The sequence below is a fragment of the Paenibacillus sp. ALE3 genome (genome assembly GCF_054113405.1).
The window spans coordinates 2,313,978-2,429,320 of record NZ_CM134214.1; the positions used below are offsets into that span (position 1 = coordinate 2,313,978).

Annotated in this window: 48 protein-coding genes and 5 pseudogenes (2 of these 53 cut by a window edge); 22 read left to right on the forward strand and 31 right to left on the reverse strand. The window is 45.4% G+C overall.

Annotated elements, in window-relative coordinates:
* The 4 genes and pseudogenes from ACXHJ2_RS10415 to ACXHJ2_RS10430 all read left to right on the forward strand — a co-directional run.
* Nucleotides 1-80, forward strand: the final stretch of a protein-coding gene (locus tag ACXHJ2_RS10415; RefSeq protein ID WP_238791136.1) for an MFS transporter. 1,108 nt of this gene lie to the left of the window's left edge; only the last 80 of its 1,188 coding nucleotides appear in the window; its start codon lies off the left edge, out of view; it ends in the stop codon at nt 78-80.
* Between the two features lie 535 nt (nt 81-615).
* Nucleotides 616-786, forward strand: a pseudogene (locus ACXHJ2_RS10420) (serine hydrolase domain-containing protein); the annotation flags it as partial.
* A 387-nt stretch (nt 787-1,173) separates the two neighbouring features.
* Nucleotides 1,174-2,040: a class A beta-lactamase gene (bla, locus tag ACXHJ2_RS10425; protein WP_058830893.1), complete on the forward strand. Its 867-nt coding sequence runs from the start codon at nt 1,174-1,176 to the stop codon at nt 2,038-2,040.
* Between the two features lie 332 nt (nt 2,041-2,372).
* Nucleotides 2,373-2,707, forward strand: a pseudogene (locus ACXHJ2_RS10430) (BlaI/MecI/CopY family transcriptional regulator).
* On the opposite strand, the gene ACXHJ2_RS10435 reads toward ACXHJ2_RS10430, so the two are convergent.
* Complete coding sequence (locus ACXHJ2_RS10435) at nt 2,666-2,788, reverse strand: hypothetical protein (protein WP_235329985.1); 123 nt, start codon at nt 2,786-2,788, stop codon at nt 2,666-2,668. The pseudogene ACXHJ2_RS10430 and the gene ACXHJ2_RS10435 sit on opposite strands and share 42 nt — an antisense overlap.
* A 120-nt stretch (nt 2,789-2,908) precedes the next feature.
* Nucleotides 2,909-3,334: a site-specific integrase gene (locus ACXHJ2_RS10440; RefSeq protein WP_058830804.1), complete on the reverse strand. Its 426-nt coding sequence runs from the start codon at nt 3,332-3,334 to the stop codon at nt 2,909-2,911.
* Nucleotides 3,335-3,466: 132 nt separating this feature from the next.
* Between ACXHJ2_RS10440 and ACXHJ2_RS10445 the strand changes: the two genes are divergently transcribed.
* The 10 genes and pseudogenes from ACXHJ2_RS10445 (at nt 3,467) to xerS (ending at nt 20,266) form a co-directional block, all read left to right on the forward strand.
* A complete protein-coding gene (locus ACXHJ2_RS10445) occupies nt 3,467-4,435 on the forward strand; it encodes a LacI family DNA-binding transcriptional regulator (protein ID WP_013371291.1) in 969 nt (322 codons plus the stop codon).
* A 308-nt stretch (nt 4,436-4,743) separates the two neighbouring features.
* Complete coding sequence (locus tag ACXHJ2_RS10450; RefSeq protein WP_238791134.1) at nt 4,744-5,697, forward strand: ABC transporter permease; 954 nt, start codon at nt 4,744-4,746, stop codon at nt 5,695-5,697.
* Between the two features lie 13 nt (nt 5,698-5,710).
* A complete protein-coding gene (locus ACXHJ2_RS10455) occupies nt 5,711-6,607 on the forward strand; it encodes a carbohydrate ABC transporter permease (RefSeq protein WP_058830803.1) in 897 nt (298 codons plus the stop codon).
* Between the two features lie 124 nt (nt 6,608-6,731).
* Entirely contained in the window at nt 6,732-8,357 is a 1,626-nt protein-coding gene (locus ACXHJ2_RS10460) for an ABC transporter substrate-binding protein (protein ID WP_058830802.1), read from the forward strand.
* 25 nt (nt 8,358-8,382) lie between these two features.
* Nucleotides 8,383-10,851 carry a PfkB family carbohydrate kinase gene (locus ACXHJ2_RS10465; RefSeq protein ID WP_165083955.1) on the forward strand — a complete coding sequence of 823 codons (2,469 nt, stop codon included), beginning with the start codon at nt 8,383-8,385 and terminating at the stop codon, nt 10,849-10,851.
* Nucleotides 10,848-13,121, forward strand: a complete 2,274-nt coding sequence (locus ACXHJ2_RS10470) for a GH32 C-terminal domain-containing protein (protein ID WP_040103700.1) — start codon at nt 10,848-10,850, stop codon at nt 13,119-13,121. The genes ACXHJ2_RS10465 and ACXHJ2_RS10470 overlap by 4 nt, the downstream gene beginning before the upstream one ends.
* Nucleotides 13,122-13,309: 188 nt before the next feature.
* Nucleotides 13,310-17,161, forward strand: a complete 3,852-nt coding sequence (locus tag ACXHJ2_RS10475; protein WP_238791133.1) for a GH32 C-terminal domain-containing protein — start codon at nt 13,310-13,312, stop codon at nt 17,159-17,161.
* 625 nt (nt 17,162-17,786) lie between these two features.
* Nucleotides 17,787-18,503: pseudogene (locus ACXHJ2_RS10480) on the forward strand (aminoglycoside 6-adenylyltransferase).
* On the forward strand, nt 18,431-18,658 hold the full coding sequence (locus ACXHJ2_RS10485) for an aminoglycoside 6-adenylyltransferase (protein ID WP_342212801.1): 228 nt from the start codon (nt 18,431-18,433) through the stop codon (nt 18,656-18,658). Before ACXHJ2_RS10480 ends, ACXHJ2_RS10485 begins: the two are co-directional and overlap by 73 nt.
* Before the next feature lie 537 nt (nt 18,659-19,195).
* Nucleotides 19,196-20,266: a tyrosine recombinase XerS gene (xerS, locus tag ACXHJ2_RS10490; RefSeq protein WP_165083951.1), complete on the forward strand. Its 1,071-nt coding sequence runs from the start codon at nt 19,196-19,198 to the stop codon at nt 20,264-20,266.
* Between the two features lie 399 nt (nt 20,267-20,665).
* On the opposite strand, the gene ACXHJ2_RS10495 is transcribed toward xerS, so the two are convergent.
* Entirely contained in the window at nt 20,666-20,965 is a 300-nt protein-coding gene (locus ACXHJ2_RS10495; RefSeq protein ID WP_165083974.1) for a TnsA endonuclease N-terminal domain-containing protein, read from the reverse strand.
* A 290-nt stretch (nt 20,966-21,255) separates the two neighbouring features.
* Between ACXHJ2_RS10495 and ACXHJ2_RS10500 the strand changes: the two genes are divergently transcribed.
* The gene (locus ACXHJ2_RS10500) at nt 21,256-22,203 is read left to right on the forward strand and encodes a cation diffusion facilitator family transporter (RefSeq protein ID WP_165083949.1); all 948 of its coding nucleotides are present in this window, start codon (nt 21,256-21,258) and stop codon (nt 22,201-22,203) included.
* Nucleotides 22,204-22,672: 469 nt separating this feature from the next.
* On the opposite strand, the gene ACXHJ2_RS10505 is transcribed toward ACXHJ2_RS10500, so the two are convergent.
* Nucleotides 22,673-23,587 (reverse strand): LysR family transcriptional regulator, encoded by a 915-nt coding sequence (locus tag ACXHJ2_RS10505; RefSeq protein WP_029515234.1) that lies wholly within the window; start codon nt 23,585-23,587, stop codon nt 22,673-22,675.
* A 474-nt stretch (nt 23,588-24,061) separates the two neighbouring features.
* Here ACXHJ2_RS10505 and ACXHJ2_RS10510 point away from each other — a divergent pair, with 474 nt between their 5' ends.
* The 3 genes from ACXHJ2_RS10510 (at nt 24,062) to ACXHJ2_RS10520 (ending at nt 26,750) form a co-directional block, all read left to right on the forward strand.
* Nucleotides 24,062-24,250, forward strand: a complete 189-nt coding sequence (locus ACXHJ2_RS10510; protein WP_165083947.1) for a cupin domain-containing protein — start codon at nt 24,062-24,064, stop codon at nt 24,248-24,250.
* Nucleotides 24,251-24,530: 280 nt separating this feature from the next.
* Entirely contained in the window at nt 24,531-25,328 is a 798-nt protein-coding gene (locus ACXHJ2_RS10515; RefSeq protein ID WP_102163732.1) for a dihydrodipicolinate synthase family protein, read from the forward strand.
* Nucleotides 25,329-25,529: 201 nt separating this feature from the next.
* On the forward strand, nt 25,530-26,750 hold the full coding sequence (locus ACXHJ2_RS10520) for a CynX/NimT family MFS transporter (RefSeq protein WP_165083945.1): 1,221 nt from the start codon (nt 25,530-25,532) through the stop codon (nt 26,748-26,750).
* 1,041 nt (nt 26,751-27,791) lie between these two features.
* On the opposite strand, the gene ACXHJ2_RS10525 is transcribed toward ACXHJ2_RS10520, so the two are convergent.
* The 4 genes and pseudogenes from ACXHJ2_RS10525 to ACXHJ2_RS10540 form a co-directional block, all read right to left on the reverse strand.
* A complete protein-coding gene (locus ACXHJ2_RS10525) occupies nt 27,792-28,535 on the reverse strand; it encodes a hypothetical protein (protein ID WP_231124630.1) in 744 nt (247 codons plus the stop codon).
* A 670-nt stretch (nt 28,536-29,205) separates the two neighbouring features.
* Nucleotides 29,206-30,039 (reverse strand): Cof-type HAD-IIB family hydrolase, encoded by an 834-nt coding sequence (locus tag ACXHJ2_RS10530; RefSeq protein WP_457874790.1) that lies wholly within the window; start codon nt 30,037-30,039, stop codon nt 29,206-29,208.
* Nucleotides 30,036-30,842: a DeoR/GlpR family DNA-binding transcription regulator gene (locus tag ACXHJ2_RS10535; protein ID WP_457874881.1), complete on the reverse strand. Its 807-nt coding sequence runs from the start codon at nt 30,840-30,842 to the stop codon at nt 30,036-30,038. Before ACXHJ2_RS10535 ends, ACXHJ2_RS10530 begins: the two co-directional genes overlap by 4 nt.
* Nucleotides 30,843-31,418: 576 nt before the next feature.
* Nucleotides 31,419-32,078: pseudogene (locus ACXHJ2_RS10540) on the reverse strand (MBL fold metallo-hydrolase); the annotation flags it as partial.
* Nucleotides 32,079-32,354: 276 nt separating this feature from the next.
* Here ACXHJ2_RS10540 and ACXHJ2_RS10545 point away from each other — a divergent pair.
* Nucleotides 32,355-32,906, forward strand: a complete 552-nt coding sequence (locus ACXHJ2_RS10545; protein ID WP_165083936.1) for a GNAT family acetyltransferase — start codon at nt 32,355-32,357, stop codon at nt 32,904-32,906.
* Between the two features lie 157 nt (nt 32,907-33,063).
* On the opposite strand, the gene ACXHJ2_RS10550 is transcribed toward ACXHJ2_RS10545, so the two are convergent.
* The 5 genes from ACXHJ2_RS10550 to ACXHJ2_RS10570 all read right to left on the reverse strand — a co-directional run bounded on the left by ACXHJ2_RS10550 (nt 33,064) and on the right by ACXHJ2_RS10570 (nt 37,854).
* Nucleotides 33,064-33,456 carry a tautomerase family protein gene (locus ACXHJ2_RS10550; protein WP_165083934.1) on the reverse strand — a complete coding sequence of 131 codons (393 nt, stop codon included), beginning with the start codon at nt 33,454-33,456 and terminating at the stop codon, nt 33,064-33,066.
* A 35-nt stretch (nt 33,457-33,491) separates the two neighbouring features.
* Nucleotides 33,492-34,583 carry an NAD(P)H-dependent flavin oxidoreductase gene (locus tag ACXHJ2_RS10555; RefSeq protein ID WP_165083932.1) on the reverse strand — a complete coding sequence of 364 codons (1,092 nt, stop codon included), beginning with the start codon at nt 34,581-34,583 and terminating at the stop codon, nt 33,492-33,494.
* Nucleotides 34,584-34,745: 162 nt separating this feature from the next.
* Entirely contained in the window at nt 34,746-35,534 is a 789-nt protein-coding gene (murI, locus tag ACXHJ2_RS10560) for a glutamate racemase (protein ID WP_165083930.1), read from the reverse strand.
* A gap of 73 nt (nt 35,535-35,607) precedes the next feature.
* Complete coding sequence (locus ACXHJ2_RS10565; RefSeq protein WP_165083928.1) at nt 35,608-36,849, reverse strand: YbfB/YjiJ family MFS transporter; 1,242 nt, start codon at nt 36,847-36,849, stop codon at nt 35,608-35,610.
* Nucleotides 36,850-37,005: 156 nt separating this feature from the next.
* Entirely contained in the window at nt 37,006-37,854 is an 849-nt protein-coding gene (locus ACXHJ2_RS10570; protein WP_165083926.1) for an alpha/beta fold hydrolase, read from the reverse strand.
* Nucleotides 37,855-37,987: 133 nt separating this feature from the next.
* On the opposite strand from ACXHJ2_RS10570, the gene ACXHJ2_RS10575 reads away from it, so the two are divergent.
* Nucleotides 37,988-38,863, forward strand: a complete 876-nt coding sequence (locus ACXHJ2_RS10575) for a LysR family transcriptional regulator (RefSeq protein WP_090739100.1) — start codon at nt 37,988-37,990, stop codon at nt 38,861-38,863.
* 140 nt (nt 38,864-39,003) lie between these two features.
* Nucleotides 39,004-39,248: pseudogene (locus ACXHJ2_RS10580) on the forward strand (TetR/AcrR family transcriptional regulator); the annotation flags it as partial.
* Between the two features lie 184 nt (nt 39,249-39,432).
* Here ACXHJ2_RS10580 and ACXHJ2_RS10585 read toward each other — a convergent pair.
* The 8 genes from ACXHJ2_RS10585 to ACXHJ2_RS10620 all read right to left on the reverse strand — a co-directional run bounded on the left by ACXHJ2_RS10585 (nt 39,433) and on the right by ACXHJ2_RS10620 (nt 68,717).
* A complete protein-coding gene (locus ACXHJ2_RS10585) occupies nt 39,433-40,599 on the reverse strand; it encodes an alpha/beta hydrolase family protein (RefSeq protein WP_025677727.1) in 1,167 nt (388 codons plus the stop codon).
* Between the two features lie 325 nt (nt 40,600-40,924).
* A complete protein-coding gene (locus ACXHJ2_RS10590; protein WP_165083924.1) occupies nt 40,925-41,977 on the reverse strand; it encodes a HAMP domain-containing sensor histidine kinase in 1,053 nt (350 codons plus the stop codon).
* Nucleotides 41,978-41,981: 4 nt separating this feature from the next.
* A complete protein-coding gene (locus tag ACXHJ2_RS10595) occupies nt 41,982-42,674 on the reverse strand; it encodes a response regulator transcription factor (protein ID WP_165083922.1) in 693 nt (230 codons plus the stop codon).
* 167 nt (nt 42,675-42,841) lie between these two features.
* Complete coding sequence (locus ACXHJ2_RS10600; protein ID WP_165083920.1) at nt 42,842-52,201, reverse strand: non-ribosomal peptide synthetase; 9,360 nt, start codon at nt 52,199-52,201, stop codon at nt 42,842-42,844.
* Between the two features lie 23 nt (nt 52,202-52,224).
* Nucleotides 52,225-64,872, reverse strand: a complete 12,648-nt coding sequence (locus ACXHJ2_RS10605) for an amino acid adenylation domain-containing protein (protein ID WP_457874793.1) — start codon at nt 64,870-64,872, stop codon at nt 52,225-52,227.
* A complete protein-coding gene (gene fabD, locus ACXHJ2_RS10610) occupies nt 64,847-66,070 on the reverse strand; it encodes an ACP S-malonyltransferase (protein ID WP_165084601.1) in 1,224 nt (407 codons plus the stop codon). The genes ACXHJ2_RS10605 and fabD overlap by 26 nt, the downstream gene beginning before the upstream one ends.
* Before the next feature lie 505 nt (nt 66,071-66,575).
* Nucleotides 66,576-66,800 (reverse strand): hypothetical protein, encoded by a 225-nt coding sequence (locus tag ACXHJ2_RS10615; RefSeq protein ID WP_013371223.1) that lies wholly within the window; start codon nt 66,798-66,800, stop codon nt 66,576-66,578.
* A 528-nt stretch (nt 66,801-67,328) separates the two neighbouring features.
* Nucleotides 67,329-68,717, reverse strand: coding sequence for an MFS transporter (locus ACXHJ2_RS10620; RefSeq protein WP_013371222.1), 1,389 nt, complete (start codon nt 68,715-68,717; stop codon nt 67,329-67,331).
* A gap of 317 nt (nt 68,718-69,034) precedes the next feature.
* Here ACXHJ2_RS10620 and ACXHJ2_RS10625 point away from each other — a divergent pair, with 317 nt between their 5' ends.
* Nucleotides 69,035-70,048, forward strand: a complete 1,014-nt coding sequence (locus tag ACXHJ2_RS10625; protein ID WP_080771922.1) for a LacI family DNA-binding transcriptional regulator — start codon at nt 69,035-69,037, stop codon at nt 70,046-70,048.
* 250 nt (nt 70,049-70,298) lie between these two features.
* On the opposite strand, the gene ACXHJ2_RS10630 is transcribed toward ACXHJ2_RS10625, so the two are convergent.
* From ACXHJ2_RS10630 to ACXHJ2_RS10675, 10 genes are all read right to left on the reverse strand, one after another.
* Nucleotides 70,299-71,768: a glycoside hydrolase family 32 protein gene (locus tag ACXHJ2_RS10630; RefSeq protein ID WP_446724848.1), complete on the reverse strand. Its 1,470-nt coding sequence runs from the start codon at nt 71,766-71,768 to the stop codon at nt 70,299-70,301.
* Between the two features lie 26 nt (nt 71,769-71,794).
* Nucleotides 71,795-73,030 (reverse strand): MFS transporter, encoded by a 1,236-nt coding sequence (locus ACXHJ2_RS10635; protein WP_040103721.1) that lies wholly within the window; start codon nt 73,028-73,030, stop codon nt 71,795-71,797.
* Nucleotides 73,031-73,229: 199 nt separating this feature from the next.
* A complete protein-coding gene (locus tag ACXHJ2_RS10640) occupies nt 73,230-74,213 on the reverse strand; it encodes a LacI family DNA-binding transcriptional regulator (RefSeq protein WP_025677743.1) in 984 nt (327 codons plus the stop codon).
* Nucleotides 74,214-74,529: 316 nt separating this feature from the next.
* The gene (locus ACXHJ2_RS10645) at nt 74,530-76,572 is read right to left on the reverse strand and encodes a serine hydrolase domain-containing protein (RefSeq protein WP_165084605.1); all 2,043 of its coding nucleotides are present in this window, start codon (nt 76,570-76,572) and stop codon (nt 74,530-74,532) included.
* 123 nt (nt 76,573-76,695) lie between these two features.
* A complete protein-coding gene (locus ACXHJ2_RS10650; protein ID WP_165084607.1) occupies nt 76,696-77,997 on the reverse strand; it encodes an ATP-binding protein in 1,302 nt (433 codons plus the stop codon).
* 1 nt (nt 77,998) lies between these two features.
* Nucleotides 77,999-78,739: a LytR/AlgR family response regulator transcription factor gene (locus ACXHJ2_RS10655; RefSeq protein WP_025677748.1), complete on the reverse strand. Its 741-nt coding sequence runs from the start codon at nt 78,737-78,739 to the stop codon at nt 77,999-78,001.
* A 438-nt stretch (nt 78,740-79,177) separates the two neighbouring features.
* Nucleotides 79,178-79,741, reverse strand: coding sequence for a GNAT family N-acetyltransferase (locus tag ACXHJ2_RS10660; RefSeq protein ID WP_165084608.1), 564 nt, complete (start codon nt 79,739-79,741; stop codon nt 79,178-79,180).
* A 725-nt stretch (nt 79,742-80,466) separates the two neighbouring features.
* Complete coding sequence (bglS, locus tag ACXHJ2_RS10665; RefSeq protein WP_013371213.1) at nt 80,467-81,180, reverse strand: beta-glucanase; 714 nt, start codon at nt 81,178-81,180, stop codon at nt 80,467-80,469.
* 196 nt (nt 81,181-81,376) lie between these two features.
* The gene (locus ACXHJ2_RS10670; protein WP_165084610.1) at nt 81,377-83,284 is read right to left on the reverse strand and encodes a carbohydrate-binding protein; all 1,908 of its coding nucleotides are present in this window, start codon (nt 83,282-83,284) and stop codon (nt 81,377-81,379) included.
* Between the two features lie 693 nt (nt 83,285-83,977).
* On the reverse strand, nt 83,978-115,343 hold the 3' portion of the coding sequence (locus ACXHJ2_RS10675; RefSeq protein WP_457874883.1) for a non-ribosomal peptide synthase/polyketide synthase. Its footprint extends 10,910 nt past the window's final position; 31,366 of the gene's 42,276 nt are visible here — the last part of the coding sequence; its start codon lies beyond the right edge, outside the window — the gene reads right to left on this strand; the stop codon is at nt 83,978-83,980.

Consider the following 115,343-nt stretch of genomic DNA (forward strand, 5'->3'; position numbering starts at 1 on the left):
CGCAAAACAAGCTTGTTTCGGCTCGCGGGACATTGCAGCACAAGAGGGAGAATGCTCATGGACTTGATCGGGTTAGTTGAACAATTGTTTCACGAATATGGATACCTGGTCTTGCTCATCGGCTTGCAGCTAACTTCATCGCGCTCCCCATTCCGCCGAGCAACAACACCTTGACCTATATCGGTTTCTTAGCCTCTAAAGATGTGCTTCATGGGCTGCTGGCTTTTCTCAAGCAGGACTCCTACGATTGCAATCAAAAAAGAAAGTACACTAGTTTATCCTTACTAACTAAATTGTATTAGCTCTATCAAATAACACAGTTAGAACAACAACTCATTCTGGGCATGTTTCTTTGCCTATCGGTAAAGGTTGTTGTCCTAACACCTTTTGTACTAGAGATCCTTATCTTAGCAAGCATGTCATATAAGACAGTTGACAGTTTGTCATGCGGTATATGTGACAGGTCCAAGTACGATGTCATCAAAAGTTTGGCGGTTTTATCACTGTTCGATTTAACAATATCGGAGGTAAGGTGAGGGGGTAAAGCAGAACAACATTCTAAAATAATAGGAGTGATTGCGTTAAGAAATCATTCACCATTCGAAAAGGAGTAGCACTTCTGACGGGCAATCATTCTGGGGACATACCGGCGGTACTTTCGGATTTGAATCAAGAGCCTTCGGATCTTTAGGCGGGCAGCGTATTTTGGTAACGTGCATCAACTCGGTAGCCCCGGAAGTGGAGCCGGCTCACAATAAAATAATCGATAAGGAGTTTGGCCGTTAAGTTTAAAGCCGACATCGCGCCCTTTATTTGAGGGCGAATGTCGGTTTCTGCTATAATTAACCGTCGTTTTATGCAATCGAGGCACATATGTAAGCATTCAGAAGAAAACGATTTCAAAATAGATAAGATGTACTAGGGACATAACGACGGCGTATTTTATATTCGGTCGGTGAGCTCTACTATCAAAATTCTGTAACTTAACTTTTAAAAACCACAAATATAATAACTGAAATATTACATTTGTAATACATGTGGAAATGAGAAGAGAGGAGGACATCGGGTATAACCTGCTGGCAGGGGTTCAAACAGACGATATATTTTTAGGGAAAGAAGGCTAAAATCTTGAAAAAATACGTATTAAATACAAATAGAATAGCTTTATTTGCGATGACACTCTTTCTTGTGCTGCTCGTTGGCTGTACAAAACAGGGGGCTTCAACTCCGCCGACTGAAAAGGAGCCACCAAACTCAAACGCAGCGAATGTGGTTTTTAAACAGCTTGAAGTCAAGTTTGACGCGCGGCTGGGCGTATATGTTATTGATACGGGAACAGGGAAAGAGGTTGCCTATCGGGCCGATGAACGTTTTGCCTATGCATCCACTTACAAGGCACTGGCAGCAGGCGCGGTCCTGCAGCAGAAGTCTAACGATGAACTGGGCAAAGTCATTAAGTTTGCCAAGGATGATCTGGTCACGTATTCACCGATTACGGAACAGCATGTAGATACCGGGATGAATCTCAAGGAAATCAGTGATGCGGCGATTCGTTATAGCGACAATACGGCAGGAAATTTGCTGCTAAAGGCGCTCGGCGGGCCCGAAGGGTTCGAAAAAGCAATGAGAGACAACGGTGACACTGTGGTTATGGCCAACCGTTATGAGACAGAGTTGAACGAAGCGATTCCTGGGGACCACCGTGATACGAGTACACCCAACGCCCTTGCCAACAGCTTAAAATTGCTGACGATTGACGATTCCATGCCTAATGACAAACAAGAACTGCTTATCGGCTGGTTAAAGGAAAATACTACCGGTGACGAACTAATTCGGGCGGCTGTGCCAGAGGGCTGGGTAGTTGGTGACAAGACAGGCGCAGGAAGCTATGGCACACGCAACGATGTTGCCATCGTATGGCCTCCGGACAGGGAGCCGATCATTATTGCTGTAATGTCCAGCCGTGATACCAAAGATGCAGAGTATAACAATGCCCTAATCGCTGGGGCAGCCAAGGCGGCATTTAAGGCTCTGGAGTAAGCGTAGCAGAGCTGTTGGGTAAGTCGATAGGGCTATTTAAACCAAGCACAAAAGGTCGAGACAAGGGGAAACATGCTCCTGTTCTCGACCTGTTTGCCAAACAGGGAATCGCAAGAATTCCTCTGGATTAGAGTATTCTTTTGATTGGTTTGAAGTTGGGGTTATGCATGCAGCAGCGGAGAGAATGAAGCAATTCCGATAAATCGAAGCGTTCGCATTTGATCCTGAATTTCATCCGCTAAAAATATAATTGAGAAATTTGGGGTCAACAGCGATTGGAGGTTCCTACGATGAAAGAATTGCTGCAAATATGAGAAGCCGAATTCGAAGTAATGAAAATTATCTGGAGTCATACGCCGATCAACACCAACGAAGTCATTGAAAAACTTACCCAGACGAGCAAATGGAGTCCAAAGACGATTCAAACCCTGGGCTGGTAAAGAAAAATACGCTGACCTATAAGAAAGAGAGCAGAGTTTTTGTATATACGCCCTTGATCAAAGAAGATGAATATATCAAGTATGAAAGCAAATCCTTTCTCGATCGTTTTTACAATGGGGCACTGAATTCCATGGTGCTGAATTTTTTGGAGCATGAGCATGTATCCAAAGAAGATATTCATGAACTACGCACACGGAATTGCCTCCTCACGGAAATGAACTTGTGACTTAGTCTGGTCATCTGCACCTTTTCGATAAACATAGACAGATTTGTTCATAAGATCAATATCATCTACATCAAGATTCACAGTTTCAGAAACGCGTATTCCTGAATTAAGGATTAAACTTCTATACAAGCATCACGTACTCGATTAAATTTATATGATAAAAGGGCTCTATTTCTGCCGGCAATGTCTTTTTCGTATCCTTTAATTTATATATTCCACAAATTCAGTAATCTCATTATCTCGAAGCAATTTCCCAGCTAGGATGCTAGCTGCTGTATACTTAGATTTCTTCTTTTTGCGAATATCAACTTTCGCCATCACATTTCCAATTAGTAAAGGATTGAAGTTTTCGTCCTCAGCTTTTTGATTCAAGTAATTAAATAAAGTTCGAAGCGATGATAGCTTTCTTGATACTGTCGTTCTTGAGTTTCCTGCTTTGGTGAGAAGATGAAATCTATATCCGAGAATTGAATTCAATGAAAGCTTCTCAAGAGTTTCTAACGGAATTTGACTAATAGGGCCAGCAGGAGTAAGTCCTTCAGCCAGAAGATAGTTAAAGAAGGTTTCATAATCATATATGTATTCGAGTAGTGAAGAAGGAGAAAGATCAGGAAGCTGGCTTATCATCTTTCTGACCGGATTACACTTGATTTAGCTACATGGGCTAGGAAAAAAAGTAAAAAAAAAGCGTTTCAAAGATTATTGAAACGTTTCCAACTTCGTGTTATTATAATTTTCATAAGAGAGAGGGGGGGCTAAATGCCAAGTATTAAAGATGTCGCTAACCTGGCTGGCGTAGCTGTGGGAACTGTTTCCCGTGTTATTAACAACTCGGGCTCTGTAAAACCAGATACACGCCATAAGGTGGAAAAAGCTATACAAGAATTGAATTATATCCCTAATGAAGTCGCTCGAAATTTTAAGATGAGGAAATCCAAGATGGTAGCCTTGCTACTTCCAAGTATCTGGAATCCTTTTTTTTCTGAACTGGCTTATTACATTGAGGATGAGTTGGATAGGGAAGGCTTTAAGCTCATGCTATGTAATAGCGGTGGCAAGCCCGAAAAGGAACTGTATTATCTGGATATGCTACGGCAAAATAAAGTGGCTGGAATTGTCGGCATTACCTACAATGATATTGAGAATAGCATAAGCAATGACATTCCGATTGTAAGTATTGACAGACACTTTAGCAAAAAAATTACCTGTGTGACCTCGGATAATTATAAGGGAGGGAGTATGGCTTTAAGGGAACTTATTAAAGCGGGAGCCCAGAGGCCGGCTTTTATAGGAAGTGTAACTTCCGTATTTAGTGAAACCATGAATCGAAGAAAAGGTTTCATTGATGAGGCGAAAAAATTAGGTGTCGACTATGTTGTATACGAGAAACCAGACCCTATTGTGAACGACGATGCCTATTTTAGCGAATTTCTACATAAGTATCAGGATGTGGACGGCATTTTCGCTATTACCGATATGTTAGCCGCCAAATATATAGAAAGAGTAGGCAGGCAGGGTATTCGCGTTCCAGAGGATGTAAAGGTCATCGGTTACGACGGGATTCAGAATCATCCTTATTTTCATCCGATATTGTCCACAATCAGGCAGCCAGTGGAGGAAATGGCACGTATGACAATCAGACTGCTGTATCAAAAGATGGATGGTATAACTTTAGATCAGCAAGTGTATCGTCTCCCCGTTATCTTCAGGCAAGGCGAAACTACATGATCTTAAATGTAAAGATATTAGCTCATTTCAGTTGGATCTCTGTTTGAATCTATAAACTCGTCATTTTTTTATAATAAATTGGAAACGTTTCATTTGGAGATGAAACTACTTTGTTAAAAGATCAAAGGAATAAGTTTGGATCAACAAATGCATCGTCTTCCCGTTTTTTTAGACAAGATTGTTTTTGATTTTAGAAAAACTCGAATTCAATCGGTGGTTCATGTATGGCTCTGCCGATTGACGTTTTTTTATATCAAATTGGAAACGTTTCAAAAATGAAAATATCCTATGTCAAGAAAGGGAATGTAATGGTGAATACAAAAATTAGCGAATTAGATCACTCCACGATTAAGCCAAATCGCAAAATATGGAACCAGATCAAACGCGATTATGAACTGTATTTGTTTTTGCTGCCAATCATTATTATTTATCTCGTATTTAAGTACTATCCGATGTATGGAATACAAATTGCTTTTAAGGATTTTTCACCAAGTCGGGGAATCTGGGGAAGCGAGTGGGTAGGCTTTAAGCACTTTATTGATTTTTTCGATTCCTATAACTTCTGGACGATCATGACTAATACGCTTACACTCAGTGTTCTATCGCTTGTATTTAGCTTCCCAGCTCCGATTATTATAGCAATTATGCTCAATCAGATGCTGGCCAAGAGATACAAGAAAATTGTACAAACTGTAATTTATGCACCACACTTTATTTCTACCGTAGTGCTCGTCGGTATGCTTAATGTTTTTCTGTCTCCAAACAGCGGAATTGTGAATCACATCATCACTTGGTTTGAAGGGGACCCCATTATGTTTTTGGCCGACGAAGGGTGGTTCCGTCCTTTGTATATATTATCAGGGGTTTGGCAAGAGACAGGTTTTGCTACCATCATTTACCTTGCAGCTCTGGCAGGGGTCAATCCGGAATTGCATGAAGCGGCGATCATGGATGGAGCAAGCAAATGGAAGCGCGTAATGCATGTGGATATTCCAAGCATTTTGCCGACGATCGTCATCTTATTGATTCTCGCACTCGGCAACATTATGGGCATCGGTTTTGAAAAGGCTTTCCTTATGCAGAACGATTTGAATTATGCCACCTCCAATATTATTCCGACCTACGTTTATGAAATTGGGATCCAAAAAGCACAATACAGCTTTTCTACAGCAATTGGCCTGTTTAATTCAGTTGTAAATATTATCCTGATAGTCACCGTCAACCGGATCGCAAAAAAATTGACGGAAACCAGCCTGTGGTAAGGGGGAGATCATTATGAATCAATTATTAAAGAGAAAAAGTAAAGGAGACTTATGGTTTGACATCATCAACTACGTCATGCTGACCATAGTTATGTTGCTTGTATTATTCCCGCTGTATTTTGTATTGATTGCTTCACTCAGTGACCCCAATCTCATCTACTCAGGTGAAGTATCGTTCTTTCCAAAGGGTTTTACGCTGGATGGATACGGGCGAATATTCAGCGATTCATCTATATGGATTGGATATGCCAATTCGATTTTATATGCGAGTCTAGGAACCTTAATCGGAGTTGCCGTGACCGTATGTGCAGCTTACCCGTTAGCCCGTAAAGGACTGGCTGGAAAGCCGGTGATAATGTGGTTTTTACTGATCTCCATGTTTTTTAGTGGGGGGTTGATCCCAACCTATTTGCTGATCAAAGATCTTCATATGCTGAATACGATCTGGGCACTTGTTATTCCTGGAGCGGGAGGTGTGTTTAATGTCATTATCGTAAGGACTTTTTTTCAGTCGACCATCCCGGATGAAATGTGGGAGGCCGCTTCCATTGATGGTTGTACCAATACCAGATTTTTTTGGAGCATTGTATTGCCTTTGTCTAAGTCCGTTATAGCCGTAATGGTACTGTATCATGTTGTCGGGTTCTGGAATGGTTTCTTTGACGCTTTGATTTACTTAAACGATGAAAGCAAGTATCCATTACAACTGGTCCTTCGCAACATTCTTGTCCAGAATCAGGCCAACTCGAGCATGATGATCGATGTGGAATCCTACGCAGCAAAGATGCGCGTTACAGAGCTTATCAAATATGGTGTCATCATGGTATCCAGCCTACCGTTGCTGATTTTGTATCCTTTCCTCCAAAAATACTTTGTAAAAGGCGTGATGATCGGCTCGATCAAAGGCTAACATTGCCAGGGTGCCTGAAAGGGGGAATGTGCAACAGAATACCTAAATTCAGCATTCAGACAAGTAAATAACAAGGACAAGGGAAGTTCTCAGCTTGTGGACTGACATAAGGAGGTTATGTACGATGAAATTATTCAAAAGGGCTGGAATTCTAATGCTGGCTGGAGTGTTTGCTCTTAGCGGATGTTCGGGTGGCGGTGGCGAGTCAAAAAATCAGACGGTGAATCCGGATCAGGATGCAAATTTTAATAAAACCGGTCTTCCGATTGTTAAAGAAGCGGTGACATTAAAGATGGTATCCCCAAAAGCTGCTTTAGCGCCAGATTACTCGAAAATGGAAATATTTAAGCGGCTGGAAAACCAAACAAACGTAAAAATTGATTGGGAAAACATTCCGGACACTGACTTTGCAGAAAAGAAAAATTTGTTGTTGGCCAGCGGAGATTTGCCAGATGCCTTTTACGGAGCCGGATTCACAGATTACGAGCTAATCAATTACGGTAAAGACGGAACCATTATTCCGCTGGAGAATTTAATTGATCAATATGCGCCTAATTTGAAAGCGCTTCTTGATCGTCGGCCTGACATTAAACTAGCCATCACAGCACCAGACGGTCACATCTATGGGCTGCCGTCGTGGGAAGAGAATAAGCTCGATACCAACCCCTTCTTTCACGTCATCAATAAAAATTGGCTCGATAAACTGGGTTTAAAAGTACCTCAAACGCTGGACGAATACACGCAGGCTTTGATTGCCTTTAAAACGAAGGACCCGAACGGCAATGGCAAGGCTGATGAAATCCCATTAAGCTTTATGCACATGCAGTGGTGTAGTGACATTGCTGGCATATTCGGTGCTTTCGGTATTCCGGATAATTTGGAACATCGGATCGTCCGCGAAGGTAAAGTAATCTTTACCGCTTCGCAACCTCAATATAAGGAAGCATTAAAATATATCCATGATAACTGGTATAAGCAGGGGTTGATTGACCCTGAATCGTTCACCCAGGATGCCGCTCAGTATTTAGCAAAAGGCAAAACACCAGATGAAACGCTCGGCTCCTACGTTTGGTGGGAAGTTGAAGAAGTTGTCGGACCGGAGCGTAGTAAGGATTATGCTCTGCTGCCCCCGCTTAAAGGCCCAAATGGAGATCAAATGATTGGTCGCAACAACGGCGGCGGTCCGGGACGAGGTAGCTTCGTGATTACAAAAGAGAACCGTTATCCGGCAATGACGATGCGTTGGATCGATCAACAGTATGACCCTTACATGGCGGCTCAAATTCACTGGGGTCCGTTGGATGTCGTATTCAAGAAGGACGAAAAAGGAAAATTGGTGAACCTGCCGCTTCCCCAAGGAGTCTCCGCAGGTGAATTCCGTCAAAAAGTGGCTCCTGGCACAGGAAATCCGGGCGTCATTACTTTCGATGACTTCGGAAAAGTTGTTGATATGGAACCCCGAGCTCAGAAGCGTGCTGAGTATTTGGAGAAATATTACACTCCATATATGAAAAAGGAAAACTATCCGAGCATCTTCTTTGAACCGGACGAACTAGATAAAATCAATCGGATCGAGCCAGAACTTATTAAATATGTAAATACCCAAAGAGGCAAGTTCATCGTCGATGGCGAGGTAGATGAAAAGTGGGACAGCTATATGAAGACACTCGAGAAGATGGGGCTAAACGAATTAATGGAGATCTATCAAAAAGGGTTGGACCGATATAATGCAAATTTAAAAAATAAATAATCAAACGATAGGTGGGGAGAAAACTGTGCTTGATGTAATAACCATTGGGGAAGTATTGATAGACTTTACGCCATCAGATCGTACAGCGGGAGGCAACGAGCAGTTTGAATGCAATCCTGGAGGGGCTCCGGCTAACGTAGCAGCTGCTCTATCCCGTTTAGGAGCTAGAGCGACATTGATTAGCAAAGTAGGGGATGATCAATTCGGTTCCTTGCTGCACGATACCTTGATGAACGGCGGCATCGACGTGTCTGCGTTTACGTTTACAAATGAAGCTAATACAACGCTGGCATTTGTTCATCTGGATGACAACGGAGACCGATCGTTCAGCTTCTACCGGAAACCAGGAGCGGATACATACTTGCGCACGCAGGATGTCCCGTTCGATAGGATTGAAAACTGCCATGCACTGCACTTTGGTTCTTTGTCGATGACCCATGAGCCGGCCCGTACGGCAACAAGAGCGGCAGTTGTGAAGGCTAAAGAGGCAGGAGTCCTGCTTTCATTCGATCCAAATATCCGGTTTGCTTTATGGGAGAGTAAAGAGGAAGTGAAACAGAATATCCTTTGGGGCATGAAGTATGCCGACATCCTGAAAATATCAGAAGATGAGCTCCACTTTATAGCGGGTACAACTGATGTGGAAAAAGGCTCGCTAGAGTTGCAACAGCAATTCGGCATCGCCGGGATCTTCGTAACTTTAGCGGAAAAAGGCTGCTATTACCGATTAGCTGGTCATGACGGATATGTGCCGGGTTTTCAAGTAGAGGTCACTGATACGACAGGAGCCGGCGACGCTTTTCTGGGCTGCTTGTTATATAAGATACTGAAAGCCGGTATTTCTTTGAATCAGCTGACCAAACAGCAAATCATCGGTATGCTAACTTTTGCTAATGCCGGCGGTGCATTAGTAACCACACGGAAAGGGGCTCTTCAATCTATGCCGACGACAGATGAAATTACCCAGATAATCGAGACAAATAAACAGCACGATGATGATAGATTTAGGCCGGGTTTTCATTTTTCACCTCACTCCCATTGGTTGAATGATCCCAACGGATTAGTCTATTACGAAGGAGTCTATCATCTGTTTTATCAGCACCATCCTTATAGTAACCAATGGGGATCAATGCACTGGGGTCATGCTGTAAGCCAAGACCTGGTTCATTGGGAGCATATGCCTATCGCTCTGTTCCCGGATGAGCATGGCGCTATTTTCTCTGGTTGCTGTGTGGTTGACTGGAATAATAGCAGCGGACTGTTCGATGGTTCCCATGGATTGATCGCACTCTTCACTCATGCAGACAGCTGTCCGGAGACCGGACAACCTCGCCAGCGGCAAAGCCTGGCTTATAGCAGCGATAAAGGCCGGACTTGGCACAAATATGAGGGGAACCCAATACTCGACGAGCATGATCTGGTCGACTTCCGGGACCCCAAGGTGTTCTGGCATTCGCCAAGTGAATCATGGATTATGGCTCTTGTCGCGGGAGACCACGTTCGGTTTTATCGTTCCGACAATTTGCGTGAATGGTCGTTGTCAGGCGAATTCGGAAAGAGTGAAGGCTCGCATGACGGAGTTTGGGAATGCCCTGATCTCTTTGAATTGCCGGTTGATGACAGCGGACATTCCAAATGGGTACTTATCATAAGCATCGGAGATAATCCCAACTGTCCGGAAGGCTCACGCACGCAATACTTTATCGGAGAGTTCGACGGAAATACGTTCATCAATGACCATCCGGCCGATCATATCCTGTGGCTGGATTATGGCCGGGACAATTATGCGGGGGTCACCTGGTCGGATATAGCTGAGCAGGACGGACGGCGTGTGATCATCGGATGGATGAGCAACTGGAAATATGCTAACCAAACGCCTACCGGGGCCTGGAGAGGCACAATGACTCTGCCTCGCGTCTTGTCATTGACCAGCCGAGACGAGGACGTAGTTCTGACCCAAATGCCTGTTCGGGAAATAGAGCAACTGCGGAAAGGAACGCTCTGCTGGAATGAGGTTAAGGTTACGCCAGAGGTGCCGTTTACGCAAAAAACGAATGATGTTCTGCTTGAAATTGAAGCGGATATCGACATTCGTTCCGAAGACGAGGTTCATATTAAAATGAAGTCCTCTGGGCAAAGTGAGACTATTATCGGTTATGACCCTGTGCGCCAATGGCTATTCATCGACCGCTCGAAATCGGGCCTGACTGATTTCCATCCATCGTTTGCGTGCAAGCACGGTGCTAGAATGGTTTCGGAGAATGGGAAGATCAAGCTGCATATCTGGCTGGATCGCAACGCGGTTGAAGTGTACGCGAATGAGGGCTTGGTTGCACTGACGGATCAAATATTCCCTGATGCTCCGATGGATCGTATTGAGATAAGTGCGAAATCAGGGGAAGTTGTAGTGAACTCGTTTTATATGCATGCTCTTAACTCCATTCATATTCCCAATGGTCCAACGCAGCAGACATCAAGGAGGATTGAAGTATGAGTCATGCAACCGATAATCGGGGATTGATCATGTATTGGGCTTTCAATGAAGGAACCGGTACAAGCGCTCTGGAGAGCGTATCCCAAGTCCAGGATAATATCCAGTACGTATTTAACCAAGCGGAGTTTACTCAACCTTGCCCTCCACGATGGAGACAGGGGGTAAGTGGAAATGGGCTTCTGTTCGATGGTTATTCGACTTACATTGCGCATTCGTTCGATGAGGGAAATCAGAACACCGAGCCAGAGAATCGATCAGCGTTAAGCATAGGAGTATGGGTAGCCCCACACTCCTATGAATGGGGGGATGATGGCAAATTGTCCGCCATCGTGAACCGCTACAACCTGGATCGCAAGCAGGGTTATCTGCTCGGCATGTTCCGTCACGGTTCCTGGTCCTTCCAAGTCGGGCTGGAAGGAGGAGACTGGAAGGAACTTTGGTCGCCGGACGGCCATGAACTGCCCAAGAATGAATGGTCATACGTGAATGCTGTGTTCGATGGGAACCAAGGGGAAATCAAGCTGTATTTAAACGGCAGTGAAATCGCTTCAGCTGCCGTGCCTCGTGGTTCCCGTCTGGCTGAGGCGGCGGACACGGATCTTCTGATTGGAAAGAATAACCATAGCAGCCTGCTGGCGGAAGTGTTCAGCCTGCACATGTTTAGCGGTATCATTGATGAACTCAAGATTTATAATCGGGCGCTGAGCGCGGAAGAAGTGGCCGCTTCTTATCGTCATGTGCTGGACACCTTTCATGAAGGTATCCAGCCACAATTAAACTATGACGAGATCAAGCTAGACCGGACGCCACTGCTACTTGATCGGCACAGACCGCAATATCATGTTAGCCCACCGGCCCATTGGATGAACGAACCCCATGCACCGATCTATTTTGACGGGCAATATCATTTGTTCTATCAGCATAATCCGCAGGGACCGTTCTTTCATCAGATCCATTGGGGGCATTGGGTAAGTCAGGATTTGGTGCATTGGCGTGATCTACCCGTGGCTCTGGCGCCCGAAAAGGATCAGCTCGCACCGGACGGGATCTGGTCGGGAAGCGCAACCTATGATGCTGACGGACTTCCTGTCTTGTTCTTTACGGCAGGTAATGACAGCGCTTCTCCGAATCAGAGCGTAGCGCTTGCCCGAAGCACTTATACCCTTGACGGAAACCCGGATCTGGTTCAGTGGGTCAAACATCCAGAGCCGTTGATCGTGCAGAAGAAGGGAATGGGCGCATTTGGGGATTTCCGAGATCCATTCGTATGGAAGGACGACGACGGCTGGTATGCTCTGGTCGGGTCCGGAATTGAAGGTGGAGCAGCACTAGCATTTGCGTCACAGGATATGCTGAACTGGACGTATAAAGGACCGTTTTTTAAAGCGGATATTCAGAAGTTTCCTTACCTTGGACCCATCTGGGAGCTCCCTGTGCTTCTTCCCCTTGGCAGGGACAAGCAGGGGGTGAACAAACATCTACTGCTTGTCAGCCCTGTGGGGAAGGGAGCGGATGTTGAGGTGTTCTATTGGATCGGACAACTTGACAAGCAAAATCTTTCGTTCATCCCCGATCAAGAAGAGCCTCAATTGATTGATGTCGGGGATTTCCATTTTACCGGACCGAGCGGAATGGTTGATCCGAAGACCGGTAGAAATATCGTCTTTACGATAGCCCAAGGCGACCGGACGTCCGAGATAGAATATAAGTCGGGTTGGGCTCATAACGGAGGCTTGCCGTTAAGCGTGTATTTGAGGGATGACGGACGTCTGGGAATAGAGCCGATTCAGGAGCTTCAATCGCTGCGTGGCCCCAAGCGGCTATCACTTCGGGACCAGTCATTGGCTGAAACTAATGTACAGCTTAGGAATGTTCATGGTGACATGCTTGAGATTCAATTGGAATTAGAGCCCGGCAGCGCCAAAAAATTCGGAATCAAGGTCCGTTGTACACCAGACGGAGAGGAAGAAACTCTGCTGTATTATGATTGGAATCAAGCGATGCTCTTGGTCGACCGGTCGAAAACGACGCTGCACCCGGGAGAAAAGTGCGGAGGGGTCCAAGGTGGGAAGTTGGAGCTACTTGGGGAAAATCTGAAGCTCCACATTTATTTGGATCGCTCCATGGTCGAAGTCTATGCAAACGGATTGAAAAGCCTGACAACCCGGGTATATCCGAGCCGTATGGATGCTTTGGGACTCGAGATTTGGGGAGATGGAGAACCGTTTGTTAAATCCTTGGATATATGGGATATGCAGTCCATTTGGTAAGACGGTTGATTAGGCGCTCCTTACGAATGGGGTATGCACAAATGATCAAGAAACTTTGCATTCCTCCGTTTGGAAACGTTTCATTCATATTCCCCTTCTTCATGACTATTCATCTTTGTACAAGGAGAGCATTTCGAAATGAGGTATCGATGTTCGCAAGTATAACAAGTTTCGAAGGAGGCTCGAGAATGAGGAAAGTCAAGATTTATCAAATCAAGAATATTCCTAAGAATGACATGGGATTGTCAGTTCCGGATTCAGTCTATCAAATCCGGAATCCTGGATTTGAAACAGGAGATTTGACGGGATGGACCGTTGTCAAAGGCGATGCGTTCGGTCCGAATAGCGTAACCGACGAAACGACTTGGTGGGCGGAAAAAATACCGTATAACCAGGAAGGAGCTTATCATTTAAACGGCTGGAAGTATGACGAATCTGCGACAGGTATACTTCATTCCAGCACTTTCGTGCTGGGCGGCAGCGGCTGGATCAGCTTCAGGCTTGGCGGTGCGAAGAACCCAGACAAGGTATTTATAAATATTGTGGAAGTCGATACGGGACAAGTTATTGCCCGATACGGAAATAGCGCATTCGCCGACGTGGGCTTCCCAGATCCCGCGCTGGGCATGCGGCTTGCCAATATGGTGCAATACAAGGCGGATCTTTCCACATATTTGGGCAAGAAACTGTATGTGGAGGTCGTCGATAATGCAACCTCGGATTGGGGAGTCATTTTTGCGGACGCATTCTCCATGTACCATGAGTCGGAGCCAGCTGAAGGAATTGTTGCGACGGATATCAAGCCGGATTTCAAGCGCTATGAAATCGATAATCCAAGCTTTGAAACCGGAAATCTCGATAGCTGGACGGTTGAGGGAGATGCTTTTGAAGTGACTGATGAAGCTCATGCGAGCAAAGAAGGGAACTTCTATGCCAAGTCCTCCCTGCAAGGAAAGGGCTCCATCACTTCTAATACTTTCACGCTTCAGGGAACCGGAACAATTAACTTTACTATTTTGGATATCCCCAAACCAGAAAACGCCTATGTCGCACTTTACGAAGCGAACAGCAATACATTGCTTATGAAAACCGGGAATGTCAGTGCGAACGAGAAAATCTCATGGAAAGTGCAAGAACACTACAACAAAAAGCTCTATGTAAAAGTTGTCGATCATTCCAATGAAGCCAGCATTGCCGTTGATAGTTTCCAAGCAAGTGGTAAGGGTACTATTTTCTACTTAAACCTTGATGAAGGCGCAGGAAAGAAAGCGTTGGAGAAAGTACACAATCTTAAGCACGATGTGAACTATGTATTTAACAACGCCAGGTATATGGCATCGAAGGATCCGAGATGGACTCCGCGTGGAATAAAAGGCGGTGCCTTATTGTTCGATGGATACTCGAATTATATTGAAGTCAATGCAAACGATACTGTGCCTGTAAGCGACGCGTTAACCATCGAAGCTTGGGTTGCACCGCGTAGCTATGAGTGGGGAGACGGAAACAAGCTGTCTGCGATCGTAAACCAATCCGATCAGGATAAAGCGGAAGGCTTTTCTCTTGGTATGTATCGGCACGGTACATGGTCGATGCAAGTAGGCATCGGCGGTCAGTGGATTCAGGTATGGGTAAAGGATCACCCGTTGGAAAAATACAAGTGGAATTATGTGGCCGCTACTTTCAGTAAAGAAGATGGAAAAATTAAGTTATATCTAAACGGTGAGGAAGTGGCTTCCCAAGCAACCCCCGTCAACGTTCCGATCACACCATCTAGCGAAAGCCTGATCATCGGGCAAAATAATAAACCTGTAGAGTTAGCAGGGGTGTTCTCCTTCAATATGTTCAGCGGGCTCCTAGATGAAGTGAAGCTGCATAATAAAGCCCTTACGAACCAGGAGATACTTGCTGGATATGAGAGCGTGAAGGCGCTTCATGGAGGATCAATTCCGAAAATTCCGAATGCGGACATTGATGAGGATCCAAGTGTGTTTGACGGAGATCAGCACCGACCCCAGTACCACGCGATGCCTCCGCAAAACTGGATGAATGAAGCACATGCACCGATTTACTATAACGGCAAATACCATTTATTTTATCAACATAACCCGCAAGGTCCATTCTGGCATCAAATCCACTGGGGTCACTGGGTGAGTGACGATATGGTGAACTGGGAAAATGTAAGACCTGCTCTTGCGCCCGAAGCGGGCACCCTAGATCCGGACGGCACGTGGTCAGGCAGTGCAGCGTATGATCGAAACGGCAATCCTGTTCTGTTCTATACCGCTGGCAACGACTCCTTGTCGCCGAACCAAAGAATAGGGCTGGCAACTCCGGCGGATTTGTCCGATCCCTATTTGGAAAAATGGGTGAAATATCCTAAACCGGTAACGGAGCAGAACGGAAAAGGCATCCACAACGAGTTCCGCGATCCGTTTGTATGGTACGACAAAGAGGTGGACAAGTGGTATCAGTTAGTGACATCTGGTCTTCCAGACTTCAGCAGCGGCACAGCTTTGGTGTATGTATCTGATGATATGTACAATTGGGAATATAAGGGACCGTTATACGTTAGTGACAGAAGCCGTTATCCGGAGTTGGGTACGGTATGGGAGCTACCGGTGTTATTGCCGTTAGGCACAGATAGTACGGGCAAGCAAAAATATATTTTCATGATTAATCCCCATGAAAAGCCGGAGCATGTTCCTCCAGCGAGCGATGTGCAAAGAGATGTTGAGGTCTTTTACTGGATCGGGACCTGGGACCGGGATAACTTTAAATTTATTCCTGATCAGGAGGCACCCTCCAAAATGGATGTAGGTGACGGCTATTTAACCGCAGAGAGCGGTCTGGTCACACCCGACGGAAGAACGATCGTATTCTCCATGGTGCAAAATGTTAGAACACCGCAAGCCGAATATCAATCCGGATGGGCTCATAATTTATCTTTGCCGGTTTCCCTAAGTCTCGATAAGCATGATAAATTGCATATCGAACCGATTAAAGAACTGCAGATCCTTCGAGGGAAAAAGTGGGTTGATTTTTCGGACAAAAATTTGGAGAGTGCCAATCAATTGATTAAGAATGTCAAAGGCGACATGCTAGAGATTGTGATGGAGATTGATCCGCGTGAAGCCCAGAAATTTGGTCTCAAGGTGCGACGCTCGGAAAAAGGCCAAGAAGAGACGCTCATTTACTACGACAAGAAGAACGGGACATTTAACGTGGATCGAACCAAGAGCAGCATTGATCCGGATGTGCGTGTGGACGGCATTCAAGGAGGATATGTAGATCTTAAAGGAGAGAACTTGAAACTCCATATCTTTCTCGATCGCTCGGTCATTGAAGCCTTTGCAAATTACAAGAAGAAGCTGACAACTCGTGTCTATGTAGGCAGGTACGACTCCTTAGGCTTACAGATCTGGGCCGATGGCGATATCAATATCAAATCGATGCAAGTATGGGATATGAATGCCTTAACGGGTAAACCGGCTGCTCCGGTCTATGTAACCGATAAGTGGGATAATTCTGTGTATAAGGATATTACAGAGCTGCCTAACCATGATTTTGCTACGGGCGACTTAACGGGGTGGATAACGGAAGGAGACGCCTTCCAGAATGTCCATGTGACCAATACCCAGTTCTTCTGGGACAACATTTACTTCAACCCGTCGCATAAAATTCCGGGCGGCTACCATTTGTGGGGCTTCAACGAGCAAGCCGGCGGCGATAGCTTAACCGGATCGCTAAGATCTCAAAATTTCGTCCTTGGTGGGAACGGTAAGATCAACTTCCTTATCAGCGGGGGCCGGGATATGGATCGTCTGTATGTTGCGCTGGTTCGGGCGTCGGACGGCAAAGAGTTATTTAAAGAGACAGCAACTAATTATGAGGAATATCAACGGAAGATTTGGGATGCGTCGGATTATATCGGCGAGGAGCTTTATATAAAGGTGGTCGACCAATCAAAAGACGGTTTTGGACATATTAACGTCGATGATTTCAACGTACCGGTCCAGGTAAAGAAGAAAACCAACAACTGAACTCTTGTTAATACAGAATACCCGTGAGTCCTGCAGTCACTCCAAGCAAACCGAATAGTCAGATAGCTTGTCATTCGAAGTAGCAAGGAGAAGGGGAGGTACTTGTAAAACGAAGCAGCATCAATTTTATTTGGATGGGATATAAAAGTGTAAATTTTCATTCGCCATAATCCCTTGGCTGGAGCCATAGGATTATGGCTTGGTGAGCGCACATTAATGAAGAAATAATAACTTTTAACCTTATAAGGGTACGCCTTTTTTGCTAATCGAGAAAGAAGTTCGTTCCGGGTAAAAGCATGAGATCAAACCTTTGAGTTTTCGTCCTACTGATATAAACTAAAACTTTATTAGATCAATAAACTTCTGTGCTGCTGAAGATACAGGCATGTCTGTTTGTTGATATCTTTCGAGAATTTTTTCATTAAAAATATATATAAGCAGCCAGCTGTCGGTACACTCCGGCGGCTGGTTGTTGTCCAAAGAAAATGAAGTATAGACAATAACGCCCCATTAAACTAACGGTCAGTTTTGTTTAAAGAATACTTTCTCAACGACAAATATGAACTTATGCTAATATCAAATGAAAATATTAGGGAGGTGCACTGGAATGAGAACCGAGAAAGAAATGATTGAGTTAATAAAAGATGTAGCCCGAAATGACGAACGGATTCGTGCAGTCTATATTAACGGTTCAAGAACCAACTCTAATGCACCAAAAGACATCTATCAGGATTACGATATTGTTTACGTGGTTACTGAAACGGAGCCATTTATAAAAGATAACAAATGGATTTATGTTTTTGGCAATTTTATAATGATTCAAGAACCCGACAAATTAGACCACGGTATTGGTATAGATATGGACTTTGGAAGATCATACGGGTATTTGATGCTCTTAAAAGATGGAAATCGTATTGACCTTCATATTAAAACTAAAGAATCAATGATTGATGATTATGGTACTGATAAACTTACGCTACCTCTATTGGATAAGGATAACTGCCTGCCATCCATTCCTACTCCGACAGATATTGACTACCATATAAAGCAACCAACGATAGGGCAGTATGTCAGTTGTACCAATAATTTTTGGTGGTGTTTGTAGAATGTTGCAAAAGGAATAAAGCGGGACGAAATGCCTTATGCGAAGCATATGTTCGAAGAAACGACTAGGGCATCATTAGATCAGATGATTTCTTGTTGGATCGGTACTAGATATGATTTTCAAGTATCAAGTGGAACAAATGGGGAAGTATTCCAAAAAAATATTTGCCACATTTCTATTGGGATCTGTACAAAGCGACTTATTCCGATGGACATTATGAAAACTTCTGGAATTTAGTATTTGTGACTAGTGATTTGTTTCGTACTGTAGCTAAAGATGTTGCTGTACATTTCTCATTTGTTTATCTACTTGATGACGACATAAACATGACCGAATATCTTATACATCTCAGATGTTTGCCTTCCGATGCAACGGAAATATTTAAGAATTAAAAATAAATAATGCATATATTGGGCCGATCATCACAATGAGAAACGTTAGCTCAATAAAACAGCAATAGTCTAGGACTTTAATTGGCTCTACTAGATTGTCGCTGTTGTTTCTGCGTTGGTGTAAATGGTTGACTCAGCTGGGCATGACCGTGAAACCCGTTGATGCATCAAAATTTTTTGAAAACATTTGCGCTAGAATATGAATTTGAGCTATCAGGACTTGACTATGAGCTTGTTTACAAACATTTATTCACGGGAAATATAATGCTTATGGTCAATGAAATTATGATAGGTCGAGTCTTTGGTACCCGTCTGCTCATTAATTAATGATTTCAAATAAGCAATACGAAAGAGTCACCCAGGTGTAGGGCGGCTCTTTTCTTCGTATGACAGGTTAGCCAGATTGATTCCGTGTGTTTGGTTACACATACTTACTTGACTATGGGAAGAGAGCTTGAATAAATAAAATTACGTAAAATACATATTTGACGAATAATTATTTGAGAATTATAATTATATAAGGAGGTTATTATACATATGGACAAGCAAATGAAATTACACTATATGAACCGCGTTGATGAGAAACTGTCTGAACTACCTTGGTTCGTTACGGAATTTATAGATAGTAAAAAACGCAAGCTTTCACCCACAACACTTCTTAATTATTGTCACGATTATATTATATTTTTTGATTGGTTAGTTACAGAAAACTTTACCGCAGACAGCCGCAAAAACATTAATTTAGTCACTTTAGAGAAACTAACCATTCGTGAAGTGGAAAATTTCTTATCATTTTTGGAGTATCAACTCGGCAATACTAAGCTAACTATTAACCGTAAATTGTCATCACTAAAATCCTTATTTGATTACTTACAGAACAAGGCTGAAACAAGTGACCTAAAGCCATATATCCAGCGCAATGTTATGGCCAAAATGGATTTAAATGTGGTTAAAGAAAGCCAAGAAACCATTGCCAATCGTATTGATGGGAAAATTCTCAGAGAAGACGACTTTGAGTTGTTTAGGCTATTTGTAGCCCATGATTTCGGAGAAATCAATAAAGAGAATAAACGTATTCTCAATTTCCATCAATTTAATCGTGAACGGGATACAGCCATTGTCTCCCTCATTTTAGGATCAGGACTTAGGCTCTCTGAGGTAGCAGGCATTGACATTGAAGATCTGGATATGACTAAAGCTTTAGTGAGGGTTATACGCAAAGGTAATAAAGAACAATATGTGTATTTCAGCAAGCAAGCTCTACTTGATTTAGAAAATTATCTGCAGATCAGAGAATCTAGATATACCCCAGAAAAAAACGAAGCCTTTTTGTTTATTGCAGCTCCCATAGGCCGTAAAGGAAAAAGCAGACGCTTAACTCAGCGATCCATAGAGAAACTGATCGAAAAATATGCTGCAGCTTTTGGAAAGCCGGCTTTAACCGTACATTCTCTAAGGCATTCATTTGCAACGCGTTATCACTTGGAGAACAATGATGTGCCTAGATTGAAAAACCAATTGGGACATTCATCGATTCAAACAACAATGATTTATACACATTTAACAGACGAAGAGATGAGAAATGCAGTAAATAATATGGATAAATAATATGGATAAATAATATGGATAAATAATATTTTAGTAAGCCACCTTAAATATCTATTATTAATGACATTAATCTAGCCCTTATCAAAGAAATTAAGACATTAAACTAGTAACGTTCTATGAAGTGAAAAAATAATGACACTATAATAGTCTTCTTATAATAATTTGGTGTAGATGAGACCGTCCCACAATCACTAACCAAGGAATAAATATATTTATAGACATACTTTATTGTCATTATTCATAAAGGCACCATCATAATGTCAAAAGTAGGGGTAGTTTAATGTCGCTACACATCCGACAACAATCGTTGAGAAGAAGTTTTATCTCAGCAGCTCATGTAATACATATGTACAAAATACGGGTTTTGTGAATATGTATAAGGGAAACCCCGTAATTCATTTAAATTATAGAGATAACCTTTAATTTATTTTCCAATTCTAAGTGGTTCTTTCTTAGATCTTTGTCTGTAACAACTTCATGTATAATCCCGTTATTATCGCACCAAATTTTCTGTGCCTTTATTTGTTTCAATGTTCGGGAGTTACGCGGATTTTCGGGAGTTAACTCGAATTCATATTTAACCTCACAACATTTTACAGTTCCATCTTTCAACTGAATCCACATGTCAAAAATACTTGTATGTAGCTCACCATTAAAAGCATAGCTAATCTTAGGATATTGTTCACAATAAGCTTTGATTGCTTGTTTCTATTTTTTAAATTCGACGCTCCTACTCGACTTCTTAAAGCTGTTTAAAATATCCCCTCTTTATATACACCATAAAATAGATACACTAAAACAACGTTAGACCTATTAACCACTTTCTTAATACGGAAGTGCTTTAATGCTTTATAAAACTTAAAGGCAACTAAATACTGATGTTGCGCCATGCTGCACTTGACGTGTAGATTTTCCCCACATATAATTAAAGTCAATAAAACATATGAACAGTTGCTCATATGTTAATAAAATAGAAAGCTGGGATATGTATGGCAGGACATAATCATGGACATCGACACAACAATAAAAAAGTATTGCTGATCTCCTTCATCATCATCACTACTTACATGCTGGTCGAAGCTTTTGGTGGATTTATTACCAATAGTTTAGCTTTGTTCTCGGATGCAGGTCATATGTTATCGGATTCTCTTGCGTTGGCGATCGCTTTGTTCGCGTTTAAGTTTGGAGAGAAAGCTATCAATAAGGAAAAAACCTTTGGTTACAGGAGATTTGAAATATTGGCTGCAATGCTAAACGGTGTTACTCTGATTGCGATTGCCTTATACATTTTTTACGAAGCGATTGAAAGGTTTATAAATCCTCCAGAAGTAGCTACAGTAGGGATGCTAGTTATCAGTATTGTTGGCCTGTTCATTAATATACTCGTTGCCTGGATTATGATGCGAGGTAGCGATACAGAGCACAACCTGAATATGAGAGGTGCTTATCTGCACGTCCTCAGCGATATGCTGGGATCTGTTGGAGCGATTATTGCCGCTCTTCTGATGATGTTCTTGGGATGGGGTTGGGCAGACCCACTTGCTAGTGTAATTGTCGCAGTACTTGTCCTTCGCAGTGGTTACTTTGTTAGTAAGTCTTCCCTGCATGTGCTTATGGAAGGAACACCCCGTAACATTGATGTAGAGGAAGTCGTACAAGCCATTTCGCAGTTCGAAGGTGTGAAAGCCGTACATGATGTGCATATTTGGTCAATTACTAGCAACTTAAACGCTCTGACTGCGCATATTGTAGTTGATGGAAATAAAACAGTGTATGAAACCGAGGCCCTACTGCATAGTATCGAGCATATGCTGGAGCATAAGAACATTCCTCACTCTACTTTGCAGATCGAGTCCGAACAGCATAGACACGATAAATCCATTTTGTGCACTATAGAGTCAGGTGTGCCGGATGCACATGCACATCATAGCCATTAATAAAAGGAGGACTGTTTGACTTTTTTGGAGCGGCTGAAACCTCGACCGCTCCCCTAAGTACCAATGCACTCCTTGGAAATTTGTTCTGTAGACTAAGATCCAAGTCTGTTAACGCAAAATGGGTCATTCCTTCTTAAATGGAGCGATGGCATTTAGTATAAACCTCATTATTTTCTCAAAAGTCAAATTCATACCTGAATCGAGATAATTCAAGTCTGCCCACCATCACAATACGGTTTTTCGTACGCATCTTTACCTACGCGATTGCCCTTTGATACGATTCAATCAGTGATTCAAGGTGACCTTATTATTTTTGAAATGGTGACTTTTCCGTTCTCTTTACATATTAATAGCACCTGAAGCTATTCCCTCTGACTTTTCCAATCCAAAAAAGAACTGACCGTCGTAGCTTCTTTCTTTTATATGTCCAGTAGTATATAAATAAAGATTAATAAAATGAGTGGACTGTTTAATCAGTGCCTTTCATAAAATTCTGAGTCAAATGGAGTGAAGTCTCTTTTAGAGTATTAATAAAAATACGTGTCGCAGCACTCAGGTATTTATCTTTCCTGTAGATAATTCCTATATATCGAGCAAGATTAACATTTAAAATGGGAATAATTCTGATACGAGGATGGTTAAGGTACTCTAAGTAAGGTCGCGGTAATATAGTTACCCCTATCCTATCTATAACCATATTAATTAAAGATTGCATGGTTGTAATTTCAAAGACCGGTTCTGGAATAAACCCCACATCTTTACAAGCTTTATTTATAAGCTGTCTTATAAAATATTGTTCAGGAAGTAAGATGGAAGGTGTTGTTTGCAAGACTTCTATACCTAATTTATCCTGATTCTCTAACGGGTGTCCAACAGGCACTGCAAACGCCATTTCCTCTCTATATAAAGAAATGGTTTCTAATTCATCCCCTTTCATAGGTAGAAAAACAATGCCTATATCCAGCTTATTTTCTAACAGTTGTTTTTGAATATCCCCAGTACGTAATCCAAACACAGATATCTTAACACCAGGATATAGATGATGAAAACTACGTAATGTGGGCGGAATGAGGTAATTTTCAACGGTTAACAAGGTGCCTATAGAAATGGTTCCTCTTTGAAGGCCATTTAGTTCATCTATTGAGGTTTTTGCCTGTTCCAGTTCATGAAAAATGTTACGTGTATACTTTAAGAGTAATTCCCCTGATTCCGTAAGAGCCGTCTTTTTACCAATGCGATCAAATAAAAGTGTGCCAATTTCATGTTCTAACAAACGAATTTGTTGACTTAAAGAAGGTTGAGAAATCCCTACCTTTTCTGCTGCTCTTGTAAAATGTAGCTCTTGGCACACAGCGTAAAAATATTCAAGTTGTCTTAACTCCATTCTTAAACCTCCTGATTTAAACGGTAATAGTTCCTACCTTTGCATTTTGCAAGTTCATTAACATGAATTTCAATAGGAATACTATAAACAATCTTAGATATTACACATTATATCATAGGTTAAACCTATGGTTATTATATAAATAATTGAATTGTACTATTGATTGAACTGTCTTAGACTATTAGTTGCACAGAGATCCAAGTAAAGTCTTTAATCCTAAAAGTATAAATTCTTTAAACTGTGTAAAAATTTTGTGGGGGTGATGAGATGGGTAGTCAAAAAACAGAGATTATCTACTACAGTGAGTTTTTAATAAAGAGTAGGAAGCCTGCCGTTCGAGCATGTTCATGGAAATGGAAAGACATTTATCCATTACTCAATTAATCTGTATCGGAAGGCTTTCATTAAAGTGGCCGTGGAACATTGTCACTCATTCATAATCATACAGGGGATACGCATGGAACTTCATCAACTATGAAAGTAGTCGTCCAAATTTTTAAACCTGGTGGACATAATAAAGCTCATCGTCATACTAATGTAGCTCTCAATCTAGTATTTCAGGGCGAGGGTTATAGTATCGTGGATGGAGAAAAGATTGAATTGAAAAAAGGTGACCTATTCTTAGCTCCTCCTTGCTCTGCTCATGAACATTGCAACACTTAGCAAACAGAGGATGCTATTATTTACACGTTTTCAAAATGTACCGGTTCTTGGGTAGTACACCTCGTCACATAGTCAAAACAGATACACAAACAAAGAATAACTAGAAAAGATTAGTTAATACTTTTGGCCTGAAGAATGTAACCAAACTTTAAACAACATGAACATAGAACAATTTAGTCATTCAAATATATACCTTTTAAAAATTATCTGAAAGGATTTAGTATTTGACCTTATGTACAAACTAGTTCTTGTAATGTATATACACTGGAGGATATAACTGATGAAAAATTTTAATGTTGCTATTCCAACTCCCTTTCGTGATGATGAGAGCTTATATTTAGAAGGATTCAATCCTATTGTTAAACATTTAACAGATAACGGGATAGATTCACTACTTGTGTCTGCTACGACAGGCGAACAAAATTCAATGAGCATTGAAGAACGTATCCATATTATTGATTATTTTAATCAACAAAAATTTGAAAATGTTGAACTGATGTTTGGCGTATCAGCTACAACAACAAGAAATGCAATAAAACTGGTTAAAAAGCTTGAGGAATCTGTTTTTGATTCTATTCTAATTCAGTTTCCACCTTACATTCAGCCGACACAACAACAAGCTATTTCTTATATCAATGAGCTGCTACAACATACCACCAAAAACGTTGTCCTTTATAATAATCCTTTCCGAACAGGATTTGAGCTAAGTGCTGAATCATTAAAGACTGTTATTAACCAGAAGTACTCTAACCTTGTAGGACTTAAAGAAGAGAGTGATGCCAAACGTCACCATAATACTGACTTACCAGATGATTTCATCATGTTCGCTGGTGGAGATGTAAATCTTACAGAAAAGATAATGAATGGCTGTAATGGACTTTCTAGTATGGTAGGAAATGTTTACCCACAAGAAATCAAACAAATTTTTAATGACTTATTAATGAATAAACCAGTAGACCTTTGGAAGATAAAACAATTAATTAATAAAGTTACAAGTGGTCAAGCCATCATAAACATAAAAAATCACTATAATTCTTTAGGTATAAAAGTAGGGGCTTGTCGTTCTCCTATTAACTAACGGGAGAAGTCCAAAAATTCGCTTAATTTAATTAAAATGTTTAAAAGTAACCGTCAAGTAGAAAACAACATTTTATTATGTTCTCTGCTTTACGGTTACTATTGTGGAACAATATGGAAGTGTGGCAATCCAAACAATAAATGAATTGATTACCTAATTTAGAAAAGATTTAGTATTAAATGCGGAGGATCTATAGCGATCATGGGTATTTCACAAAAAACCAATCAACTAGGACAACCGAAACCGGATCTAAAGCCTAGAATAGGATTACTTATTATAGGTATCATCCTAATGGGAGCCAATCTCAGAGCCCCACTAACATCAGTGGGTCCACTAATAAATTCTATACGTGACAGTTTAGGCATATCTAATATACTAGCAGGGACAATAACTACAGTACCTTTACTTACTTTTGCATTCTTATCCCCTTTTGCCCCTAAGTTAGCTCAACGTTTTAGTACGGAGTTTATCCTATTTATTTCTTTAATCTTATTAACCATTGGATTTGGAATACGTTCTTTTGGTGGTGTAATAACCTTATTTATAGGAACAATCTTAATTGGTTCATGTATTGCCATTGGTAATGTATTACTCCCCAGTCTCATTAAACATAACTTTGCACAAAATGTAGGAATGATAACAGGGATTTATATAGTCTCTATGAATTTATGTGGAGCTATTGGATCCGGTATAAGTATCCCCATCTCCTCATTATCAGGATTAGGATGGTCAGGAGGTCTCGGATGCTGGGGAATCTTATCTCTTCTTACACTTTTCTTTTGGTTACCACTAATACAAAATCAACATAAATCTATTAGATTTGTACAAACTAAAAAGAAAGTTAAATCTATAAACTTATGGCATTCTAAACTAGCATGGAATGTCACGTTATTTATGGGTTTTCAATCCTTAATCTTTTATACCATGATAACGTGGCTTCCTGAAATTCTTCAACAAAAAGGGCTGAACACTCATGCAGCTGGCTGGATGTTGTCTTTAATGCAATTTGCTATGCTTCCTACTACGTTTATTGTCTCTATTTTAGCTGGACGTTTAAAGAAGCAGCATTCATTAGTACTGGTTTCAGTCGTCTTGCTTATTGGAGGGGTATTCGGTATCTTACACGGAAGCACGATCCTTATTCCAATATGGATAATTATGGTTGGAATTGGAGTGGGATTTGCCTTTAGTTTAGCTATGATGTTTTTTAGTTTACGTACTCAAGATACGAATGAGGCAGCAGAATTATCCGGTATGGCTCAATCATTAGGTTATCTTTTGTCTGCTATCGGCCCTGTCTTATTTGGATGGTTGCATGATGTGACACATAATTGGAATACTTCCTTACTGATGTTAGTTTTAACTTCTGTTATTATCTTTATCACGGGTATAGGCGCAGGAAAAAATGAATATGTAGCATAGGATACCAGTCAGTAAACAAGAATACTTGGTTTTTAACCCAGTCTCAAAAACATTTGTTTTTGGGACTTTTTTGTAATTGGTATTAATATATAAAGGGGAATGGATAGTTGAAAACAAGAGAACTTCTTACCGACTGTCGCTATTTTATTGAACTAACGTTTCCCGTGAGTTGGACAAGATTATTAGAACTGAATGCTAATCCGTACTGGGATTCATAAATTCACTTAATCATTAAGCTCCCTGGAAATGATTTAGTTTCCTCACTCAAGCTCATGGAAGCGCTGCATGCTATTGTGCCGAACGGTACGACATATTTCTTGCAAATTACAATTAATATCTATTTTACACAACTAAGATAAGCCGTCCCCGACCCTCAGCCTCCAGTCATTACATCGTATGGTAGTACCAACAGGGTATTCAAAATCACATTCACCAATAAGAAGAAGCCAAGCTTGCGACAAATGACATTAGAAGCAGGATTGCAAAAAGCATGAATGAATTCATGTTTCTTTTCATAATGGATAGGAGCTATCGCTTTCGCTGTTGCTTCTGTGGCTATTCCTCTGCCGATGTGTCTATGGCTTAAACCTATACTTACAATCAAATATATATATATTGTGACACAATATATAAAACCCTTATTAAATAAAGACTAAATAATAATTTAATCAAACTGAAAGAAATACGGGTTTTGTGAAGATGTCTTAGAAAACCCGCATAGCAACGTGGATTCTTCATGATATAAATCAGGTAAAATTCATCAATCTCACTGTATTTATCCCTGAGGCTAGACTTAGGGAAGATTTGTGTCACTACAATTACTTAGTCCATATTCTCCCCATTTTTATCCAATGACAAAAATGTTCCTACATTAATGACGCAAAGTTACCTAAATAGGTTCACCGATTTCACATTGATCCTTGAAGTCCATTTGTTCATTTTAATTGCCTTGTAGCTGGCTGCCAGGATATTGTTAAGTATCTTTTGAAACAAAAAAAAGAACGACTACCTACTGGAAGCCGTATAAACCGTGCTAAACAGTTATTCTATTATTAACTCACCCTTAATTCTATACTTCACCTTATTATTAGAATGCTCTTCTTCCCTCTTCGCCATATGTATCTCAGGTTCAATCAAAAACTCTTCTGTACATAATTTACTTTCATTATTCGGATCTTTGTACACCAATATGATATTCAAACTGAATAAATCCAAGTTTTCATTAAATGCCTTTATGTTCAATAAGTATATGTACCATCTAGGAAGATGTATTTTTATACCGTGTTTTTCTGCGCCAACAGGATGAATCGTTCCCAATTCCTCAAGATGAAAACTGATTTCATGTTTGATATTTTCTACTTTATTAAATGAAATAACGACTTTTTCTTCTTCCTCAGAAAGATAAAATGAATGATTATCTTCATCATTGAAAGCGGTATGATCTTTCATAAAATCATTTAATTCATCAAAATCAACCGCAATCTCAACCATGACATTTTCTGCTGGGATATTTCCATGATTATAAACTTCTAGATAAACACTAGATTTATCGTCTTGAAACGATGATTCCTCCACACCACTTCCCCAGTCCTGAAAGAGTGATTGATGGAGTTCAACTTCAAATGTTTTAGACGGTATGGCTAAGTTTACTTTTCTACTATTCTTCTGTTCGTCACTCGCCGTTTGATGACTCTTTTTCAATCGAAGCACAGCAAACACAGAAATGAATGTCGCTAATACTACTCCACCAATAGAAATGATTAGTACCAATAGTTGTATCTTCACCGATTTGTCCTCCGTTTCTATTTTCTTCATTATACACTATCCACTTATTCACTATATCTATGAATGGTATCTAACTGCTAAAGTCCTATGTTTGATCACACAAAGATAACGTTAATGTTGCATAAAAAAGAATCCACGTTTTCATGGGTTTTAACCAGTCCATTATAAGAAAATCCGTCATAAGGTAAGCAGGCTCTCCTTGTTCACCTAGCATCCAAAAGCTTACATCACTTTCTCATGACCTCTTATCTACGAATTTCGCAAATTTCTTTCAAATGTAAAGTATTTGTGAAAAAATTGACTATCCTGCCCTTTAGTTTAATAAACTTGACTTTTGATGCCACGTGCATCGCTAATCCCTTCTGCTCTTCTGCATTACAGGTAAATAAGCTCTTCACTACAAATCCAGACGACCAAACTCCCAACCTAACTTTCCTCATCTTTTTTGTAATCTGTCGTGCTGATTGAGCACAACAAAAGGAAGATCAACGGTCGGAACACGTTGATCTCTTTTTGTCGTCTCACTCTGCTTTTCTTTTTCTACCGTTCTCGTCACTCGCAGACCGAGAAGATACAAACTCAGTATCCTCAGGGTTATGTGTCCCCCTCTGTTCTATTTCTAATGCCTACAGTTTTTTGGTGTTTGGATATCCAATGTCACTGGATCATTTCAAACGGACAAAATGTATTTCTCCAAGCCTATTTTCAAACCGTCTTCATCATTACTCGATGTGACCCAGTCGGCAATTTTCTTAACTTCCTCTGGCGCATTCCCCATTGCAATTCCTAGGCCTGCGTACAAAATCATATCCATGTCATTATAGTTGTCTCCAATGGCCATCGATTCACGATAAGTAATATTAAATATCCCCTCGAGTTCCTGAATGGCATACGATTTGGACACCATCTCATCCATAATTTCCAGATAGGTTCCCTTGGATTTATAGACACTGATACCAGTAACTTCATTTTTGATTTGTTGTACAAGCCGCTCAACGTCTTCGGGAAGTCCCATGCATAAAATTTTGTGAGTATCATGATCTTCTTCTATATATGAGGAAAGCACCCTCTGTATGGGAGAGCCATTAATAATTCCCGCTTCCTGAATTACCCAAGGATTTTGAGTGTTATCAACGATCCACTGGTCATAGCCATATAAGTTAAAACTAATAGAAGGATAATTATCCGATACAATATCGTATATTTGTTTAATGCTCTTTTTCGATAAACAGATGCTATGGAGGATTTCCCTATTACAGCCCAATATTAGACCACCGCTATAACAAATGACGGGAGCGTTAATATTGAGCTCTTGCTGAAGAGGAAAAATGCTGCTTGGCATTCTCGCTGAAACGAGTACAAAAGGGATATTTCCTCCCACAACCTTTTGGATTGTATTTTTGGTGTCGAATGTAATTTGATGTTTTGAATTTAACAACGTCCCGTCAATATCGCTAAAGATTGCTTGTATCATGGCCCATGCTCCCTTGCGATTTTTTATCACTTTTCTTCCTCAAGCACCTTGATAACTTCTACTCCGCTATCCTGCAACATCAGCAATGAATGCTTCGGGGCATCCTGATTTGTAATTAGAATATCAATTTCGGAAAAATTCAGACCTTTAAACGGGCTTGTTAAATTAAATTTTTTGAAATCAGCAAGTAAAAATACTTCTCTGGCACGCCTCGATACCAGCTTTTTAACTAAAGCATCATCACGGTTCGCAAAATACACTCCGTCTTCCATAATGGCGGCAGCTCCTAAAAAAGCTTTGTCAAAAAAAACATCGTTCAACTGCATAGCCGTGTCGTAGTCATAAAAAAAACGGTTTTCATGATTAAATTTGCCCCCGAGCAAATTTATGTTAATTTCACTTTTTGCTGATAAAGCTTCTGCATTATCCAACGAGTGTGTGTAAACCGTCAGATTCTTGTCCAATTGCCCACAGAGCAGTTGAATGGTAGTCGATACATCCATGAAGCATACATCTCCGTCAGCGATATGCTCAGAAGCTATTTTTGCAATAAGCATCTTTTGCTTTGTTGCTGAGGTTACACGTTCCTTGTAGGCTCTTATTTCTTCTTTTAATAAGGGTAAGGCAATACCTCCATGGGTTCTGATAACCCCCCCTTCATGAACAAGCTTAATAATATCCCTTCTTGCCGTATCTCTCGAGATGTTCAATAAATCGCAAATTTCCGAATTTGATAATTGGTTACGGCTTTGGAGATACTCCAAAATTTTTAAAAGTCGTTCCTCTTGGTGAATATAATCCCTCCCCCTTTCCCTATATTCATCATAAGCAATTTAACGCTTTTTGTTAAGTGTTTTTAAGTGTTTTTTTCAAAAATTAAGCAAACCGCTTATATTGAGTATTTCACATGATAAGTCCCCGATCCGCATGCACATCGCATTAAGAGTCCAGGGACTTTATACATTTTGCCTATTTATTGATAAATTCAATCTTTTGACATCTGCAGTGTCGGTTTTTAGTTTGAAGTGGATTGATTATAAAATGCTTGCACTCCTCGCGTATTAAAATAGGAAACTAATCCACATCTAATCCTACAACCGGCTCCATAACACACTCCCTAATATTAAAGTTGCGGCCACTCCCACGATGGTTCTCCCCCATAGCTTCGCTTGTGATACGAGATCCCTGTCTCAACCAGCTCAAACATGGTCATTGAGGGCAGTGAGAGAACTGTTTTCACGACGGGGCCCGCCCCAATAAAGTCAACGTTCTCTCGGCTACCGCCATCATATGATGCCTAAGAAAAAAGGCCAACCAGAAATCTCTGATTGACCTAAATAACACGAAATAAAGTCCTAGACTATCGCTATTTTATTGAGCTAACGTTTCCCGTTAGTTTGACAAGATTATTAGAACTGAACACTAAATCCGTTGAATTTATGAATCCCAGTTCCAAATTTGACGAGATCATGTTCCCTCAGAAATTTAACTGCAATTTTTACTTCATCTAAAATTATTGGATTAAGTCCTAATGTATTGTGAGAACCGTATACCATTTTGATGTTGGGTATTCTTGCAATCTTTTCTAATGAATTCACTAAATCAACAGGGTTCGTTGAAGGATAAAAGGCATATATTGGCGCTTCATCATAGAGCAGATCGCCAGTAAATAAATACCCTTTTGTTTCATCGAAAACTGAAATATGGCCAGGAGAATGTCCTGGAGTGTGATATATAATTAATCTTCTGTCCCCTAGATCGAATATATCACCATCCTTCAACAAACCTGTCGGCTTTCCTTTAAAGAGTTGGTATGTATCCGGATTAAACCTTTCTGGAGTAGGCAAGGTTATATCTCTTCTAATATTCTTCCTGATTTGCTCTATTGTTAAGCCTTGAATCCCGTTAATTAGCCAGTCTTCATCTCCTTTATGGACAAAGATCCGTTCAAATTCGCCATGGTTACCTATGTGGTCAGTGTGGACATGTGTCGTAATAACTTTTAGAGGTAAAGATGTCAACTGCTCTGTTATTCTTTTGATACTATCAATCCCAAGCCCTGTATCAATTCTAACTCCATTTGCTTATTCGTCAGGGGCTACACTAATCTGCAGTGGGTCGATCTGAAAATCCTCTCCCTCTTGGGAAAATTGTTGAAAAACTTTTCCAATGTTCCCTTGTAAGACAGGTAGGATAATAGAAATTCCAGTCGCTCTCCCCCTGTTAACGCTCTCCTGATCATAGTGTAGCCTTCCTCTCGCAAAAACCTACAACTTAAAATGGTTGCAATATGTCGAATGCTGAAGTAAAGTTTTTTTAAGCTCATTTCATATAGGAGGATAACAATGATTTATAGAAACGCTACTGTTGATGATATATCTGCTATAGTGGAATTACAAAAAAAATATCACATTACAACCATTAGTGAAAAAGACAAACCCGATGGCTTCGTAACAACCTTATTTACAGAAGAACAATTTAAGGAATTAATTGAAAATGAAAATGGAATTACAATTGCATGTCATGGCCAGAAGATTATTGCTTATGTGATGGCTGCCTCATGGAAGTATTGGGCTAAGTGGCCTCTTTTTCAATTTATGATTGGCGATTTGAAAGATACAGAATATAAGGGGATTACTCTTTCTACTGAAAACACTTATCAGTATGGGCCAATTTGCATTGATATGGATTACAGGGGGACGGTAGTACTCCGAAAGGTTTTTGATTTTTCCAGAATGCAAATGAGTAAAAAATATCCGATATTGATAACTTTTATAAACCACATCAATCATAGATCTTACGCTGCTCATACCAAAAAGCTTGGTCTTGACGTGATTAAAAGCTTTGATTTCAACAATAATACTTACTATGAATTGGGTTGTTTCACATCAGAGTGATTGCATGTAATTGTAATTTTGGACCATCCATAAGCCTATTTTACCATCTCAATACCAAACCTCATGGAAATCGCCCTTCAACTAGCCTACCAGGCCAGTTGAAGGGCGATTAGAATTAGAGATATTACCGATTAAGATCGAAACGACTAGCATTGAATCAGCTTAACTTACCGGTCAAAAATTGTGCCTCCCCCAGTCCAAAACTCCAATCATCATCATTATTTTCAACAATAGATACCATTAAATCGGTTGGTGCGATGCCGCATTCAGCTTTTAACCTTTCAGCCAGCAAGGAATAGAGCTTTTGTTTCTTCTCTTTTGGTCGGGCTTTGCTTATTATGGAGAGAATAACTAGACTATCGGTACGGTTAAATCCTAGCCCAGTATCCTCAATAATCATATGGTCCGCCGGGTGTTCGTGAACGATTTGGTAACGATCTCGCTCAGGAACGTCAAAAGCTTCCACAACAACTTGGTGGGCAACATCCAAAAGTTTTTTCAGGCTTGCTTTATCTCGTCCTTTAATAAGATCAAAACGAAGTAATGGCATTTTAACTTCCTCCCTTTAATAAAAATTATTTTCCCCTATTTATTATCAAACATTCTAATAAAAGAAAATTTTCGGACAAGAACACTGGCTTGATCAATGGTTTGTTTTACAATTGAAGCGGCAGGTTGGTCGCCTGCTAACCGAAGACCCTGTCCCGCCCAAAGTGACATGTACTCGGGGTTGTTCGCTTTTGCAGCCGCTTGGCGAATGTCCCGGGTCATCGCGTTTTGAATGGGGTAAGCGGGGATTGTTCCGGGGTACTGATGCATGTCAATCATAAATTTTGTTTGAATGCCTCTTGAAGCTCTTCCAGAGTAAGCACGTGTAATTTCAGTGGAGTCCTCATTTGACGAGAGGATTTTCTGTTTGTACGTTTCATGGGCGCCGCTCTCGGGGCAGGCTAGAAACGCAGTGCCCATCTGTACTGCAGCGGCTCCTAATGTAAGGCTTGCTACAAGTCCCCGCCCATCCATGATTCCCCCTGCTGCGATGACCGGGATCGACACATGGTCAATGATCTGCGGTACAATAGCCATAGTGCCTATCAAAGCATAGGAAGGGTCTTTCATGAAGGTCCCCCTATGCCCGCCTGCTTCGCTCCCTTGAGCCACAATTGCATCTGCGCCAGCTGCTTCCAATTGCTTGGCTTCATCAACAGTTGTTGCAGTTCCAATGATGAATATTCCATGCTGTTTCATGATTTGGATCACGTCTTGGGATGGTACGCCAAAAGTGAAACTAAATACAGGTACACGCTCCTCTAACAGTACCTGTAGCTGCTCCTCAAATGATTCTGAAAACTTCATAAGAGATGGATTTTGAGCAGTGCCAAGTTTGATGCGGTATTTATTCAGATAATCTGTCATCCGGTAAATTGCTTCTTCCGAATCTTCTGATTCCTCAGGCACAAACAAGTTTACTCCAAAAGGCTGGTTCGTTCGTTGCTTGATCTTTTGGATTTCGCTACAGAGTTGCTCCGGCGTTAAGTATCCGCCCCCCAGGTTGCCTAGCCCACCGGCATTTGAAACAGCCGCTACTAATTCGGGTGTCGAAATGCCGCCAGCCATCGGCGCTTGAAAAATCGGGTATCGAATTTTAAGAGTACGTGTCAAATCAGTCTCAAACACTTTTAAAAACCTCCTTTTATTGAAAATTAGACGAACTCGTGCCTCCAAAAAAGGACAGACCCTAACCTCATGCCGAATATATCGGGAAGGTCATACTGGCAGCATGACACCAACGACTTGCAGGATCAGCGCAATAATCAATGATAATAAAATCTCAGACTTTCAATTATATTCGTTAATAGCATCCAATCTTTTGAACAGTTTATTAAACTCTTTTAATTTAGCCTTATCCTCGACTTTGACCCCTGAACAATAGAAAGAAATATTACCGTTGCCTTCATCTAAAGAATTCATTTCTTCCAGTACTTTTTTTAGATTTTTTGCAGTTCCATTATTTCCATCAATTATATTAACATCCGATGAAAATAATTTTCTAAATATATCTTTATAGTAAGAAAAGTGAGTACATCCTAAAACAATAGTTTCATACTTACTTAAATCATATATAGATAATTGTTCTTGAAGATAAGGCAGCACTATTTGCTCGTTAAACTCAAAACTTTCTGCAAACTGAACTAATTTCGGAAGAGGTAATAAATCAACAACATGTTCGTTATCTAATTTAGTAATAAGATTTTGAAGTCTTTCTTCCCTTAGAGTCAAAGCAGTAGCAGTTACTAAAACTCGTTTATCTATATTTTTTTTTGTTTTAACAGCTGGTTTTACGGCAGGCTCCATACCAATGATTGGAATACTGTATTTTGCCCTTATTTCTTCGATTGCTGCGCTTGTGGCAGTATTACAAGCAATCACTATCGCTTTTACTTTTTGCTGGCTAATAAATTCTATAGCATTTAAAACATACTTTTTAACTTCATCTTTCGTTTTGTGCCCATATGGAACATTTAATGTATCTGCGTAATACATATAATCTTCATTAGGTAAAACTTTTAATGTATCATGCAATACAGTAATGCCTCCAATACCAGAATCAAAAAAACCTATTTGCATTTTTTATTCCTCCAATAAGGAATCAATTCACCAATTCCATTTGTATCTGATTCCAATGCAAACTGCCCAGGATCTAACTAAGCTCTTGACCAGGATGAATACGAGCATGGTTCAAATTTCCTATCGCTGCTTTTTGACTTGAAATGACTGCACCGGATAGCAATATTATAGCAGCAACAACAAGCACCAAAGCGGCAAGAAGTAGTGATAGGTTGTAGCTATGCGCCATTTCCAACACGATTCCTGCTCCGATTGGACCGAGTATTTGACCTATGCCATAAAATCCTGTCATCAAAGCAATTGCTCTACTACCACTGGATGGTCTAGACATACGAGCCGCGGCTAGAGCAAGCATGGAAATGCCCATAAAAGTGCCTCCAAAAAGGACAGATCCTAACGTCACGCCGAATATATTGGGAAGCCATACCGGCAGTATGACCCCAACAGCCTGCAGGATAAGCGCAATAATCAATGGTTTGATGTAACCGACTTTACTCGCCCACCAGGACCAGATCACTGTTGATGGTACCGCCGCTATCCCAACGATAATCCAGCTAAAGTCAGCAAAACTTGACATATGAGGCATTTGCTTAACCATTGCTACAAGAAACGTCGCGCTTACTATATAACCTAACCCCTCAAGTCCATAAGCAATAAGTAGCCAGCCGAAAATAGATGGATTTTCCGCTGATGAACTCAGGGATTCAGCATTTTGAGTTATAGGTTTCGGCTCTTTATCGTGGATAAATGACCAAACGGGTATGATAAGGATGATACTAATGATCAAAAGGCCGATCCAAGGCCCCCTCCAAGTGAAAATGCTAAGAAAAGGCGTAAGTAAACCAACTAAAACAATACCAACGCCAACTCCTCCGTAAAATATACCTACCCATTTTTCACGCTTATCTGTAAACAACGCATCCAACACTAAACTTGATGATAGAACGAAAATAAGGCCGCTGCTAATTCCAGCAAGAAAGCGCAAAATCATCCACCATAAAAATGATGAAGTGATTCCCATAAGTCCCGTTAAAATGATGCAGAGTACCAATTGCATCCGAAGATGATAGGCTCTTCGGGATCCCCAGGTTATGAAACCTGCACCAAAGGCAGCGATAAGGTAACCCAAGTTATTACTCCCTGCCAAATATCCGGATTCCGTAGCGGATAGATGAGCTTGTGATTGCATCAATGGAAGTATGGAAGTATATGAAAAACGTCCGATTCCCATTGCAATAATGAGCATAACTAAACCACCGATCATGGTCTTTGTGGAATTAAACAATTTCGCATTTTTAGCTCCTGAATTCTCCATGAGACTGACCTGTCACCCTTCTAAATTCAATTTACCTCTCAATACATCAATTAATATGAACATAAATCCTGGTTAACATTAAAAAAATCAATTCTTATAACAAAGAAATGACGGTAGACACCATCCGGGATTTACCAACTTTTGAATCTTCAAATTCTATTGTTTTCCTAAAAAATCCAACATTAGTTCTCCAATTTTATATGCATGTGTTTCCAATGCAAAGTGCCCAGTATCTAATAAATGAATCTCGGCTTTAGGTAAATCTTTCTTAAAAGCCTCAGCACCAGCCGGAATAAAGGAAACATCATTTTCACCCCAGACTGCTAGCAAGGGCGGCTGATATTCACGGAGATACTTTTGAAACTCCGGGTACATTTTTACATTATTTTGGTAATCAAAAATTAAATCCAATTGTTTCTCATCATTTCCCGGCCGGGACATATAAGCAATATCAAGAGTATAGCCATCTGGGGAAACTTGGCTTTCCTTTGTTCCATCAACATATTGGCCCTTGATTGTGTTAGGCGCAAATGCTGTCCTATAACTTTCCCTTTTTTCTTGTGTAGGATAACGCCAATAATCTTCTCGTGCCGCCCATTTTCCTCCTAGTCCTTCACGATAAATGTTGCCATTTTGGCTTATTATTGCTGTTACACGTTCTGGATGGTGCTTGGCAATGCGAAAGCCAATAGGGGCTCCGTAGTCAAAGACATATAACGCATATTTAGTAAGCCCTAGTTTATCGATGAAAGTTTCGATAATTTCAGTAATATGGTCAAATGTATACTGGAAATCTTCTCTGTCAGGTGATGAGGTACTCCCGAACCCCGGATAATCAGGAGCAATTAAATAGTAGTCTTTTTCTAAAATAGGTATTAGCTCTCTAAACATATGACTTGCGGATGGAAAGCCATGAAGCAATAAAATGACTGGCTTGTTGGGATTACCAGCCTCACGATAAAATACGTTTAATCCTTCTATCTCTAATGAATGATAAGCCCTCATACTATAACCTCCTGTTTTCTTCATAAGACCTGCCGCTTACTAAACTAATTGTAACTCCTCACAAATATCGTGTAAAATGAATTTATATGATTTGTAATATCAAAATTATCAATAACAAAATGGAGGAATGACGGTGGACATCCGGGACTTGCAGATTTTTCTGGCGGTTGCGAACGAAGGAAGCATTACCAAAGCAGCCGAAAAAATGGAATATGTTCAGTCGAGTATAAGCATCCGTATCCAGCAGCTTGAAAAGAAACTGAAAACAGCGTTATTTCGTCGTGGCCGGCAAGGGGTTCGGCTCACAACATCCGGAGAGACACTCAAGTCCTATGCTGAGAAAATTGTCTTTCTTACTCAAGAGGCGGAACGAGTCGTGGCAGATAACTCAATCCCAAGAGGCCCGCTTCGGATCGGATCGCCTGAAACCACAGCTGCGATTCGCCTACCATCTATTCTCACTGATTACCATAAATCCTATCCAGAGGTGGATTTGGCATTAAAAACTGGAACGACGGAAGAACTTATCCATTTAGTGTTGAAATACGAGTTGGACGGAGCTTTCGTAGCTGCGCCAGTTGATCATGCTGAGCTCGATATTACTGAGGTAGGGGTTGAGGAACTTGCGTTTATATCGGGAGGACAATTCCCCTCAATAGATCAGCCTGAACAATTGCAAAATCTGACTTTACTAGTATTTCGTGTTGGGTGTTCATACCGACGAAAACTCGAGGATTGGTTACATTTGCAAGGAATTATTCCTGCTAAGATCATGGAGTTCGGAACATTGGAAGGAATCCTTGGATGTATTCATGCTGGTCTCGGAGTATCCCTTTTACCTCGCTCGGTGGTTGAAAGAGCCACGGTTCAATATAACTTGCGATCTCAAGAAATCTCGGAAGAATTCTATAAAACCCCGACTCTATTCATACGTCGTAAAGATACTTATGAAACTGCAGCTATGTCCGAATTTATCCGGATTTCAAAACAGAGGTTCATTCTTACGTAATCTGCCATCGAAAGTTATCGACAATATCCTACATTTTAGAGCACCATATTAACGAGAACAAATCATACTGTGTAATTAACTTATAGAAACCGCAGCCTTCTAGCGGACTGGCGTCATGGGCAACAAAACAAAGAAAGCAGCTGATCACATTGGTCGGCTGCTTTCTTGTTGTTATAGAGCTAACGGCTGTAAAAAACTTCGATAACATTACCATTCAAGACATTGCAGACCAAGCAAACGTAAACCGCGGTACGATTTATCTTCATTATCAGGACAAATATGATTTATTGAATCAAATCATGAGACACACATTAATGAATTAAAAGAAATAGATACCTGGGCATGTCAGATGGAATGGGCTGATGCTCTTGTTCCATATTTGCAGCCAAAAATGCATGTCCGCTAATGCTAAGCGTATAGAACGGTTAAAATGTTAGCGAGCCCCCTTATATTAAACTTCATGATCCTTAAATTATAAATACTCGCTACATGCTTTCTAACAAACACATTTCCACCTGTAACTAATGTAAGTTTCACAAGATCCACCTTCTAATTAACTTAAAAATGTCCTAGCAATCACTTGGTCTAGGTGCAGAAGGGCCAAGACCAATGGAACAAAGCCAATTCAGTACTACCTCATGCAGCACGTTGATGTTGTCTACCTGGCAGTGTTCTAATCCGCCAAGTCTTCTATCCTCTATGGCGAAGAACGTCTTGTTTTTCGAACCAGCCTGCTCGTAATTTTTAAGAGCTTGCGTTAGTGGATTGGGCTGAACTAATATCTCTTCCGCACCGTGCATCACAAGAAGCGGGCATTCTATCTGGTGAAGCACGCCCTCGAGATTGTAGGCAAAACGAGGATTTTCCGCAAAGTCATCCAAGCTTTTTGCACCCAGGATTCTCATGCCGTGAGCAGCCAAACTCGGCGGCATCCATTTTAGCATTGCTTCCCAGTCGAATGCGTGGGTGCCTCCGTCAGAGATGACGGCAGCAATCCTGTGGTCGAAGGAAGCAAATCTAAGGGAGTCGTATGCCGCAAAGCTCTCACCATGGACAATAATCTTGCTAGGATCCACTTCCGGTCTAGTCAGAAGAAAGTCGATTGCTCTTGAATGAAAAGCCTCGCTGTCAGCTCGTCTGCCCTTTCCCTTTTCGTACATTGAGAGACCGGTCCCAGGCTGGTCATAGACCATAAAGTTATATCCACACGAAATAAAGGCAGGCCCTAGCCAGAAATAGTTCTCAATTGACCACTCATCACCACCATTGAGAGCCAAAATTGTGGGCTTCGGACCTTTTATCCAAGAAGGTGAGAAAAAGTACCCATCCAACTTGACATCCTCATAATCTACTTGGATTTTCTCGGGTTTGACATCGAAGTACTTTCCGGCAGCTTCGAAGAGTTCATTTACCTTCCTAAATATACGGATTTTCTCGGTGTCATTATCCATCACAGCATACTCAGCGATTCGGTGGTAATTGCAAGCACGAATGTAGCAGTTACGTGCTGTATACCAGTTTCCAAAAGCTTCTGCCTCCTTGCCGTGTCTTTCCAAGGCCTCTGCTGTTATGAGCCATTCCCTATGCCATGTTTCCTTATCATTGGGATCTATTTTTTTGCATGCTTCATAAATTTCGGTGACATCAGTAGCACCAAGACTTGCCATGCCTAGAGCTTTAGTTACTTGATATGACATCATATAGTTGTTTGGCCAACGGCTGAATTCAATTGACATTGCAGTATCCTCCTTTTCTAGCTCTATTGATTACTCCCATCCTTCTCTGATTAAGCACAAGGGTGTATGTTTCGAAATGAGCACCTATCTATGTCGGTGCCGCAAACTTAATTTTCTACCATATCATTTCCTCCTATCAATTTACTTGTAGTGTTTAAGCTACAAGTAAATTTTAAGATATAAAAATAAAGCTTCTCTAAAAGGAAAATAAATCTTTATAAAGAGAATATAAAAAATCATAAAGTACTAAAAAGCAAAAAGACCACTGCCTATGTTCTGTACTTTCAACCAGCAGCGGCCTCTAAATTATTGTAAAAAAATAAAATTAATGTTTTGCAAGTGGAAGGCTGAACTTTATGCCCAGACCGCCATACTCAGAAGAATATGCATAGATTTCTCCACCATGATGTTCAATAATTGATTTACAGCTTGCAAGTCCAAGCCCTATCCCGCCATTTTCAATTTGCCGAGATTTATCCACAGTGAAAAATTTAAGAAATAGTGAAGAGATATCCTTATCCGGCACTCCAGTCCCATTATCCTCAATTTCAAAATAGGCATAAGAACCTTGTGAGTATCCAGTCATATACACTTTCAACTCATTATTTCCTCCATATCTTACAACATTACTGAAGAGATTACCAAAGACCCGACCAATCATAATTTCATTGACCATAAGCATTACATTTCCCGTGAATAAATGTTTGTAAACAAGCTCACAGTCAAGTCCTGATAGCTCATATTCATATTCTAGGGCAATGTTTTCAAATAATTTTGATGCATCAACGGGTTTCACAGTCATGGATTCTAAATCCTGTTTCTCTTTGGTGAAGCTTACAAAGTCATTGATGAGTTCAGCCATATATTTTGACTTTTTTTGTATCAACTCATAATATTCCTGCTTTTCATTTTCTGATAGACCCTTTTGCATAGCTAACAGTTCAGCAAAACCATTAATAGATGTTAATGGTGCTTTTAGATCGTGAGCAATGGCAGCAATGATATCCGTTTGCTCTTTGTGTGCTAGTTGGAGCCTCTTTTCCATCTTATTAAAGTGATTATAAAGGTCTCCAATTTCATCATTACTCCTTAATGCAAGTGGAGGCAATGGATGCACAATATTTATTCTTTCCAATCTGGTATTAAGCAGTCCGATTGGTTTTTCTATAAAAAAATAGATATACATAATCAAAATAATAAAGATGAAACAGGCAATAGCAAATATAGGAAAGAGTAATCCTATATATGAGGGATTCAGTAATGAACTGGATATAGGTGAATATGCTGCAAAGATAAACTTTAAATAGATTCCAATTGAAACCATAAAAACTATAAACATCACCAGGAACAGTAAAGGCAGCTTTATTTTCAGTTTCATACCATTACTCTCTTTCCTTGTACTTATATCCGATGCCCCAAATTGTTTTAATAAAGTCATATTCAGGACCAAGTTTCTTACGGATATTTTTTATATGAACCGTTACGGTATTTAATTCTCCGTATTCGTCTCCCCAGACATATTCATATATCCGCTCACGAGTCAATACATTATTGGGGTTATGCATGAGCATGGACAATATTTGGAATTCCTTTGTTGATAAGTTAAGCTTTCTGTTATTTAGAAATGCTTCAAAGGTCTTATCATTCAAGATGAGAGGAGAATCAGTCCTTTCTCTATTGGGACTAAGTTCATTCCACTCTTTAAGCAGCCTGTCAACTTTTCTGAAGTTGGCCCTTATCCTGGAAGTAAGCTCCTGAATGCTAAAGGGCTTTGTCATATAATCATCTGCCCCTATTTCGAGCCCAACGATTTTATCAATATCCTTATCCCGAGCGCTTAAAAACAGAATTGGAACATTATAAGAATTTCTGATGCTTCGGCAGACATCAAGACCATTCATACCAGGCATCATTATATCAAGAATGATGAAATCAATGTGATTTTCTTTCAATGCACATAAGGCTTCTTTCCCAGAATATGCTGGAATCGTTTCAAATCCCTCATAACTTAAACTCTTTGTTATGAGTTTTACTATATCTTTATCATCATCTACAACTAATATCTTTTTTTGCACTTTTGCACCTCCGAGCTGCTTTAATATACTTTTGCGAGTCTACCAGTTGCGGCAGCATGATGCAATGAATACAATAACAAGAATAGCGATCAGATTGGCCATCCCGCCCTGAATGAGAAACGGATAAAACGGCTATCCTTAAACAATAGATTCACATCTTCATCTTCTTACTGCAAAATAGTCAAAGCATTCAAAAGCCTGTCACGAGCAGTCTGGAAGATTTGATGGATATACTGCCGGTTTTCTTTATATGGAATAGTAAGTGAAATTTTCAGAATATCCCCTACATGCTCTGACTCGAAGAAAATAACCTTGTTGACATTAGTCTGTGTGCTTTCAGTATATAGATTGTCGAGCAATTCTGCATTATCGCGTCCCTCACCTAAATAGTTGAATACGATGGGCAGCTGTCCAAGTCCCTTTTTCAAAAAGCTACTGGATACCGGGTAAGCTTCCTCCATTTCCGCATTAAAGATCAGGTTGAAAAAGTTCAAATGATAGCGTGAAGCAAAGTCCAGATGGGTATGGATGCTCTTTTCATAGGGTTCCATGTCATCTTCCTGCAGTACAACGGGGATATGATCAATACACTCGCCTACGATTCCAAAATAATTTCGGTCGCCATATTGTCTTCCATAATTAGTAAGCCAAAGCGGAACATCAGAACCTTCGAAATAGCTGCTGAAAAAACGTACAGCCATTTGAAGCGAAATCTCCCACATCATCGCAGGGCCGTGCTGCTCTGAAATTCCGTCTAAATTCAGCGTCCAGCGATATCTAGTAGTGTCAGCATAGTTGCGTTCTTCGGTCAGCGCGTGGATACGTTCATTATTCTCACCAAACCTCTGAAGTTCGAATTGCTCGCTGATATCCTGATCTCTGATTCCTTGAGGTCCTTGACGGATATGGTTCACATAATCCCGGTACTGCACCTCTTCTGTCGTATATTCCTGTTGCGGGTGATGATATTCATCAAGAAGCTGTCTGCGTAAGATGTCGCTGCTCGTAGCATCAAAGATGATGTGCGAGCAAGGAAATAACAACAGATGTTCACGCAAATTTAAGCGAACCAGGACAATCCGGTACTGCAACGATTGTGTAAGTTCATAAGGTTCTAAAAACAGGCTGGAAGCGATAGATAAAAGTAGCTTGCGTTGTGCTTGTATCGGCTGATCCGAGAGATCAACAATCGGTAAAGAAAGATGTTCTGGAGCTGGATGCAGTTCCCATTCCCATGCTCCGGACGATTGAACAAGCACACTTCTTAGCAATTCATGGCGGTGAAGAAGCCGCTGAACTGTTGCGGTCAAACGCTCGGTGTCCAAGTAGCTATCTAACTGTATTGCCATGCCCGAGCCTGTAAAATGCTGCAAATGATACTGCTGAGCTGGTGCAAGCGGATAGCACCCAATAGCATTTAGACTTAATATATTGGTATTCCAGCTTATATTTGACTCGGCAATGCTAGCAAGCCATTCATCGACTTGTAGTTTAAGTAAGGTTTCTTGTTCTTCGTTAGTTGGTAGAGTCCCCAAAATTCTATCTGGTTCGTCGGTTCCCCAGCGAACGATATAATGGGGATGAAGGTCTGGATGGATACGAGATTGGATAAACGCTGTGATTGCCTGAACTTGTTCTGTGTGAAAAGGCTTAACTTGCAGGAACAAATAGTCTTGCTTATCGGCGGATACGAAATGAAGCCATGCCTGTACAGCAAACGCATCGGCAATTGCCTGCTCAACCTCCTGAGTTTTCGCAATAAGCGTATCCGTGTTCTCTCCGCCCTCTTCACCACGTTGTAACAGCTTGGCCAGGTTTCTGATTGTTTGATATCGCAGCAATTGATGTATATCCAGTGGAATGTTCGATTCCTGCATTTTGGATACCAGTTGAATGGCCTTCAATGAATGACCTCCAAGCTCGAAAAAGCCGTCGTCAATGCCGACCTTTTCAACGCCAAGCACTGCTTGCCACAGGTCCGCCAACTGTTGTTCCACTTCATTAGTCGGAGCAACATATTCCATATCGGTACCGCTGGCTATTTCTGGTTCAGGCAATGCTTGGCGGTCGATTTTACCGTTCGTTGTCAGAGGAAACGCCTGCAGGAACACATACTGGGCAGGAATCATATAATCCGGCAACTGGCCAGTCAAATGGGTCTTCATATCACTCTTAGATAGCGGTACGTCGGTTGAGATATAAGCACAGAGCGTTTTTTGACCATCGTTTGTGCTTTTTACCGCTACGTGCGCCTCCTGAACTGCATCATGCCTCATGAGCTGGGTTTCAATTTCCCCAGGTTCAATACGAAATCCGCGGAGTTTAACCTGCTGGTCTATCCGTCCGAGATACTCCAGATTGCCATCCGGTAGCCATCTGCCCAAATCACCTGTCCGATACATTTTTTCGCCCGGAATGAATGGATTAGGGACAAAATTTAGCTGGGTCAAATCATCCCTGTTCAGATAGCCACGTGCCAGACCATCCCCGCCAACACATATTTCTCCTTGAGCACCAATGGGCAGCAGCCTGCTTGAAGAATCCATAATATAAACGGTTGAATTGCCAATCGGACGGCCAATAGGAATGCTGTTATATTCCTTATCAATCGGGAAATAAGTAGAAAATGTTGTGTTTTCCGTGGGGCCATAAACGTTGATAATGTTCAGCCCCGGAGAATATGCTCTCACCGTATTAATGATCCCAGGTAAAAGTACATCCCCGCCCACCAGCAGGTGCTTTAGCGAAGCAAAGAGATCTGGTTTATGCTGAGTGAGTTGGTTAAACAAAGGCGATGTCAGCCACATCGTTGTAATATGATATCGATCCAGCGCTTCACCAAGCTGAACAGCATTCAAGATTACGGATTCCGGTACAATGTACAAGCGCAATCCGTTCAGCAAAGCTCCCCAAATTTCAAAGGTACAGGCATCGAACACGAGCGCCCCTGTTAGCAAAATGCGTTCGTTCTCGGCAAATGGCATGTAATTGGTGTTCTTCACTAGCCGTATGACATTCCGGTGTTCAATCATGACACCCTTGGGACGCCCGGTTGAACCGGATGTATACATGACATACGCCAGGTCGTCTGCTGTCATCGATTCAGAAAGAATGAAGTCGTCTGAATCGTAGGAGTTAATGTCTGCCAGATCCAGAACCATACCGGAGAAATTGAAAGTGTTCATCTGTTTTCCCTTGCCGGACAGGGTTAGCAAAATTTCGCTGCCGCTATCCTGAAGCATGAACATAATCCGTTCCTGCGGATAAGAAGGCTCCAGCGGCAAGTAGGCTCCACCCGCCTTCAAAATACCAAGAATACCGATAATCATTTCTGGTGAACGTTCAGTCAAAATGCCTACGATGGTATCCGTCACAACGCCCAGTTTCCGCAGCTTCGAGGCCAGTTGATTAGCTTTTATATTTAATTCGTGGTAGGTTAGCTCACGATCTTTGAATACCAAGGCTACTGCTTCCGGCGTTTTCTCTGCTTGTCCTTCAAAGGCGCGATGTATAGTGTGATCCGATGGGTACGGTCTTCGTGTATCGTTAAATTCAAACAAAATCTGTTGTTTTTCCTCTGCCGTCAAAAGATCAATCTCCGAAACCCGGATATTTGGGTTCTGAATCACTTGCTCCATGATTTGGATGAGGTGGGCAGCCAATTGTTTGATCGCATTTTTGTTATACGTCAATGCATTATAACTAAATTTGATTTCCAGCTCGCGCCCAGGCATGACGATTACATTTAAATCATAGTTGGTCTGTTCAATATCCTCAACTTTACCAACACGGAGAGATTTGGATTTTACTTCCGTGTCCACAAGTTCTTCCGAAACGGGGAAATTCTCAAAGGCAACAATATGCTGGATCAGGTTTTGTTTTAGTACACTATGGGCTTGAATATCAGCCAAGGAAAAATAGGAATACCGATTGGACTCCATCAAGGAATCCTGTATAGACGTAAGCAAGTCGGAAAATCGAAGTTCTGCGGAGCTTTTAATACGTACAGGTATGGTATTAATGAATAATCCGACCATATTTTCAATCCCAGGGACCTCATCAGGTCTGCCCGACACAACGGACCCGAAAATGACATCATTACTATTGTTGTAGGCTTGTAGTAACAAGCCCCATACGGTTTGAAATAAAGTGCTGACGGTAACACAGTTTTGCTTGGCCATTTGCTCCATGCCTTGGGTCAGCTGCTCTCCCCATGTGCATATTAGCTGCTCTGCCTGAAACGAAGAATCAACGGAGCGGGTATAGCCGGGCACGACGGTTTCATTTTCAAAATCATCCACATAATGGTTCCAGTATGCTGCTGCTTCCTCTTTATTTTGTCTTTCCAACCACTGAATAAAGCTGCTGAATGGATAGACGGGCTCTAATTTTAAAGGCGTATCGTCCCGAAGTGATGTGTAAATTTCAAAAAAATCTTTGGCTACCGTTCGCAGGCACCACCCGTCCATAATTATATGATGAGAAATCCAGATAAGCTTCGAGATATCCTCATCCCACTGCACAAGCGCTAACCGGATAAGAACTTCCTTCTCCAGGTCAAAACCTCTCTGCCGCTCTTCCTGTAAAATGGCTTGGAGTCGTCTCTGCTTTTCCGCCTCCGGTAGACCGCGCACATCTTCGGTATGCACAGGAGTAGCTGATCGTTCCTCCAGTACAACCTGAAGCGGACGATCCGTCTCCTTATACACGAATACCGTACGGAAAATATCATAGCGGTCAATCAGCCTTTGTAGGCTTCGGCTGATTAGGTCGGTATCCATAGCTTCATGAATGGTAATAATCGTTTGTTCGAAATAAGCCTCTGACTTTTCATCAGCTATGGCATGAAATAGCATTCCCTCCTGCATCGGGGAAAGCGGATAGAGGTCTTTAACTTTCACTTGGTGGTTTAACAGCTTATCCGTCAAGCGGTTTGCAATATTTTCAAACTGGTCCAAAGACAATTGCCCATATGTAAAATCCGTCGGGCTTTGTTCTGCTGTTTCCTTAGCACAGCAATGGCGAATAAGTTCGATCAGATGATTCTTAAAGCTGGCTGTAAGTTGTGCCACCGTCGATGCTTCATATTCACGCGCGTTATATTCGAATACAATGCTGAGTCTTTCATTAGCCACCACACCATGAATACCAAAGCCGGGTGCTTTTTCAGTCAGAGGGCTGATTGCAGAACCGGCAAACATGGATAGTGCCGAGGTACGCCATGTTGTAACTTCTCTGGCTTCTTCGTCAAAGCTAAAGCTGATCTCAGGTGGCTTGGCAGAAAAAAGGGTTGCTTTATCCTGCTGCTCCCTGTTGGTCAAATAGCGTAAAATACCATAGCCAGCACCCTGGTTGGGTACACGCCGCAAATTGTCTTTAACCAGCTTGATTTGATAGGCCAGATCTTCGGGCTTGCTCACATGTACCACAAACGGATATACGGACGTAAACCGGCCAACTGTACGGGATACGTCAATGTCTTTAATCCAATCCGTCCTGTTATGACTAGCCACCTGGACTGCAATTTCAGCATGTCCGCTCCATTCATAAAAAGCTAATCCTAGCGACGTCAGTAAAATATCATTTATTTCTGTATTGTAGGTATGGTGCGCGTGTTTCAACAGGTTTTCGGTTTCTGCCCGGCTGAGTGTCATTTCTGATTGGTGTACGTCACAGATGAGGCTAACCGAAACCTCATGATCTTTTGGCAGAGGACGTATCTCACGGGCTTCTACCTCATTCCAATAGTTTATTTCCTGACGCACCTGCGCGCTATGCGCGTACTTGGATAAACGTGCTGCCCATTCCTTATAGGAATCAGTTTTGGCAGGCAGTTGTAGCTTTTGACCGTTAGCAGCCTGCTGATAGGCTTTTTCCAGGTCTTCCAACAGAATTTTCCACGATACACCGTCTACGACAAGATGGTGAATGACGATTAATAAATGGTCGGCTTCCTGCAGCCGGAATAAAGCCAAACGCACAAGCGGGCCGTTACGCAAATCAAAGCCGCGTCGTAACGCGTCAGCCAATTGTAAGATTTCTGCCTCAGGCTGATCAGCATGTAATAAGTTGTAGCTTTCCAATGTGAAGCATTCACCTTCGGCTGTGCCTCTGTTATAGGCGACAGGTTCTTTTTCTCGCTCATCAAAGGTAATTCGCAAGGCATCATGGTGCGTGGTCAGCTTATCCATGGCGCTTCTCAGCCAGGTTTCATTCCATCTTTCGGTGTTCTGGAGCATGACAGCCTGATTGTAATAATGACGTTCGGTTTGATGATACTCAAAAAATTCCCACTGGATTGGCGTCAGCTCCACTGCACCTTGGACTGCCCCTTGCGGGATGATCCGTGTTATTGTCTTAATATAAGGAACGATCAAATCAATCTGCGGATGACGGAACAAATCCTTCATGTCCATTTTGAGGCCCTTTGCATTCAACCGGGCCGCAATTTGCAGTGCTTTGATAGAATCTCCGCCAAGCTCGAAAAAGTTGTTGCGCAGGCCAATCGGTTTAACGCCAAGGACTTCCTGCCAGATGGAAGCGAGTGTCTGCTCCAGTTCGCTCCGCGGCGCTTCATATTCGGTATCGGTCAACACAAAATCTTCGGGTTCCGGAAGCGCATGACGATCAATTTTGCCATTATGGGTCAAAGGCAGTTGATCCAGCACGATAATATGTTGGGGCATCATATAGCTCGGCAACTGCTTGGCCAGCTCTGTCCGCAGGAAGGATTTGTCGGCTGTTCCTGCTACGTAGGCGCACAAATACTTTTGTCCGGTCTTATCCGTTCTATCCGTAACTACCGCTTGGCGTACCTCGTCTAATTGGAGTAAGGCCGACTCAATTTCCCCAGGTTCGATCCGGTAGCCACGAATTTTCACCTGAAAGTCAACTCGGCCGATGAAATCAATGTTGCCATCCGGCAGCCAGCGTGCCAGATCTCCGGTGCGGTACAGACGCTCTCCGTTCACAAAAGGATTCGGTACAAATTTCTCCGCCGTCAAGTCAGGACGGTGCAAATATCCGCGGGCTACTGAGGCACCGCCCAAGCACAGCTCCCCGGCTACACCGATCGGGAGCGGACGCAAAGCCTCATCCAGGATATATACTTTATGATTGGGCAGTGCCTTTCCAATCGGGACGATACCGGATGAAGGCATACGCTCAGCGGTTTCTTCATAAAAGCTGGAATCAATTGCCGCTTCGGTTACACCATAGGTATTCATGATGCGCATCGTATCACCGAAGCGATTCAAAAGTGTCCGATAATTATCAACGCCAAAGCTGTCCGCGCCTGTAGTAAGCAGCTTCATGGCACTGACATCTGTACCGTGTTCATATACATATTCCATGAGCAGCGTCAACAAGGCTGGCGGAGCTTCAAAAGTCGTAATTTTATGCTGCTCGAGGACCTGGGCCAAAGCTGGAGGATCGTTGCGCACATCCTGCGGGCAGATGACCATGGTGCCCCCGTTCACAAATGTCTTGGCCAGATCACCTGCAAAGACATCGAACGACATACTGGCAATCTGAAGGAGCTTGACTGGAAATTCTTTTAACTGGTGAGCTTCTCTATAGCCCCACGCCGTATTTACGTAATGGCGATGCTCGATCATCACGCCTTTGGCGTTGCCCGTCGTTCCCGATGTGTAAATGACGTAAGCCAAAGCCTCAGGATCATGGATAGGTGTGTAAGTGGGCCCCTGTTGGTAGGCCTGCTCCGCTTGTGAAGCTTGTTGAAGTAATACTGGCAAATCCAGCACTTCACCTGCAAAATCCACATCTGCCAGTAGTTCAGTCAGGGAAGATTGCGTGAGCATAATTGTAGCCCCACTATCCTGCAGCATGTAAGTAATTCTCTCCTTCGGGTAGGTCGGATCGACAGGTACGTAGGCAGCTCCCGCTTTCATAATGCCTAGCACAGCGATAATCATATCTGCTGAACGCTCAAGCATCACGGCGACGAGATGCTCGTGTTCGACCCCGCGACTTTGTAGCGCTTGAGCAAGCAGATTGGCCTTCTCATTCAGCTCATGATAGGTCAGTGCGGTATCTTCGTAGATGACAGCAGTCCGTTTCGGGACACGTTCTGCCTGCGCCTCAAATATTCCATGGAACGTCCCAGCAGGATAGGCGGCAACCGGTCCGCTCCATACATTGGTGAGCTCAGCCTTCTCGCTAGCAGTCAGCAGGCGAATGTCCTCCAGCGGGAGTTCAGGTGCATGTGCAATCTGAACGAGTACGTGCTCCAAATGTCCGGCTAACCGTTTCATGGCTTCATCGCTGTAGACATAGCGGTTGTAGGACAGCATAAAGCCCAGTGCTTTTCCGTCTTCTACTTCGATATTGAAGTGGTAAGGCGTTTCTTCAGATAACTGGGCGTCCTCTACGACAAATCCAAGCCGTTCCTGCAAATCAGGCCGACCAACTATATCCTCCAGTGGGTAGTTTTCAAATACAACAAAATGATCCATAAGTTGCTGCTTGAGCACAGACTGGGCCTGTATTTCAGCGAGTGAACAATAGTCATATGCCCGTGATTGAACCATGTTGCGCTGCACTTCACGAAGCAGACTTGAAAACGGCTGGTCTGCATCCCATTTGATTCGTACCGGTATGGTGTTTATGAAAAGTCCCAACATCTGTTCTACACCTGCAAGCTCCGGCGGCCGACCGGAAACAACGGTGCCGAAAACGACGTCTTCACTTTGGTTGTATCCTCCAAGCACCACTCCCCATGCGGCCAGAAACAGACTGCTAAGGGTTGTGCCGTTGTGTTCTGCCACCGTTCGCAAATGACGGGTTGTTTCATCCGTGAGTGTTATTTTATGCTCATGTAGCAGGTACCCGGTATCTGCCAGGAGTGAATGTGCTACAGGCAGGGTTGGCAGCACGGCTGGCTGATCATAGCTGTTCAGAATGGACTGCCAGTACTCCTTCGCCGCCTTCTTATCCTGCTTATCCAGCCAACGGGCATAGCCCGTATAAGGCTGCGGTGTCGGCAGTTGTACAGTCTTACCCGCTTTCAGTGCTTCATAAGCCGCGAACAGCTCTTCCATAACGATGCCGAGGCACCAACCGTCCATAATTATATGATGAAAGCTTAAAAGTAGCGTATATACGTGCGTTTTGGTTTGAAGCACCGTCAGACGAATGAGTAAATCCTTGCTCAGATCGTAACGCTGGTTCCGATCTGTGTCTGCATAGCTGCGAATGGCTGCAGCTTGCTCTGCCTCGGGAATATTTATCAAATTCTCGTAACGAAGCACCGCATTTCGCTCCTTAAACACGATGAGCCGCGAACGGGAGGCGCTTTGATGATAAATATTCGAACGAAGCGCCTCATGACGCTGCACCAGAGTCTGGAAGCTCTTTTGCAGAGCCTCCAGGTTCAGTTCACCCCGGATGGTCATTCGTACTTGCTCATAGTAAGCCTGTGATTCCGGCTCCATCACTGTATGAAAGAGCATCCCCTCCTGCAAAGGCGTTAAATTAGCCACTTTTTCGATTTCAAGGCTTTTACTCATCGGATTTCCCCCTCGGCCGAATATTATAGGCTTTCATAGAAGTGCTTCATCTCTTCAAACTCTTCCAGGTCCAGATCATCCGCGCCTACGTCTGTTGGTGTCAGTTCCTGACCGGAGTGATCCAGGCAATGACGGATGACATTTAACAGGTGAGTTTTAAAGCGAGAGAGAAGCTGCTTGATCGTGCACTCTTCGTATGCATTTCGGTCATAGGTTAGTCGGATGTTTAATTTTCCATCTTCCATTCGGCTGCTTATATAGAGAGCATAAAGTGAAGCGCTATTTGCAGCTTGGGAACCTGATGCCACCTCAGCTTCCAGCGGCGATGTTGAAAAATATACCGTTTCCGGGTCCACGGAGTCTATATAACGGAACCCGATTTCCGGATAACGAGAAATGCTGGAATTCGTTTGATTACTGACTTCGGTCAGATATTTTAATACACCGTAGCCCAGCCCCTGGTTGGGAACCTGTCGAATGGTCTCCTTCACACGTTTGAGCAGCATCGAAATATCATCTGCAGATTTGATGTCCAGTACAACTGGATACACGGACGTAAACTGCCCCACCGTTCTAGAGAAATCCAGCGAACTCTGTTCTCCCGGCTCTCGGACCGGCTTTTCCACGCAGAGCGCAATCCGTTCTAGTCCTGACCATTCGGATACTGTCTGACCTAGTACGGACAGCAGCACTTCATCTGGCACGGTGTTGTAGGCATGATTAACTTGTGTCATCAGTTGCCGGGTTTCGTCTGGTGATAATTGCAGGTGGAGCTGGTGTGTCGGTCTCTCCGATCCAGAATCCGTAATGACTCCATGGTCTTTGGGAAGCGTCCCCCACTCAGAGACCTCTATCTTGTTCCAATAATCCTGCTCCTTGAGCAGCTCTTTGCTATTCGCATAATGCTCTAGATGCTCTGCCCACGTTTGGTAAGCGTTCGTTTTGTACGGTAAGACAATCGTTTCCTTGTCCAGCGCTTGCCTGTAGCCTGTTTCCAGATCTTCCAGCAAAATATTCCATGAAATGGCGTCAGCCACTAGCGGGTCTATAGCAAGGAAAAGATGATCACCGCTACCCATTCGGAAAAGCCCTGCTCGAACTCGCGGTCCTTCAAACAGCCGCAGGCTGCTTTGAAGACGTTGACATTCAGCTGCCAATTGGCTGCGTGCTTCGCTTTCCGTTCCCGTTATCGACAGCACCTCCAAAGTCATTAGCTCCTCATTCAACTCTTTGTGAGTTTGCACAACTGATCCGTCAGCCTCTTGTAATAAGCCAAGGCGCAGAGCATCGTGGTGCTCTACAATTTTCTTCAATGCGGCACGCAAGGGCGGCTCTTCAAAGCCCGACTTTGCTAACAGTAGTACTGACGCTGTAGCAGGAAGTGCCTCGGATGCTGAACACCGTTCGAACCAATGGATTAGATGTCGTTGTATCGGTGTCAGTGGCGCCTCCCCATCTACTGGGCTTTGCTCAATCGGAAGGGCCAGTACTTCTGCATAGCCGCTCAGGATTTCAATGGACGGATGCTCCAATACGTGCCGGATATCCAGCGAATACCCGTGAAGACGCATACGCGCGATGACTTGAACGGCTTTAACAGAGTCGCCTCCGAGCAGGAAGAAGTTATCCTGAATGCCTACCTGATCGCGTCCCAAAACATCTTGCCATACGGCGGCCAAAGCCTCTTCCACATCATTTCGTGGCGCTGCATAGGCCACACCCGGCCGGGATAGCTCTTCAGGCTCTGGCAATGCTTTTCGATCAGTTTTGCCGTTCGGTGTCAACGGTATCTGATCCAGAAAAACCAAGTGAGACGGAACCGAGTAATAGGGAAGCAGTTTGGCAGCATGTTCATGAATGGCCGTCAAGCTAGGTGCTTCTTCTGTATTCAGTACAATGTAGGCACATAGTACGGATTCATGATTTTGGCTTTCATTGACAGTGACAATAGCCTCCTGAATTGCAGAATGGCTCATCAAGGCATGTTCAACCTCACCCAGCTCAATCCGGAATCCGCGTACTTTTACCTGATGATCGATTCGGCCGATAAACTCCAGGTTCCCATCTGCTTTCCAGCGAGCCAGGTCACCCGTTCTGTACATTCGTGTGCCTGTGGAGAATGGATTAACCACAAATTTTTCCGCCGTCAACTCCTCGCGGTTCCAATAGCCGCGGGCTAGCCCTTCCCCTGCAATGCATAGCTCGCCCGGTATGCCGATGGGTTGTAATCTATCCTGCGCATCTATGACATACATTTGCGTATTCGCGATAGGGCGCCCAATGTCGATCTGTTTGGCATGGGTAAGTTCCTGCACTGCCGACCAAACTGTTGTTTCCGTAGGTCCATACATGTTATAAATGCGGGGACCGTTCAATTTCTGCAATGCTTCCAGCAGCCTAGACGGAAGCGCTTCTCCCCCGACCATAATCTCCTGCACACCTTGCAGCGCACGGAAAGCTTCCTCATAGCCCAGCAGCAATTGCAGCCGGGATGGTGTCATTTGCAGCATGTCAACGTGGAGTGTAGTAATCAATTCGCCAAGTGTCTGAGGATCGACCTGATGATGACGATCGCCCAGCACGACGGTCATGCCGCCCAACAGGGGCAGAATCGTTTCCAAAACGAAAATGTCAAACGATATGGTAGTTAGCGATAAAATCGTTTTATTCGCTGCAAAGTCAATCACTTCACGCATCCCAGTGATAAAATTCAGCACCGAGCGATGCTGGAGCATCACTCCTTTCGGATTTCCGGTTGAGCCAGAGGTGTAGATAATGTAGGCTAAATGCTCCGGCTGAGTCGTAACTTCCAGATTGGTCTTTTCTCCTTGATATAATTCCTCATCTTCAATAAACAGGATGTTGGCGTTATAATGGTGTTCTCCTGCCAGATCGTGGCTGGTCAGGAGTACGGCAGCCTCACTGTCACTCAGCATATATTCGATACGGGCTGACGGATATTCAGGGTCGATAGGCACATAAGCACCACCTGCTTTTAGCACGGCAAGCAAGCCGATCATCATTTCCGCTGAACGCGGCGCCATCAAACCGACTAGCTTATCGGGTCCTACACCATTCGCTTGAAGCACCCGTGCCAGTGAGTTAGCACGTTCATTCAATTCCCGGTAGGTCAGACGCTGGTCTCCGAACACCAATGCTGTATGACTCGGCGTCTGTTCAACCTGCTTTTCAAACTGCCCGTGTACTGTCTCATTAAACGGGAAAGGTACGACGGTACGATTAAATACGGTTAGCTGTAATTGCTTCTCCTCATCTGAAATAATCGTAATATCGGCCAACCGCATCCCGGCATCCTGCGTTACTTTTTCCAAAATTCGTACAAAATGCTCTGCCAGCTGCCGGACGGTCTCCGGTTTAAACAGCTTTGTGCCATATTCTAAAGTGAAGGACAATCGTTCTTTTTCTTCGGTCACATGCAATGAAAAATCCACCTTGGATATGCCCGCGTTGAATTCCTCCGGTTTAAAACGAATACCTCCTGCTTCCACAACATCTGTGCCGACATTTTGCAAACTGAACATCGTATCGAATATCGGATTTCGACTTACATCGCGTACCAGCTCCAGCTTGTCTACAAGCTTATCAAACGGGTATTCCTGATGCTCCAGTGCCAGCAGCAAGTTTTGCTTAACCTCCTGCAAAAAGGATTGGAACGTTAAAGAAGATTGCGGCTGGTTACGAAGCACCAGCGTATTGACGAACATGCCAATCATCGCTTGCGTGTCTACATGCCGTCTTCCGGCAACAGGTGTACCTACGATGATGTCCTCTTGACCCGCATATTTGCCCAGCAGGACATTATAAGCCGCCAAAAGCACCATAAAGATCGTGGACTTTGTATCCTGGGCCAATTTATAGAGTCTGCTCGCTAGTTTGGATTCCAATGTGACGGTCAAGCTGTCACCTTCAAAGCTTTGTACTTGCGGACGTGGAAAGTCTGTTGGCATATTTAGAATAGGAAGCTCCCCATTCAAGTTCTGAAGCCAATATGATTCATGCGCTTTCCATGCCTCATCAGTTATTTGCTGCTTCTGCCAAGCAACAAAGTCTTTATAATGAAGCTGAATGTTCGCAAGTTGTCTACCCTGGTACCGTTGAATGATTTCATTAAGCAGTACAGCCATGGAAAAACCATCAGACACGATATGATGTATATCCACGAGCAGATTGAAGCCACCTTCGATAAATTCGAGCAGTTCGGCGCGGAATAAAGGAGCTGTTCCCAGCTGAAAAGGCTGAACAAACAAGGTCCTGGCCTGTTTTGCTTCTTCCTTGGAAATACGGGTATGCGGGATATCGAATGGAATGGTGTCCCGAACTTTTTGCACCACTTCCCCGTCTTCCAGATCGAAGTATGTCCGAAAAGATTCATGACGAGAAATAACTTCCTTAACGGCTTCAATGAAGCGGGGAACCTCCAGAGCTCCCTCTATGAAAAGCTGGCCAGGGACATGATAGGCCATTCCGGCTCCTAGCTGTTCAAGCACGTACATTCTCTTTTGGGCAAAAGATACCGGATAAAAGGCTTGTGTGTTCACAGCTACAATCGGTTCGTAGGCCCTCTTGCTCCCACCCGCAATATATGCAGTCAGATCAGCAATCGTTTGCAGCTCAAAAATGCGGCTAAGCGGAATGTGTACCCCCAATTCCTTACCGACTCTCGACAGAATAACCGTCGCTTTTAGCGAATCACCGCCCAGTTGAAAAAAGTTATCGTCATGGCTGATATCCGTTACATTCAGAACGTCCTTCCAAATGTCCACAAGTTGATCTTCCATACCTCGGTTCTCTGAAGCGATGCCTGTTTTAGCGAATACGCCTGCTTGTCCCGGTGCTGGCAAAGCCTGTAGATCAGGCTGGCCATTCGGCAGAAGAGGAATATGATCCATCAGAATCCAAAAACGGGGCTGCGTATAATCTGGAAGCATTTCAATTACAGCCTTTTTTAATGCGTCTGCTTCCCAAGGCTTCGATGCGTTTGCCACCACATAGGCGCTTATATATGAGACGATTCCAGTTTCGTCCGTTTGCGGTGTAATGACGCAGGACTCCAATTGGAAAACCTGCAGCAGGTGCTTCTCCAACTGCTCCAGATTAACCTGATGCCCGTGAATATGGATGACCCGATTCAAATTTCCGATATGCCGCAGCTTGCCATCGTTCTCTACATAAACCCATTCCTGGGTCGTTCCCAGCAGACCTGCTGCTGAGGCTTGATATGCCTCCCCTGCTGTCCCGACAGGCGCCAAATGCTTGTACGCATCAAGAACGCAAAGATAGTTCCCGGTGGCATCAGTATTCGCTGCCCATGCGGCTCGAAGTTGTTCGGTCTCCGACGCACGGAGTAACGTCAGCGCGGAAACGCGAGCCCCTTCTTCCTCTACAAGGGAATGCAGCAGATTCAGGAAATATCCTGACCAGGCCAAGATTATGTTTGGCTGAAAAAGATCTGCATTATAGTCAAAATCAAGACGTAATTGCTTCTGCGCCTCTGTCACGTTCAAAAACAACTCATATTTGCTGAATGATACCTCATGTTCAACGAGCTTCGTCTCCAGTTTATGGAATTGAAAACTCGGAATCGGTCGATCCATATTGAATACAGCCTTTATGACAGGCAAATGTTTTAGCCCCAGCTGAGCGAGTCCGGCAAAGCTGTACTTTTGATAGCTTTCCAGTTCATTCATGCGCTTTTTGACCGTGTGAGCATGCTCCATAAAAGTAGAATCAGGACGCACTTCGCTGATGACCGGAAGCAGGTTGACACAGTTGCCGATCAAAGAGAATGCGTCCATATGGGATTGTCCTGCGGTGGGAACCCCCACCGTTATTTCCCGTTGCCCTGTAAGGCGATGCAGAAAAATCTGAAAGGCGGATAACAGCGTTATAAAAAGACTGCTGCCAAGCTTTATGCTAGCGGACCTCAATTGTTTAACAAGCGGCGCCTCAAGAATTAGGGTATGTCTGCTTCCTCTAGAGGACAGAATCTGCATTCCCCTCACTGGAGATGGCAGCTGGAGGACAAGCTGCTGTTTTTCCAGCATCGCCGACCAAAAAGCCAACGCCTCTTCCTTTCCTGCTTTCAACTGGTCCTGCTGCCAAACCACATATTTCCGAAAAGGTATCGGTTCAGGAAGGTTGTAGTCAGCATGCCGGACAAGCGCAGAATAGATGTGTTCCAGTTCCTCAATAAATACACCGATTGACCAACCATCCGCGATAAAGTGATGGAACGTAAAGACACTCAGATGCTCCTCATCTGATATTTTTAGTAGGTGAATCCGGAATAGTGGCTCACCTGGTATCATGTTAAACGGGGTTTCGCTGTTCTTGATCATCCATGCCCGGAGATGCTGCTCCTGTTCATCGGGATGGTGAGTGGTAAAATCATAGAGCGGGACTTCCACTTTCATCTCAGGAGCGATCACCTGAGTTTCTCCATCTCCGCTCATATAGATATGTAAGGCTTCATGACGGTTTACAATGGTCTGGACAGCCTCGTTGAACGCCTGCTGCTGAAGCGTACCACGAAACCGCAACAAGGCGGTTTCGTGTAAAGATAGAGAATCGCCGCGTTCTGAAACAGAGGCGAACCAAAGCTGTTTTTGATCTGGCGTTAACGCAATAACAGTGTCTGCAGCTGAAGATTCTGCAGGTTCCATTATAGGCTGCCTGCCCGGCCCCGGGCTGTTCCCATTCGGGGGCGGGTCCGGTAAAAAGCCACCTTTGCGCAGCTCGTCCACGCTATCCTTGACGGCTTGTACGATTCTCGCTATATCTTCCTCGGTATGGGCCGTGGACATGAAGCAGTTGCGTCCTTCCCAAATATAGATGCCTTTGTCCAGCATGTGATAAAAGAACAACTCCAGATCGCCCTTGAGCACAAAGCGGAAAAGGGAGCCAAAGTGAACGATCTTCATAGGTACGTGTTCGTCAGTGAAATAGCTGTTTAGCTCCGCCGCTAACGCCGAGGTAAGGCTGTTCAAGCGATTTTGCAGCTGCTCGCCATTTTTCTCCAAATGGTTCAGCACCGCTAAAGATGCAGCCATGGCCAGCGGATGATGGCAGAAAGTTCCTGCGACAAAGGTTCGCTGCTGCTCATGCTGTGGATAGGAATCGTCCCCGAATCTCCATGTGCCTCCGTCAATCCCGTTCATAAAGGCGGCTTTTCCGGCAACGATCCCAATAGGTAGCCCACCGCCAATGATTTTACCGTAGGTCACGAGATCCGCATGTACTCCAAACCACGCTTGAGACCCTCCAGGCTGAATTCGAAAGCCTGTGATGACTTCATCAAAAATGAAGGCAGTGCCCGACTGTTCCGTAATCTGGCGAATTTCCTGTAAAAAAGTTTTGGGCTGAAAATCGGGTCGGCGGCTTTGCACCGGCTCCACCATGACCGCGGCCAATTCATGCGCATGAGTGCGAATATAATTCAGGGAATCGTCCGTCCCATAAGGAAGCACGACGACATCGTCTACCATATGCTGCAAGATGCCTGGAGCTAGAGGCGTCGAATGTTCCTTGTTGTCACCCGCACTCCCCAGTGCCAACACCCCGTCGAATGTACCGTGATACGAGCCAGCAAAAATGACGACTTTAGCTCGTCCTGTGGCAGCACGCGCCAAACGGAGCGCGACCATAACGGCCTCGGTGCCGGAATTATACATGGCAACCCGTTCCACCCCGGTCATCTTGCATATTCGCTCGGCCACCTGTCCGGCTATGTTGGACATGGGGCCGATACACATGCCGTGCTTCAGCTCTTCCTCAATTTTTTCACGAATAAAGGCCGGATTGTGCCCGAACAAATTTACGCCAAAGCCCATCGTCAAATCGACATATTCATTGCCATCCAAATCCCAGATTTTAGCCCCGTCTGCACGTTGGGATACAATTTGGTACACCATTTCCTTCAAAACAGGCCGAAAGCCAGCCACATTCCGGTTATTTGCGTATACGGAGCGGTATTGCTGAGTGTATTTTTTGGTGCTGCACGTACGGGCCGTGTAGCGCTCTATCAGCTCTTGCAGGTGTTGTTCCTGACGGAGTGAAAGCAATTCACTTGCTTTAACATCCAGCTTTTTATAGGGCGTATACGGCTTGGCTTCATGTCCTGCCTGCTTGGAAGCAGCCTTTACGGATGGAACTGGTGCTAATCCAGCCGCAACTTTCTGCTTCGGTTCAGTATGGATGATCTGCGTGCTTTCACTAATTCCCGATGGAGAGGCGCTTGTTTGAGGGCTTAATGACTCGGAAGCTATTACGGATGTAGCCGGCTGATGCTGGAGAATGTCAAGCTGCTGTGACATCAGATGCAGCTGTTGCTGCACAATTCGCTCTACAGCCGTAGGAGCTGTAGCGATTGGAAAGTTTGGAGCCCGTGTGGGTCCAGCCGGAACGGCGGATTTAAGAGTCGGTTGGCTTAACGGAAAAGCTGCATGATGAAACTGTTTCAGCGTTGCTTCTGGACGATTTTCCATAGACTGACCCGGGAGTTCAACAGAAGTAGAAATGCTCGCCCGTTCGGCTACGTAGCTGGCCAACCGTTCCAGCGTGGTCAACGATTCGAAAAATTCGTTCATTGGAATGTCCAGTCCGAAGGTATCCTTGATACTGTGGCGAACCTGGGACAAATTAATGGAATCCAACCCAAGCTCGAGAAAATGTGTCTGCGGCTCCAGTTCTTCCAGGCTGAGCTGGGACACGTTACCGATCATTTTCGCTAGCTTTAGAAGTATAGATGATTTATGCTGATCATCGGCAGCAGATGCTGGCGCTGAATACTCGTTCCCCATCATTCCAGACTCCTTTACTGTTGAGTTTTCATGAACTGACGTTTTCTGTTCCGCTCGAACCTGTTCAGGCACGTTAATCCAGCATCTTTTCCGTTCGAATGGATACGTAGGCAGAGAAACCTTTTTATAACGCTTACCTGCATAGAGGGCATTCCAATTGATCTGCGCTCCTTGCACATACTTGGCAGACAGCTGCTCCAGGGATTGGAGCGTGTCCAAGCTTCCAGTGACCATCTCTGCGCTGCCTATGCTATCCGCTATTCCAGTGTATACACCTTCGACGACTCTGCCTTGTTCATGCAACTGAAGCACCTTCGCTTTTAACGCATCCGCTCCTGCAGCAGTCACAGCAATCCGGTGATTCAGATGGCTTCTGCCTGTGTTAGCCGTATAGCATACATCCTCCATCACGATCTCTTCCACGCGCCCGAACTGTTCTGCGTATCGTCCGACCAACTGGCGCAAAGAGGATTCACTCCGCGCCGACAGGGTCAACAGCAGCGGTGATGATTTATTGTTGCTGCCCGTTGGACTTGGATCTGGTTTTGTCTTCTCTATATACTCCTCCAGCACCACATGGCAGTTCGTCCCACTGAATCCAAAGGAACTCACCCCGCTTCTTCTCGGGAATCCGTCCGTCCTCCATTCCCTCAGCTTCGTATTGGCATATACCGGGGATTCCTCAAAATGAATCTTCTGGTTTGGTGTGCGAAAATGAACAAGCGGCGCAATTTGCTGGTGCCTCATGGACAGCACGGATTTGATCAAGCCCGCAATCCCGGCGGCTTCGTATAAATGACCGATATTCGTTTTGACCGTGCTGATCGCCGCAAACTGCTTACGCTGTGTATGCTTGCGGAAAGCCTTGGTAATGCCGTCAATCTCAACCGGATCGCCCAATTTGGTTCCGGTTCCATGCGCTTCGATATAGCTGATCGTTTCAGGATCAGTCCGTGCATCGCGCCACGCCTGCAAAATGACTTCTGCCTGAGCCAGCGCATTAGGCGCGGAAATACCAATCGTGCTGCCGTCCTGATTGATGGCGCTACCCTTGATCACGGCTAAAATGTGGTCGCCGTCTTGTTCCGCTTTGCGCAGCGGTTTCAGGAAAACAGCACCAACTCCTTCACCCCAGCCTGTTCCGTCCGACTGGTCGTCGAAGGCGCGTGCCCGATCATCGGAGGATTCCATGCCAATACCGGTTTTCAGCGGCAGCAAAATCGTTTTCACTCCACCTGCCAAGGCCATGTCGCAGTCTCCATTAAGGATGGACTTGCAGGCCAAATGCACTGCAACGAGTGAAGAAGAGCATGCTGTATCAATTGTTACTGCCGGACCTTTCAGATCGAGCAAATATGCAATCCGGCTGGAAATAATGGACGGTAAATTACCAATGGCAAAGTTCGGCAACGCGCCTGGTTCTACCTCGGACAACAAACGCTCATATTCAAAGCTGGTCTTGGAGAAGCCGACATATACGCCGACCTTTTGGCCTGCCAGTTGCTTTCCCCCATACCCTGCATCCTCAATCGTGCTCCAGGCTGTTTCTAGAAATAACCGTTGGTTCGGGTCCATGAGCGAAGCCTCTCTTGGAGTCAGTTTAAAGAAGGAGTAATCGAACTTGTCTACTTCATCCAGATAACCGCCTTCTGCAATTTGCATATTCCGTCCTTCCGTATTCAGACGCGAAAGAAAAGCTTCGGCATCTTTTCTTCTTTCGTCGCTGTACGGGCCGATATTATCAGCGCCTGATGCTACATTCGCCCAAAACTGCTCCAATGTTTTCGCTTGAGGAAACCTGCCTGACATGCCGATGATGGCGATATCTCGGACATTTGCTTCTTCCTTGGCTTTGGACTCTGCTGTTGCAGTTGCATCTCCGCTTAGATTTTGACTGGAGATATACGCAGCCAGCTTGGCGATGGTCGGATAGGAAAAGAAGTCCGTCACCTCAATATGAATCCCTAATTGATCCTCCAATTGGTCCACAATTTGAACAAGCTGCAAGGAAGTTACTCCGATATCAAAGTAGCTGTCGTCTGTCCCGATCGACTTTATATTTAAAATATCCTGGCATATTCCAATCAGCTTCTTCTCTACTTCTCCTTGAGGCAAGACCGCACGCTCAGCTGATTGTGTGACCCGAACAGCCTCGGCCAGTGCTGTCAATATTTCATCAAATTCGCCCTGCTCATAACTCTGGGCTAATTTGAAGCGCTGAACCTTTCCACTGGTTGTTTTAGGTATACGCCGGATCGGAACCACCTTGTGAATATGCCAGCCTCCCCGGTAATTCAGATGGCTTTTCAGCTTTTGGGCAAGCGGTACAAAATGCTCTATTTTTTTTGCGTGCATTACAAAGGCTATAATACGATCCTGCCTCGTTTGCGTATCATGTACACCGCACACAGCTACTTTTCCAAGTTCCACACCATCCAGTTCCTCGGCGATTCTCTCAATATCATGTGGGTAGACATTCTGTCCGTTCACAAAAATGATATCCTTGGCTCTACCGGTAATAGTCAGGCGTCCGTTTCGCATAAACCCTAAATCTCCAGTGATAAGCCAGCCATCCTCCGTTATAACCTTTGCGGTAGCTTCTGGATTGTTATAATATCCGGATGTAACATTTTTGCCGCGGATTTGCGCGTATCCAATCACCCCATCATCAAGCACCTGATTTTGTTCATCACAAATACGGACAGAGGTATTAGCCAATGGATAACCCAAATCCAAAAAAGTAAGACACCGCTTGTCAGACTTGTCCACTTCTTCTACAGGCTCACCAACGTGTAACTGGTGCCGGTTCAAATGAATGGGAATAAAAGTGTTTTTGTCCAGAGGCGGAGAGGAAACACCTACACTCGCTTCTGCCAGCCCGTAGACGGGTAACATGGCATTTTTATTCAAACCATGAACACTCATTGCATCCATAAACACATGACAAAGCTCTACAGATATTGGCTCAGCTCCATTTAAAATCATACGAACACTCGTCAAATCCCAGTTAGCTGCTGTTTCAGGTTTATACTGATCGAGGAAAAATTTATATCCAAAATTGGGAGAGCATATTTGAGTAACCTTATGCTCCGATACTTTTTTCAGCCACAAAGACGGACGCCTTATAAAAAGTGCCGTCGGCATAATCAGCTGTTTGGCATTAGCAATCACACAGGTTAAATGAAATGCGATCAATCCCAGGTCATGCGTAAGCGGCATCCAGCCCAAATAAGCATCCTTGGAGCTCATGTCTGTTTGATTTGCAATATCCCGGATATTGTAAACTAGATTCTCATGCGTCAGCATGACTCCTTTGGGATCGCCTGTAGAACCCGAGGAGAATTGGATAAAAGCTAGCTCCTCCGGTTTGGATACATGAACTACACCTTTATTCTGAGTGGAATAATCGAATCTATGGCTTGAAAAAGTCGCTTTTTTAACCGGCTCAAAGGAATCCAGCAGCTCGTGCTCTTGCGCGTATTTTTCAAGCTGCTCTAATACCTTGTCATCTGCAACCATATATGGGCGGGAGAGTGTGTTCCAGATTTTAAACAATTTCATTTTATGCTCATCATTATTCCCTATGCTTACAGGTACAGGAACGATTCCACCAATCAGGCAACCCCAAAATACATTCAAAAAGTTATGGTTGTCGTCGATCTGTATGATCAGCTCATCGCCGGGTTTTACTCCTTGTTCCTGTAATTCATAAAGCACCTGTAATGCTTGCTCCAGAAGTTTCCTGTAGGATACGTATTCCTCTTGTTTATCACCGGAAATAAAAATGATTCCGTTCTCATCCCGGCTTGCACGGTCCTGAATGATTTCAACTAAGGTTTGAAACTGCTCCATCCTGATCCCTCCTCAATTGCTCTAGCATTGCTTTCCGCTCTCCTTCGGAGACCTGTTTGGTTTGCAACACAAGGCAAATACACTCCAGTATCTCCTGTCTTTGCTCAGAAGCAGGAGGCGAACTGCTGCCTGATTCCAAGTTTCGCAGTAATTTTTCCAGTCTGCGCACAGGTAAAATAACACCCTTTCGATACTCATCTTCATTCCAATTGGCGTTGGGAGTAGACACTGCTAGTGACAGGGAACAGGCAATCCAATCACGGATCGAGAAACGGCGGCCCAGTTCAAAGCGATCCAAGTCTCTGTCCAAGGACAGCACTTCGATATTAGGGCTTATTTCCCTCACTAAATTTTTCAGCACTGTTCGTGGACCTAACTCGATGCCTTGTTTTACGCCATGATTCATCATATATTGCACGGTTTGAATCCATCGAACCGGGTGAGTCATTTGCAAAATCAATCCTTGGCGTATGCTGTCAAGATCGCGGTATGGCTGAGCGGTCACATTGGAGATCACGGGCCACTTCGCTTCATTTAAAGTGTACTTTTGCAGCTCTTCGGCCAGTCTGTCCGCAGCAGGCTGCATAAGCGGACTATGAAAAGAGCCGCTGACCTGCAACCGCGTAATTTGGGCTCCTCGCTGTTCTAACTCGCCAGCTGCCAAAGCGACAGAGGTATGATGACCTGAAACGACGTATTGGCTAGGTGAATTGTAACATGCAATGGCTGCAGGCTGATCGACTGTGGAGTACAAACGACAGCATTCTTCCACTTCGCCCAGCTCAGCTCCGCGAATGGCAATCATGCTGCCCAGCTTTGTCATTGCGGCTTCTTCCATAAAGCGTCCCCGCTCTTGGACTAATCGTAAAGCGTCTCCAAAGGACAGAACACCGCTGCTTACCAGCGCTGAATATTCACCTAGGCTATGACCAGCTGAAAATTCAGGGATAATTCCGATTTCATGCATATAACGCCGGAATGCAATGACACTGATCGTGAGAAGTGCGGGCTGCGTATAGAATGTTCTGGATAGCTTGGTCATCGGACCTGCCATGCATAAAGCTTTCAGATCATATCCCAAAATATCAGCAGCCTCTTCGAACAAGCAATCCGCTTCTGCAAAGCCGCTATGCCATGTAGCCCCCATTCCTACATACTGAGATCCTTGTCCAGGAAAAACCAAAGCTATACGATTCATATCAAACCCCTTTCCACAAAAATTATGGAAGAACAAAGGTATCTTTACATTTCATGTATGTATACATATGTATGGTGACATTAAGATGTAGAGAAAACTGCAGTAAAAAGCAACGAAGTAGATTGCCAAAAAACAGTAATCGACATATGGAAGTGAATTGGTAATAGGGTTCCGTTCGTGGTGTGATTGTGAACAAAAGTCAGGTGTGTGAGTAGACTTGGAAGTGTAAAAACCTTGGAGTATACTGAAATTTCAGGCTTGAAAGCTAAAATTCAGCATCATAGATGAATGGTGTGAAATTACTGGAGTCATACAGAGTGTTTTTCTATAAGTAAGCGTTAAATATGGAATATTTTATTTATATATTAAATATGGACTCGAAAAATGTCAATATCCATCCAATTCCTTTAATAAGAGAAAATGATGAGATATGAATGTTTTTGTTACATTAAGCCCCTTTCGTTAAATGAATTAGCTTCGTCCGTTCCCTGTAATCGGAACTACTTCAGTTAGCCGGGTCTACAGCGAACCATATCACAAACGGCAAGTCGGTTATAAAATCAAGGGTCTTATATCTCAGATGGGTGACAGTAGCCTGAATGACCCCGTCAATTTCCAGCACATAGCAATCATTGTGTTTAATGTTCTGACGAATGAGAGCAACATCTGCCTGAGCGGCAGGCCACTGGATTCCCAACTGCCGGATCGTTTCGTACGCTTCGTAGGTCACATACCGTTTGTCTGCACTAAGTTATCTGAATGTTCAGGTAAAATATGATGAACGAGATGAGGAGTTAAAACCTATCTGCCATCAAAGATCTATATAACAATGAGATTATCGCCTATTAGATCAGCTGCAGGAAATGACTTGGAATTCCCTTAGCCATTTTCGAATTTATGGATACCCACAGTTCGAACCGCAGCGATTATTGTTTCGTCACTTCACGAATACTCATATGTTCTTCGTTCACCAACCGGACTGCCTCCATCTTTACATCTAAGGAGTATTGCCGGAATGATTGTCCCTTTTTAGCCATGAAAAATCCCCTCCGTTCAACAAGATTAAGTCCATCTTAACAGATGTCTTTTCTCTCTTGTCTACTAGAAGGGGATAATACCACGCTGCCCTGTCCTTTTATAAATGAATAAAATCCGAATACCCCTCTATGAAAAAAGCAGCCCCTCTTGAACTGCCTTACTGCTAGTCACTTCAACAATAGGATGAGTTCATTCATGGGCTACCTCATTTACCAAGTAGCTATTCAGCGTTTTTTAAGAATTCAAGCTCTTTGACAATACCGGGAAATAATTTATCTAGATTGTAAAATGCCAGCAATAAAATTTGCAGGATAGCCAAGATAATTGGGACGTAGATAAACATGAAATGAATAGACGCTAGCGCAGTAGTACTGATTGTAGCTTGTCCACCAGCATATCCTCCCAATGCCAGTCCCCAACCGATAAGTGCCGCTCCCAAACCGCCTCCCGCTTTTGTGCCGAAACTGCCCGCACTGTACACCAGTCCTTCGGTGCGCATCCCTGTCTTCCATTCGCCATATTCAATGGTATCTGCCAACATAGCAAAGAAGGTTCCGAGAATAGCGGCATGCCCAAGCGCTTTAATAACGAGTCCCAGACAGACCGCCATCAGACTTGTGGGGCTGACGGCAATGACAAGCGATCCGACAATCAGGAGGATACTTCCGATAATGGAGGAATTTCGTTTACCGATCCGCTTGACGACGGGGGGTAATAGCATATAACCAAACAGGGAAGGAAGCAGTAAGGATATGCCGAGGACTCCAATCAGATTGGCGTCTTTTAACACATAACGTGCGTAGTAAATATTCATACCTGTGCCCAGTGCGTTATTTATAAAATAGACCACAGCAAACCCAAGGATCAATTTCCAATACTTATTACGCATCAGCGCTCCAAAAGCGCGTCCAAACGGAATTGGCTTTTGTACAACAGATGGAGTAACCCTTTCCTTGGTACTGAAGAAGGTAACGAGAAATAAAAAGGTTCCGAGCAAGCCAAATATAATAAAGGTGTAAATCCACCCTTTTTGACCGCCGCCGAATGACTTCACTAACGGGAGGGTGAAATAATTAATTAGCAAGGCACCAATATTCGCTAGACTCATACGAAAAATATTAAGCAGAGAACGCTGGTAAGAATCCTGCGTTATCATGGAATTAAGCACACCATAAGGGACGTTAATGCTGGAATAGATAAAGTTCATTAGCAGATAGGTAACGTAAATGTATAGAATAGTGATCGTCATATTTCCACTTGGAACCGTGAACAAAAGAATTCCAGACAATGCAAATGGCCCGGACATCCACAGTAACCAAGGACGGGCCTTTCCGTGTCTGCTCTTCGTTTTATCAATCAAAGCCCCAATCGCGACATCAATAAACGCATCCAGTACGCGTGCAACTAGCATTAAAGTACCAATGACACCAGCGCTGATCCCGATTACATCTGTGTAAAAATAGGACAGAAAAGTCATTGCGGCGGCAAACAGCAACTGGCTGGCAAAATCACCGAATCCATAACCAATTTTTTCTTTCAGCGTAATATTTGAACCGGTTTGCACTGAAGTCTCATTTCCCATTACAACAATATCGCTCGAACTTCTCATGCTCATGCTCCTTTTCCCTTGTTATTCTCTACAATTCAATGCCATCAAGAAAACGTTTTCTTAATCATCAAAAAAACAAGCTGAAATACCTTGAATCCAGCTGATTATTGGTAAAAACAATTGTTTTTGTCCAGAAAATACTAGAAAACGTTTTCCGGGGTTGATTATACTCTCCTTATAAACTAAGGTCAAGCGCTTTCTTTGCTCTGGAATCTTTGTTAAACTCAATAAACAATTCAATAAACTGATATAATTAATTCAATCCACTTTGAGAAACTTTTTCTAAATAAATACTTGCTTGAAAGTCGGTGTGTACAATGAAAATGACTATAAAAGATGTGGCTCGAATGGCCAACGTCTCCATTTCAACGGTTTCCAGAGTAATCAATAACAGCCAGACGGTGAACAGTGAAATACGCAAACGAGTTCAGGATGTCCTTGAAGCCACTCAATTCCGTCCAAATGCCATAGCACGGACACTGGTAAAGAATGATACATCTCTGATTGGGGTACTTCTGCCCGCGATTAAAAACAACGTCTTTGATGACATGGTTGAAGGCATCAATCAAGTAGCGCATCTATACGGCTTCGATGTCATAATCGCCTTGTCAGGGGGGGACGAGGATTCTGAAATACACTATTACAATATGTTCCGTGAAATGCAGGCGAGCGGAATTATTATATCGGTAAGCGAAATCCGGGATGCGCTATTTGCGCTCATTGAAGCGGCGGGAATTCCCTGCATCCTTGTCGGACGGGATTTTCGAGACCAATCCATTCCTTCCGTGCATGTTGACAACATAACGGCTGCTTTTGAGGCGGTAACTTATCTAATTCAGCAGGGGCATCAAGATATAGCGATGCTGCAGGGACCAGCGGGGGATATTTCAGTGGGCAATCAGCGTTTTTTGGGCTATGAACAGGCATTGAAGACCGCTCACCTGCCAGTACGTGCCGAACGTGTGTTGGAAAGCGGCTTTTCAGTTGAAGACGGCATAACCTCTATGAGAAAACTTTATCATTCAGGCCCATTGCCTAGTGCGGTGTTCTGCGCAACGGACCGAATTGCCATAGGTGCTATGAACTTTCTGGCCGAAAATGGTGTGAAAATACCTGAACAGGTCTCCTTCTTGGGATTTGACGACATTGATATGGCTACAATAATCCGGCCTAAATTATCAACTGTCCGATATTCAGCATCCGAACTGGGCATGGTTGCCGCCCGCAATCTCATTAAGCTTATTAGAGGAGAAGAATTAGCAGCTGTTCACTGGTCCATATCGCATCAGTTAGAAATTCGGGACAGCATTACAAAACATGGAGTATCCTAACCTTTGATGCTCCTACGCGGTTACTGGAAGTGCTTAACCGGCTGGGATGGTCTTTTCAGCGAATCCGACGTCGAATAATGGAAACGTTCTCTTGTGTTTTTCCAAAAAGGGCATGATTGAGGATACGCAGAAACCAGGCTCGGTTTAGTTGGCTATCATGTAGGTGGGCATTTCCGGGGAAAGTCGCCATTGCCGAAAAGGTTGCTTTCTAAGTCATTACAAGGACTCAGAAAGCAACCTTTTCATCAAGTTATTCAGCTTGCCAGATATCTTTCAATTTCCAGTATGTCAACTCATTTACTAGAGCCTCTCCGCTCTCCGTTATGAGTTCTATGCCTAGCAGTTTTTCACTCGGATAGATGCGACTTGTCATCGTAGCTTGCCCTTCATTCGCAAATATTTCAATGGATGAGCGATCCAGATATACATGTAACGTCAGCTGCCCCTCTGCACTTAAGGCTGTTTGACGTACTCCATCCGTCTTTTTGCCCGAATTAGAACAATCAAGCATAAGTTTCTGACCCGCGATAGAATAAGTGATAACCGTTTCCTCCTCACCTGTTCCGCGAAGCTTCAAGCCTACCAGGTCTGCACTTGACTTCGTCAGGTCGAACACGACCTTCACTTCAAGCAGATCCGCTTCAACTTCCGTCAAGTAACTTCCAGAAATAGCGCGATATTGGTACAAAACCTGTTCGCTTTGACGAAGCAATTTCATTTCCTCTACTGGATTCATCAGCAATTTATTATTGGCACCCAACGTAATTACACGTGGGATCGTCAGCGCTCCGGACCAGCCGTCTGCTTTCGTCGGCATATCCGATTCCCACATATCCATCCAACCAATCGCAATGCGGCGATCTTGATCATCTAGAAAAGTTTGAACCGCATAGAAGTCATGACCATTATCCAACTCGATGAACTCTCCATGTTTATATTCATTACTATTATAATTATATTCGCCAACATAATATCCCGTCTGGAACAAGTTATTGTACTTATCTCCTTCTGCATCAATACCTTGTGGGGAGAACATAAATATATGCTTACCGTTCAGTTCAAAGAAATCAGGGCACTCCCACATGAAGCCCATATTCTTATCTCCCTGCAGAAGCACACCATGATAGGTCCAAGTTCTAAGATCAGGAGATGTATATAGAATAACACGCGGCAGATCTTCTTTCGTGCTGTTACCTAGGATCATGTACCATGTATCCTCATGCTTCCATACCTTCGGATCACGGAAATGCTGGGAGCTATCTGTCGGAGGTTCAGCGATTACGGGATTTTGCCCTAGTTTTGTAAAATGAATGCCGTCTGTACTAACTGCCACATTTTGATTTTGGAAAAAGATATTGTTTGGTTGATCAATATAGTGATGGCCAGTATAGATCAATGTCAGTTCGCCGTTATTATCTACTGCGCTGCCTGAGAAGCAGCCATCGAGGTCACAAGCATCACCTGGCGCTAATGCAATCGGACAATGCTCCCAATGTACAAGGTCTTTACTCTTCACGTGCCCCCAATGCATTGGACCCCAGTTCTCATCATAAGGATGATGCTGATAGAAGGCGTGATATTCACCTTTAAATTGAATTAATCCATTGGGGTCGTTAATCCAGTTTGCCGGTGCCATAATATGATAACCTAATCGGTACCGCTTGTTCATTTTCGCTTCTGCTTGTTTTAATGCTTCCTCAGCTTGCTTCGTGTTGTTAATATATGTGCTGTTCATTTGTCTTCCTCCTATGCTGTTTTAATATGCTTGTTAGGCTTGGGTTCTAGCTTTTTCGGTTCTTTCTTTAAGGTAAAGATTGAGATGGTTGTAAAGGCGAATACGAAAACACCCATAATTACGTACGTATTTGCAAAGCCTCTAATGTCATAAGACATACCGGCGATTGGCGAGAAGATCGAAGCTCCTACCTGACTCGTAAACTGGTATCCCACCAGATATAGGATCGAAGACAGACGCGTATCGAAATTAGCAGCCAAGTACTTAAATACGGCGATCAGCATGATTGGCAGTTCCAATGCGTGGATCAATTTCATAGCTGAGATACCATAAGGTCCAATAACTAAGCCTGAACCCATGATCCGGAACGCCATCAAGAATCCTGCCAATATCAGACCCTTTTTTGCCCCAATTTTGTTGACAATGAAAGGCGCTAAGAACATCATGCCTGCTTCCAGGAATACTTGTAGAGAATTTAAATAACCGTAAACTTGATTGCCTAAAGCAACCGTTGAGAACGTCGATGAAAAGTAATTCGGGAACTGCTGGTCATACACATTGTAAATACAAGTAACGCCAAGAACATATAAAATGAAGAACCACAAATGCTTATTTGCAAACAAATAGCCGATTTGCTTAAAGTTAACAGATTCTGCTCGCTCCATCTCGGAATCTGTCATCTCAACTTTAATTGTCATCATAATGATAAACAGAATGACAGCAGATACTGATGCAATCCAGAAGTTAATGTTAGGGTTGATATTGAAGAGTTGACCAGCGAAAAATGTTGCTGCTGCCCAACCTAGCGAGCCCCACATACGAGATTTTCCGTATTCAAAGTCATATTTTCGGCTGACTTTCTCGACATAAGATTCGATGGCTCCAATCCCTGCCAAAAAAGCAATACCCAAGTATAATCCACCTACAATGGCGCCGAGAAATACATTGTATTGAAGTAACGGTCCATAGATAAAGATATAGAAAGGACCCACAAATAAGAGTAAAGAACTGATTAGAAATAAAATATGCTTCTTCAATCCGATTTTGTCAGATATATAGCCATAAAGCGGTTGCATACATAGCGCAAAGATAGCGTTTACAGTAAAGATAACACCTGTTTCAGCGCCATTCAGACTGATTTCTTGCCCTAGCCAGATGGAGAACAATGAATAACTTGCTGACCAAGTAAAGAAGAAAAAGAAGAAATAAGCACTTAGTTTCCAGTACATGCTCTTTGACTTTCTCATATCGAACGCTCCTCTAAGTTGGACATTTAATGTAAATGAAAGCACTTTCGTATTTACAGATCGATTATATGTCAACCGCTTTCATATGTCAACCGCTTGACATAAATTCAAAAGAAAAAGAGCTCTCCTCTTTGATTTCAATTACTCTAATAAGGATAGCCCATCTTATATCACAATGCTGAAAACTATGGAAATTGTGTTAAGCTGTACTAGCTTCAATAAGTTTCACTGGTAGATAGGTTTCTCGCGGGACATCACTGAATCCACCTTCAATTTCTTTAATAAGTAACTCTATGGAAGATCTCGCGATTTCCTGTATTGGTTGCTGAATTGTCGTTAATTCAGGGAGGAGATTGCGGGTTGTTTCAGTTCCGTCATATCCAATTACGCGGATATCTTCAGGAACCCGTTTTCCTCTTCTTCTTGCTTCAGCAATAAAAGACGCAGCCACCATGTCATTACTCGCGAACAATCCATCTACTTCAGGATGTTCATCGAGCAAGCGTTTAATCGGTTCATTGTGATTCTGTTGGTGAAAGGGATCATGTACTTCATAGGTAATTGCCTTTCGACCATACTGCTCCATCACATCTTCATATGCTTTTCTTCTTAAGCTTGCTGGTGTTTCCAATTCAACAGGGCCATTTATGTGAAAAATATGCTTGCATCCCTTTTCAATAAGCAGTTCTGACGCCAGTTTGCCACCCAAATAATTATCTGATCCTACAACTGGGATTGAATCGGATAGGAAGCGATCGATCGCAATGACGGCAATATTCTTCTGTTCATAATTTACGATACCTCGGTTGTGTGTACCGACGATAATACCGTCAACTTGATTTCGCATAAGCATATCGACATAAGATTCTTCTTTATCCAGCTGATTTAAACTGTTACAAAGCAACAGCTTATAGCCTAATGACGCACAAATATTCTCTATATGGAAAGTCAGCTCTCCGAAAAATGGGTTGCTTGTAGTTGGAATGATTAATCCTATCAGATTTGTTCGTTTACTAAATAATGACCGAGCTACATCATTAGGAAAATAATTTAGCTCCTGCATCGCTTTATGAACTTGATCCTTTGTTTCTTGACTGATATAGCCACGATTGTTAAGTACGCGAGAAACCGTGGTCGGTGAAACTCCAGCTAATTGTGCAACATCGTTAAGTTTTGGTTTCATTGTTTCAACCTGCCTTCTCTCCATGCCAAGTCTCCAAGTATCCTATTATTTTAACATGGTTAAACGTGAAAAAACATGTCTCCAGCATTACGTGCTGTATATGCATCGAGAATATTGTATACACATTAGCTCTTCCATTCTGCTCATATAAGCTTTTAACAAGCGTTTACATTTAAAGTCATCCCATCAATGAATTGGCTGAAGATGCTTCCAAGTACTAAGTTACCCTGCTTTCCCTCGTGTTCGATAGCGCCAAGGCGTTTTGAGATATTCTATTATAATAGTCGCTCCTGAATTTTCAGGAGCGGCTACACGCTTAATTTATATTGATTTTAAATCCATCCCCTGCTTTGCCACCCAAAACGATCAATCCCCCTTGGGGCAGAACAACCGAATTGTTATGGCTGGCAGTTGAAAAATCTACAACCGCTCCGTTTTCATCATAGACAGCGAACCCTCCACTTGTTGGAACATCAACGGTCATCGTTTTATGGGCTACGTTTTTATCTATTTTAAACCATATGGCTTGGCCATTGGATGGTATAGTGTACTGTGATTTCCCTCCTAGGATAGGTTTAATAGCATCCTCACTGATGTAGGACTGTCCATCTATGGTTAAATACTCTGAGCCATCCTTGGTAGTAAAATTCAAATCAAATGCATCTCTTCCACTCATTACTGGAATTTCAACGGCATTAACAGCTTTATTCTCATCCACAATTTTAGTACCACTTGCGTATCCCTCATGATCAACAGATATTTTTTTCGTAATAAATGATGGAGCCAAATAAAAAATAGAAGATATCTTTTCATCCAGGGCATAATAATTTTTCCCGTTTCTATGTTCCCATGCCTTTTTAACTGTAGTATTTAGAGGATTGGCATCAAGCTTTTGATATTCATAATTTACCATAACCATTTGACCTAATCCCGGAAAGTTTAAATAGAAGTTAGCCTTAATATACGTATTTCCGTTTTTTTGTTTGTCAAAGCTTATGGCTACACTGCCATCACTGCTTTTGAATGCTCCATTGCCTGCATACACATATTTTTGCGCCGGGACGAGTCCATCCAGAAAAGCTGGTAACTCAAACTCTCCATTTTTAATCTCTACATTGATGGTTGTACCCACAGTGCCATATAATCCAGAATAAGAAAGCAAGTCAGATGGCATTTCCACTTTTACAGGAGGTTCAAATGTTTTATCCGGTAGAATGTCTTTAATGATGCCCTTGTCTTTTAAATGCTCCAATAAAACATTAGAAGCAAAAATACTATCTAGGATGGAAGACCCTCCAGATGAAAGCACAGCCATAGAGATATGATGCTCTGGTAGGGTGATCAAGACAGAGTGATACAAAACAGTGTCTCCCCCCTTGGACAACGCAGTTATTCCGTAATCACTAAATGGTGCCAAACGAACCGCGTCCCAGCCAAGGCCATAATTAAAGCTGTTTGTCTCTTCAGATACCCAGATTCCTTTTCGATATTCATGGCTTTGCATGGACTTTGCTGATTGTTCAGATAAAATATCAGTTCTATTCCCTGTTAATACTTCTGCAAACTGGGTCAATTCTTCTGCGGTAGAGTATAAGCCCCCTGTCCCGATGACATTGGCATTTTCAACGGGTAAGGCTCCCTCAATCGCAGGAAAATAAGTTTTGGACAGCTTTTGTCTATCAAACTGATCGAGTGGTGTTTTCGTAGAGTTCAAACCCAAAGGGGCACTAACATGCTTTGCCAGAAATTCGGTATAACTTAGACCACTCACCCGTTCAACCAATATTTCAAGCAATTGAAAACTATCATTACTATATACAGAATATTCGCCGGGGTTGGATTTTAAAGTTTCTGATTGTAATCTCAGTAAGAGCTTATCATGATTTTCTGTATCATTGTCATTAAATAACATACTATTTTTATAGTGAGCACCGTAAAGGCCTGACGAATGATTTAACAGCATACGCGGTGTGATTTTTTTGTATCTTTCATCAGCCATTGTAAAATCCTTAATGTATGTTGTTAGTGGCTGATCAATATCTACCTTATGGGCATCTACCAGCATCATCGTTGCAGCAGATACAAACATTTTGCTTGTAGAGCCTATACCGAACATCGTATCGTTAGTGATTGGCTCGTTGGTTGCTTTATTCTTTACACCCACGCTATCCGATAATACGATGTTTCCATGGTCCATAATGGCATACTGCACACCGCTAACACCGTATTTGGATACCAGCTCCGAGGCCAGATTACGCGCCTTTTCCTTAATGGGTTTAGGATTGTCTTGAGCAAAAGCATTCGTCATCGGCAGTACAAAAAGCATGGCCGAAATGAACACAGCTATTATTTTCTTCATACCATATTTCCTCCTCTTATAGGTTCCCAGATTTTATTTCTGGACTGATCATACAATGAACGAGGATTCCATATAGCAAAGTCATCCTAAAACGAAAAAAACAATCCCTAAACAGCATTATGTTTAAGGACTGTCCTTATAAAATGGCAATAAAACCATATTATTGAATATTTTATTTTTCGTTTCAATGGTCATGTTTCCACCGTATCTGTCACATATTCTGGATATATTCGTTAAGCCAATACCATGAATATCCGGGTTTGATTTTTGACTATGCAAATGGGCAACTTCATTCTCCATATGATTCAGAATGTGAATGAAAAGCGCAGATTCATTGGATTGTATTTTAATAAGAATGTACCTATCATCCGCAATTTTGATCTTTTTAGATGCTTCTATGGCATTATCCAGCATATTACCCAGAGCGACACACAAGTCATAACGTTCAATACTTACTTTTTGTGAGTATAAGTTGAGCTGGGTATCCACCTTGATGCCATTGGCCTGAGCAATATTAAGACTATTTGTGACAAGAGCATCTATAACCAGATTACCGGTGTTAACCCTCTGATAGGCTCCTTCGATTTTATTTAATGTGACCTTAATATGTTCACTTGCCTCAGCTAATTCATTTCTCTTGATACATTCGTCAATATACAAAAACTGTTGGTGTGTGTCGTGAATGATTCTTTTCATATTTTTAAAGCTGTGAACCGTTTTTTCATAGTTAGCATCTTGGTAGTCCATCTGATGTTGTAGTTGAGCATTTTCATGCATTAACTGGAATTTTTCAATGACATTATCGAAGATGTATATGATAAAAACATTTAAGGAAATAAAGCCAATAATAGATACAAAATAATACATATTCTTCTCACTATAAACAGATAACACATTGACCTGGTATATACTTATAATAGGAACGATTAGAAATAAAATGTAATAACGGGCATGCAAAGGGAAGGTTCTGCGTTTGGCAAATAATCGTATAATCTGAATGACAGCAAACATGATAATACAGCTGAGTAACATAACCTTAGAAAATATCAAGTGATCTTGACTGCTCAAATGGCTAAGGTTGCTAACTTTAACAGAGTCTACAGTATATAAAATATAAAGAGATATAAAATTAACGATGGTGATCAACACAGCATAAAGGATGGAAAAAATGATCTTTGTCTTTATTTCCACAGTATAAGACTGAGCCAAGCTAAATATGACAAATAACGCCAAAATGGAGGAAAACGTAGGAGACAGATAAACACTTAAATATAAAAAATTCAGCAGCCCGAAAATAATGAAATACATCATTCTGTTCGGCTTTCGACTGGACTTATCAAAAACCGAGTTGAAGTAAAAATTCACCTGAAAGCACATCACCAAGACAACACATAGGTTAAGAAACAGGGAGTTATATTCCATCATATTAATGCATCTTCATGATCATAAATTTGGTATATAGATCTTTAACTTCTTTTATTTTAGAACGTCCAATAGGCAACTTCACATCATTTGACATCAGAACATCACCGCCAGCAAATTTTTTGACATGAATTAAGTTTATAATAATCGAACGATGAATTTGCAGAAAATTATATTCCTTTAATGCTAAAGCATAATCTGAAAGAATCCCTTTGCTATCATAGGTTTGTGTAGAGGTTACAAAATGCAGTTTGTTTTTTATGGTCAAGCTTTTGGCCACTTCAATACTAATGATATCATCATATTTTAAAAGCACTTCTTCATAAGCTGACTTGATGATAACGAATTTTTTATCAAGAGATTGAAAATACTGACACAGTTTTATCATTTTTTCCTCAAAGATATGGGAAGCAATCGGTTTTATTAAGTACTGAAAGGTAACTACGTCAAAGCTTTCTAGCATATATTCGGGATAGCTCGTTAAAAAAATGATCTGTTCATCAAGGTGACGTAAACTCCTTATTTTTTGAGCTGTTTGAATTCCGTTCATGCCGTTCATTTCAATATCCAATATTAAGATATGGAATGGCAATTCATGGTTTAAATAATGAGCTACCAGCTGTTCTCCTGAGTTGAATAACTCAATTTTAAATTCTATATTTGTTTTGATGGATAAAGCAATCAGCATATTTTTAACAAGCTCTCTTTGCTTGTACTCATCATCGCAAATAGCCACTCTATACATAAATACCATACACCTCTTCCCCATTGCATGTTGCATGGAATTATAGTCTGAACAGTATACAATATTTTAATATTCTATACATAGCTTTTGGATAAAACGCAAATTCAAATCCCTTAAATGCGAGTTATTGTGTAAGAGCACAACTTGTGATTTATTAGGAGGGTAGGAATTGATGTATTAGCAGAACGACGACTTTCACACATAAGACTTATTGGAGGAAATTATGGAGAACAAAAAGTATAATTAATCAATTCATCTATCTGGATATTATAAAAATTAGTAAGCAAAGTAATGTAAGTCTTAAAGAAATTAAAGCCTTATTTGCTAAAGCCGATACTAATTACCTTAAACTTTACTTAGAGCAGAAAAATGAAGAAATTTATAAAGAAATAAAGAAATTAGAGGAACTTAATAAACGAATAGAAATATTAAGGACAGCTATTCATAAGCAAAATTTGTATTTTCGAGTTTGCCGATAGGTAGATTAAATACAGTTACCGCTTCATCAAGACGGACAAATCCATTATGGTCATAGAATCCATAGTTACTCATTGTGTCTGTATACACATAAATTTTAGTTGCTTTTGTATCTCTTAAGTAAGAGATGAGTTCATTAAATAATTTTTTCCCTACCTTTTTTCCTCTAATTAACTTGCTGTATGCCTCATTAGTCATAGAGGTGAGTTCAACAAATACTTTTCGTTCTATGTCATTTAGATTTAAGAGTTGTAGTAATTCACTTGTATAATCTTCCTGAAGCATTCTATAAGATGTTGTTTCACCAACTCTTGAACCAAAAATTACACCAATGACTTCTCCATCTAATGTAGCTACTCTTCCAAAAGTACTTTTATTTAATATTGGACTTATGAACATCATTGTAACTGCTGCATTTATCACGCCCTCATCCTCTATAAAATCCTTTGCGTTCCAAGTATCCGCAATAATTGCTTTAATAGGTTCTATATCTTTTTTTCTAATGTCTCTAATATCTAAGTTCATTTTGATTCCTCCTTTTAATTGATTAGCTTACAAATTGAGTTTAATGTATCCCCTAATGGGGAGAGTCAAGTATTTAATGCAATGCTTTTTTTTAACTAACCGTTTAAATAGTTATGTTAGACTGGTGAGAACCAAAAAATGCCGGACTCTATTACAAGGAGTCCAGCATTTTCAGGTGAAACTCATATAAATCTTTATGTTCAATTGAAATAATTGATTGCTTTATGGTGCTTATATTTTCTGAGCTATTGAGGGTATTTCAGTACGACTCTAGCCAATCTAACTCAAAATCAATCAACAATACACCTGTTATAGAAATACTTAATTACTTAGAGAAAAATTATATGACTTGTACTTTAATTTCCACAGCTAAGCATTTCAATTTTCATCCAAACTATCTAAGTAATTTAATTAAAAGAACTACCAATAGATCTTTTTCAGAAATTATATTACTTCAAAAGTTAACTAGAGCATCTATCTTACTTGAAAATAATGACATTCCTATTTATGGAATTGAAAACGAAATAGGTTATAACACCAAAAGAATTTCGAGACAATTCTATTTCTAAATCTATTCAAAAATTTAAGTAAAATCACTTATTTTTTTGCAGTTTTTCATACCATCATTATGTTAACTAAAAAATCCCCTAGCAGGTCTATTCAGCTATCTCCCCCTGAACACGCAAAAGCAGCCCTACAGGGCTGCCTCTTCTGCTGTAATCATACTAATTGCTCGTATATTTTACCCAGTCATATTCGGCATACAATGGATTGACTCCGTTATATGGACCTAACCAGCTATCTACTCCGGTGCCATTCCATAAATTCATCATAATTTGGCCTGGCGTTTTCGGTATGTTCGTAGTTGCCGTATGCTTTAGAACCCCGTCAACATACCACTTAATGTATCCTGGCTGCCAATCGAATGCATAGGTGTGGAAGCCACTTGATGCATCAAAACCCAGATCGACAACCTTCTCATGACCACCGACCCCGTTTGTATAATAGTTAAATTGCACTTTTGTTGTGTCTTTTCCTAAAAATTCAATATCTATTTCATCCCATTGCGTGCCATTAGCAGGTCCCGTATATGTGAAAAAGGAAGATACGATTCCTGTATTTTTAGCAGGCTTCATGTTGACCTCGTATAAGCCGTATCTGTAAGTATTCTTCGAACGATACTCTCCGCCGTCAAATTTATTATACGCAGAACTCGTTAAGCTAAGCTTCATTTTGCCATCGTTAGTAAAATTGACATTATTGGCACGCCAAGTGCAATTAAACATGTCCCCATTGGAATATCCATCTGCCTTTTGCCATGTACTCGGATTATAATAACTTAATGGTTCCCAGAACACATTGGCCGCAAAAGCGCTTACCGAAAAAAACAGAGAAACTATACCCGTGATCACCAGTGTAAACCAATACTTCTTCTTCATAAATACACCTCCAAGAATAATTTCAAATATGAATAAAGTTGTGGAATGCGGTTTCCAGCAACGTGATACAGTCTGCCAAAAACCAATTAATAGAGCTTGCCTGGACATTTCACCCGCCGATTGCGCTCGCTTGGAATAACAGGCGGATCTCTCGATTTTACAAAAGGTCCAGAACAACTACTGTTTCGACGAGCGATCATAACGAAAATTCAATGAAATCCACGTAGGCATCCCAAGTGCCGTCATCGCTCGTCAAGGTGAGTTTGACCTCCTGATCTCCGATAGCGTGAGTAATATTGGACAAGGTTTTGACAGTCGGCGTTTTGCCTGTGAAATTGAAGGAACCTACAGTTGTTCCTCCAATAACCAAGTCCACCTTGGCCGTACCAGCATTGCTTGAAGCCCCCCGCACTGAGATATTATGCGTAGGGTTGGCAAAATACTGTGAATATGAAGTGTAGTCAGCATTGGCATACAAGGCGACTCCGTCAAACGGTGCACTGATCTTGCCTGCATGAGTGCTGCCAATATTCATATTCTCGGCTTCAACCTTTGTTACCGTATTTTCCCCCGTGTTGGGAGTGAATTGCCAGGCATCCAAATTCAACAGATTACCGTTACTTGACCCGGTAAACACCAGATAAACGTTGTGAACTCCTGTTGCATTATTGATCGTGGTCTCTACTTCTCTCCAGGTTTGCATACCTCCAGTTGATGGCACTTTCAAGGAACCGACTAGAGGACCTGTTTCACTGTCAAGCCGTACTTCAATATTGCCACCGACATTTGTGGCCACATTAGCTTTGAGCGTCTTCGCTCCGGTAGAGCCAAAATTAGCCTTTCCAACAGCGATCCAGTCCCCATTATGGATGTTGGTCACATTCAGATTGCCAATCGGGCCGCCGCTGGCTTGCGTGGGTTCGGTCGCAATGCCTGCTTGCCAGGCAATGGTCTCCGCTTCAACTCTGGTATACGGGTTCATATTGGATAGCTGCGCGATTCCTGTCATATTCCCTTGCACCTCAGAGATGCTTCCGTCCTCCTTGTGCACCAGCTTATTAATATGCGGAGAGCGATAGCCTTTTCCATCTCCAATTTGAGCTTTGCTGACCGTTTGGGCATGGTATACGACATACCATTCATTCTTGAAATTAAATACAGCATGGTGGTTGTTGCCGCCAACGCCGAAGAACGTATACGGATTTTTCAGGAAATGACCTTTATAAGTGAAGGGACCCATCGGGTTGTCGCTAACCATATAGCCGATTTCACCAGCAGGGTACTGTGGAGGGTGTGTTCCGGCAAAGTTGATACAGTACGAATAGTAGTATTTGCCGTTGTACTTATGAATACCGGAATCTTCAAACAGGTAAGGAGCATCTATAGTGGTGGCACTTCCAATAACGCTTGTCATATCTGCGCCTAATTTGATGACTCTGGCGGTTTTCGGATTTGCAATGGAAGCCGGATCGGATTCATTAGGAATTCCGCCACCGCTATACAGGTATCCCGTGCCATCATTATCTACTAGTACAGCCGGGTCAAAAAGCCAAGTCACGCCAGCCATCCCAGGTGTACTATGTGTCACAAGTGCTTTGCCAAGGGGATCTGTCCAAGGTCCGATAGGCGTGTCCGCTGTCAGGACACCAATACCTGCTCCCCCATTGGCGAAATATAAAAAGAACTTGTCTCTGCCATTTATTTTTTTATGCGCAACTGCTGGAGCCCAGGAGTTAGAGGCCCATTTGGCAATGCCTCTTCCACCGTTTTTGTTGTTGGCACCTGCGACTGGTATCGTTCCGTGATCCGTCCAGTTCACCATGTCTGTGGAGGATATGACCTGGATACGATCCAGCCTACTAAAGTCGTTCTCTTTAATCGATCCATCCTTGTTATACACGTACGTATCACTTGACATGTAAATATACACTCTTCCATCATATACCAATGAATACGGGTCAGCTCCCAATTTGTGATCCATTAGAGGGTTGGAATTTCCAGGTAGTTTAGCCAGTGGTCGATTGGCAGCATCTACATTTAGCATGGGAAAGACACTCAGCAATAAAGCGAAGGAAAGAAATAAAACTAGACATTTTCTAATCATAACATAACCTCCGTTTTTTATATGGTCTAAAGCCGAGCTATCCGTAAATATATCAAATTTATGGATATGCTCAGACCTTTACCCGTAAGGAGAATGACGTGAAGAATGGTAAGAGATAGAATTGCTTTGAAATCGCTTACAAAGTATTGTTTGGAAACATTCTACAAGAGGAGTCACTAAATACTTATCTCTGTCCTTATGATGTCAGTATTAATTTAATAAAATATAGAAATATAAAAATTTGAGTATTAATATGTAATTGGATATAGAATAATGGATTTATTTGGGATAATCATACCATACTCTATCAAATATAACAATATCATTCTAATTTAAAAAGAGCACACCAAAAGGGATGTAACCTTGAATTTGATTGTAGCCGGGCAAATTAAAGGCAGACTATCTGGTAGGATTAGTGAGCAAAAGCTCTTCTGCCCTACTTGGCTTGATTTTGTTCATATTAAGAGAAATTGCAGCACCGGTAAACAGAATTGTGGTGGGCAATCTGCAATTTACATGGGGTTGGTTATTGCATAAGGTCCTTAGGGTTTTATCATTTATAAATAGTCCAGATCACAAGCCTGGATCGTTGTAATATTAGAAAAAAATACTTAGCAGGCAAGGACAATCGGACGGAGCCGCTGCCCTTGCCTGCTAAGTGAAATCATTTTTTTTAGAAAAATGAAAACTAATTTAGAAAATAAAATCGATGGAATCGGGCGAGAAGCCTTCTGCTTGCTCGTCCGAGTTTACCTGAAGATCGCTTAATAGCAAATCTGGATTGGCTCCAACCTGTGACAGGATCGCTATCAAATCTCCGGTTAATCGTTCAATAGCATCTGCGCCAAACAGCTTCGTGCAATATTCAAAGGAACCCTTGATCTGCCCGTCTTCATCACTCATAGACAAGGTCAAATCGAATTTGGAGGTCCTGTGTTCCTTAACATAAGGACTAAAGGATAGTGTTTCAAGTTGTGCTTCCTGCGACTCCGTATTTTCCAGTACAAACACAGTGTCAAATAACGGGTTACGGCTTGCATCCCGCGCTACATCCAGCTTTTCCACCAGCTCTTCCAGTGGATAATCCTGATGCTCGAAGGCTTGCAGCGTACGATCTCTGGCTTCCAGCAAGTAGTTATGGAAAGTTTGGTTGCCCTGCGGCTGGTGCCGGATGGCTAGTGTATTGACGAACATGCCGATCAGCGGCTCCAGTTCAGGCAGCAAGCGGCCTGCTACCGGCGTACCGATGATCAAATCGTCCTGACCGCTGTATTTGGACAACAGGACGGTGTAGGCGCTCAATAGCACCATATACAATGTGCTTCCAGTCTGTGCCGCTATCCGGTGCAACTGCTCGGATACATTCGGGGCCACGGTAAACTCATACATTGCCCCCTCGAAGCTGCGAACAGCAGGTCTAGGATAAGCAATCGGCAGATCCAGTACCGGTAATTCCCCGGCTAAATGCTCCAGCCAGAACTGTTCCCGGCGCTGGTAGGACTCACGATGCATTTCCTGCTGCTGCCACACCGCATAGTCCTTGTACTGAATTGGCAGCGGCTCCAAGGCCTGTCCCTCGTACAGTTGTCCCAGCTCCTGCACGATATTGTTAGACGATACCCCGTCTGAAATAATATGGTGCATGTCGTACATCAGGAGATGGCGCTCGGGTCCGGTTTGAATAAGACGGACACGCAGCAGCGGTGCCTGCCGAAGATCGAAGCTGCGTACAAAGGACTCGATATACACTTCCGCTTCGGACTCACTGGCCTGCAGGCGTTCTACGACAAACTCCACTTGATCGTAAATCCGCTGAACAACCTCGCCGTCCACCATTTCAAAGGAAGTTCGCAGCGTTTCATGACGGGCTACTAACTGACGGAACGCTTCCTCCAGTCGATCTGCCTGAAGCGGTCCCTCCACTGTTAATACACCCGGCATATTGTAGCTGAGATCCCCACCTTCCAGATGGCTCAAAATATACAGTCGTTTTTGCGCCGAGGAGACAGGATAGTAAGACTGTTTCGTCGCAGCAGGGATCACCGTATAGGTGTCTGTCCCGTGCGTTGCAATGAGTTGGGCTTGCTGCTCAATCGTAAAGTGTTGGAACACCTCACGCAGTGTCATTCGGCTGCCCAGTTCCTGATGGATTTTGGCCACCAGTGTCGTGGCCCGCAGGGAATGCCCACCCACATCGAAGAATGAGTCGGTGACGCCTACGCTGGACAGCTTCAAGACATCCTGCCAGATTTGGGCTAGCTTGGCCTCCAGTGGCGTCCGCGGTGCCACGTACTCCAGGCCTCCTTCAAGGCGCGCTTCCGGTGCTGGCAGTGCCTTCCGGTCGATTTTCCCGTTGGGCGTCAGTGGGAAACGATCCAGCTGTACCACATACGTCGGGATCATATAATCCGGCAGCTTCGGCTGCAGCGCATTCCGCAGTTCCGGTAAACTCATCGACTCCGAAGCTACGATATAGGCACACAGATCCTTGTGTCCGTCTTCGTTTTCCCAGGCTGTGACCACGGCTTTTTGAATGCCGTCCACGGTCAGCAGCTGCGCTTCCACCTCGCCCAGCTCGATCCGATACCCCCGAATTTTCACTTGGTGGTCGATCCGGCCCAAATACTCGATACTGCCATCCGGCAGCCACCGTGCCAGGTCGCCCGTTCGGTACATCAGGTTGCTGTGGGCATTTGGAGCTTGTTCGACTTCCAGTGGAGCCGAGGCAAACGGATTCGGAATAAACTTCTCAGCCGTCAGTTCCGGCAGGTTGAGGTATCCTCGCGCGATACCTGCACCTCCAATATAGAGCTCACCCGCGATCCCGATCGGTACCAGCTGTTGCTGGTTGTTCAGGATATACACTGCCTGGTTCGCTATCGGCGTTCCGATGGATACCGTATGCTCCCCTTTTTCCAGCAGTACATGCAGGGACTCTACATCTTCAATCGTATAAGCCGTCGCATCTACCGTCGTTTCCGTCGGACCATACACGTTCGTAATGACCGGACGATACCCGGACCACTTGTGTAGGAACACCTTTACCAACTGCACGGATAAGGCTTCGCCCCCGATCAGGTAATGCTTCACATCCGGCGCTTCGGTCACACTGACGCTTTCGTTTAAAATATGCAGATGCGCAGGTGTGCCGTCCGACAGGTCGATCCGGTGCATACGGTAGTACGCAATCAAATGCTCCCCGCTCAGGCTGACGTCACGGGACACCACATGCAAGGTGTGGCCTAACAGCAAGCTGGCAAAGATTTGCTTCACCGAAGCGTCAAATACAAAGGCCGACAGCCATGCGATGTGAAGCGGCTGATCATACCGGCTGTATACGCGCTTGTATAGAGCCTCTACCAGATTGCTGACACTGCCCTGCTCGATCATGACTCCTTTCGGCTGACCGGTTGTACCTGACGTGTAAATCATATAGGCCAGGTTGTGCAGGCCGGCGACAGGGATCAGGTTGCTCGCATCCTGTGCTCCCAATTGAGCCTGTACGTCCTCATCGTCCAGAACGATAGCTTGTACTGCTACCGGCAGTCTGAGCGAGAGAGTGGCGGCTCTGCTTGTGATTACAACCTTCGCCCCACTGTCTTGGAGCATGTAGTCAATGCGCTCCTGTGGATACATCGTATCCATTGGCACATACGCGCCTCCGGCCTTCAGTACCCCCAGAATGCTCACCAGAAGATCCGCAGAACGTTCCAGCAGTACGCCTACTGGTTGATCTGCTTCAACCCCTTTCGCCCGTAGCACACGGGCCAACCGGTTCGCCTGCTCATTCAGCTCAGCGTAGGATAGCGCCATGTCCCCAGACACCACGGCTATCCGCTCAGGGCTGTTTTTCGCTTGCTCTTCAAAACGCTCGCTGAGCGACAGGCCTTGGAGTGTTCCACGCACGCTATGTGCATTCGGATCATTGAACACCTTCAGAATTCGTTCTGTTTCTTCTGTCGTAATTAGCTCCAGCTCACCCAGCTTCGCATCCGGGTTCGCCGCGACGGCTTCGGCCAAGCGAATAAAGTGACGAGTCATCCGTTCAACGGTTTCCCGTTGATACAACGCAGTTGCATACTGCAATCCGAACTGGATGCCTGCCTCTTCCTCTCTGGCTTCCAGCGTCAGATCAAACTTCGCTGGCGTTTTTTCTAGACCATATGGACGGAAGCTCAGGTTCGCCAGTTGCAGTTCGCCTTCTTCGGTCGTTTGCAGAGTAAACATCGTATCGAATAGCGGATGGCGGCTCATATCCCGCTTCACATTCAGCTTTTCCACCAGCTCCTCAAATGGATAGTCCTGATGCTCGTAGGCTTGCAGGGCGCGAACCTTCACTTCTTCCACGTAGCTGCGGAAGGTATGTTCTGCTGTCGGATAGTTCCGCAGTGCCAACGTACCGACGAACATGCCGAGGATCGGCTCCAAATCCGCATGCGGTCGTCCGGCAATCGGCGTGCCGACGACGATGTCCTCCTGGCCGCTGTATTGGTGCAAGAGGGCGGTATACGCCGCCAGCAACACCATATACAGCGTAGAGCCGGTGTGCGCAGCCAGTTCTTTCAGACGCTCGCTTACTTCGCGTTCCAGCCCAAACACCACGGTATCGCCTGCCGTACTTCGCACCGCCGGACGGGCAAAGTCTGTCGGTAGATCCAGCACAGGCAGTTCACCCCGGAAGGTATCGAGCCAGTAGGCTTCCTGACGCTGCATCCATTCCTGATGGGCTTCGCTTTGCTGCCATACGGCATAATCCTTGTACTGTATCCGCAGTGGCGGTAACTCTTCACCGTCGTACAAGCGGACAAATTCATTAGTCAGTACCCCCATGGACACGCCATCCGAAACGATGTGGTGCATATCGAGCATAAGCAGATGTTGAGATTCCTGCTCTACTCCCTGGACGCCTAGATCCACCAAGCCTACTCGCAGCAGCGGCGCAGCTTTGAGATCAAACGGACGGACAAAGCGACTCACCAGCTCATCCACTTTCTTGCCGACCCTCGTGTCTGTATCCGTAGTCGCACCCTCTGCTTGTACCTTCGTATATTCCACCTCGAACGGCACCGTGTCCTCAACCCATTGCATCGGCTCACTGTCGATCAGATCAAAGCGGGTGCGCAAGGACGCATGACGGGCGATCAGTTGACGGAATGCATGTTCCACCCGCTTCACATCCAGCGGACCGCTCACTTGCAGTACCGACGGCATGTTGTAGTTCACATCATGCGGATCGAACTGATGAAGCACATACAGTCGTTTTTGCGCCGAGGACAGGGGATAGAAGCTGCGCTTTTCCGTTACTGGAATGGACGCATACGTCACTTGATCCAGCTGTTCCAGTACAACGGCCTGTTGCTCAATCGTTGGTGCTTCAAAAATACTGCGCAGTGGAAGTGGCTTGTTCAGCTCTTTGTGAATCTTCGAGGCCAGTGTCGTCGCTCGCAGGGAATGTCCACCAATCTCGAAGAAGTTTTCCTTCACGCCGACCTGAGTCAGGCCCAGCACATCCTGCCAGATTTGCGCCAGCTTCACTTCCACCCATGTCCGCGGTGCGACATAGTCGGCTCCGCTTTGCAGGCTGCCCTCTGGTGCTGGCAGGGCCTTGCGGTCGATTTTACCGTTCGGTGTCAGCGGCATTTGTTCCAGCTGTACCACATAGGAAGGAATCATGTAACCCGGCAGCTTCTGGCTCAAAGCGCTGCGTAGCTCACTTGCGACAACTTCCTCATCGGCGACCACATAAGCGCAGAGCTGCTTTTGCCCTTGCTCATCTTCCCGTGCGATGACCACAGCTTCTCGCACTGCCTCCAGCTTCAACAGCTGCGTTTCTACCTCGCCCAGTTCGATCCGGTAGCCCCGAATTTTCACCTGCGCATCGATCCGCCCCTTATATTCCAGCGAACCATCCGCATTTAAGCGTACCATGTCGCCTGTGCGATAGCAGCGTTCTCCGCTACGGAACGGGCTGTCGATGAACTTTTCGGATGTCAGGTCCGGACGGTTGCGGTAACCACGTGCTACCCCGTCACCGCCTACCAGTAGTTCACCCCATACCCCCACGGGCTGAAGCCGCATCGAACGGTCCACAACATACGCTGTCGAATTATGGATTGGTCTGCCAATTGGCACCGATTCCGATTGTACACCGGTGATCGCGTGTACTGTGGAAAAGGTCGTATTTTCAGTAGGGCCATAGATGTTACTGATTCGCAGGGACGGATGGGCCTCCAGCACCCGGTTCATATGTGGTGCGGACATCACATCACCACCAACCAGTAGCTCCCGTACCCCCTCGAACAGCGCCAGATTCTGCTGGGACAGCTGGTTAAAGAGCGGTGTGGTCAGAAACATCGTGGTAATGCCATGACTGCGGACAGCTTCCTTAAGCTTGAGCGCGTCCAAAATGACATCCTGACTCACTAACACAAGCTGTCCACCGTTTAATAGAGCTCCCCAAATTTCGAAGGTGGATGCGTCGAAAACAATCGCGCCTGTCTGCAAAATGCGCGTGTCAGCATCCAACTGCGCGTAGTTTGTATTTTTCACCAAACGCACAACATTGCGATGCTCTACCATGACACCCTTCGGCTGCCCCGTCGTACCCGACGTATAAATCACATACGTTAGATCGTTCGGACCGGACAACGGCTCCAGATTGGAGCCATCCTCGTGATGCACACTCTCTGCCCCATTCAGCACCAGCACCTGACCGTCGAAAGCTACTTTGTCCACCAAGTGGCTTTGCGTCAACAACAGCTCTGCTCCCGAGTCATCCAGCATATAGCGGATACGCTCCTCTGGATACGTCGGATCGATTGGCACATATGCGCCTCCGGCTTTCAAAATGCCTAACATACCCACAATCAAGTCTACCGAACGCTCGGTCATCAGACCCACCAGATGATCCTTGGTCACGCCTTGACTGCGCAAGGTACGAGCCAGACGATTCGCACGTTCATTCAGCTCGCGATAGGTCAACTGCTCTCCTTCGAAGTACAATGCTGGCTGTTCCGGTGTCTGCACGGCTTGTGCTTCGAACAAACCATGAATCGTTTGCTTGCTTGGATACTCAGCAGCTGTATCTCCCCATACACGGAGAATTTGCTCGCGTTCCTGCTCGCTTAACACATCCAACTCCTGCACTTGAATGTCCGGCTGCGCTACCACCTGCTCCAGCAGCTGTACCAGATGACCCTGCGTCCGTTCCACCGCTTCCCAATCATATAACTTCGCATTGTATTCGAATCGGATTTTCATCGCTTCCTGCGGCATGACGACCAGATTGAAATCATAGTTGGTTTGTTCAATCATCCCTGCATTGCTGATGACAAAATCCGATTCCGCACCTTCGCCAAGCTGCTCGACCTGCTCCTCCACCGGATAGTTTTCAAACACGATAATGTGCTGGATCAGCTCTTGCTTTTGCTCGGTCAAGGCTTGAATTTCATACAGCGGATACGTTTCGTAATCTTGAGAAGCCAGCGCCTGCTGCTGATTCGCTCTGATCAGGTCGGCAAAGGTGTCCTCAGCCTTACTACGGATACGTACTGGAATGGTGTTAATGAACAAGCCCACCATGTTTTCGATCCCTGAAATATCTGCCGGGCGACCCGATACTACACCGCCAAAGACGGCGTCGTTACTACCGTTGTACTTTTGAAGCAGTAAGCCCCATGCCGTTTGTAGGAGCGTATTGGTGGTCACGTGATACTGCTTGGCTACCATTTCCATACGTTTGGTCAAGTCTTGGCCCAGATCGCACAGCACATGCTCAAATTGTTCACCCTCGGCTTTCGCGCCTACTTTGCCGGTTGGAATCGACGTTTGCTGATCATAGCCCAGCAAATATTCCTTCCAATATGAAGCGGCTGCTGCTACATCTTGAGCTTCCAGCCACGCAATATACTGACTGTATGGAGTCACCGGGGCGAGCTTCGGTGCTCTATGCTCTACGGCTGCAAAATAAACCTCAAACACTTCATCCGTTACCAACGCCACACACCAGCCATCCATTAGGATGTGGTGAGAGCTCCAGACAAAGTAATAATCCTCATCCCCGGTCCGCAAAATCGCCACGCGCATCAACGCATCCCGGGATAAATCAAATCCGGCGGCCTTGTCCTTACGAATAAATTCCTGCACATACGCGTCGCGTTCCTGATCTTCCAAATGACGCAAATCCTCATATCTAAAACCAACCTCTTTATGGCGGAAAATCACCTGTACGGGCTCATCCTGCCAGCCGCTAATGAAATTAGCTCTAAAGATCTCATGCCGCTGCGCCAGTTGATTCAAGCTATCTTGGAAAATATCGGCCTGGAAGCGTCCGCGCAAATCAAAGGTCGTTTGTTCAAAATAAGCCCCTGACGCTGCATCCATCAGACTATGAAACAACATGCCTTTTTGCATCGGTGTCAATGCATACACATTTTCCAGTTCCCCGATGTCACGAGTCCGCTCTACCAACTGATCCAGCTCGGCCAAGGTTACAGGTTTAAGCATAACATCGCTTGGCGTCAGCTCCTGCTGTTTGCGGCCCGCACAATGCGTGATGATTTCCTGCAGGCTGGTTCTAAGCGCTTCAGCTAACTGCTCCATCGTTTCCCTGCGATATTCCTGATGGCTGTAGCTGATCGTCAATTGCAATTGACCTTCCGAAATCAGTCCGTTCAGATCCAGCGTGTGCGATCTGGCTGCATATGCGCTAAGCTCGGCACCACTAGCGTAAGGAGACACGCTAATGGATTGATGTTGCATCTCCTGGTCAAATTGGCCCAAGTAGTTAAAGCTGATTTCAGGTTCGGTTCCAAAATGCGCTTGCTCACATGCCGCAGATAGGTATCTCATCATCCCGTAGCTAATGCCCTTTTGCGGAATCCGGCGTAGCCCTTCTTTCACCTGTTTGATGTGCTGTGAAAGGTCTTGCCCTGCGCTCATATCCAGCACAACCGGGAACTGTGTCGTAAACCAGCCCACCGTGCGCGTAATATCCAGCTCTGGCAAAATGGACTCCCGCCCATGGCCTTCCAGGGTGACAAGCACGCGTTCAATCCCCGCCCAGCGATGAATAGCCGTGCCAAGTGCGGTCAGCAGCAGATCATTCATATCTGTGTTGTAGGCACGATGCGCCTGTTTTAACAACTGCTCCGTTTCCTGAGTGGTCCATGTGACCGTCATAAGCTCGCTGTCTTTATTCAAGGATTGTAGTTGCGGCTGGTCTTTTGGAAGCGGCTCATACGCCCCCTGTTCCACTTCCTGCCAGAAGGAGAGCTCTGCTTCCATTGCTGGACCGTTCGCATAGTGAGACTGTGCCTCAGCCCAAGTGTGGAACGAATCCGTTTTGTGCGGAAGACGAATCGGTTGTCCGTTCAATGCCTGTTCATAGGCTGTCGTAAGATCCTCGAACAAAATGCGCCAGGATACGGTATCCACCACTAAGTGATGAATAGCCATTAGCAAATGATCTCCATCGGGGCAATGGAACAGCCCCAGCTTCACCAGCGGTCCTTCGCTTAAATGAATCCCCGCCTGAATTTCATTTGCTTTAGCCTCGATCGCCGTAGACACTTCAGTCTCATGGCTGAAGTCTATACGTTCCAGCGTATACAGCTCGCCCTCACCCACCGCGCGGTTCCAAGCTTCATACCCGTGCTCCGTAGGACGGAAAACGATCCGCAGCGCATCGTGATGGCTAACGATGTGGTCCATCGCTGTGCGCAGGGCCACTTCATCAAAACCGTCCTGGCTATGCAGCATAATGGACTGATTATGATGATGAGCATCCGTCAGGTTCTGCTCAAAGAACCAATGCTGAACAGGTGTCAGCTTCACAGTGCCCACCACTTGGCTCTGATCTGCCAATCTTGTCACCGATTGGACTTTCAGCGCCAAGGCAGACACCGTCGGATGACTGAACAGATCTTTCATCTCCAGTCGATAACCTGCTTGCAGCAAGCGGGACGAGACTTGCAGGGCTTTGATCGAATCGCCGCCCAGCTCGAAGAAGTTATCCTGCGTGCCTACGGCTTCTACGCCGAGCACTCCGGCCCATACCGCAGCCAGTACTTGCTCCACCTTCGTACGCGGGGCCACATAAGCTGCTCCCGTATGGATGCTGCCTTCCGGCTCCGGCAAGGCCTTGCGGTCGATTTTGCCGTTGCTGGTCAGCGGGATGGTCTCCAGTCGCATCAGACGTGCAGGCACCATGTGTGCTGGCAGTCCGGCTTCCAGGGCTGCCTGTATTTCCTCGATCCGCAGCTCCTCGGTTTCTCCCGTAATGTATCCACACAAATACTTGTGTCCACGCTCGTCTGTCCGATCGATGACCACGGCTTGACGCACACCCGGCACCCGCTGGATCGCCGTTTCAATCTCGCCCAGCTCGATCCGGTAGCCCCGGATTTTGACTTGATAGTCCATCCGGCCGATAAAGTCTACATTGCCGTCCGGCATCCACCGCGCCAAGTCACCTGTGCGGTACAGTCGTTCACCTGGTACGTACGGGTTCGCTACGAATTTCTCGGCGGTCAGGTCCGCACGGTTCAGGTAGCCCCGTGCGACCCCGATGCCGCCGATGCACAGTTCGCCCAGTACGCCGATCGGCACCGGATTCAGCTGGCTGTCCACGATGTAGAAGCGTGCGTTCAGCCATGCCTGGCCAATCGGCACATGGCCGCTGCTTGGCAGCTTCGACAGCTCTTCGTCGTAGAAGCTGGAGTCAATCGCCGCTTCGGTGACGCCGTAGCTGTTCATGATGCGGATATTCGCACCAAACCGTTCTTGCAGCACCCGGTAATCCGTCACACTGCAGCTATCCGAGCTGGTGATCAGCAGTTCCAGACTGCTCATGTCAAGGTCCTGTTCATGCACATGCTGCATAAACGGTACGATCAGGGCCGGGGTCGATTCGAACACGGTAATCTGATAATCGCGAATCCATCCGTACAGACGGCTTGGATCAATGCGGTCGTCTTTCGGACAAATGACCATCGTGCCCCCGTTATAGAGCGTCCGTGCAATATCCCCGACGAACACGTCGAAGGAGAAGCTGGCTAGTTGCAGCAGTCGTACCGGGAACTGGTTCAGACGGTAATCCCGGCGATACGCTGCAGCCGTATTCACCAAGCTGCGATGCTCAATCATGACGCCCTTCGGACGTCCGGTTGTGCCAGAGGTGTAAATCACATACGCCAGATCGTGCGGTTCATTGATAGGTTCAACATCCGTCGTATCCCCGGTATACAGCGACTCATCGTCCAATGCCAGTACGGTACGCAGACGCAGCCCTGTTGCTGATTCGGATGCTGCTTCGCTGTCAGACTTCGAATCTGCTTTCAAGCTCACACCTTCATTGAGGCGGTCGCTTTCCATCGTTTCAGCGCTAACCGCTGTTTCCAACTCACCCTCGGTCTTTCCTTCGCCCGGAGCCCCTTGGCCTTCACTCAGCCATGCTTGTGCGCGCTCCTGCAAACTGGTTTGAGTCAGCAGCACCGTCGCACCGCTATCCTCCAGCATGAAACGAATGCGCTCTGACGGATAGTCTGCATCCAGCGGCACATATGCGCCTCCAGCCTTCCACACCGCTAGTACGCCGACCAGCATGTTTACCGAGCGTTCACTCCAAATGCCGACAATCGATTCGCGTCCGATACCTTCATTTCGCAGTCTGCGAGCGAGTTGGTTCGAACGTTCATTCAGTGTGCGGTACGTAAGTTGTTGCTCTTCGTACACCACCGCCACATGATCTGGTACAAGCTGGGCCTGTTCTTCCACAAAGACATGGAATAAGGCTTCTGCTTCAACTGTAGCAACATCCGATACGCCTACATCTCCAAAACCATAGATGATTTGTGCTTTTTCCTCGACAGTTACCATATCCAAAGCGGACAGTGACTGCTGTGGGTGAAGTGTAATGGCTCGTACGAGTTCAGTAAAATGCTGTGCAAAGCGCGCGATGGTCTCAGGCTTGTACAGCGCCGTGCTGTATTCCAGACTGCACAGAATGCCTTCTGACTGCTCTACGGCATCCAAGGTCAGATCAAATTTGGACGTATGATCGTCCGTCGGATACGTCTTAAAGGTCAGCCCTTCCAGCTCGAACTCCTGCTGCTCAAATGTTTTCAATTCAAACATCGTATCAAACAGCGCATTCCGGCTCGTATCCCGCGTTACATTCAGCTTTTCAACCAGCTCTTCAAACGGATATTCCTGGTGCTCATACGCACTGAGCGCATGCTCTTTGACCTCTTGTAAGTAGTCCAAGAACGTTTTATCACCAGACGGATAATTGCGAATCGCCAGTGTGTTCAGGAATACGCCTACTAGGCTACCCAGCTCCGCATGTGGTCTTCCGGCAATCGGCGTGCCGACGATGATGTCCTCTTGACCCGTGTATTTATGCAAGAGTGTGCTATACGCTGCAAGCAATACCATGTACAAGGTGGATCCGGTTTGCGCGGCCAGCTGCTTCAACTGCTCGCTGTCCTCCCTGCGGATCGCAAACTCAAATCGAGTTCCTTCCAGACGCTGTACGGCGGGTCTTGTAAAATCCGTTGGCATATCCAGTGCCGGAATTTCACCAGACATGGTGTTCAGCCAATAGCTTTCTTGCGCACGAAGACGTTCACTTTGCATATCTGCATGCTGCCAAACGGCATAGTCCTTATACTGAATACGCAGTGGCGGGAGCTCCTTGCCTTCGTACAATTGAGAGAACTCCTGCACGATAATTCCTTCCGTGACGCCATCCGAAATAATATGGTGCATGTCATAGAGCATAACGTGACGCCCCGGCCCGTTTTCGATCAACTGAACCCGCAGCAACGGGGCTTGTGCGAGATCAAAGGCACGTACAAAGTCCTGTGCGTACTGCGGTGTCTCTTCTTCGCTTGCTTGCACATACTCCACGCTGAATGGGACGTTAGATTCAATCCGCTGAATCACCTCGCCATCCACCATCTCGAATCGGGTTCGCAGGGTTTCATGACGGGCAATCAGCTGGCGGAAGGCTTGTTCCAGTCGCTCTTTATCCAAGGAACCTTCGATAATCAAAGCTCCTGGCATGTTATAGCTAACCTCTCCGCCTTCCAGATGACTCAGCACGTACATCCGTTTTTGCGCCGAGGAAACGGGATAATAGTCGCGCTCCTCCGCCACAGGTATGGATACATACGTTTGCGGGGTCTGATCTTCACCCATCACCTGTACCAATTGTTCAATCGTCGGATATTGGAAAATATCTCGCAAGGCCAGCTTGTGATTCAGCTCCTGATGGATTTTCGCCATCAGGGTGGTGGCACGCAGTGAATGTCCTCCCACTTCAAAGAAGTTATCCTGGATGCCTACCCGCTGATGATTCAGAACGCTTTGCCAAATACGTACCAGTTGCTCTTCCAGCGGTGTCCGCGGCGCTACGTACTCCGTGCCTCCTTCGAGGCGCGCTTCCGGTGCTGGCAACGCTTTGCGGTCAATTTTCCCGTTTGGTGTCAGCGGGAATTGATCCAGTGGTACGACATACGTCGGGATCATATAGCCCGGCAGTTTGGGCTGGAGTATGTTGCGCAGCTCCGGCAAATTCAGCGCCTCCGAGGCTACGACATACGCGCACAGATCTTTGTCTCCGTCTTCGTTTTCCCAGGCGGTGACGATGGCTTTCTCAATGCCATCTACAGTTAGCAGCTGCGCTTCCACCTCGCCTAGTTCAATCCGGAAGCCCCGGATTTTGACCTGATCATCCATCCGGCCGATAAAGTCTACATTGCCGTCCGGCATCCACCTCGCCAAATCGCCGGTGCGGTACAGTCGTTCGCCCGGTACGTACGGGTTCGCTACGAATTTTTCCGCCGTCAGGTCCGCACGGTTCAGGTACCCCCGTGCGACCCCGATGCCGCCGATGCACAGTTCGCCCAGTACACCAATCGGTACCGGATTCAGCTGGCTGTCCACGATGTAGAAGCGGGCGTTCAGCCATGCCTGACCAATCGGTACATGACCGCTGCTTGGCAGCTTCGACAGCTCTTCGTCATAGAAGCTAGAGTCAATCGCCGCTTCCGTGACGCCGTAGCTGTTCATGATGCGGATATCCGCACCAAACCGTTCTTGCAGCACCCGGTAATCCGCCACACTACAACTGTCTGAGCTGGTAATCAGCAGTTCCATGCTGCTCATGTCCAGCCCCTGTTCATGCATATGCTGCATAAACGGTACGATCAGGGCCGGAGTCGATTCGAACACGGTAATCTGATAATCGCGAATCCATCCGTGCAGACGGCTAAAATCAAGTCGGTCGTCTTTCGGACAGATGACCATCGTGCCGCCGTTATAAAGCGTCCGCCCAATATCCCCGACGAACACGTCGAAGGAGAAGCTTGCCAGTTGCAGCAGTCGTACTGGGAACTCGCTCAGGCGATAATCCCGGCGATACGCCGCAGCCGTATTCACCAAGCTGCGATGCTCGATCATAACACCCTTCGGACGTCCGGTTGTTCCGGAGGTGTAGATCACATACGCCAGATCCTGCGGTTCGTTGATGTGATCAACGTCTGTCGTATCTCCGGTGTACAGTGACTCATCGTCCAATGCCAGCATGATTTGCAGACGCAACTTTGTTGCCGATTCAGATGCTGCTTCGCTGTCAGACTTCGAATCTGATTTCAAGCTCAAACCTTCATTCAGGTTGCCTCTTTCCATCGTTTCAGCGCTAACCGCCGTCTCCAGCTCACCCTTAGCTTTTTCATCGCCCAAAGTCCTTTGGCTTTCATTCAGCCATGCTTGTGCGCGCTCCTGCAATCCCGTCTGGGTCAACAGTACCGTCGCACCGCTGTCCTCCAGCATGAAACGAATGCGTTCGGACGGATAATCCGCATCCAGCGGCACATATGCGCCTCCAGCCTTCCATACCGCCAACACACCGACCAGCATGTCTACCGAGCGCTCACTCAAAATGCCGACAATCGACTCGCGTCCGATACCTTCATTTCTTAGTCTACGCGCCAATTGGTTCGCACGCTCGTTCAGTTTCCGGTACGTAAGCTGTTGCTCCTCGTATACCACTGCCACGTGATCTGGTACAAGCTGGGCCTGTTCTTCCACATAGGTATGGAACAGGGCTCCTGCTTCAACTACTGGATCATCCGTTACGCCCACTTCTCCAAAACCGTAGATGAGTTGCTCTTGTTCCTCATCGGTTACCATGTTTAAAACTGCCAGTGGCTGCTGCGGATGATAGGCAATCGCTCGAACGATTTCCGCAAAATGCTGTGCCAATCGCGTGATGGTCTCAGGCTTGTACAGCACTGTGCTGTATTCCAGACTGCACAGAATACCTTCTGGCTGCTCTATCGCCTCCAAGCTCAGATCAAACTTGGCCGTTTGATTGTCCAGTGGATAGGAGCTCAAGGTTAGCCCTTCCAGCTCGAACTCCTGCTGCTCCATTGTTTTCAGCTCAAACATCGTGTCAAACAGCGCATTCCGGCTCGTATCCCGGGTTAAATTCAGTTTTTCAACCAGCTCTTCAAAAGGATAGTCCTGATGCTCATAAGCATTAAGTGCCTGCTCCTTGACCTCTTGCAGATACTCAAGGAACGATGTATCGCTGGACGGATAATTACGAATCGCCAGCGTGTTAATGAAGACACCGACTAGATTACTGAGCTCCGCATGCGGTCGTCCTGCAATCGGCGTACCGACAATCATGTCCTCTTGGCCTGTGTATTTGTGCAAGAGTGTAGTGTACGCCGCCAGCATCACCATATACAGGGTAGAGCCGGTCTGGGCAGCCAGTTCTTTCAGGCGTTCACTAACCTCACGCTCCAGTACAAATTCGATCGTATCCCCTGCCGTACTCTGTACCGCTGGGCGGGCAAAGTCCGTAGAGAGATCCAGCACAGGCAGTTCCCCTCGGAAGGTGTTCAGCCAGTACGCTTCCTGACGCTGTATCCATTCCTGATGGGCTTCGCTTTGCTGCCATACGGCATAATCTTTGTACTGAATCCGCAATGGCGCCAGCTCTTCACCGCCATACAAACGGACAAACTCATCAGTCAGGACCTCCAGGGATACCCCATCTGAGACGATATGGTGCATATCGAGCATAAGCAGATGTTGGGATTCCTGTTCTACTCCTTGAACGCCCAGATCCACCAAGCCTACTCGCAGCAGCGGTGCAGCTTTGAGATCAAACGGACGGACAAAGCGCCGCACCAGCTGTTGCGCCTCTATGTTGGCCCTTGTGTACGTATCTGTAGTTGTGTCCTGATCTGTATCCGCAATCACATCTTCTGCCTGTATCTTCGTATATTCCACCTCGAATGGCACGGTGTCCTCGATCCATTGCATCGGCTCATTGTCCACCAGCTCAAAGCGGGTACGCAAGGTCGCATGGCGGGCGATCAGTTGACGGAATACATGTTCCACTCGTTTCACGTCCAGCGGACCGCTCACTTGCAGCACCGACGGCATGTTGTAGTTCACATCCAGCGGATCGAACTGATGCAGCACATACAGTCGTTTTTGCGCCGAGGATAGTGGATAGAAGCTACGCTCTTCCGTTACCGGAATGGACGCATACGCCACCTGATCCAGACCTTCCAGCACAGCCGCCAGTTGTTCAATCGTTGGTGCTTCAAAAATACTGCGCAGAGGAAGCTGCTTGTTCAGCTCTTGGTGAATCTTCGAGGTTAGTGTCGTCGCCCGCAGCGAATGTCCGCCAATCTCGAAGAAGTTTTCCTTCACGCCAACTTGCGCCAGGCTCAGCACATCCTGCCAAATTTGCGCCAGCTTCACTTCCACCCACGTCCGCGGCGGGACATAATCGGCTCCGCTTTGCAGGCTACCTTCCGGTGCTGGCAGTGCCTTGCGGTCGATTTTGCCATTGGGACTCAGTGGCATCTGCTCTAGCTGTACAAAGTACGATGGTACCATGTAGCTTGGCAGCTCCTGCCCCAGCGCACTTCTCAGCTCGCTGGCACTGATTTCTTGCCCGGCAACATAGTAGGCCACCATGTGTTTTTGTCCCGTTTCATCTGCACGAGCCATGACCACGGCTTCGCGTACCGATTCCACTTGGAGCAACTGCGTTTCGACCTCGTCCAGCTCAATCCGGTACCCCCGGATTTTCACCTGATGGTCGATCCGGCCCAGATATTCAATGTCCCCGTCCGGCATCCATCTCGCCAAATCGCCAGTGCGGTACATCCGTTCATACCCTGCTTCCCCGCCGGCAAACGGATCAGCTACAAATTTCTCGGCCGTCAGCTCTGGACGGTTCAGATATCCTCGTGCTACGCCGACACCGCCGATGCACAGTTCCCCTGCCACACCAATTGGCTGCAATTGCTCCGTGCCTTCCTTGACGATGTACAGACGAATGTTTTGAATCGGTTTCCCGATCGGAATAACCGCATATTCCTCTAACGGCTCGCAATCGAAGTACGATACGTCCACCGTCGCTTCGGTTGGTCCATACAGGTTGATCAGCTTCGCTCCGGTCAGGCTCGATACGAGCCGCTGGAACCGGGCCACATGCTGTGGCGGCAACGCTTCACCACTGGCAAAGACATGGCGCAGTGTGCCCAGCTTCGCTTGCATCACTTCTCGTGGCTGCTGTTCCACATACTCCAGGAACGCATGCAGCATGGCTGGTACAAAGTGCATCGTAGTCACGCCATCGCGGGCAATCGTGTCGACGATGTCTTCCGGGTTCTTTTCCCCGCCGACCGACAGCAGGCTTACCTTTGAGCCGACCATCGACCACCAGAACAGCTCCCACACCGACACGTCGAAGGTGAAGGCGGTCTTTTGCAGGATCGTATCTTCTGCACCCAGGCCGTACCGATCATGCATCCACAAAATCCGGTTTAACACGGAATGGTGCTCCACCATTACACCCTTCGGTTTTCCAGTGGAACCGGAGGTGTAGATGACATAGGCGACATGGTGCGGCCCAGCCAGGGGCTCCAGATTTGAACCATCTTCGTGATAAATATTCTTGCCAGCCTGCTCCTCACGGTCCAGCACCAGCAACCGGCCGTCGAAACTCAGCGATGCTTGCTCCGCCAGATGCGATTGCGTCAGCACCAGCTTCGCGCCTGAATCCTCCAGCATAAAGCGGATGCGGTCGGCCGGATATTCCGGATCGATCGGTACATAAGCTCCGCCTGCTTTGAGGATCGCATAGATACCTACGATCATGTCCAGCGAACGATGGACCAGAATGCCTACAGGCTGATCCGGTTCAACCCCTTGCGCACGCAAGGTGCGTGCGAGACGGTTGGCTCGCTCGTTTAGCTCACGGTAGGTCAACATCTCCGACCCGAATATTACCGCTGCCTGATCCGGTGTAATTGCTGCCTGCTGCTCAAACAGTGCGCTTAGCGTTTGATCCTGCGGATAGGCTGCCGCCGTATCTCCCCACACCTGAATGATCTGTGCCTGTTCTTCCGGTGTCACCAATTCCAGCTCATTCACACGGATATGCGGATTGTTCACGATTTGCTCGATGACATGCAGTACATGTCCCTGCATCCGCTCGATCGTAGACCGATCGTATACATTGGCGTTGTATCTGAACATGATGCGGAAGGTGTCATCCGGCATCACAATCAAGTCCAGATCATAGTTCGTCTGCTCAACAACCTCTACATTCGTAATGTCAAATGCAGACGGACGAACTTCACCCAACTGCTCGACTTGCTCCTCTACCGGATAGTTTTCAAATACCATAATGTGATTAATCAGATGCTGCTTCTGCTCGGTCAGCGCCTGAATTTCATACAGCGGGAAGCTGTCATATACCCCCGAAGCCAGCGCTTGCTCCTGCGTGTTCCGCATGATGTCCACAAACGTGGCATTCCGCTCACTTTGAATCCGAACCGGAATCGTATTAATGAACAAACCGATCATATTTTCTACACCCGCAATATCCGTCGGACGTCCAGATACGACACTGCCGAATACAACATCTTCATTGTTATTATATTTCTGCAAAATAACGCCCCACACGCTCTGCATCAGCGTATTAATCGTGACCTGCTGCTGCTTGGCAATCCGGTACATGGCTTCGCTCCACGTTGGATCCAGATCTACCGTTACTTTTTCAGAAACATATTCGCTGGCTTCGCTTGCTGTCGAGGATACCGCATGTTCCCTGCTGTCCGTCACGTGGTCTTTCGATGCAGTATCCGATCCAGGCAGCAACGTCTGCTGTTCAAAGCCTGCCAAATAGTTGCTCCAATACTCTTTTGCCGCACGTTCGTCCTGACGCTCCAGCCATTCGATATATTGGCCATACGGTGTGATCGGAGCCAGCTCCGGCTGTTTCTGCTCCAGCAGCGCAAAGTACGTACCAAACACTTCCCCGGTAACGAGCGATAAGCACCAGCCGTCCATGATGATGTGATGGAAGCTCCAGACCCAGTGATACGTCTCTTCATCGGTCTGCCATACCTGTACGCGCATGAGTGCATCCGTACCGAGATCAAAGCCCCGAGCCTGATCCTCCTGCTTCAACGCCTGGATATACGCCTGTTGTTCTGCTGGCTGCATTCCGCGTACATCCTTGAAGGACAGATCGCTATCTTTGTGACGGAACACCAGTTGCAATGGCTCCTGACCGTGTCCGGTCTCAAACCGATGGAAATTCGTCCGCAGCGCTTCATGGCGCTGTGTCAGCAGATCCAGGCTCTGACGGAAAATAGCAACATCGAAGCTGCCTTTTTGATCAAACGAGGCTTGCTGGAAGTATGCGCCTGAGTCCGGTTCCATCAAGCTATGGAACAGCATCCCTTTCTGCATGGGAGAAAGAGCATACACATTTTCCAGTTCACCCACAGAAGCCGTTTGCTCCGTCAATTGCTCCAGTTGTTCCAACGACAAGCCTTTGAACAAGACATCGCTTGGCGTTAGTTTGCTCCGCTCTTGGGAGGCACAATGCTTGATGACTTCCTGCAAGCTTTCCCGTAGCAACTGCGCAAACTTTTCTACGTTTTGCTGATGATATACTTGGCTGTCATAGCGAATTTCCAGTGTCAGCACGCCTGCTGTAATCATGCCGTTCACATTCAGCGGCTGCTCCAGCACGGTATGATCACTCATTGGCTCTCCATCTGAATGCGAAGACAGCACGATATCGCTTTGTTCCAAATCCTGATCAAATTGTCCCAAATAGTTAAAGCTGATCTCTGGCTGCAGGCTCCAGGAAGAGGTAGCATCATCCGAAGACATATACTTCAAAATACCGTAGCCAATGCCCTTATGCGGGACATGGCGCAGGTCCTCTTTTACCCGCTTGATGCGCTGCCCTACTTCTGATGTTCCATCCACATCCAGCAGTACCGGATACTGACTCGTAAACCAGCCCACGGTACGTGTGATATCCACATCTGGAACAATAGCTTCCCGGCCATGCCCCTCCAGATTGACCAGCACACGCTTCTGCCCGCTCCAGTTGTACAATGCGCTGCCGAGTGCGGTTAACAGCAGATCATTGACCTCCGTGTTGTACGCACGATGTGATTCCTGAAGCAGCAACCGGGTTTCCTGTTCGTTCCAAGCCACGGTCACCGTCTCACTATCTCTGACCCAAAAAGGCTGTCCTGCTGCTTTATCTTGATCCTTAGGTAGCGATGCGACTGCCATGTGGGCAAGACGCTGCCAGTATTCGCGTTCGTTGTCGATGGCCGGACTGTTCGCATATTGAGACAACCGCTCTGCCCAAGCGGAGAACGAATCCGTTTTATAAGGCAAGCGAATCGCTTCTCCCCGAACGGCCTGCTCATAGCCAGTCGCAAAATCTTCAAACACAATCCGCCATGAGATCCCGTCTATGACCAAATGGTGAATGGCAATCAGTAAATGATCTCCATCCATGCAGCGGAAAAGTCCCAGCTTCACCAGCGGTCCTTCATCCAGACAAATAAAGCTTTGGATGGCATTGGCTTTCATCTCAATTGCGGCTGCCACCTCTGCCATGTTTTGCACCTTCGTCAAATCTACAACGTCCAGACTGTACAGCTCGCCTTCGTTCACACCGCGATTCCACGCCTCATAGCCCTGTTCGGTCTGACGGAAGACCATACGCAGCGCATCATGATGCTCCGTCACCTGGGTCACCGTGCGATGCAATGCGCCTATGTCGAAGCCTTCTGCTCTATGCAGCATCACCGACTGGTTGAAATAATGCGGCTCTGCCGACGATAGTCCAAAAAACCACTGCTGGATCGGGGTCAGCTTGACGCTGCCCGAAACCTCGCCCTGATCGGCCGTACGACTAACTGGGTGTACATGACCACTCAGCAGCGAAATGGATGGATATTGGAACAAATCCTTCATGTCCAGCTTGTAGCCCGCTTGCAGCAAGCGGGAGGATACCTGGATTGCTTTGATCGAATCGCCGCCCAGATCAAAGAAATTATCTAAAATACCGATGTTCTTCGTTCCTAATACAGACTGCCAAATCGAAGCCAACGTCTGCTCCAGCGCTGTGCGCGGCTCTACATAATCCGCTCCGCTTTGCAGACTGCCTTCCGGTGCCGGCAGGGCCTTACGGTCGATTTTGCCGTTCGGTGTCAGCGGCATCTGCTCCAGCTGGATGAAATACGAAGGCACCATGTAGTTTGGCAGCTCCTCACCCAGGAAGCCGCGCAGCTCCCCAGCGCTTACGTCTCTTTCAGCGACATAGTACGCCACCAGTTGGTTTTGTCCCTGCTCGTCCGCTTGGGCCAGGACGATGACTTCTTGCACGTTTTCCACTTTCAACATTTGTGCCTCGACTTCGCCGAGTTCGATCCGGTAGCCCCGGATTTTCACCTGATGGTCGATCCGGCCCAAATATTCAATGTTGCCATCAGGCATCCATCTCGCCAAGTCCCCCGTACGGTACATTCGTTCATAGCCTGCTTCACCCGCTGCAAACGGGTTCGCTACGAATTTCTCCGCCGTCAGCTCTGGGCGATCCAGATAACCACGCGCCAGACCCGGACCGGACACGCACAGCTCACCTGCTACGCCGACCGGCGCCAAATGTCCATGCACATCCACCATGTATACCCGGTGATTCGGCACAGGACGTCCGATGGAAATGAGTTGTCCTGCCCTTTCATCCTCGGATACCGGCCAGATGGATGTTGCCACCGAGTTTTCGGTTGGACCATAGCCATTGTAGTACGCCACCTGATCCTTCCACTTGTATACCAGTTCGGTGGATGAGGCTGAACCCGCAGTGAACAGAATACGCAGGCTTGGCATCCGCCCCGGCTCCAAATACACTGCATAAGTTGGCGGCAAAGCAGCCACCGTAATGTGGTGATCCGCCATATATTGCTCAAACCGTTCGTAGTTCAAAATCGTCTCTGTTGTTGGCACGTATAACGTAGCCCCGCAGAACAGCGCCTGGAAGATTTCCCAGCAAGCCGCATCAAACGAGTAGCTGGCAAATAGCAGCGCATGATCCGACGCACGAATCTTGAGCGTCTGATCAAAATACGTTTTCAGATTGCACAGCCCGTGGTGCTCCAGCATAACGCCCTTCGGCTGCCCGGTTGTACCTGACGTGTAGATCACATACGCCAAATCGTTTGGACCAGACAGCGGCTCCAGGTTGGAACCATCCTCGTGGTACACCGATTGTTCCCCATCCAATACCAGCACTTGACCGTCGATAACGGCTTTGTCCACCAGATGACTTTGTGTCAATAGCAGCTTCGCTCCCGAGTCATCCAGCATATAGCGGATACGTTCCTCCGGATAGGTTGGATCGATAGGAACATAGGCGCCTCCGGCTTTTAAAATCCCGAAGATGCCCACAAGCATGTCCACCGACCGCTCGGTCATCAGACCCACCAGCCGATCCTTCGTCACGCCTTGACTGCGCAAGGTACGAGCCAATCGATTGGCGCGTTCATTCAGCTCGCGATAAGTCAGCTGCTCTCCTTCAAAGAACAAGGCTGTCTGCTCCGGTGTCTGTGCAGTTTGCACTTCGAACAAGCCGTGAATCGTTTGCTCGCTTGCATAGGCTGTCGCTGTATTGCCCCAAACCTCAACGATTTGCTTACGCTCCTGCATCGTAACCATGTCCAGTTCATGTACGCGAATGTTCGGATTCGCTGTCACCTGCTCCAGTAGCTGCACCAGATGACCTCGAATGTGCTCTACACTTTCCCGTTCAAAGGCCAGGGCATTATAGCCAAAGCTCATGTGGATGGTATCCCCTGGCAGCACCACCAGGTTAAAGTCATAGTTGGTCTGCTCGACAGACTCGGCTCCTGTGATCGTGAAGCTGGATGCCTCACCACTACCTAATTGCTCGATTTGTTCCTCTACCGGATAGTTCTCAAAAATAAGAATATGGTTGATCAAATCCTGCTTAAGCTCCGACAGCCCCTGAATTTCATACAGCGGATACGTATCGTAGACATGGGAATCAATCGATTGCTCCTGGACGTGCTTCATCACGCCCGAGAATACACTGTCCTTATGACTACGGATACGTACTGGAATCGTATTGATAAACAGGCCAATGATATGCTCCACATTCGGAATGTCTGCCGGACGTCCAGATACTACGCTGCCAAACACGACATCATCAGTACCATTATATTTTTGCAGCAAAAGGCCCCAAACGGTCTGCATCAACGTATTGACGGTGACCTGATAACGCTTGGCTATGTGCTGAATACGAGCGGTTAGTTCCGCGCCCAAATCAAAATCCAGACGCTCCGCCTGATACCCCGTTTTGCCCTGGATTTTTGCCTGTGGCAAGCGGGACTGCTCCTCATATCCTTCCAGCACCTTGCTCCAGTAGCTTGATGCGGCCTGACGATCCTGCTGCTCTAGCCATTCGATATATTGACTATACGGCGTTACAGGGGCTAGTTCCGGTTGTTTATGAGCCAGTATCGCAAAATAACTCGCAAACACTTCGTTGGTCACCAGCGACAAGCACCAGCCATCCATCACGATATGATGGAAGCTCCATACAAAACGGTACGATTCCTCACCTGTGCGCAACACAGCGACACGCATCAAAGCATCCTGCGCCAGATCAAAGCCTCTTTGCTTGTCTTGGCGCGTAAATTCGAGCATGTACTCGTTTTGCTTCTCTTCCTCCATATCCCGCAGGTCCTCAACATACAGTTCGCTGCGCTTATTCCGGTACACGACCTGAAGCGGTTCATCCTTCCAGCCGCTGTAGAAGTTCGTACGCAGTACCGTATGCCGCTGCACCAATACATCCAAACTGGCCGCAAAGGCAGCGATATTAAAATGTCCTCGCAGATCAAAGGAGGCCTGTTCAAAATAAGCTCCCGATTGCGAATCCATCAGATTATAAAAAAGCATGCCCTTCTGCATCGGCGTCAGTGCGTATACATTTTCCAGCTCACCGATACGTGCTGCCTGTTCCGCGATCTGTTCCAGCTCTCCAGTCGTCAGACCTTTGAAGGATACATCACTTGGAGTCAGCTGAGGCTGCTCCTGAGCGACGCAATGCGTAATGACCTCCTGCAAAGCGGATTGCAGCAACCCCGCCACCTGTTCCAGCGTTTCTTTACGATACTGCTTACGGCTGTAAGCGATCGTCAAACGCAGCGTGCCTTCCGAGATCATTGCGTTCAAATCCAGCGTGTATGCCAAGCGGGAATGGGCATCCTCTGTCTCCCCTGCACGGTAGGAGGACAACGTAATTCCACTGTTTTGCAGATCCTGATCGACCTGCCCCAAATAGTTAAAGCTGATTTCCGGTTCGGCTGCGATCGTATCCATTTCATCTGCAGGCAACGCAGAGGACAGGTAACGCCAAGTGCCATAGGTCAGCCCTTTATGCGGAATGCGCCGCAGGCCTTCCTTCGTTTCTTTAATCCGCTCTGCCAGTGTCATTTCCTTGCCGGTCTCCAGCAGCACCGGGTACAAGCTCGTAAACCAGCCGATGGTACGCGTAATATCCACCTCTGGCAGGATCGCTTCCCGGCCATGGCCCTCCAGGTTCACCAGTACATGTCCTGCGCCTGTCCAGTTGTGCACCGCGAGTCCCAGCGCGGTCAGCAGCAAATCATTGACCTCGGTGTTATAGGCGCGATGGGCCTGCTTTAACAGTTGCTCGGTTTCAGCTTCGGTCCACTCTACTGTCAGCACTTCGCTATCTGCATTCACGGAATCCTCGTAGGCAAAATCCTTAGGCAGTGGTGCAGCTTCAGCTTTGACCTGTTCCAACTGTTTCCAATAGACTTCATCCGATGCAGCCTCAGGACGGTTAGCATAAGAGGATAACTCCCGTGCCCAAGTTTGGAAGGAATCTGTTTTATAGGGCAATCGTACGGACTCGCCCTGGATCGCCTGCTCGTAGCCTGTCGAGAAATCTTCAAACAGAATCCGCCACGACACCCCGTCCACCACCAAGTGGTGAATGGCGATCAGCAGATGGTCGCCCTCCGCTGTGCGGAACCATCCGAGTTTCACCAAAGGTCCTGCGGACAGGTCCATGCTGCTTTGGATTTCCGTTGCCTTCGCTTCCAGCGCTTCCGCATAAGCGGCCCGTTCACGGTAATCTACCATTTCCAGTGTATATAACGTGCCTTCCTCTACATGGCGAGTCCAAGCTGTATAACCAGCGGAAGTCTGATGGAATACCGTACGCAGCGCATCATGATGCTTCACGAGGTGATCCATGGCTTGGCGAACCGCTGTCTCCTCAAAACCCTCGGCGCGATAGAGCATAACCGCCTGATTAAAGTGCTGCGGACGCTCGCGCTCCTGCGCAAAGAACCAATGCTGGATCGGAAGTAGCGCCGTTTCCCCGCTGACTTCTTCCTGATCTGCCATACGACGGACCTCTTGCATATGCGGTGCCAGGGCTTCAACGGTTGGATACTGGAACAAATCCTTCATGTCCAGCTTATAGCCGGCCTGGAACGCACGGGACGCGATTTGGATCGCCTTGATCGAATCACCGCCCAGGTCGAAGAAATTGTCCAGAATACCGACCGTCTGCAGCCCCAGTACCGACTCCCAGACGGCTACCAAAGCGCGTTCTTGCGCCGTACGCGGCTCGGCATAATCGACTCCGGTTTGCAGGCTGCCCTCTGGTGCAGGCAAGGCCTTGCGGTCGATTTTGCCATTCGGTGTTAGTGGCAGCTGTTCCAGTTGTACAAAGTAGGATGGCACCATGTAGCCTGGCAACTCCCGTCCCAGCTCACTTCTTAGCTTGCTGGCATCGACTTCTTGTCCCGCGACATAGTAGGCCACCATGTGGTTTTGGCCCATTTCGTCCATACGGGCCACGACGACCGCTTCGCGTACCGATTCCACCTGGAGCAGCTGCGATTCGACCTCGCCCAGCTCAATCCGATAACCCCTGATTTTCACCTGATGATCGATCCGGCCCAGATATTCAATGTTGCCGTCCGGCATCCATCTCGCCAAATCGCCGGTGCGGTACATCCGTTCATAGCCTGCTTTGCCTCCGGCAAACGGATCTTTCACAAATTTCTCGGCCGTCAGCTCCGGACGGTTCAGGTAACCTCTGGCTACGCCGACACCGCCGATGCACAGTTCCCCTGCCACACCAATCGGCTGCAATTGCTCCGTGCCTTCCTTCACGATATACAGACGGATATTTTGAATCGGTTTCCCGATCGGGATAACTGTATATTCCTCACCCGGCTCGCAATCAAAGTACGATACGTCCACCGTCGCTTCGGTTGGGCCGTACAGGTTGATCAGCTTCGCTCCGGTCAGGCTCGATACGAGCCGCTGGAACCGGGCCACATGCTGTGGCGGCAACGCTTCACCACTGGCAAAGACATGGCGCAGTGTGCCCAGCTTCGCTTGCATCACTTCCCGTGGCTGCTGCTCCACGTACTCCAGGAACGCATGCAGCATGGCTGGAACAAAGTGCATCGTGCTCACGCCATCGCGGGCAATCGTGTCGACGATATCTTCCGGGTTCTTTTCCCCGCCCACGGACAGCAGGCTTACCTTCGAGCCGACCATCGACCACCAGAACAGCTCCCACACCGACACGTCGAAGGTGAAGGCGGTCTTTTGCAGGATTGTATCTTTCGCACTCAAGCCGTAGCGATCATGCATCCACAAAATCCGGTTCAGCACGGAATAGTGCTCTACCATTACGCCCTTCGGTTTTCCGGTCGAACCGGAGGTATAGATGACGTACGCGACATGGTGCGGCCCGGCCAGCGGCTCCAGATTCGAGCAGTCTTCGTGATAAATGTGCTTGCCATCCTGCTCCTGACGATCCAGCACCAGCACTTGGCCGTCGAAACTCAGCGATGCTTGCTCCGCCAGATGCGATTGCGTCAGCACCAGCTTCGCGCCTGAGTCCTCCAGCATAAAGCGGATGCGGTCGGCCGGATATTCCGGATCAATCGGCACATAGGCTCCGCCTGCCTTCAGGATCGCATAGATGCCTACGATCATGTCCATTGAACGGTGGACCAGAATGCCTACCGGCTGATCCGGTTCAACCCCTTCGGCACGCAAGGTGCGTGCGAGACGGTTGGCTCGCTCATTCAGCTCTGCGTAGGTCAACGATTCCGCTCCGCACAACACCGCCACTTGCTCCGGCGTGTTCGCTGCCTGCTGCTCGAATAATGCGTTTAGCGTTTGATCCTGCGGATAGGCTGCCGCCGTATCTCCCCATACCTGAACGATCTGTGTCTGCTCTTCCGGTGTCACCAATTCCAGCTCATTCACATGGATATGCGGATTGTCCACGATTTGTCCGATGACGTGGTTGATATGACCATAGATACGCTCCACTGCAGACCGGTTATACACCATCGCATTGTATTCAAACAGGATAGAGATATCCTCATCAGGTACGACAATCAGATTAAAATCGTAGTTGGTTTGCTCTGCAAGTGCCACATTGGCAATAGAGAAGCCTGTTTGTGCCTTTGTCTCGCCGGAACCGCCCATCTGCTTCATCTGCTGCCCGATTGGGTAGTTTTCAAAGACCATGATGTGATGAATTAGGTCTTGTTTTTGTTCAGTCAGTGCCTGAATGTCGTACAGCGGGAACGTATCATAGACACTGGAGGCCAAAGCCTGTTCCTGTGTACGCTGCAATACTTCAGCAAATGTAGCATCCGGTGCACTGCATATCCGTACCGGAATCGTGTTGATAAACAAACCGATCATGTTCTCTACGCCTGCAATTTCTGCCGGACGACCGGATACAACACTACCAAACACAACATCCTGATTATTATTGTATTTCTGTAAAATAACGCCCCAAACGCTCTGCAGCAATGTGTTAATCGTTACATGTTGTTGCTTGGCAATTCGGTTTAATGTGGCACTCCGTTCTTTACCCAACATAAATGGCAGCTTTTCCGAAACATAACCGGAATTTGAACTTCCACCGCTTCTATCTGTATCTTCATCGCGTTCTACTACAGAAGCTTGCACGTTCTCACTAGGCAACAATGTTTGCTGCTCAAAACCTGCCAAATAGTTACTCCAATAACGGGTCGCTTCCCGTGCATCTTGATGTTCCAACCATTCGATATAGTCACTATACGGCTTGACAGGTGCGAGCTCTGGCTGCTTATTCTCCAGCAAGGCAACATATGCACCAAACACTTCGTCCGTCATCAGGGACAGGCACCAGCCGTCCATCACAATATGATGGAAGCTCCATACAAAACGGTATGAGCGATCACCCGTGCGGAAGACAGCTACGCGCATGAGCGCATCCTTGCTTAAATCAAAGCCTCGAGCTTTGTCCTGGGCCACAAATTCAGCTACAGCCTGTTCACACCCTCTGACATCCTCATAAAAGAAGCTCGGATTTTTATGACGATAGACAATCTGCAACGGTTGACCATGCCAGCCACTATAGAAATTCGTCCGTAATATCGCATGTCGACCAACCAGCAGCTTCAAGCTTTCCTCGAATATAGACGGTGCAAAGTAGCCCTCAAGATCAAAGGTCGCCTGCTCAAAATACACGCCTGTTTCTGCATTCATCAAACTGTGGAACAGCATACCCTTTTGCATTGGCGTTAGCGGGTACACATTTTCCAATTCCCCAAGCGTCTTTGTCTGCTCCTTAATCGTATCTAATTGCTCCAGGGTCAGACCTTTAAACAGTACATCACTTGGAGTCAATTCGGTCCGCTCCCGTGTGACACAATGCTCGATCATTTCAAGCAGATTGGATTTCAACAGATCAGCCAGCATCTGCACGGTGTCCTTACGGAAGGCTTTTCCGTTATATCGAATCTCCAGTTCCAGGATGCCGTTCGTTACGATTCCGCTCACTTCGAGCGCATATTTCATCTTCGTACGGTCACTAATGACCGATCCCATCGAGTAAGGAGACATACGGATATCGCTGTTTTGCAAGTCCTGATCAAACTGTCCGAGATAGTTAAAGCTCACTTGCGGCTCGGCAAAAGCTTGATGTTGACCAACGGCTTGACCAGATTCATTCAGATATCTCCAAATTCCATAGCCAATTCCTTTATTAGGAATATGACGCAGACTCTCTTTGACCTGTTTGATGCATTCCGACAAAGCGTGATCACGGCCGATGTCAAGCCATACCGGATATTGACTCGTAAACCAGCCTACTGTACGAGAAAGGTCCGTATCCGGCAAAATGTTCTCACGTCCGTGTCCCTCTAAATGAATCAGACTGCGTTCATGACCCGTCCACGTGTACAGCGTCATGCCCAATGCGGTCAGCAGCAGATCGTTCACTTCCGTGTTATATGCGCGGTGTGCTTGCTTCAATAGTTTTTCTGTCTCTTCTTCCGTAAGCTGGAAGTCCACTGTATCCGTGTCAGCTAGGGTAAATGGCTCAGCCTGCCCTTGATCCTCAGGCAAACGTACTTGGTCTAACAAAGCGGCTGCGTTCCATTGTTCCCAGTAGGTGTGTTCACTTTCCATGGCCGCGCTATTCGCATAGGTGGAAAGTTTTTGTGACCAGAAACGGAATGAATCCGTTTTGTCTGGTAACTGGAGTGCCTCTTCACGGATGGCCTGTTCATAAGCTACAGCCAAATCCTCGAACAAAATACGCCATGATACCCCGTCCACGACCAAATGGTGAATTGCCATCAGGAGATGATCCCCGTCTGCACAGTGGAACAAGCCAGCCTTTAACAGCGGCCCTTCTTGCAGTTGAATACTGCTTTGAATTTCACTGGCTTTCGTCTCAATTGCCGTGCTTAGCATGACTTCATCCGTCAAATTGCTAAAATCCAGCACATCCAGGTGGTACAGCTCGCCTTCCTGTATTCCGCGGTTCCATGCTTGGTAGCCTTGCTCGGTCTTGCTGAACACCATCCGCAGTGCATCATGGTGCGCTGCTAGTTTGCCAAGTGCCTGACGCAGAGCAGACTCATCAAAACCCTGCTCCCGGTGCAGCATAACCGCCTGATTAAAGTGATGCACGTCTACTTGCTCCTGTGCAAAGAACCCGTGCTGGATCGGAAGCAAAGTCGTTTCTCCAGTTACTTCTCCCTGATCTATCATACGACTTGTCTCATGCATATGCGGTGCCAGTGTTGCAACGGTTGGATAGCGGAACAAATCTTTCATGTCCAGCTTGTAGCCTACCTGGAACGCACGCGACACGATTTGAATCGCCTTGATGGAATCGCCGCCCAGGTCAAAGAAATTGTCCAAAGTACCTACAGTTGGCACGCCCAGGACGGACTGCCAGATCACTACGAGTGCTCGTTCCGTTACAGTGCGTGGCACTGCATAATCCGCACCGCTGTGCAGACTGCCTTCCGGTGCAGGCAGTGCCTTGCGGTCGATTTTACCGTTCGGTGTCAGCGGCATCTGCTCCAACCAGATGAAATACGACGGCACCATATAGCTTGGCAGCTCTTGTCCCAGCTCCTGCCTCAGCTCATTAGCTCCAAGCTCTTGACTCGCCACGTAGTACGCCACTAGCTGGGTTTGACCCGTTTCGTCCGTGCGGGCCATGATGACCGCTTCTTGTACGGACTCCATCTGCAGCAGCTGCGATTCGATCTCGCCCAGTTCGATCCGGTAGCCTCTGATTTTCACTTGATGGTCCATCCGACCCAAATATTCAATGTTGCCATCCGGCATCCATCTTGCCAAATCGCCTGTACGATACATCCGCTCATGGTCTGCCTTGTCACCAACAAACGGATTATTTACAAATTTCTCGGCCGTCAGTTCTTCACGTTTCCAATACCCACGGGCCAATCCTTCCCCGGCAATACATAACTCACCCGGCACACCGACTGGCTGCAACTCCCCATTCGCATTCATGATAAATATTTGGGTATTCGCGATAGGGCGTCCAATGTTAATTTGTTGAGCATGGGTCAGTTCCTGCACAGTCGACCAAACTGTCGTTTCTGTAGGTCCGTACATATTGTAAATACGGGGACCGTTTATTTCTTGCAGTGCTGCGAGCAGCTTGGACGGAAGAGCTTCGCCCCCGACCATAATTGCCTTCACGCCTTGCAGCGCGCGGGAGCCTGCTTCATGACCCAGCAGCATTTGCACCCGGGATGGTGTCATTTGCAACATCTCAATATGATGATGAGCAATCAAATCACCTAGTGCCTGAGGATTCACCTGATGCTGGCTGTCGCCAAGCACGACCGTCATTCCACCCAGCAGAGGCAAGATGGTTTCCAAGACAAAAATATCGAATGAAATGGTCGTCAGTGACAAAATGGTTTGGCTGGCTTCAAAGTCAATGACTTCGCGCATCCCTGTAATAAAATTGAGGACCGAGCGGTGCTGGAGCATAACTCCTTTCGGATTTCCAGTCGAACCAGACGTATAGATGACGTATGCCAAATGCTCTGGCTGAGCAACTGTCTCCAGGTTGCCGTTCTCTCCCTGATACAATTCTTTATCCTCAAGAAATATTGCATTGGCGTGGCAATGATGCTCTTCCAACAGATCACGACTGGTGAGAAGCACTGTGGCCTCGCTATCTTCCAGCATGTATGCAATACGAGAGGACGGAAATTCGGGATCAATTGGCACATAAGCACCACCTGCTTTTAGAACGGCCAGCAGACCTACGATCATTTCCACTGAGCGA

Coding starts and splice junctions, on each gene's coding strand:
- bla (WP_058830893.1), top strand. CDS start 1,174: ATGACACTCTTTCTTGTGCTGCTCGTTGGCTGTACAAAACAGGGGGCT.
- ACXHJ2_RS10440 (WP_058830804.1), bottom strand. CDS start 3,334: ATGATAAGCCAGCTTCCTGATCTTTCTCCTTCTTCACTACTCGAATAC.
- ACXHJ2_RS10445 (WP_013371291.1), top strand. CDS start 3,467: ATGCCAAGTATTAAAGATGTCGCTAACCTGGCTGGCGTAGCTGTGGGA.
- ACXHJ2_RS10450 (WP_238791134.1), top strand. CDS start 4,744: ATGGTGAATACAAAAATTAGCGAATTAGATCACTCCACGATTAAGCCA.
- ACXHJ2_RS10455 (WP_058830803.1), top strand. CDS start 5,711: ATGAATCAATTATTAAAGAGAAAAAGTAAAGGAGACTTATGGTTTGAC.
- ACXHJ2_RS10460 (WP_058830802.1), top strand. CDS start 6,732: ATGAAATTATTCAAAAGGGCTGGAATTCTAATGCTGGCTGGAGTGTTT.
- ACXHJ2_RS10470 (WP_040103700.1), top strand. CDS start 10,848: ATGAGTCATGCAACCGATAATCGGGGATTGATCATGTATTGGGCTTTC.
- ACXHJ2_RS10475 (WP_238791133.1), top strand. CDS start 13,310: ATGAGGAAAGTCAAGATTTATCAAATCAAGAATATTCCTAAGAATGAC.
- xerS (WP_165083951.1), top strand. CDS start 19,196: ATGGACAAGCAAATGAAATTACACTATATGAACCGCGTTGATGAGAAA.
- ACXHJ2_RS10500 (WP_165083949.1), top strand. CDS start 21,256: ATGGCAGGACATAATCATGGACATCGACACAACAATAAAAAAGTATTG.
- ACXHJ2_RS10505 (WP_029515234.1), bottom strand. CDS start 23,587: ATGGAGTTAAGACAACTTGAATATTTTTACGCTGTGTGCCAAGAGCTA.
- ACXHJ2_RS10510 (WP_165083947.1), top strand. CDS start 24,062: ATGAAAGTAGTCGTCCAAATTTTTAAACCTGGTGGACATAATAAAGCT.
- ACXHJ2_RS10515 (WP_102163732.1), top strand. CDS start 24,531: ATGAAAAATTTTAATGTTGCTATTCCAACTCCCTTTCGTGATGATGAG.
- ACXHJ2_RS10520 (WP_165083945.1), top strand. CDS start 25,530: ATGGGTATTTCACAAAAAACCAATCAACTAGGACAACCGAAACCGGAT.
- ACXHJ2_RS10545 (WP_165083936.1), top strand. CDS start 32,355: ATGATTTATAGAAACGCTACTGTTGATGATATATCTGCTATAGTGGAA.
- ACXHJ2_RS10550 (WP_165083934.1), bottom strand. CDS start 33,456: ATGCCATTACTTCGTTTTGATCTTATTAAAGGACGAGATAAAGCAAGC.
- murI (WP_165083930.1), bottom strand. CDS start 35,534: ATGCAAATAGGTTTTTTTGATTCTGGTATTGGAGGCATTACTGTATTG.
- ACXHJ2_RS10565 (WP_165083928.1), bottom strand. CDS start 36,849: ATGGAGAATTCAGGAGCTAAAAATGCGAAATTGTTTAATTCCACAAAG.
- ACXHJ2_RS10570 (WP_165083926.1), bottom strand. CDS start 37,854: ATGAGGGCTTATCATTCATTAGAGATAGAAGGATTAAACGTATTTTAT.
- ACXHJ2_RS10585 (WP_025677727.1), bottom strand. CDS start 40,599: ATGTCAATTGAATTCAGCCGTTGGCCAAACAACTATATGATGTCATAT.
- ACXHJ2_RS10590 (WP_165083924.1), bottom strand. CDS start 41,977: ATGAAACTGAAAATAAAGCTGCCTTTACTGTTCCTGGTGATGTTTATA.
- ACXHJ2_RS10600 (WP_165083920.1), bottom strand. CDS start 52,201: ATGAGTAAAAGCCTTGAAATCGAAAAAGTGGCTAATTTAACGCCTTTG.
- ACXHJ2_RS10605 (WP_457874793.1), bottom strand. CDS start 64,872: ATGGAGCAGTTTCAAACCTTAGTTGAAATCATTCAGGACCGTGCAAGC.
- fabD (WP_165084601.1), bottom strand. CDS start 66,070: ATGAATCGTATAGCTTTGGTTTTTCCTGGACAAGGATCTCAGTATGTA.
- ACXHJ2_RS10620 (WP_013371222.1), bottom strand. CDS start 68,717: ATGAGAAGTTCGAGCGATATTGTTGTAATGGGAAATGAGACTTCAGTG.
- ACXHJ2_RS10625 (WP_080771922.1), top strand. CDS start 69,035: ATGAAAATGACTATAAAAGATGTGGCTCGAATGGCCAACGTCTCCATT.
- ACXHJ2_RS10635 (WP_040103721.1), bottom strand. CDS start 73,030: ATGAGAAAGTCAAAGAGCATGTACTGGAAACTAAGTGCTTATTTCTTC.
- ACXHJ2_RS10640 (WP_025677743.1), bottom strand. CDS start 74,213: ATGAAACCAAAACTTAACGATGTTGCACAATTAGCTGGAGTTTCACCG.
- ACXHJ2_RS10645 (WP_165084605.1), bottom strand. CDS start 76,572: ATGAAGAAAATAATAGCTGTGTTCATTTCGGCCATGCTTTTTGTACTG.
- ACXHJ2_RS10650 (WP_165084607.1), bottom strand. CDS start 77,997: ATGATGGAATATAACTCCCTGTTTCTTAACCTATGTGTTGTCTTGGTG.
- ACXHJ2_RS10655 (WP_025677748.1), bottom strand. CDS start 78,739: ATGTATAGAGTGGCTATTTGCGATGATGAGTACAAGCAAAGAGAGCTT.
- ACXHJ2_RS10660 (WP_165084608.1), bottom strand. CDS start 79,741: ATGAACTTAGATATTAGAGACATTAGAAAAAAAGATATAGAACCTATT.
- bglS (WP_013371213.1), bottom strand. CDS start 81,180: ATGAAGAAGAAGTATTGGTTTACACTGGTGATCACGGGTATAGTTTCT.
- ACXHJ2_RS10670 (WP_165084610.1), bottom strand. CDS start 83,284: ATGATTAGAAAATGTCTAGTTTTATTTCTTTCCTTCGCTTTATTGCTG.